Source organism: Psychrobacter sp. Rd 27.2 (assembly GCF_001921755.1).
Taxonomy (GTDB): Bacteria; Pseudomonadota; Gammaproteobacteria; order Pseudomonadales; family Moraxellaceae; genus Psychrobacter; species Psychrobacter celer.
Genome location: NZ_MRYB01000010.1, coordinates 1 through 115343, shown reverse-complemented (window position 1 = coordinate 115343; position 115343 = coordinate 1). Strand labels below are relative to the sequence as shown.

88 protein-coding genes and 1 pseudogene (1 of these 89 running past the window's edge) are annotated in these 115343 nt (G+C 47.9%); 48 read left to right on the top strand and 41 right to left on the bottom strand.

The window, feature by feature from the left end:
* Window positions 1-1226, bottom strand: partial view of a phosphoenolpyruvate synthase gene (gene ppsA / locus BTV99_RS09595; RefSeq protein ID WP_075102152.1) — the 5' portion only. Its footprint begins 1159 nt before the window's first position; only the first 1226 of its 2385 coding nucleotides appear in the window; it begins with the start codon at window positions 1224-1226; its stop codon lies beyond the left edge, outside the window.
* Window positions 1227-1851: 625 nt separating this feature from the next.
* Between ppsA and BTV99_RS09590 the strand changes: the two genes are divergently transcribed.
* The 3 genes from BTV99_RS09590 to sthA all read left to right on the top strand — a co-directional run bounded on the left by BTV99_RS09590 (window position 1852) and on the right by sthA (window position 4980).
* Window positions 1852-2748, top strand: coding sequence for a pyruvate, water dikinase regulatory protein (locus tag BTV99_RS09590; protein WP_075102151.1), 897 nt, complete (start codon window positions 1852-1854; stop codon window positions 2746-2748).
* Window positions 2749-2827: 79 nt separating this feature from the next.
* On the top strand, window positions 2828-3232 hold the full coding sequence (locus BTV99_RS09585; RefSeq protein ID WP_075102150.1) for a DUF4377 domain-containing protein: 405 nt from the start codon (window positions 2828-2830) through the stop codon (window positions 3230-3232).
* A gap of 98 nt (window positions 3233-3330) precedes the next feature.
* Window positions 3331-4980 (top strand): Si-specific NAD(P)(+) transhydrogenase, encoded by a 1650-nt coding sequence (sthA, locus tag BTV99_RS09580; protein WP_075102149.1) that lies wholly within the window; start codon window positions 3331-3333, stop codon window positions 4978-4980.
* 122 nt (window positions 4981-5102) lie between these two features.
* Here sthA and BTV99_RS09575 read toward each other — a convergent pair whose 3' ends face one another.
* The 5 genes from BTV99_RS09575 to BTV99_RS09555 form a co-directional block, all read right to left on the bottom strand.
* On the bottom strand, window positions 5103-6293 hold the full coding sequence (locus BTV99_RS09575; RefSeq protein WP_075102148.1) for an ABC transporter permease: 1191 nt from the start codon (window positions 6291-6293) through the stop codon (window positions 5103-5105).
* Window positions 6293-7669, bottom strand: coding sequence for an ABC transporter permease (locus tag BTV99_RS09570; RefSeq protein ID WP_075102147.1), 1377 nt, complete (start codon window positions 7667-7669; stop codon window positions 6293-6295). The genes BTV99_RS09575 and BTV99_RS09570 overlap by 1 nt, the downstream gene beginning before the upstream one ends.
* Before the next feature lie 3 nt (window positions 7670-7672).
* On the bottom strand, window positions 7673-8866 hold the full coding sequence (locus BTV99_RS09565; protein WP_075102146.1) for an HlyD family secretion protein: 1194 nt from the start codon (window positions 8864-8866) through the stop codon (window positions 7673-7675).
* A 45-nt stretch (window positions 8867-8911) separates the two neighbouring features.
* Window positions 8912-9778 carry a YihY/virulence factor BrkB family protein gene (locus BTV99_RS09560; RefSeq protein WP_075102145.1) on the bottom strand — a complete coding sequence of 289 codons (867 nt, stop codon included), beginning with the start codon at window positions 9776-9778 and terminating at the stop codon, window positions 8912-8914.
* Window positions 9779-9888: 110 nt separating this feature from the next.
* The gene (locus BTV99_RS09555) at window positions 9889-11526 is read right to left on the bottom strand and encodes a TolC family protein (protein WP_256713769.1); all 1638 of its coding nucleotides are present in this window, start codon (window positions 11524-11526) and stop codon (window positions 9889-9891) included.
* A 696-nt stretch (window positions 11527-12222) separates the two neighbouring features.
* On the opposite strand from BTV99_RS09555, the gene BTV99_RS09550 reads away from it, so the two are divergent.
* The 4 genes from BTV99_RS09550 (at window position 12223) to BTV99_RS09535 (ending at window position 16883) form a co-directional block, all read left to right on the top strand.
* Entirely contained in the window at window positions 12223-13881 is a 1659-nt protein-coding gene (locus tag BTV99_RS09550; protein WP_075102143.1) for an FGGY family carbohydrate kinase, read from the top strand.
* Window positions 13882-14142: 261 nt separating this feature from the next.
* Complete coding sequence (locus tag BTV99_RS09545) at window positions 14143-14655, top strand: hypothetical protein (RefSeq protein ID WP_075102142.1); 513 nt, start codon at window positions 14143-14145, stop codon at window positions 14653-14655.
* A gap of 282 nt (window positions 14656-14937) precedes the next feature.
* The gene (locus BTV99_RS09540) at window positions 14938-15957 is read left to right on the top strand and encodes an endonuclease/exonuclease/phosphatase family protein (RefSeq protein WP_075102141.1); all 1020 of its coding nucleotides are present in this window, start codon (window positions 14938-14940) and stop codon (window positions 15955-15957) included.
* A gap of 233 nt (window positions 15958-16190) precedes the next feature.
* Window positions 16191-16883, top strand: coding sequence for a TetR/AcrR family transcriptional regulator (locus BTV99_RS09535; protein WP_075102140.1), 693 nt, complete (start codon window positions 16191-16193; stop codon window positions 16881-16883).
* A 182-nt stretch (window positions 16884-17065) separates the two neighbouring features.
* On the opposite strand, the gene BTV99_RS09530 is transcribed toward BTV99_RS09535, so the two are convergent.
* The 7 genes from BTV99_RS09530 to BTV99_RS09505 form a co-directional block, all read right to left on the bottom strand.
* Window positions 17066-17836, bottom strand: coding sequence for a hypothetical protein (locus BTV99_RS09530; protein WP_075102139.1), 771 nt, complete (start codon window positions 17834-17836; stop codon window positions 17066-17068).
* Between the two features lie 171 nt (window positions 17837-18007).
* Window positions 18008-23332, bottom strand: a complete 5325-nt coding sequence (locus BTV99_RS09525; protein ID WP_075102138.1) for a DUF11 domain-containing protein — start codon at window positions 23330-23332, stop codon at window positions 18008-18010.
* Window positions 23333-23465: 133 nt separating this feature from the next.
* Complete coding sequence (locus BTV99_RS09520) at window positions 23466-25502, bottom strand: DUF11 domain-containing protein (protein WP_075102137.1); 2037 nt, start codon at window positions 25500-25502, stop codon at window positions 23466-23468.
* Between the two features lie 40 nt (window positions 25503-25542).
* The gene (locus tag BTV99_RS09515) at window positions 25543-26007 is read right to left on the bottom strand and encodes a hypothetical protein (protein ID WP_075102136.1); all 465 of its coding nucleotides are present in this window, start codon (window positions 26005-26007) and stop codon (window positions 25543-25545) included.
* A gap of 496 nt (window positions 26008-26503) precedes the next feature.
* Window positions 26504-26692, bottom strand: a complete 189-nt coding sequence (locus tag BTV99_RS09510) for a hypothetical protein (protein WP_075102135.1) — start codon at window positions 26690-26692, stop codon at window positions 26504-26506.
* A gap of 25 nt (window positions 26693-26717) precedes the next feature.
* Complete coding sequence (locus tag BTV99_RS13445; RefSeq protein WP_178377946.1) at window positions 26718-26864, bottom strand: hypothetical protein; 147 nt, start codon at window positions 26862-26864, stop codon at window positions 26718-26720.
* Between the two features lie 270 nt (window positions 26865-27134).
* Entirely contained in the window at window positions 27135-28643 is a 1509-nt protein-coding gene (locus BTV99_RS09505; protein WP_256713768.1) for a hypothetical protein, read from the bottom strand.
* 711 nt (window positions 28644-29354) lie between these two features.
* Between BTV99_RS09505 and aceE the strand changes: the two genes are divergently transcribed.
* Both aceE and BTV99_RS09495 read left to right on the top strand, forming a co-directional pair.
* On the top strand, window positions 29355-32168 hold the full coding sequence (gene aceE, locus BTV99_RS09500) for a pyruvate dehydrogenase (acetyl-transferring), homodimeric type (protein ID WP_075102133.1): 2814 nt from the start codon (window positions 29355-29357) through the stop codon (window positions 32166-32168).
* A 25-nt stretch (window positions 32169-32193) separates the two neighbouring features.
* Window positions 32194-33945 (top strand): 2-oxo acid dehydrogenase subunit E2, encoded by a 1752-nt coding sequence (locus BTV99_RS09495; RefSeq protein ID WP_075102132.1) that lies wholly within the window; start codon window positions 32194-32196, stop codon window positions 33943-33945.
* Between the two features lie 257 nt (window positions 33946-34202).
* Here the strand turns inward: BTV99_RS09495 and BTV99_RS09490 are convergent, their stop codons facing one another.
* Entirely contained in the window at window positions 34203-34832 is a 630-nt protein-coding gene (locus BTV99_RS09490; protein WP_075102131.1) for an OmpW family protein, read from the bottom strand.
* A gap of 655 nt (window positions 34833-35487) precedes the next feature.
* On the opposite strand from BTV99_RS09490, the gene BTV99_RS09485 reads away from it, so the two are divergent.
* Window positions 35488-36471, top strand: a complete 984-nt coding sequence (locus BTV99_RS09485; protein WP_075102130.1) for an ion transporter — start codon at window positions 35488-35490, stop codon at window positions 36469-36471.
* 169 nt (window positions 36472-36640) lie between these two features.
* On the opposite strand, the gene BTV99_RS09480 is transcribed toward BTV99_RS09485, so the two are convergent.
* The 3 genes from BTV99_RS09480 to BTV99_RS09470 all read right to left on the bottom strand — a co-directional run bounded on the left by BTV99_RS09480 (window position 36641) and on the right by BTV99_RS09470 (window position 41469).
* On the bottom strand, window positions 36641-37288 hold the full coding sequence (locus BTV99_RS09480; RefSeq protein ID WP_075102129.1) for a TerD family protein: 648 nt from the start codon (window positions 37286-37288) through the stop codon (window positions 36641-36643).
* Between the two features lie 89 nt (window positions 37289-37377).
* Window positions 37378-38493, bottom strand: coding sequence for a YafY family protein (locus BTV99_RS09475; protein ID WP_075102128.1), 1116 nt, complete (start codon window positions 38491-38493; stop codon window positions 37378-37380).
* A 210-nt stretch (window positions 38494-38703) separates the two neighbouring features.
* Window positions 38704-41469, bottom strand: a complete 2766-nt coding sequence (locus BTV99_RS09470) for an ATP-binding protein (protein ID WP_075102127.1) — start codon at window positions 41467-41469, stop codon at window positions 38704-38706.
* Between the two features lie 318 nt (window positions 41470-41787).
* Here BTV99_RS09470 and rsmG point away from each other — a divergent pair, with 318 nt between their 5' ends.
* The 10 genes from rsmG to BTV99_RS09420 all read left to right on the top strand — a co-directional run bounded on the left by rsmG (window position 41788) and on the right by BTV99_RS09420 (window position 51651).
* Window positions 41788-42504 carry a 16S rRNA (guanine(527)-N(7))-methyltransferase RsmG gene (gene rsmG / locus BTV99_RS09465; protein ID WP_075102126.1) on the top strand — a complete coding sequence of 239 codons (717 nt, stop codon included), beginning with the start codon at window positions 41788-41790 and terminating at the stop codon, window positions 42502-42504.
* A 163-nt stretch (window positions 42505-42667) separates the two neighbouring features.
* Window positions 42668-43447, top strand: coding sequence for a ParA family protein (locus BTV99_RS09460; RefSeq protein ID WP_075102125.1), 780 nt, complete (start codon window positions 42668-42670; stop codon window positions 43445-43447).
* Between the two features lie 117 nt (window positions 43448-43564).
* The gene (locus tag BTV99_RS09455) at window positions 43565-44698 is read left to right on the top strand and encodes a ParB/RepB/Spo0J family partition protein (RefSeq protein ID WP_075102124.1); all 1134 of its coding nucleotides are present in this window, start codon (window positions 43565-43567) and stop codon (window positions 44696-44698) included.
* A 51-nt stretch (window positions 44699-44749) separates the two neighbouring features.
* Window positions 44750-45481 (top strand): MotA/TolQ/ExbB proton channel family protein, encoded by a 732-nt coding sequence (locus BTV99_RS09450; RefSeq protein ID WP_256713767.1) that lies wholly within the window; start codon window positions 44750-44752, stop codon window positions 45479-45481.
* A 78-nt stretch (window positions 45482-45559) separates the two neighbouring features.
* On the top strand, window positions 45560-45991 hold the full coding sequence (locus BTV99_RS09445; protein WP_075102123.1) for a biopolymer transporter ExbD: 432 nt from the start codon (window positions 45560-45562) through the stop codon (window positions 45989-45991).
* A 104-nt stretch (window positions 45992-46095) separates the two neighbouring features.
* Window positions 46096-47883 carry a lipid A export permease/ATP-binding protein MsbA gene (gene msbA / locus BTV99_RS09440; protein ID WP_075102122.1) on the top strand — a complete coding sequence of 596 codons (1788 nt, stop codon included), beginning with the start codon at window positions 46096-46098 and terminating at the stop codon, window positions 47881-47883.
* 50 nt (window positions 47884-47933) lie between these two features.
* Window positions 47934-49100: a tetraacyldisaccharide 4'-kinase gene (gene lpxK, locus BTV99_RS09435; RefSeq protein ID WP_075102121.1), complete on the top strand. Its 1167-nt coding sequence runs from the start codon at window positions 47934-47936 to the stop codon at window positions 49098-49100.
* A gap of 101 nt (window positions 49101-49201) precedes the next feature.
* The gene (kdsB, locus tag BTV99_RS09430; protein ID WP_083608608.1) at window positions 49202-50053 is read left to right on the top strand and encodes a 3-deoxy-manno-octulosonate cytidylyltransferase; all 852 of its coding nucleotides are present in this window, start codon (window positions 49202-49204) and stop codon (window positions 50051-50053) included.
* Window positions 50054-50121: 68 nt separating this feature from the next.
* Window positions 50122-51240 (top strand): DNA polymerase III subunit delta', encoded by a 1119-nt coding sequence (locus tag BTV99_RS09425; protein ID WP_075102120.1) that lies wholly within the window; start codon window positions 50122-50124, stop codon window positions 51238-51240.
* 63 nt (window positions 51241-51303) lie between these two features.
* On the top strand, window positions 51304-51651 hold the full coding sequence (locus BTV99_RS09420; protein WP_075102119.1) for a PilZ domain-containing protein: 348 nt from the start codon (window positions 51304-51306) through the stop codon (window positions 51649-51651).
* Between the two features lie 122 nt (window positions 51652-51773).
* Here the strand turns inward: BTV99_RS09420 and ppk2 are convergent, their stop codons facing one another.
* Window positions 51774-52787 carry a polyphosphate kinase 2 gene (gene ppk2 / locus BTV99_RS09415; protein WP_241900678.1) on the bottom strand — a complete coding sequence of 338 codons (1014 nt, stop codon included), beginning with the start codon at window positions 52785-52787 and terminating at the stop codon, window positions 51774-51776.
* 236 nt (window positions 52788-53023) lie between these two features.
* Window positions 53024-54484 (bottom strand): acetyl-CoA C-acetyltransferase, encoded by a 1461-nt coding sequence (locus tag BTV99_RS09410; RefSeq protein WP_075102118.1) that lies wholly within the window; start codon window positions 54482-54484, stop codon window positions 53024-53026.
* 531 nt (window positions 54485-55015) lie between these two features.
* Between BTV99_RS09410 and BTV99_RS09405 the strand changes: the two genes are divergently transcribed.
* From BTV99_RS09405 to BTV99_RS09390, 4 genes are all read left to right on the top strand, one after another.
* Window positions 55016-56416: a 3-oxoacyl-ACP reductase gene (locus BTV99_RS09405; RefSeq protein WP_075102117.1), complete on the top strand. Its 1401-nt coding sequence runs from the start codon at window positions 55016-55018 to the stop codon at window positions 56414-56416.
* 246 nt (window positions 56417-56662) lie between these two features.
* Window positions 56663-57577, top strand: coding sequence for a MaoC/PaaZ C-terminal domain-containing protein (locus tag BTV99_RS09400; RefSeq protein WP_075102116.1), 915 nt, complete (start codon window positions 56663-56665; stop codon window positions 57575-57577).
* Between the two features lie 129 nt (window positions 57578-57706).
* A complete protein-coding gene (locus tag BTV99_RS09395) occupies window positions 57707-58285 on the top strand; it encodes a beta-lactamase hydrolase domain-containing protein (RefSeq protein WP_075102115.1) in 579 nt (192 codons plus the stop codon).
* An 83-nt stretch (window positions 58286-58368) separates the two neighbouring features.
* On the top strand, window positions 58369-59748 hold the full coding sequence (locus BTV99_RS09390; protein ID WP_083608607.1) for a serine hydrolase: 1380 nt from the start codon (window positions 58369-58371) through the stop codon (window positions 59746-59748).
* Window positions 59749-59792: 44 nt separating this feature from the next.
* Here the strand turns inward: BTV99_RS09390 and BTV99_RS09385 are convergent, their stop codons facing one another.
* The 3 genes from BTV99_RS09385 to BTV99_RS09370 all read right to left on the bottom strand — a co-directional run bounded on the left by BTV99_RS09385 (window position 59793) and on the right by BTV99_RS09370 (window position 64283).
* A complete protein-coding gene (locus tag BTV99_RS09385; RefSeq protein WP_075102113.1) occupies window positions 59793-61046 on the bottom strand; it encodes a sodium:proton antiporter in 1254 nt (417 codons plus the stop codon).
* A gap of 318 nt (window positions 61047-61364) precedes the next feature.
* Window positions 61365-63275, bottom strand: a complete 1911-nt coding sequence (gene ilvD / locus BTV99_RS09375) for a dihydroxy-acid dehydratase (RefSeq protein ID WP_075102111.1) — start codon at window positions 63273-63275, stop codon at window positions 61365-61367.
* Between the two features lie 258 nt (window positions 63276-63533).
* Complete coding sequence (locus tag BTV99_RS09370) at window positions 63534-64283, bottom strand: hypothetical protein (protein WP_075102110.1); 750 nt, start codon at window positions 64281-64283, stop codon at window positions 63534-63536.
* 223 nt (window positions 64284-64506) lie between these two features.
* Between BTV99_RS09370 and BTV99_RS09365 the strand changes: the two genes are divergently transcribed.
* The 4 genes from BTV99_RS09365 to BTV99_RS09350 all read left to right on the top strand — a co-directional run bounded on the left by BTV99_RS09365 (window position 64507) and on the right by BTV99_RS09350 (window position 69506).
* Window positions 64507-64944, top strand: a complete 438-nt coding sequence (locus BTV99_RS09365) for an HIT family protein (protein ID WP_075102109.1) — start codon at window positions 64507-64509, stop codon at window positions 64942-64944.
* A gap of 346 nt (window positions 64945-65290) precedes the next feature.
* Window positions 65291-67336 (top strand): BCCT family transporter, encoded by a 2046-nt coding sequence (locus BTV99_RS09360; RefSeq protein ID WP_075102108.1) that lies wholly within the window; start codon window positions 65291-65293, stop codon window positions 67334-67336.
* A 118-nt stretch (window positions 67337-67454) separates the two neighbouring features.
* Window positions 67455-68501, top strand: coding sequence for a tRNA dihydrouridine synthase DusB (dusB, locus tag BTV99_RS09355; RefSeq protein WP_075102159.1), 1047 nt, complete (start codon window positions 67455-67457; stop codon window positions 68499-68501).
* 117 nt (window positions 68502-68618) lie between these two features.
* The gene (locus tag BTV99_RS09350) at window positions 68619-69506 is read left to right on the top strand and encodes an SDR family NAD(P)-dependent oxidoreductase (protein WP_075102107.1); all 888 of its coding nucleotides are present in this window, start codon (window positions 68619-68621) and stop codon (window positions 69504-69506) included.
* Window positions 69507-69825: 319 nt separating this feature from the next.
* On the opposite strand, the gene BTV99_RS09345 is transcribed toward BTV99_RS09350, so the two are convergent.
* The 3 genes from BTV99_RS09345 to lipB form a co-directional block, all read right to left on the bottom strand.
* A complete protein-coding gene (locus BTV99_RS09345) occupies window positions 69826-70299 on the bottom strand; it encodes a hypothetical protein (RefSeq protein ID WP_075102106.1) in 474 nt (157 codons plus the stop codon).
* A gap of 177 nt (window positions 70300-70476) precedes the next feature.
* Entirely contained in the window at window positions 70477-71007 is a 531-nt protein-coding gene (locus BTV99_RS09340; RefSeq protein ID WP_075102105.1) for an inorganic diphosphatase, read from the bottom strand.
* 197 nt (window positions 71008-71204) lie between these two features.
* Complete coding sequence (gene lipB / locus BTV99_RS09335; protein ID WP_075102104.1) at window positions 71205-72053, bottom strand: lipoyl(octanoyl) transferase LipB; 849 nt, start codon at window positions 72051-72053, stop codon at window positions 71205-71207.
* A 629-nt stretch (window positions 72054-72682) separates the two neighbouring features.
* On the opposite strand from lipB, the gene BTV99_RS09330 reads away from it, so the two are divergent.
* The 5 genes from BTV99_RS09330 (at window position 72683) to pncB (ending at window position 80987) form a co-directional block, all read left to right on the top strand.
* Complete coding sequence (locus tag BTV99_RS09330; protein ID WP_075102103.1) at window positions 72683-74137, top strand: coniferyl aldehyde dehydrogenase; 1455 nt, start codon at window positions 72683-72685, stop codon at window positions 74135-74137.
* 337 nt (window positions 74138-74474) lie between these two features.
* A complete protein-coding gene (locus BTV99_RS09325) occupies window positions 74475-76418 on the top strand; it encodes a glycine betaine ABC transporter substrate-binding protein (RefSeq protein ID WP_075102102.1) in 1944 nt (647 codons plus the stop codon).
* A 65-nt stretch (window positions 76419-76483) separates the two neighbouring features.
* Entirely contained in the window at window positions 76484-77386 is a 903-nt protein-coding gene (locus tag BTV99_RS09320; RefSeq protein WP_075102101.1) for an ATP-binding cassette domain-containing protein, read from the top strand.
* A gap of 408 nt (window positions 77387-77794) precedes the next feature.
* Entirely contained in the window at window positions 77795-79468 is a 1674-nt protein-coding gene (msrAB, locus tag BTV99_RS09315) for a bifunctional peptide-methionine (S)-S-oxide reductase MsrA/peptide-methionine (R)-S-oxide reductase MsrB (RefSeq protein ID WP_372046631.1), read from the top strand.
* Between the two features lie 295 nt (window positions 79469-79763).
* The gene (gene pncB / locus BTV99_RS09310) at window positions 79764-80987 is read left to right on the top strand and encodes a nicotinate phosphoribosyltransferase (protein ID WP_075102100.1); all 1224 of its coding nucleotides are present in this window, start codon (window positions 79764-79766) and stop codon (window positions 80985-80987) included.
* Window positions 80988-80997: 10 nt separating this feature from the next.
* On the opposite strand, the gene xseB is transcribed toward pncB, so the two are convergent.
* The 3 genes from xseB to BTV99_RS09295 all read right to left on the bottom strand — a co-directional run bounded on the left by xseB (window position 80998) and on the right by BTV99_RS09295 (window position 83555).
* Window positions 80998-81255: an exodeoxyribonuclease VII small subunit gene (gene xseB / locus BTV99_RS09305; protein ID WP_075102099.1), complete on the bottom strand. Its 258-nt coding sequence runs from the start codon at window positions 81253-81255 to the stop codon at window positions 80998-81000.
* A gap of 60 nt (window positions 81256-81315) precedes the next feature.
* Complete coding sequence (gene xseA, locus BTV99_RS09300) at window positions 81316-82878, bottom strand: exodeoxyribonuclease VII large subunit (RefSeq protein ID WP_075102098.1); 1563 nt, start codon at window positions 82876-82878, stop codon at window positions 81316-81318.
* 308 nt (window positions 82879-83186) lie between these two features.
* Window positions 83187-83555: a hypothetical protein gene (locus BTV99_RS09295; RefSeq protein ID WP_075102097.1), complete on the bottom strand. Its 369-nt coding sequence runs from the start codon at window positions 83553-83555 to the stop codon at window positions 83187-83189.
* Between the two features lie 432 nt (window positions 83556-83987).
* Between BTV99_RS09295 and BTV99_RS09290 the strand changes: the two genes are divergently transcribed.
* From BTV99_RS09290 to purF, 11 genes are all read left to right on the top strand, one after another.
* Window positions 83988-84641 carry an alpha/beta hydrolase gene (locus BTV99_RS09290; RefSeq protein ID WP_075102096.1) on the top strand — a complete coding sequence of 218 codons (654 nt, stop codon included), beginning with the start codon at window positions 83988-83990 and terminating at the stop codon, window positions 84639-84641.
* Between the two features lie 135 nt (window positions 84642-84776).
* Window positions 84777-85877, top strand: a complete 1101-nt coding sequence (gene zapE / locus BTV99_RS09285; RefSeq protein ID WP_075102095.1) for a cell division protein ZapE — start codon at window positions 84777-84779, stop codon at window positions 85875-85877.
* Window positions 85878-86119: 242 nt separating this feature from the next.
* Entirely contained in the window at window positions 86120-86704 is a 585-nt protein-coding gene (locus tag BTV99_RS09280) for a nitroreductase family protein (protein WP_372046630.1), read from the top strand.
* Window positions 86705-86820: 116 nt separating this feature from the next.
* Window positions 86821-88113 carry an NAD(P)H-dependent glycerol-3-phosphate dehydrogenase gene (locus BTV99_RS09275; RefSeq protein ID WP_075102093.1) on the top strand — a complete coding sequence of 431 codons (1293 nt, stop codon included), beginning with the start codon at window positions 86821-86823 and terminating at the stop codon, window positions 88111-88113.
* A gap of 74 nt (window positions 88114-88187) precedes the next feature.
* Window positions 88188-88646, top strand: a complete 459-nt coding sequence (gene sixA / locus BTV99_RS09270) for a phosphohistidine phosphatase SixA (protein WP_075102092.1) — start codon at window positions 88188-88190, stop codon at window positions 88644-88646.
* A gap of 116 nt (window positions 88647-88762) precedes the next feature.
* Complete coding sequence (gene gspL / locus BTV99_RS09265) at window positions 88763-90007, top strand: type II secretion system protein GspL (protein WP_075102091.1); 1245 nt, start codon at window positions 88763-88765, stop codon at window positions 90005-90007.
* A 44-nt stretch (window positions 90008-90051) separates the two neighbouring features.
* Window positions 90052-90627, top strand: a complete 576-nt coding sequence (gene gspM / locus BTV99_RS09260; protein ID WP_075102090.1) for a type II secretion system protein GspM — start codon at window positions 90052-90054, stop codon at window positions 90625-90627.
* Between the two features lie 152 nt (window positions 90628-90779).
* On the top strand, window positions 90780-91232 hold the full coding sequence (locus BTV99_RS09255; protein ID WP_075102089.1) for a hypothetical protein: 453 nt from the start codon (window positions 90780-90782) through the stop codon (window positions 91230-91232).
* Between the two features lie 119 nt (window positions 91233-91351).
* Window positions 91352-92386 (top strand): quinone-dependent dihydroorotate dehydrogenase, encoded by a 1035-nt coding sequence (locus BTV99_RS09250; protein WP_075102088.1) that lies wholly within the window; start codon window positions 91352-91354, stop codon window positions 92384-92386.
* Between the two features lie 60 nt (window positions 92387-92446).
* Complete coding sequence (locus BTV99_RS09245; RefSeq protein ID WP_075102087.1) at window positions 92447-92944, top strand: CvpA family protein; 498 nt, start codon at window positions 92447-92449, stop codon at window positions 92942-92944.
* Window positions 92945-93219: 275 nt separating this feature from the next.
* The gene (gene purF, locus BTV99_RS09240; protein ID WP_075102086.1) at window positions 93220-94755 is read left to right on the top strand and encodes an amidophosphoribosyltransferase; all 1536 of its coding nucleotides are present in this window, start codon (window positions 93220-93222) and stop codon (window positions 94753-94755) included.
* 121 nt (window positions 94756-94876) lie between these two features.
* Here the strand turns inward: purF and BTV99_RS09235 are convergent, their stop codons facing one another.
* The 6 genes from BTV99_RS09235 to yajC all read right to left on the bottom strand — a co-directional run bounded on the left by BTV99_RS09235 (window position 94877) and on the right by yajC (window position 101593).
* Entirely contained in the window at window positions 94877-95236 is a 360-nt protein-coding gene (locus BTV99_RS09235; RefSeq protein WP_075102085.1) for an AzlD domain-containing protein, read from the bottom strand.
* Window positions 95226-95957: an AzlC family ABC transporter permease gene (locus BTV99_RS09230; RefSeq protein ID WP_075102084.1), complete on the bottom strand. Its 732-nt coding sequence runs from the start codon at window positions 95955-95957 to the stop codon at window positions 95226-95228. The genes BTV99_RS09235 and BTV99_RS09230 overlap by 11 nt, the downstream gene beginning before the upstream one ends.
* Before the next feature lie 94 nt (window positions 95958-96051).
* Window positions 96052-97464, bottom strand: coding sequence for an MATE family efflux transporter (locus BTV99_RS09225; RefSeq protein ID WP_075102083.1), 1413 nt, complete (start codon window positions 97462-97464; stop codon window positions 96052-96054).
* Between the two features lie 307 nt (window positions 97465-97771).
* Window positions 97772-98995 (bottom strand): protein translocase subunit SecF, encoded by a 1224-nt coding sequence (secF, locus tag BTV99_RS09220; protein WP_075102082.1) that lies wholly within the window; start codon window positions 98993-98995, stop codon window positions 97772-97774.
* A gap of 9 nt (window positions 98996-99004) precedes the next feature.
* The gene (gene secD, locus BTV99_RS09215) at window positions 99005-100882 is read right to left on the bottom strand and encodes a protein translocase subunit SecD (RefSeq protein WP_075102081.1); all 1878 of its coding nucleotides are present in this window, start codon (window positions 100880-100882) and stop codon (window positions 99005-99007) included.
* Window positions 100883-101263: 381 nt separating this feature from the next.
* The gene (gene yajC / locus BTV99_RS09210; protein ID WP_075102080.1) at window positions 101264-101593 is read right to left on the bottom strand and encodes a preprotein translocase subunit YajC; all 330 of its coding nucleotides are present in this window, start codon (window positions 101591-101593) and stop codon (window positions 101264-101266) included.
* A 523-nt stretch (window positions 101594-102116) separates the two neighbouring features.
* Here yajC and BTV99_RS09205 point away from each other — a divergent pair.
* The 3 genes from BTV99_RS09205 (at window position 102117) to BTV99_RS09195 (ending at window position 107557) form a co-directional block, all read left to right on the top strand.
* On the top strand, window positions 102117-103397 hold the full coding sequence (locus BTV99_RS09205; protein WP_256713771.1) for a CNNM domain-containing protein: 1281 nt from the start codon (window positions 102117-102119) through the stop codon (window positions 103395-103397).
* Window positions 103398-103795: 398 nt separating this feature from the next.
* Complete coding sequence (locus BTV99_RS09200) at window positions 103796-104290, top strand: hypothetical protein (RefSeq protein WP_075102079.1); 495 nt, start codon at window positions 103796-103798, stop codon at window positions 104288-104290.
* Window positions 104291-104563: 273 nt separating this feature from the next.
* Window positions 104564-107557, top strand: coding sequence for a LysM peptidoglycan-binding domain-containing protein (locus BTV99_RS09195; protein WP_075102078.1), 2994 nt, complete (start codon window positions 104564-104566; stop codon window positions 107555-107557).
* A gap of 76 nt (window positions 107558-107633) precedes the next feature.
* Here BTV99_RS09195 and BTV99_RS09190 read toward each other — a convergent pair whose 3' ends face one another.
* Together BTV99_RS09190 and BTV99_RS09185 are read right to left on the bottom strand one after the other, a co-directional pair.
* Window positions 107634-108842, bottom strand: coding sequence for a transglycosylase SLT domain-containing protein (locus tag BTV99_RS09190; protein ID WP_075102077.1), 1209 nt, complete (start codon window positions 108840-108842; stop codon window positions 107634-107636).
* A gap of 1011 nt (window positions 108843-109853) precedes the next feature.
* Window positions 109854-110672, bottom strand: coding sequence for a Nif3-like dinuclear metal center hexameric protein (locus BTV99_RS09185; RefSeq protein WP_075102076.1), 819 nt, complete (start codon window positions 110670-110672; stop codon window positions 109854-109856).
* Window positions 110673-111008: 336 nt separating this feature from the next.
* Between BTV99_RS09185 and BTV99_RS09180 the strand changes: the two genes are divergently transcribed.
* The gene (locus tag BTV99_RS09180) at window positions 111009-112313 is read left to right on the top strand and encodes a S1C family serine protease (protein ID WP_075102075.1); all 1305 of its coding nucleotides are present in this window, start codon (window positions 111009-111011) and stop codon (window positions 112311-112313) included.
* 88 nt (window positions 112314-112401) lie between these two features.
* On the opposite strand, the gene yfaE is transcribed toward BTV99_RS09180, so the two are convergent.
* The 5 genes and pseudogenes from yfaE to BTV99_RS09155 form a co-directional block, all read right to left on the bottom strand.
* Window positions 112402-112668 (bottom strand): class I ribonucleotide reductase maintenance protein YfaE, encoded by a 267-nt coding sequence (gene yfaE / locus BTV99_RS09175; protein WP_075102074.1) that lies wholly within the window; start codon window positions 112666-112668, stop codon window positions 112402-112404.
* 149 nt (window positions 112669-112817) lie between these two features.
* The gene (nrdB, locus tag BTV99_RS09170) at window positions 112818-113951 is read right to left on the bottom strand and encodes a class Ia ribonucleoside-diphosphate reductase subunit beta (protein ID WP_075102073.1); all 1134 of its coding nucleotides are present in this window, start codon (window positions 113949-113951) and stop codon (window positions 112818-112820) included.
* Between the two features lie 52 nt (window positions 113952-114003).
* Window positions 114004-114363 (bottom strand): hypothetical protein, encoded by a 360-nt coding sequence (locus tag BTV99_RS09165; RefSeq protein WP_075102156.1) that lies wholly within the window; start codon window positions 114361-114363, stop codon window positions 114004-114006.
* Window positions 114364-114444: 81 nt separating this feature from the next.
* Window positions 114445-114731 (bottom strand): annotated as a pseudogene (locus BTV99_RS09160) (type II toxin-antitoxin system RelE/ParE family toxin).
* Window positions 114721-114972, bottom strand: coding sequence for a type II toxin-antitoxin system Phd/YefM family antitoxin (locus BTV99_RS09155; protein ID WP_075102072.1), 252 nt, complete (start codon window positions 114970-114972; stop codon window positions 114721-114723). The pseudogene BTV99_RS09160 and the gene BTV99_RS09155 overlap by 11 nt, the downstream one beginning before the upstream one ends.
* Window positions 114973-115343: the final 371 nt, after the last annotated feature.

Here is a 115343-nt window from a genome sequence, read left to right as displayed (position 1 = left end):
GCGCGTTTCATGACCGGTTCCCAATCTGGATCCGTCATGTCTGATACCAATACGTCACCTTCTTCTACTTTGTCCATCTCGTTTAGGTTGGTGACGATGCGTACTTTGCCTGAGCCGATACGCTGACCGATTGAACGACCTTCGCACAATACTTTGGCATCAGTGGTATCGATGACATAACGCTCCATGACATTGCTGTCTTGGCGGCTTTTGACGGTCTCAGGGCGCGCCTGTACGATAAAGATTTCACCGCTGTCACCGTCTTTTGCCCACTCGATATCCATCGCTTGGCCATAATGCTGCTCGATGGTGACCGCTTGCTTGGCAAGTGAGGTTAGCTCTTCTGTGGTGAGTGAGAACTGCATGCGATCTTGTTTTTCAACATCAACGGTCTTCACTGATTTTGACGTGCTGCCTTCATCGCCATACACCATTTTCTTATGCTTGCTACCGAGGTTACGGCGAATAACTGCAGGCTTACCATTGGCAAGTAATTTTTTAGAGATGTAGAATTCGTCTGGGTTCACCGCGCCCTGTACGACCATTTCACCTAGGCCGTAGCTTGAGGTGATAAAGACCACTTGATCAAAGCCACTTTCGGTATCAAGGGTAAACATCACGCCCGCGGCACCCGTTTCTGAACGTACCATACGCTGTACAGCAGCAGACAATGCAACACCTTCGTGCTCAAAACCTTTGTGCACGCGATAAGAGATTGCACGGTCGTTATACAAAGAGGCAAATACTTCTTTAATAGCGATTAAGACGTTATCAATACCGCGAATGTTCAAGAAAGTCTCTTGTTGACCAGCAAATGACGCATCTGGCAAATCTTCGGCAGTCGCAGAAGAGCGTACCGCAACCGCGATGTCTTCGCCGCCGCTCATGGCTTCAAATGACTTGCGTACTTCTTGCTCAAGGTCGCTTGGCAGCGCTTGCTCAATGATCCAAGTACGGATTTTTTTACCAGTGGCAGCAAGTTTGTTGACATCGTTGACGTCTAAAGCTTTTAGCTCGTTGTTGATCTTATCGAGCAAGCCTGTTTCGGTCAAAAAACGATTGAACGCATTGGAAGTCGTCGCAAAACCGCCTGGAACACTAACGCCTAAATCAGATAGGTGGCTGATCATCTCGCCGAGTGAGGCGTTTTTGCCACCGACCATATCGATGTCGTCTTTTCCTAACTGATCTAGATTGATTACAAGTGCTGTAGATTGCGCTGCCATGATAACTCCAGAAAATAAGGTTATTTAGTAAAGATTATAACGGTGAATTATACCGCTATATTTGTAGAATTTCGAGGGGTTGACCTAAAAAACTTGTGAAAAAGATACAAATTGTCGGATTTGCTACATAATTTATGATGACGCTATAAAGGCAGCTCTTATAAAGGTCGATCTGTATCCAAAAAATCTAAGCAAACAATCCGTTTATTGATATCTTCAAATGCTCACCGTTTCGACTGATTTTACCAAAATCACCAGCAATGATAACCACTAAAACCATCGATGGATGTTTTATAAAGCCTGTCGCCTCAAAAACCACATAACATGGCTGGTTTTTGAGAGGTGTGGCGCGGCTATTTGATCGCCGTTGCAGCGCACAGCCTTTGTGCCGGCATGGATGTTGGTGATAAGTGTACGCCTGTAACATTGATTTCTATTAGACTTTTATTATGCGTATAATATACAGCAGAAAAACAGGGCGCTCAGCCGTGCACGGTATGTATAATAAAGACCCAGATGCTATATATCAGACAACATATCAGATAACGCCATATAATAGACAAAAACTAGATGAAGACTCCTATTGAGTTTTCAATCGATGAGTTTTCAACCGAGGTATCCACGCATGTACTCAAGCAATCCAGCTGAACAAGTCAAGCCTACCATTCAAAACCGCCACGCGCTAAACTTGGACAGCTCTCAGGCCATCAGAACCGCGTTTTTTATCTCAGATGGTACGGCGATTACGGCGGAGACGCTGGGACGCGCGATCTTAAGTCAGTTTGCCTCGGTTCCTTTTGAGACCAGAGTGTTGCCTTATGTCGATAGCCTAGAGCGTGCTGAGGATGCGGTTGAGCAAATCAATATGGCTTATCAGCGTGATGGTCTGCTGCCATTGGTGTTTGATACCATCGTGAGCCCCGAGATTCGCGAAACAATCAACTCAGCGCACAGCTGTAACTTGGATATGTATGAGGGGCTAATCGGCCGCGTCGCAGAAGAGACTGGGGTAGAGCCAGACGGTCATTCAGGCCACGCTCATGATGATGTCGACTCCGAGACGTATAAAGAGCGTATCGACGCGGTGCACTTTGCATTAGACAATGATGATGGGGCGCGCACCCGTCATTATAATGCTGCCGATATTATCCTGGTGGGGGTATCACGCTCGGGCAAAACACCGACGTCACTATATCTTGCGTTACAATTCGGTATTCGCGCCGCCAATTATCCATTGACCGAAGATGATCTGTATGACAATCAATTACCAAAAGCCCTGCGCGAACACAAAGACAAGCTGTTTGGTTTACTAATTGATACCGATCGCTTGGTCAAGATTCGCCAAGAGCGCCGCGCGGGCAGCCGTTATTCGAGCTATCAGCAGTGTCAGCAAGAGCAGCGCGCCATACAAGGTATTTATATCACTCATGGTATCCCAAGCCTCGATGTCTCTGAGATGTCGGTAGAAGAGATTGCCACGCGTATCTTGCAGATGACGGGGCTAAAACGCCGCATCGGTTAGAATGCTGAGCGCTCACATTTTATACCTCCAGATTTATCACACTATCTTTATCAAACGGTCATTTTATATAGAGAAGATTATGCGTTCACTTTATCAAGCCAAAAAAACGCCTTTATTATTGGCAAGCGTCATTAGCGCCGCGACGCTATTGAGTGCCTGCCAGACGTCGCCATTTGCTCGTGAGCCTGTGCCTGAGCCGCGTTATATTCCGAGTATTGTGCTCGGTGATGCTCAAACGCTCACCATTATGCCCAATCGTGTGGCCTGCGCCTCAGCGCTACCGATGCAATGCTTGCTGGCCAAATCTAGCAAAGATGGCAGTGTGTTTCAGATTCCTTATGACTGGATTAATGACTTTGCGCCAAGCCTTGGCACCGAATACGTCATCAGTGTACGGCCACAGATTGACGAGGGGCAACAACGTCTGACAGGTCATTGGACGTTGCAAAATATCCTATCTCAACGTATGGTAGGCACCCCTTAGAGCTATGATTAGAGCTATGATAATGAGAAGATCCATGACGCTGCTTCATGGGCGATACGATACATACATTAATATATAAAGAATATAAAGAGGACATAATGGGAAGTAAAAAACCAAGCGATGCGACCAACGATGTTGGTGAAGATACCCATACCGAAGTATCTAACAAACAAAGCGCGCCTATACCAAACCCTGAACACACCAAAGGTAAAGATAAAAAAGAGAAAATCGAGCAAACCCACGAGCAAGTCACCGAAGACATCATGCATCATCCTGACTTGGTCAATCCGCTCGATGATACTCGTATCGATATCCAAACTGGTTTTACCAAAGACTCGCGTCGTCTAAAGGGCGATAAGCATCAGTATGAGTATGATGTAGTAGTCTTAGGGGCGGGTCCTGCTGGTGAAGCGGCGGCCATGAAGCTGACCAAAGCGGGCAAAAAGGTGGCGGTGATTGATCCGCGTGAGCAGGTCGGTGGTAACTCAACGCACGTCGGCACCATACCGAGTAAAGCGCTGCGTCAATCGGTGTTTAACTTGATCAACTTTCGCCGTGATCCTATGTTTACCAAAGCGATGGAATACAAGCAAGTCCCGCTCAATGAAGTGCTGGCCAAAGCGCGTCAAGTGATTCGCCGGCAAGTTAATACCCACACGCGTTTTTATGAGCGCAACCGTATCGACGTGATTCATGGTTGGGCAAGCTTCGTCGATGCCCATACTCTGCGCGTCGAAACCGATGACAATATCTTTGAGACTGTAACTTTTAATAAAGCCATCATCACCGTTGGCAGCCGCCCTTATCGCCCAGATATTCTCGACTTTGACCATCCACGGGTGTTTGACTCTGACAAAATCTTGCAGATGGACTATGTTGTCAAAAAAATCATCATCTATGGCGCAGGGGTTATCGGCTGTGAGTATGCTTCTATCTTTACCGGCCTTGGCTACAAAGTTGACTTAATCAATAACCAAAACCAGCTACTGAGCTATTTAGATAGTGAAATTAGCGATGCGATTGCTCATGACTTTAGGCAGTTTGGCGTTCTGATCCGTAGTAATGAAGAGATTGACTATTTAGAAACGCATGACGATTATGTGGTCTTGCACCTAAAGAGTGGCAAACGCATCAAGTCGGACGCGATCTTGTGGTCCAACGGCCGCTCAGGCAACACAGAAGGCCTAAACCTAGAGGCCATCGGTCTTGAAGCCAATAGCCGAGGCCAGCTAAAAGTTGATGATACTTACTGTACCGAAATCGACAATATCTATGCAGCCGGCGATGTGATCGGCTGGCCGTCTCTGGCGTCGGCCGCTTATGACCAAGGGCGCTGTGCGGCGGCCTTTATGGTCGGTGACAGTGATGCAGAGCCTGTATCAAGTGTACCGACTGGTATCTATACCATTCCTGAAATCTCTTGTATCGGTAAGACAGAGCAAGAGCTGACGGACGAAAAAGTCCCTTATGAAGTAGGTCAAGCATTCTTTAAACATCTGGCGCGGGCACAGATCATCGGCGAGCGCTCTGGTGTATTAAAGATATTATTCCACCGTGACACGCTGGAGATTTTGGGTATTCATTGCTACGGCAATCACGCCTCAGAGATTATCCATATCGGTCAGGCGGTGATGAAGTGCAAGAGCAACAACACCCTTGAGTACTTTGTAAATACCACCTTCAACTATCCAACGATGGCTGAAGCGTATCGCGTGGCTGCATTAAATGGACTAAACCGCGTTTTTTAAAAATGACGCGCGACGTTCAGCCAAATAAAAAAGCGCCTGCTTATGATTAGCAGGCGCTTTTTTTATGGCATTTTTAGATGAGCTGTCTTTTAGACTAGAAAGCTTTTAAACGAGCCGAGCCGCTAAGAGACTTGCGTACGCTTTGGCGCATTGTACCAGCGAAGCCACATGAGTAGCGCAAAATACAGCGCCCATAAGGCCGCTAGCGCATAAAACCCAGTCGCGACCTGAGAGATACTCGCACCCATTTGGTTTAGCTGGACTGAGGTATTGATGGCGGGCGTGGTCGGAATAAACCAGCGCACTATTTGTAAGAAAGTAGGCAACTGGTCGGCAGGCCATGGGTAGCCGCTGACAAAAAACATCGGCAATGAGCTAAAAATCAAAATCTGCATGCTACGTTCACGCTGACGAAACCAAAGCCCAAGTAGGCAGCCAAGTGTCGCCACCGCCGGACAAAACAGTAAAAGAAATAGCAGGCTGCCGAGCATATTTTGCCCGCGTGGGTAGTGATGTAGCTCAAACGCCCAGCCATAATAAAAGCAGCCGATCAAAAAGCTCAGTCCACTAAGCGCTGTGATACGTCCAAGCCAGCCGTTGATGCTGGTCTGATGCCGCCGCTGCTCATACCAAGTACCAATGAGCATGGCAGTGGCCATAAGTAGTGTTTGCTGCAAGATGATAATAGAAACGGCGGGCACCACATAAGCGCCATAGCCTTCTGTCTGGTTGTATAGCGGGACAATTTGTAGCGGTACGGCCTGTGCGTTTTGGGCAGCTGTCGGGGCATAGGCACCTTGCGCGACACTCTTTTTAATTTTGACACCAGCGGAGACCGTACTAACCGCTTTTAAAAACCCCATCTGCACGTTTTTGTTGAGCAAAAAATAACCGCCATTACCAAGAACGCTGACACTAGCTGCTTTACCCGACAGCACGTTTTGCTCAAGCCCACTTGGGATCACCATATAGCCTGCAATTTCATCTGCCCAAATGGCTTCCTTAGCGCTTTGTTCGTCTAAAAACCGTCTGGTGTCGAGCTGCGGGCTGGCGCTGGCATAACGAACGATGGTGCTTGATAAATCGCTGTTGTCTTTATCAATGATGCCGACTGGCACATGATTGACGACCTCCGATGAGTATGGCCACGGATAAAAAAAGCCATAGATAATGGGGGCAATAATCAGCATCAATACAATGCCTTTGTCCGTAAAGACGTCTGTTAGGGTCTGAAAAAAGCTTGCAAAAAAGCCTTGCGCTGGCGGCTGCGGCTGGGTGCCTTTAGCGTTATGATCTGTTGATAATGGCGGCATTAGCGTGCTCCCCAGCGCTCAGGATGTGCCAGTGCGCGTTTGGTGAGTAGGGTAGTCAGCATCATAGCGACGACAGTGGCGATGGCAAGGCCATAGAGTATCGGCAGGGAAATGGCGACAGGCGCTTGCATCTGCATCTGCGCGATATGTAGCTTAAGATAATGGGTAAGTGGCAGAGCATCTGACCAATGTTTGGCACTGTCACTGATGGCAATATAAGGAAAGGTCACGCCAGCAAAGGCATACGAAGGCGCGGAGATAAAACCAGTGGCAGACAAACCCATACGTAATGAAAAAGAACCTAAAGTAAAAATAGCGCCCAGCCAAAACGATAGCATCATCAAAAGCAGCAGGCCAAGATAAGTGGCAAAAACAGCGCTGCTCGCTACGGACTCCTGCGGCGTGGCCAGCCACAGCGCCAAGATAGACCAGAGACCATAAGCCAGCATCGGCCAAAAGTACTTGCCCAACAACCCAAAAAGCAAAACACCCATGTGCACGCTCGGCAGCGTAGATACAGGTTTTTGATTGGTGTTGTCCTTAGCGGTACTATTTGGCAGCTTAGCTGCAGGTTGACTGAGCGCGGCTATCTTTTGCACAGTGTTATCAGCTACATTATTATTCACATTGGCACTAATATTGGCACTAACACTATCACTAATATTGTCATAATCCTGAGCAGAGGCGATAAAACCATACCAACGGCCAAGCTGCCTATCTCGTAGCTCACGGCCGATGGTCGTGGCACCGATGACCATGGCCAGTATGTGTAATAGCGCTGGTATCACGGTAGAGGCCAAAAACTGCTGATAGTCGGTGGCGGCATTAAACAGACTGATGCGTTGTATGCTGATTGGCGAATAGGCGATTGCCGCTTGTGATGGTGCCATGCCTTGTTTGATCAAACGCTGAATCTCAACACCTGCCGACAGAGTACCTGCGACCGCCTGCACACCAGTCTGAATAATACCTGAGTGTGTGCCATACTGGGCATTGACTTGTAAAATAAGCGGTGCGGATTTGCTCGATAAGATATTGCGCGAGAAGTCTTCAGGGATGATGACAACAGCGTAGATATCACGCTGCAAAATAGCCGCTTCTGCCTCTGCGGCTGAATAATACATCTGTCTAACGCTCAGCGTTGGGCTGGCATCAAGATAGCGCACGGCGGTATTGGCCACTGGGCCATTGTCTTGATCAATGACTCCAATAGGCAGGTTGGTAATCTGAGTCTGCGAAAATATCCACCAAATCAGCAAGACGGTGAGCAAGGGAATCCATACCACCATGGTCAAATCCCATGGGTTTTTGTGCAAAAACCGCCGCTCATAGGCAGCGCTACGTATAAAAGCCTCACTTAGCTGAGTTAGGCGCATGGCTTACTCTTGGCTCATGGTGGTTGGGTCGATAGGTACGATGACGCTCATGCCGGAGCGGATACGAGCATCGGGCACAGTCGGGCGAGCCTTGACCTCAAAGGTGCGCACATCAAAACCATCATCGTTATTGGTCGGTCGCCACGTGGCAAAGTCGGAGAGGGTCGAGGTGGCATAAACGGTAAATTGTTTTTTGTAGGGCTTGCCGGCAGAAGATAGCGCTGGGATGGTGCCTGTAAACACTTGACCGATGGCAAATTGATTGAGATGCGACTCGGTGACATTGAGCACCACCCACTGATCGTCGGTGTTGACCAGCGTCAAGATTGGCACCCCTTGACCGACGACTTCGCCTGCGCTTACGATGACATTATCAACGATACCAGCAATCGGACTTTTAAGATTGGCTTCCTCTTTTGCGACCAAGGCCTCGTCAAGCTGGGCATCAACCTGCGCCACTTGTGCGGTGGCCGCTGATTTATCCTCACTGCGCGCACCTTCTAGTGCCAAGTCATACTGTAGCCGCGCCGCTTCGGTCTGATCTTGGGTGGCCAGATACTGCGCATAAGCTTCGTCGCGTTTTTGCCGTGCCATCAACCCTTCTTTATAAAGGCGGTTGACACGCTGATAGGTGTTTTTTGCCAAATCAGAGGCGGCTTTGTTGGCCTGCCATGCCGCTTTTGCCTGCGCAATCTCTTGCGGGCGCGCGCCGTTTTCGGCTTTATCCAACTGGCTTTGAGCCATTTGCTTGCCTGCCCGTGCTTGAGCGATCTTGGCGTTGATCTCAGGCGAGTCCATTTCAATCAGCTGCTGGCCGGGTGTGACGTCATCACCTTCGGTAACTAAGATTTGAGCGATGCGCCCTGGCACCTTTGCGGCGATAGACGTTTGCTGCATTTGCATCTGTCCTTGTAGCGTCACAAGCGGCGGCTCACTTTGCGCGGTGCTTTTGTATAGGCCGTAGGCAATGACAGCAATGATGATGAGTGCCACGCCAGCCAATAGGGCTTTTTTTCGCATGGCTGCATTATCTGACTTTGGCGTACCGCGATAATAATCGGCCGCGGCTGGTGCTGGGCTGTCATCAGGCGTCTCTTTTACAGACTCCGTTGGCGTCTGTGCATCATGAGGCCGCGCTGATTCATCAGAATCAGGGAGTTTGCGTGAGTCGTCTGATTCGTTTGGAAATTCAGTCATGACGGTGAGAGTCCTAAAGCAACAAAGTTGAAAACAAAGAGGATATTAATACACACGAATCGCATAAGGCTTGGCGTTTTCGATCGTCTCAGCGTTAAAAATAGCACCAAAGGCGACGATAAACGCTGAATAATACAGCCATAGCATAATGACCACAGCAGCCGAAAGCACGCCAAACTCAGCGCTATAATTATTAAAGTTTTGTACATACAGCGAAAACAATATCGACAGCACAATCCAAAGGACGGTCGCTATCAGCGCACCTGGCACCAGTTTTTTTAGCGCGACCGCGTCCCGATTGGGCGCTAATCGGTATAAACCCAAAAAGCATAAAAATATAATGCCTGCCAGTATCGGCCATCTGCTCCAAAGCGCCACTGTCTTGGCGACTTGCGGGAAGGGCAGATAAGCGGCGGCGACAGGAATAATCGCGATAGAGGATATGGCTATAATCAAAACCACCACTGCCGCCAAGGTCAAACCAAGGGCGCGTATGGTGCCTTGAATAAAACCGCGCTCTTGGCTGATGTGAAAGGCCAGGTTGATAAGAATGATTAATGATTTAACCCCTTTGGAGCCTGCATATAAAGCAAGTAAGGCTGAGACAATCAGGCCAAAAGTGAGGGTGGAGGCGGTGTTAGAGACCAGATCGCTTAGGCGCGAATCTAAGACGTCATATACCGTATCAGGTATAAAGGGGCGTAGCAGTGATATCTGCTCTTGCATCTCGGCGGGCGAAAACGCCAAGCCGTATAGCAGCACAAATACAGCCATGACCGGAAAAATCGACAAAAAACCAAAATAACCGACGCTTGCGCAGTGTGCCCAAACGTTTGAGGTATTGGCAATACGCCACGTCTCTAGTAACGTCTGTCGCCAATTGCGGGTCGAGGTAGCAGTCAGATTCTTCATAAAACAATCATTCATACTAAAGGTTAAGGTTAGGTGTCTCTATCAGCCATGTTAAGTAAATGACGGTAGCTTACTTAAGTCGTTGTGATTTTTTATGGTTATTTGTTTTTTTATTGCTGAGTATATAAAGTCGGCAATAGAATGTCAGCGGCATTGAGGTAAGCATTGAATGCCAACGGTGTGCCGCAGCTTTGCATCAGGGCGGCCAGTGCTTGTACATAGTCATGTGCTGCTTGTGCCTGCTCGGTACGGGCTTTGAGCGCTTGCGTTTGTGCTTGTACCACCTCTATCGTGGTATTGACACCTTCTTGTAACCCCAAACGGCGCAAGCGCAGCACCTCTGCGGCCAGATCTACATTGCTCTGCAGGGCTTGATAGCGTGCTTGGGCATTATTGACATCATGCCAGTTTTTTTCGACCAGCAGGAGTAAGTTGTCACTGACTTCGATCTCAGACAAGTCGGCTTGACGAATCTGCGCGCTACTAGAGGCCAGTGATGCGGTTTTGTCGAGCCCGCCCCACAGCTTCCAGCTGGCAGAGATACCAGCGACCCAGCTTGGGTCTTTTTCAACTTGCCCGTAGCCATAAAGCATGACTGTCGGCTTGTAGCCTGTATCGGACAAGGCATGTAGCTGCTGCGCCTGCGCGCGCTTGGCCGCAACTTTTTGTAGCCCTGGGTGATTGTTGAGCGCCAAGTCCTGAAAGTAGCTGACATCAGGCAACGGGCGGCTGGAGACAAACAGTGGCGTAGTGGGCTTGATACGGTAGTCAGTGCGCAGCAGTCTTTGTAGTGCAATCATCGCAAGGCGAGCATCGTTGTTGGCTTTGACAGCTTCGCTTTTGGCATCTGCCAGCGCCGACTGTGCCTCTAGTCTATCGACATGAGAGATAAAGCCTTCTTCATACAAGCGCTCGGCCATATGGTCGGTCTGTTTTAACGTGTCATAAGCATCGTCTCGTAAATAGGCGGCAATGATGGCAAGCTGCGCTTTAAAATACCGCTCGATTAATGTGTTATATAGTGCGTTTTTATCTAGTATGCTGTCTGCGAGTGTCTCTTGGGTACGGGCGCGGGAGGCTCCCGTTAGAGCTGCGGTGCGTCCGGCGGTATAGATGGGCCACGCCACGCCTAGGCCAGCGCTGGTCGTCTCGCCTGATCGCTTAAAATCATAAGAGTCCGGCAGGCGTTCGCCAACGAGCTCACCGAAGTTTGGCAAATCTGGGACAGGCGGCGGGACAATGCCATCGACGCTGTTATTGATCTCATTGACAATACCGCTTCTGAGTGAAGACAAATCGATATCCTCATCGAGGTGGTAGGCACTGGCTGAAACGCGCGCAAACACCAGTGGGTTGTCTAAGGTTTTGAGCGCGTCGGTTTGGTATTCACTGGCGGCGATGGCTGCATCATTGGCCGCGATCTTGGGTGAGACTTGCAATAAGATGTCTTGTGCTTGCTCAAGGCTCAAAAAACTAGGCACATCCAGCGCATAGCTGTTGTCCACTGTCTTGTGCGTGATGGGGTCGATAAGCGTGCTTAAGGGCTTTGTCGTACGCTTATGGTCATGACTCATCGCACTGTGTGTGATGCGGATGTCGTCGGTTGCCTGAATATGCGCCGCGCTATCCTCTGCCTCAACGATTTGCGTGATGGTTTTTATCTCATTTTGAAAGCCGGCGTGGCTAGGCGCTGCCGTGGGGTCTACACGAGTGTCTGTGTTTGCATGGGTAACTATCGATGCACTCATTAGAGTCACCGTCGTCATAGCAATAGAGAGAGCCGATAAAGCAAATTTCATAAGTCACATAAGCCGTTAATGAGAGTGCAAGGTATGATTCAAGACCATCAGACCTGAATAAAAAAGTACACTGGTATACAGGTTGCTACGGGTATGACTGCGTATCGCAAGCTGGCAGCAGATAGCATTGTACATTTATTATAGACTATTCATCCAAAGCAAATAAGTGAGGATGTGCCCTATTATGAGCACACTGTAGAGCCTCAATCGTGACGGGTCAATGCTCAGTATTTTGACTTTTTCTATTGTGTATTAAATAGCGCTATGATAGACAATCAGCTACAGTAAATGAATAGACATCAAACCGCGCAAAAGATGGCTATACATATGGCAAGCAGTGCCGGCAAAATACCGCGCTATAATCGGTATCACAAGCCAAACATCAAAAATAGAAGACTTAGCGTTATATAGGACATATAGTCAGTTGAAAATGAAACGGTTATATAAACTTAAACGCACTACTGGTATAAATTTTACTTGCGTGCTGCATTCCCAAAGGCTGCGCAACCGACGTTTAAAAAGAGCATCCCAGTAGCGCTATGCTCTTTTTAGAGTACATCGACTATACTCAGAATAGGACAGACTCAGGACATATTGTAAACTGAGCTGACGATTATTTAGCATATCAGCAAAAAGGGACAGGTAATGGCAGGATATATATTGGCCTTGGACCAAGGCACGACATCGAGCCGAGCGATACTCTACGACGATCACGCCCGCCCCATTAAGATGGCGCAGCAACCGACGACCTTGCAGACACCTAAGGCAGGTTTTGTAGAGCAAGATGCCCAGCAAATTTGGCAGACGCAGATTAGCTGTGCGCACGATGTGATCAACCTCGCAGGCCTGCTGGCCACCGATGTCAGCAGCATTGCCATCACCAACCAGCGCGAATCTATTGTGATGTGGGACAAACAAACCGGCAAGCCATTAGCGCCAGCGATTATTTGGCAAGACAGGCGTACGGCCAGCTATTGCAAAACTCTGGCCGCTGAGCCTGCAAGTCGCGGCGAGTCTGACAGCGGTGTACAGGGCAAAAGCGCATTGAGCAAGATTGCAGGTAGCGACACGGGTCTCAATAGCGGCGCGCAGCATAGCATGGCAGAAGAGGTGCAGCGCCTGACTGGCCTGCGCCTCGATCCATATTTTAGCGCCAGCAAAATCGCTTGGCTGCTCGAAAACAACCCTAAGCTGAGCGTGCGCGCCAGTAGAGGTGAGATAGCGGTGGGCACCATCGATAGCTGGTTGATATACAAACTGACTGGTGGCGAGCATGTCATCGATGTGACCAATGCATCTCGGACGTTATTGTTTGATATTCATAAGCTGGCATGGTCAGAGGCGCTGTGTGCCCGTTTTTCGATACCCATGAGCATCCTACCCACCGTTTTGCCGTCTGACGGAGATTTTGGCAAGACTAAAAAAGGCCTATTTGCCAAGCAAATACCCATTCAGTCGGTATTGGGCGATCAGCAAGCGGCGCTCTTTGGCCAAGGCTGTCTGGACGCGGGTATGGCCAAAAACACCTACGGGACTGGGTGCTTTATGCTGATGAACATAGGCAAACAACCAAAAATCAGCGAACATAAACTGCTGACCACCATCGCGTGGCAGCGAAAAACCAGCCCAACGCGCCCAGATAACTTATCATTTGACCAAATCGTCCAGTCAGGTATGCGCCTATTACAGCCACCAAAAAAAGAAGTGACCTATGCCTTGGAAGGTAGTGTGTTTATGGCAGGCGCCATTATCCAGTGGCTACGAGATAATTTGGGTATGATTAAGACAAGTGGTGAAGTGGAGGATTTGGCACGGCAAGTAGACAGTAGTGAGGAGGTGGTACTATTGCCAGCCTTTACAGGACTTGGCGCGCCTTATTGGCGCTCTGATATCAGCGCTAGTATCACTGGGATGAGCCGCGGCACTACTAAGGCGCATATTGCTCGCGCAGCGCTAGAAGCGGTCGCTTATCAAACCTTTGACGTGCTGATTGCAATGCAAAAAGACAGCCCGCATCCGCTTACAGAGCTCAGGGTAGATGGCGGCGCGGCCAATAATGATTTGCTGATGCAGTTTCAGGCAGATCTACTGGATGTGCCGGTGCTACGTCCTAGGGACACAGAAATCACCGCAAAAGGTGCAGCAATGCTCGCGGGTCTAAAAACAGGGCTGTATGATGACACCACGATGCAAGCGTCTTGGCAAGTAGAGCGTATATTTGAGCCGAGCATGTCGGCAGATATGCGTGAGCAGCATCTGAGTAAATGGCAGCAAGCCATCAAACGATCCTTAATGACGCTATAAAACAACGCGATAAATAATGATATAGAAAATTAAGGAGACGATAAAATCAATAAAGGAGTATTACTGAAAACCTGAAACGGCCGTACACGACCGTGAGAAAGATACAGGCTGTAACGTAAGGCAATCTGAAGTGGGACAGAGTTTACATAACGCGTCTATCGAAGCTTATTCATAAATTCCTATACTTTAATGGTATTCGCAAGTCCGCAAGCTTAGCGGTCTGAATAGTTAAAATATAACAAATAATTTAAGGATAATATTATGAGTAACCATGACGGTATCGATCGCAGTGAAGTAAAACACATGTCAAAAGAGTCTAAAAAAGACTTAAACGCAGACATCATTACCGGTGAGCCAGGCTCCCATCCTGTTGGCACAGGTGTTGGCGGTGTTGGCGGTGCAGCAGCGGGCGCGGCTATTGGTACAATGGCAGGGCCGCTAGGGACACTAATTGGCGGCGCGATTGGTGCAGTCGTCGGTGGCGGCGCCGGTCATGCAGCCGCAGAAGCGATCGATCCGACACGTGAAGAAGCATACTGGCGCGCTGAGTATGCCAATGCAGACTACTATCGCGATGGCCTAGATTTTGATCGTGATTTGCACCCAGCATATGCAGTAGGCTACGCCAATCGTGCGCGCTATCCAGCCGATGCGCGTTTTGAAGACCACGAAGCTGATTTAGAGCGCTCATGGCATGAAGTAAAAGGCGAGTCTCGCCTAGAGTGGAATGATGCTCGCCGAGCCTCACGCGATGCATGGAACCGTGTTTCTTAACTGGCTTCTTTATAAGACACTAAAAGTTTTATAAAAACTCATCAGAAAATATAAATAAAAAAGCGTAACTGTCTAAAAACTAAGCAGTATTATAAGAACTTACTATGACGTTACAGCAGAGAGTTTAATTGTACATTAGTTTCTTTCAATCGCTTTTATTTATATTATTTATGTTATTTTGAGGCTTCCGAAGGCATCTTTGGAAGCTTTTTTTATGAAAAAAGTTTATTATGTATGGATTTTAATGAATATATCAGACATTATAAAAATAATAGGGAATATATGAATAATAAGGCTGATAATCATCAATTTTATATCGCGACTGCTAACTTATTGAACTTTGCAAATCCCAACCGCATTTATTATGACAATGCCCCTGCTTATAATGATACTGAATACAATCATAAGCTACGCGGTATCAGTGAGCTACTGGCGAAGGCTCATGCCGATATCATCGCTGTACAAGAAGTTTGGGATAGTGCCGCTTTAGTAGCGCTGGCGGCGTCTTTGGGTTTTGAAGCAAAGCACGTCATCGCACCGCTGGCAAGCAATGATGCGGCCAGCCCTCATACCCAAGGGCAGGGTGCCCAAAAGACACCAGCGGTAGGCATGATCAGCCGTTTTGAGTCGTTAGAGGTCAGTTTGTTAGAAGAGGTGGCACCGAAGGCGGTGCTTGATGTCCCTGATGTGGGTCTCTACCAGCGCTTTAATCGACCACCGCTGATGGTGCGAGTTGATGCTTATGGTCAGCCAATCACCATCGTCACCGCGCATCTAAAAAGCAAACGTGCTTTTTTCCTGCGTGATGAGGCCGGTAACTTGCTAGAAGATATGGATGACCCTAATATCAGGGTCCGTGCCAAGCTACGAAGTCTTTGTATGCGTGCGGCCGAAGCGGCTTCGATTCGTATGTCTATCATCGAGCGTTTGCAGAATACCCGTGAGCCGCTGATTTTGTTGGGTGACATGAATGATGTGACGAATAGCGTCACCACGCAGCTGATGACGGAGACGGGCGAGGTCAATTATGATAAAAGCATGCGCGATGTCGCACTATTTGATGCTGCCCGTATTCAAGCGCGTTATGGCTGGATGAAAGATGTGGCTTATACTCATATTTACCAAGGTATGCCAGAGGTCATCGATCAATTATTTGTGTCAGAAGAGTTCTTACCTGATAGCAAGTTTTCCCTCGGTCAGGTAGAGCGGGTGGACTATTTTAATGATCATTTAAAATGGGATTATGCAGATAGGGTCATCGATCATGGTATTATAAGAGCGAAAATCAAACTAAATAATTAGCAGTATCATACAGTTATATCGACATTGTTATGTTGTTGACTCATATATTATTTTTAACCCACTAAACTGCCTTGCTTGATAGTATACAAGCGTTTATGATGCCTCCTTATTGAAAGGGGTGGCGATGATAGTAATGACTTATTGTTAGTCAATCATCGTTGTTTTTTATTTAAGACCAAACTTTCAATAAAGACCGTATTTATAAAATAGGGCGTAACATTAAGAGACTTACAATGAGCGAAAATAAAGACGAAAAGATTGAAGACGTATTGGTAGATTCGGAGCTGGCAAAAAAGCTGGTGCCAAATAAGTTTAAGTTTACCAGTCAGCAGGGTCGTGCACGCCGTCAAAAGCTATTGGCTGGTGCCAAAAAGCTAAGCGAAACCCATGCTATTAACGATATTACCCTTGCAGCGGTGTGCGAAGAGGCAGGTATTCCGCGCGCATCTGCTTATCATTTCTTCCCTAATATCGAAGCGATATTTTTAGCGTTGCGTTTTTTGAATGCAATCGAGATATTAGAGATGGTAGAGACGGTCGATATCGGCAATTACGACAGATGGCAGGGGTATTTAACCGCGTTGATCGATAAGTGCGTGACAATCTTTCATAATGATGAAACCAAAGCCAAGCTGATCTATGACACCAATACGCCTGATTTTGAAGGAGACAGTTTCGGTGAAGATATCGATCATCAAATCATAGACTTGGTGTATAAGCGCTTATCAGAGCGTTATGAGATGCCGAACTTTGATGATATTCAAGACACGTTATTGATTGCTTATAGCATCGTCAATGCGATCTTTACTTTGTCTTATCGTCGTCATCAAAGCATCACCAGTGACTATATTCAAGAAGCAAATACGGCATTTATCGCTTATTTGCGCTGTTATTTGCCAGAAAAACTACCGCGTAAAAACCGTTAGTTGACAGTATGCTACTGGTCAAATAGCAACGAAAAAGCCGACATGCTCACTGCATAGTCGGCTTTTTTATGTCTGTACTTATGCTTGGTGCTTGGTGCTTGGTGCTTGGTGCTTGGTGCTTGGTGCTTGGTGCTTGGTGATTAGTGATTAGTGCTTGGTGATTAGTTAGCAGGGTAGGTGGCTTATATAGGAGAGAGCGCTTGCCCATGACATGTGTCTTCTCCTGAGTCAAGAGGGGCGTACGCCTCATAATAGCGAACGATACGCGCTTGCAGGGCAACATTGGTCTGTGAGTCGTGAGCATTGACGTAGGCTTGGCGTGCTTGCTCAAGCCAGCGATCGGCCATGCGAAAATGAATCCCTGACTCTCGCCTGCCGCGCGCGCATTGATTGGTGGCCGCCCAAATCAGAGCCACTTCACTAAACGCCATCTCACGCGGGGCAACAGCGATGCCGTCACTGTCTTTGAGGGCACTTATAGTTGCCCATAGGTCTGGCCGCATCAAGGCAGACATCGCAGGGATGTCTTGATACAGGCTGATATTTTTTTCTGTGCCATTCTTTAATGAGTGCAGTATGGACTCTGCCGCTTGGGCAGCGTCGGCACCAGCGGTAGAGCGACTATTGATACTGTCTTGATGAATGGCGTAATTTAGCCATGCTTGCGCTTTGTAGGCCCAGTAGCGCTGGTGTGCTGTCTTATCCGCTTGCTGATAGGGTTTTACCTGTGTGAGCATACAGCTCAATGCCTGCTGCTCGGTGCTTTGGTATTGATAAGAAGGGATATGATTTTCTAAATTGCTATGGCAGTAGTCATTACTTATCAGTGTATTCGCTTTGACACGGTCGCTTGCTGCCAATGCTGATGAAGCAGACGTGAGTAGCAATACTGTGGACAGTGCCGTATAAAAAGAGCGTTTATAGGTAGCTACTGTGCTGGTAGACTTCGACATATTACAACCCTTTTATTCAGGCAATCGGTTTTATTTTTAAGTGTTTGTCAATATCAGGACACGCCCTAATCACTATATCAAACGTTTATCAGTATATATGAGCCAACTGAAAAATATCAGTACAGTAATGAAAAAATTGCTGCAGCTCAGAGCGACGACAATTTTGTTAGATTATAGCGTCGCGTTGCTCGGCAAACGCTTATTTTTGCGTGGGTCTTCGCGTTTGAATAAATCCTCATCAAACTTAAAGCGTAATCTAAAGTAAGCGCCTTCTTGCGTACTGTCGTCATAAGCGATCTCTTCATCTTCAAAGCCCATAAAGTTGTAGCCAAGCGACAACCATAGGTTGGTCATCGGGCTGTAGCCAACTTCTGCCCCAAGCATATATGACATATCATCCGCTTGCTTGTTCCAGTAAGTACCGGCTTGTAGGCCTATATCCCAGCGCTCGCTGATGTCATATAAACCGCGTGTATAGACAGCATGCGCGGTATTTTCGCTGACGATATCATCAGCGTCATATTGGGTATATTTGCCCGCATAGCGACCAGAGAGGGTGAGCGCGCGCGTTGGATGGTAGTTGCCGCTCCACGACCATATCGTTGTATCTTTTTGATATTGGTCAGTGCCAGTAGCATTGTCGTCTAAGCGGTACTCAAGTTTTGCTAGCATGTCTAGCTGATTGCTATCATAGTCGCGATAGGCAGCGCCTAACTGAAAACGGTTGATGGTGCGATGGCCATCATCATAGTCGACCTGTGAGTAGATGTCCTTGGCAAGTAGGGTAATGTCATCAGTATAACGATAGGCGATGCCTGCACTTCCTAATAAGGTGTCGCTGGTCTCGCCCCAACGTTTCTCAAAGCGTCCTGAGGCTTTGTAGTTTTCTTTGGCTAAGTATTCGACGCCAATGCCCGCTGCGGTTGCTGTATTGGCTGTCTCGCCTTCTAGCGATTCGACGCGCTCAAACAACGTGCTTAGGGTCAGGCCTTCTTGCACGTACCATTTGTTTTTGAGACCGATAGCAGCTTCGGCTTCGCGCGCACTGATTGCATCACGCATGCGGTATTCGCTATAAACTTTGCCGTCTTTCATGTAGGTAGCATCAAAGCCCACGACCGTACGCTGGCGCTCGTCTGTATCATCAAGGCCATAGCTGCCAGATAAGCTATTGATTAGGTCGTGACGCGCATACAAGCGGCCGAGGTTACCCAGGGCTGTCTCACCGCCGATAGAGGTGGCGTTGCGCTCGCTATTGTCAATATCTTGCTCATATTCGGCAAATACCAAAGCGTTATTAAGTTTAGGCAGCCGCGCGGTAATACGCGCGCGGGCGATGGTGCCCTCAATATTTTCTGCTGCGTCATTTGCGTTATTAAGCGCTGACTGATTAATCAGGCTATCATTAAATATTGGATTATCATCTTTATCTACAATATCAGTGCCTATTACATCAGTTGTCGCTTGCGTATTGCGTGAGGCTGCCGTGGCATCTTGCTTATAGTAGCGCAGACCAACTTCACCCACGATGTTTTTGCTCAGGCGCTGCTCGACACTGGCCTGTACGCCTTCACGGCTGGCATCAGTGGCGTGGTCTTCTGTGCGTACACTTTCTAGTTTTAAGGCGGTACTTTTGTCATTCAAAGTATGAGTGACTTCTACGCCAGACTCGGTACGGCCAGCGGTTAGCGGCGATGCACCGGTGACAAACCCTATATCGGCATCATGATAATAGGCTTTGGCGCGGGTGTTTTTCTTATCATCATAATCAAGCTCCACTCTGAAAGCGTCGCCTTCGACGTCATTGCCAGTAAGCTCAGTACTGTTGATCTGATTGCTGGGGTCGTAATTGGGGTTTTCTGCTTTGTTTCTGGCATATTCAGCGACCAGTTTTAGCTTGTCGTTAAACTTAATAACGCTGTTAACACTGGCAAGCTCTTCTTTATTAAGTGGGTCATCACTATGGATATAGCTACCACCGATAGCGACTTTTTTAGTCAGTTGTTGCTTGGCGGCCACACCACCAACCCAGTATTTTTCGCCACCTTCATCGACCTCGACCGTCACCCGTAGGTAGATCGGGTTGCCATCGATATCGAGACTGGCAATTGGCGATTTTAGATATAAACTGCGGCTAATCGGGTCGATTTCATAATCGGCAAAGCGGGTCAGTGTTTTGCGGCTGATAATAAGCCCTGAGTTGTTGGCATCACGAGTGATGACTTCGACCGTCTCTGAGTTTTCAAGTACCGCATCAAAGTCTTCGCCAAGGGGATAAGGGCCTGAGATACCAAGACCACGAGTCTCATTGACGCGTTGTGAGGTGCTGGTTTCGGCAGCAAAGGCGGTAATACGGGTATTATCGTCCTCAAATTGCGCTTTTAGACCAGTCAAGGTGCGATTGTACTGACCAAGCTCAATCCCTTCATCGTTGTCGATTTGGGTTTTTAGATCACCGTACATCGCAAACGAGCGGCCTTTATCGACACGTACATAAAGCTTGCTGGTCGATTGGGCATCAAAGCCTTTGGCCGATGAGTCGCCATATACAGGATAATACTCGCCCGGCTCGATATCACGGAATAGGCGCTCGCCTTTTTTGTCACTATCATAGGCCAGTGTCAGCAGATAATCGCCGCGTACTTTGCCTTTTAGGAACATCGCTGCACGACCAGTGGCTGAATAATCAGCATTGCCTGATATTTCATGCAGCTCTTGCTCGAACGCGCCTTGTGCATCTGTGATATTGCTGCCATCAAAGTCTTTGAGTGAGATGGTGCCTTCTACGATACCAACAGCGATCAGCGGACGCAGCTTGGCAGTAAACTGTAACGGAACCACTTGCTTGCTACTACCCGTATCGATGACCAGCTCACCTTTGCCCGGCGCACTTGGCGCGATGACAGAAATGAGCAGCTCGCCACCATTGACGGTGACTTGGGTGCCAGCCTGGTCTTTATTGCTATCAGGCAAATTGATCCGACCGATACTGGTGTCGATGGTCATCGGGGTAGAGGCGACATAAGGGCGGCCATCACGGTCTTTTAGACTGATGACGATTTGATATTCGCTGACACCATCGGCTGGGACTAAGCTATCTTGGGTACGATAATCAATCGCCTGTAAGCTATCAGGAGTGAGCACCTCGATGCTCTGCTTAGAGATGATCTTACCGTTAATGTCTGTTGCGACACCGCGTAGAGTATTGCGCCCACGCTTTAGGTCGACGGCATAATAGTCAAAAGCGATGACTTTTTGTTTTTCTTGCTCAGCGGTTTTACCGATTTGTTGTTCGGATACGGGCTTGCCATTGGCATATAGGGTAAAGTTTGAGCCCAATGGCGCTTGTACTTGAACCAGTTGCTTATGTGAGGCCAGCTGCTGACCGCTGCTCAAGTTAATAAAAGCAACCTCATTGCTTGCCACTTCTTTTAGGGACTCTTCTAACAGTTCAGCTTTTGGCTGCTTGATGGTTTTAACAGCCATTTCTATACGCTCAGCATTAGGTGTAGTCATGTCATTGACGATAGTAGAGTCACATTTTATGCTCTGATCTAAGTCGTCATTAGACTTACAACCACTGGCATCAACATTATCAGTCACATCACGATCATAGTCAGGCTCTAAAGTCAGCTCGTTTTGTATCGCTTTTTCTAAAGCATCGTTTTTTGTACCTATACTCTTGCTACGCGCTACCAGCTCTGCGTTTAGACGATCTGTGCTATCGCCCATACCACCGACGATAGCGAAGTCAGCGCGATGCAGTTCTCCATATTTTAGGTCAACGAAACGGCTGCCAGCATCACCAGCATTGCGGTTACTTTGAATGACCAGCTCAGTCTCTCTAGGTATGGTTGTGCGGTCAACCTTTAGCACATGCGTCTTGGCACTCACGCCATAAAAGTTATATTTACCTTCAGGGTCAGTGACGATAAAGTTACCGTTTTCCATATAGATACGCACACCAGCGACACCCAGCTCACCATCTTCTTTTTGCTGAATACCATCGCGGTTGATGTCATGGTAAACCTGACCGATGATGATGCCGTCCGTATTCATGACCCCGCGGCTGACCTCAACTGGCCACTGTGCTTCTCTAGAGGTGATGGTCGTGCCGCCAGCTTTAGAGTCGCGACCCTGTGCAATAGCGCGGTTGATGCCGTCGCCGCCTAGTGCTGATGAGCCAATCAAGACACGATAGGTGATGTTTTTGGTTTCTCCAGCAGTCAGATCGCCTAAGGTTAGAACCTGATATTTACCATCTGCTTTAAATTCTGTCGTTTGCGCTTGTTGGATCTCAACGTTGCTGGTGCCTTTGTCGACACGTACGCTGCCTTTGACATAATCAAAGCCGCGCGGCAGTGCGTCTTTTAGCTGTACATCGTAAGCGGTTGCTTTACCATCGTTGGTCACGCTGATTATGTAATTGACGTAGTCACCAAACTCAGCAGCTTTGACATCGGCTTCTTTTTGTACCGTCAAGGTAGGAGCATCATCGATGATGGCAATGCGGCTGCTGATGTTTTCTGTCAAAAAGTTTAAGTCAGCAGTGAACGGCTGCTCGTTTAAGCCGACTGAAGGTGCGATACAAGCGTCTAAGCTGATGGCTAAGTCATCGCCCTGCAGTGTTTGGATGACTTGATCATTAATAGCATTGGCGTTGTTTTGCGTGGCGGCAGATAAGTGGTATTTACCTGTATTATCGCCTGTCTCTATGCCCTTTAGCGCATAGCTATCGCCAGTCTGAGGAGATTTTATTGTCACCCAGATTTGATCAGGTTTATCATACTGGGCATTACACTGAACGTAACCTGCTTCGGCGTAGACGCGTTTGCCCACTTGAGAGGTATCTTTATCACCAAGAAAATCAGCGTTGGTAAAGCGAATATTAGGCTCGACGATGACCAAGCTATCTGTGGCTGAGGCAATCACTGACTCATCGTTTGCCACGACGGCACCGAGCTTGATATCTGCGGTGTCACCATCTGCGGCATCGGCTGCAGCCAGCGCTTGGATGATGAGCTGAATACTCTCACCTTGTCCGACTTTTATCTGATTTGGATTGCGCAGCGCGGACTCATTATCATCAATACGGCCATTTTTATTCAGGTCTTGATAAACCTTAAAATTAGACAAGCTGCTTGGATAGTCGTAGCTTAAGGTGACGATCTCATCATAAGTACCATTATTGGATAATACATTGACCCACTCGATAGTGTCACCGCGCTCGATGGTCTGCATCGGCGGCTGAGTGAGGCTGATCGCATACTGAGGGAGGGTAAAAGTTTTGACTTTTACATTGTTAGAGGTGCCTGATTGAGGGCTGCCAGCGGCCACGACATAATTGACACTGGCGATATTGTCGATATCAATCACACCCTTGCCGTTTTCGGCATGAGCGATATTTGCTTGCATAAGTAGCATCGACGCTGCCAGCGTAGTCAACGCACCGGTCTGATAGCGTGGGTTACGAGACAAAAATACGGCTTGGCGCATAATTAGTAATCCTACTTATGTGAGAAAATATGATAAAACCGCTCCAAATGTTTAGGAGTAAGGGGCGCTTTCCTGACCGTGGGTGAAGAAAGCGCCTAAAATATCAATAATGTTTAAGATGGTGGATTAGGGTTTAGTTTGTGCCTGTCTGAGAAATCTTGGCAGAAAAATACACATTCCCCACTTCTTTTCCGACCAATTTACTAAACGTACCAGTTATCAAGCTGCCGTTGATGCTAGGCGTTGCCACTGGCGAGTTGGCAGAGGTATCAGAGGCAAAATCATTCTGATATGTAGTGCTTTTGAGCGTATCTGACAACACCACATTGTTAATCTGAGTGTTGGTAAAGGTGTTGATGGCTTCTAGTTTATAAAAAATACAAGCACCAGCAGTGGCGTTGATATCAGAGGTAACCCAGTTAGTAATCGCTGTTGGCGCTGTGCCACACGCTGCCACTGCTTGGAATTTATCCAAATCAATGCCTTGCATGGTAGTGGTTGAGGTGGTATTCACATTGGCAGGTGCTGGCGTGCCATTGATCACCGTTTGCGGTAGTACAGTGATCGTCATTTTTTCAGAGGTACCAATGTCAGTGACGTTTGGAGATTTTTTGCTACCTGAACCGTTGGTATTTACCACAACACCGATGACAACTGAACCTGCAGGAGTATTGCCTTTAGCAGATACTAGACCATTTGGTGCCGCTTGGTTTAGGTCGTACTGGTTGTTTGGGTTGGCAGTCAGTATCGTTTCACCATTGTCCAATTTGCCATTGTTGTTTGCGTCGACGAATACTTGGCCGATATTAATTTTTTGGTTGTCATCGGTTGGCAGTACAGTAAACAATACTTCACCTGGGTTGGCCGCTTCGGTCACATCACTACCTTTGTTGGTGATGGTGTAGTTGTACACATTGTTTTGACTTTGTAGCGCCACTTCTTTGTCGGCAGAGGCAGTAATTGTCAGCTCACGGTTTTGACTGGTCGGCGTTACCGCGGCATTGTCGTTATTGTCTTTGCCGTCACGATCTGCAGGTAGGTTTGAGTCTTCGTAGTTGTTTTCTGGCGTGCCGTTTAGTGTTTTGTCACCTGAGTTATCGATCAAGTCAAACGTACCATCGCCATCGACATCATCTTTGACAACCGCGTAGTTGACAAAATCACTGGTCACAGAAGCATTGGTGGATTTTTTTGCACGGAAGGTGACAGTGATGGTTTGGGTCTTAGCGATATCTACACCAGCAAAGGTGATTTTATCGTCGGTGACAGAGGGGGTGATATTGACGACAGTGCCATTACGCTTGATGGTAGGGGCAGTGTAATTGGCCTCGCCATTTTTGATAAGCATCAAGCCGTTTGGTAGCGCGTCTTCAATAGTGACGTCTGTGCCGTCAGCGTTACCTTCGTTGGTCACACTGATGGTGTAATCAACATAAGCATTGGCATTATTCAAGTCGATGTTACGAGTGCCCAAATTGGTCACTGCAGACTTGGTAATGGCATAAATAGGGGTCGTGGTGATAGCGTTATCAGTGTTGCTGGCGGTTGCAGTTTGTCCCTTACCATTTAGATAAGCACTGGTTGCCGATACGGTCAAAATACCGTTTTTACCAACGGTACGAGCAGCATCAGTGGTGGCAGCGATAGTAATCTTCGCAGACTCACCAGCACCTAGCGCGATATTGCCTCCATTGGCGACGGTCTCAACCCCACCAATATTGTTGTTATTGGCATCTACTTTTTGATAGGTAATGATGCTTTTGGCAATGGCATAGTCAAATTGATCGTTTGAAGCATTACCAATATTTACCTGATAGGTATCGGCGACGTTACCATCGTTTTTGAGCGTATGATTGAAGTTTACAGTCGCGCCGGCTTTTGGCGCAATGTTTTGATCTTTATTCAGGTCGTCATTAGGATCATTATCCACTGAAGTAGGAATTAAGCTAAAGGCCCCAGTTTCTGTGACGTTGACGGTGACTTCGTTCGATTCAGCAGTCTGCGTTGTATCGTTACCCACGACTTTATATGTCGCTGTTGCGATGTTTCTGACTTTAAATGCATTGTTTTGATCATAAGTGACATTGGCAGCATTGCTACTGATAGCTGTGCCCATCGCAGCGATGACACCAACGGTTAACACGGAATGTTTAAATAATTTCGCTCTCATACGGTAACTCTCCTAAGGGGTGTAAGGTGTCAACAAAACATCAGTCAACAATGGTATTCAGTGCCACGGAGGCAGATTTCTTTGCTGGCAATAATTTGATATTCCAACGAAGGCTACGGTATTCAGATAAAGGGATTTTGACCAGCTTGCCATCGACCTTACGCATGAGTGGCATATCTGCATAGTTTTTGCCATCAATACTGGCTTGCGCGCTAGTAGGAAACACCTCGCCAGTAAACGTCATGTTTGCTGGAATAGGTAAGGTCACGGCCAGATCGTTGATGTTTTGATTGATGGTGTTGGTGTAGGTTGCTTTGTATTGAACAATAGTGCCTGCAGGCGCTGTACTGACCGGTAAATAGCTGATTTTACCTTCTGCATTTTTGACTACTTTATTGGCAGTTAGCTCCATTTTTAGAGATTCGTTAGCGTGTGCCATGTTTAACAAGCCAGCGGATACGATGGTCGCCAATACAGTTGTGCGGATAGCGGTATAAAATGTCATATGATGTCCTTACGAATATCGTTGCTGTAGATTTAGTATTTGCTCGATGACAAACAGGTATTTAGAATGTGCAATATATATGCCATATGTCCTAAAAGCGCAAATAACATCGACAGCGCCGAGGTGTATTCCATACAGGCATTATTACAAGTGGATAACAATTAGTCACCAGAAACATGATAAGTGGTAGCTGAAGGGAGGTGGATGGTATAAATCCAAAAATAACCATATAGGAAGTTAATAAATATTTTTGATTTTTTTCTTATATATGCTTGATATTATTGATTTTTTATATGGTTTTAAGGCGTGTGATTTAAGAGAAAAGAGGGTTTTATCGATCTAATCGACAGGATATTGAGAAATAAAACGCCTCTATTATTCTTTAATAGAGGCGTCAGTTGCTGATACGATGCTGATAGGCATAGGTTACAAAAATATAACTAACGGTTGGTCCTTATCTTAACGGAAAACTTCATGGTTGCTGTCCCTTGGGGGACTAATTGAGCGTATAAGTGTCATTACGGTTACCGGTGTTGGTCAACGTATGCTGGAATACTGCAAAGCCATTGGGCGTGGCATCTAGGTTTTCATTGATCGTGTCATTTGGTGTGCCATCTTCATTGTTTGCCGTTAATGAAAAAGACAATTGCTCAGAGACCTTGACGACAACTTCGTTAGATCGCACTTCTGGCTGTTTGACACCAGAAATATCATAATTCGCTGTCGCTATGTTTTTTTATCAATACATCAGTCGTCGTGGTACCAGTAGAGGTATTGGCCATTGCACTGGCTGAGATACCTAATGCAGCGGTAACGCCAACCGTCATTAAGCCATATCTAAAGAGACTGGGTTTCATAAATAATTCCGAAACGAGAGTTAATGATTCAGGCAATCGTAATAAACGTCATATGGGTCGCGTCATAACAACAGCAAGCATAGATAACGGCGTTAAAAACAGGCGGTATAACGCACCCTATCGGCTTAACTGCATAGTTACAAAAAGACTATGGCATGTCATGGGAAAATTGATAAATGGCGGTTTGAAGTGGCTAAGTGGTTATCTCCTAAAAACGAATCATGAGAGATACAGTCAGTTCAAAATAAGATGGTCATAGATTTAAGCGCGCTACTGCGTCGTGCCATATCTGGTATTGAAATAAAAGTCACGTTTAGAGCGTGGCGGTAGTACAAAAGGCTTGGTCTTTACCGTACCGTTTTGGCCAACGGCGGGACTGCTGCTGTCGTAGTCTGCCGATGTGAGCGCGGGGTTTGCCAATGTCGATGTCACTGTGGCATTGGCCACCCCTTTTTTCTGAAGCTCATCTTGCATCACAAAATTGTCAATATTGACATTAGCGCGATTGGTGGCCGTGATTTTATAAGCGATACATCTACCCGGTGCGATGCCAGCTATCAAGTTTGTACTAAAACCGGTTTCTGGACTTGTGGAGTCGTTGATATTGGCATAGTTGAGTGTCGCTGGGCAGTTGTTTACATATTGGGACTTTCGCAAGACCAACGCGGCATTTTCGGCAATCACTCTACCAAAGTCATTATTTGGGTAGTGATAGGTATTGGCCGCTACATTAATCGTTTTTATGGATGAGGTCGTGCGAATAGGGTAGGAGGTGCCAGTTCTTTTTTCTAGCAAGCAAAGGTTGGGGTTGTTAGCCAAAGTCGTTTTAGGAATACTGATCTGATACTCTCCGAGAGGTGCATTATTTCTAATCACCGACTGAGTAGGGTAGATAGTGTCTGTATTAGAGCAATTGACCAACTGTACAGTACTACCTGCAATACCTGTTTCAGAAGCATTCGGGTCATATCGACCATTAAAATAGTTGGGTCTATTGGCATAAACACTGCTTGCAGAGGTTATGTCAGCATTGTCTTTGTCCGCTTTATTTTCAGGAATACCTCCGTTATCGTCGAAGACTGTACCAGAAAATATATATTGAGGAACATAACAGTAGTTATCTACTCGAAAGTCAATTTCTTGGTTAGTGGCTGTAGCCAAATATCCTGTATTCGAGTAACGGACATTTACAGATTTTACAGGTTCAGAAAACTGAACAGAGCCTTGGCATTGAGTACCTAGATTCTTAGCTGGACAGTTAGGATCATTGGTTGTTCTGGTTAATAAACCTTGCAAGTTTTGGCTGAAAATAATGTTGGAGTTAGTGATAGGTTGAAAGGTACCAGTAATGGTAGCACCCGCTTCATTTACTCCAGTAATTTGTATAAAGTCATCAAAGCTATTACCGCTACTATTTGCATAATCAATATCAAACGCACTTAACGCAACGTTGGTCAAGTAGATTGGTTGCATGGTAATGCTATTACGAAAATCTAGACGGATATCTGTAAAGGCCGTGGTGTTAGGGAACGTTCTTCTGACATTGATGGCTCTGACTCCTTGAGCCTCAATAACACCAAAGTTACCCAATATGGTGTTCGAGCTCGACTCTGTAGTATTCATCTTAATCTGTAAGGGAATACTGCCTGATGCGTTGCCTGCGATGTTGACATAATTATCAGTATTCACTGCTGAGACTAGGTTAGTGTAGTCTGCGTTTGTCAGGCTGCTTTGAGAAGCACCAGTCACACCTTGGCAGTTGGCTCCTGGGTTAGGCACAATCGCATAGGAGGAGTGATTGATAGAAAGTAAACCTATAGCTCCTACAAAAGCCAAGAATAATAGTTTGTATCTTTGGTATGAATCTACATGCTGAGATTCTGTATAGTGCTTAGCCATATACATAATAGTATCCCTATCTATTCATATCGACATCTAAACCATGGGCGAAATCCATACACTGCTGACTTAATAAGCACATGTATAGGTTATGTAATTTGATACCTTACTATAAAGTATGAAAGCTTGTTGTAAGGAGTCGATAAGCGGCATATTTATTATGATAGAACGTAGTCAAAGTAACGCTTTAGATGGTTTTTACATGAATAACAGCTTCTCGCCTCATGGATTGTGCCTTAGAGTTGTATGTATTTTTATTTCAGTGTTGTTATTGCCTGCCTAGCTTCAAATAATAAACAAACCATTCACCCAATCACTAATCATTATTTATTTAAAAAATACATCTCATATCGCCATTTTTTTATCGCTATAAACAACTTTCCCATAAGCGCCTATAATGGAGAGTTATTATCATTTGATGATCAAATATAGCAGTCGATACATCTCTTAAAGTACGCCAGAACCACTCCGATAAATTTAACAAGGAAGTCCTTGAGTAAACCATTTCCACACGCCAGTATGAAGTAATACTTTGATTTAATAATACCCTGCCACCGAGTAGGGGTGACCGATAGAAAAGGATTCATAACGATGAACTATTATAAGGATGCTGACAGCACCGAAACCCAAGAATGGCTTGAAGCCTTTGAGTCTGTGATCAAACATGCAGACAAAGATCGCGCGCAGTTTTTACTAAAAGCCTTATACAATATGGCGGTGCAAGAAGGTCTGCCATTCAACCGCCTTGATACTGCTTATATCAATACCATCGCAGTCGAGGATGAGCCGATGTATCCTGGCGACTTGACCATTGAGCGTAAGATTCGTGCGCTGATTCGCTACAACGCACTGGCGATGGTGATGCGTGCCAACAAAAACGATGATGATCTAGGTGGTCATTTGGCGACATTTGCCTCTAGTGCCACGCTGTATGAGACAGGCTTTAACCACTTTTTCCGAGCCGCAAGTGACCATTTCGGTGGTGACATGGTTTATTATCAGGGTCACTCCGCGCCAGGTATCTATGCCCGTTCTTATTTAGAAGGCCGCTTGAGTGAAGACCAGTTGGATAATTTTCGCCGTGAGGTCGGTGGTAAAGGCTTATCAAGTTATCCGCATCCCTATTTGATGCCGGACTATTGGCAGTTCCCAACGGTCTCTATGGGACTGGGCCCGATCATGTCGATTTATCATGCGCACGTCCATCGCTATATGGAAAACCGTGGCTTGCTCGAAAAAGAAGGCCGTAAAATCTGGACTTTCTTAGGTGATGGCGAGACAGACGAGCCGGAGAGCTTGGGTGCCATCTCGCTTGCTGGCCGCGAAAAACTAGACAACCTAATTTGGGTCATTAACTGTAACTTGCAGCGCCTCGATGGCCCTGTGCGTGGTAATGGCAAGATTATTCAAGAGCTAGAGTCGGTATTTCGCGGTGCAGGCTGGCGCGTGATTAAAGTCATCTGGGGTGGTAATTGGGATACACTGCTTGATAAAGACGTGACAGGTGTGCTCAAGCACCGTATGGAAGAAGTGGTCGATGGTGAGTACCAGCTATATGAGGCACGTACTCCTGAGTTTACTCGTAAAGAGTTTTTTGGTAAATACCCAGAGCTTGAAGAGATGGCCAATGAGCTGTCTGACCATGACATCTCGCGTCTAAACCGTGGTGGTCATGACCCAATGAAGGTCTATGCTGCCTTTAGTGAAGCCATGAAGACCAAAGGTCAACCAACAGTTGTCTTGGTCAAAACAGTCAAAGGTTATGGACTCTCGACGCAAGCGCAAGCGGTGAATAAATCGCACCAAATCAAAAAGCTAGATCATGAGTCATTGAAGTATTTCCGCGATCGTTTTGATTTGCCATTCAATGATGAAGAGCTTGAGACGCTGCCGTTTTATCGTCCAAAAGAAGACTCGCTTGAGATGAAGTACCTAAAAGGTCGCCGTGAAGCGTTGGGCGGTCATTTGCCAAACCGTCGTAGTGGTCATATTCCTCTAAATATTCCTGATTTATCGATTTTTGATCGTATCTTAAAAGGCAGTAATGGCAAAGAGCAGTCGACGACCATGGTGTTTGTCCGTCTGTTATCAGCAATGCTAAAAAACAAAGACATTCAAGATCGCGTCGTGCCGATCGTTCCTGATGAGGCGCGTACCTTTGGCCTAGAGGGCATGTTCCGTCAGTTAGGTATTTACTCGGCGTCAGGACAAAAATACACGCCTGAAGATAGTGAAGCGCTGATGGGCTATAAAGAAGCCATCGATGGTCACATGTTAGAAGAAGGCATCAACGAAGCAGGGGCGATGAGTACTTGGATTGCGCTGGCGACCAGTTATTCGGTCAACGCTTTGCCAATGATACCGCTGTATATTTACTATTCTATGTTTGGCTTTCAGCGTGTGGGCGACTTGGCATGGGCGGCAGGCGACTGTCAGGCACAAGGTTTCTTACTTGGTGCGACAGCAGGCCGGACGACACTCAATGGCGAGGGCTTGCAGCATCAAGATGGCCATTCGCAGATTTTGTTTAACACTGTACCGAACTGCGTGAGCTATGATCCATGCTATGGTTATGAGCTGGCGGTCATCATGCATGACGGCCTACGCCGGATGTATGGTGAGGGTGAGCGCGTGTATTATTACTTGACTCTCATGAACGAAAACTACGAGCAGCCAGCCATGCCAGAGGGTGCGGAAGAAGGCATCAAGCGCGGGATGTATTTGCTAGAAGACAATGGCTCAAGCCAAGTACAGCTGCTTGGTTCTGGAGTTATCCTACGCGAAGTACAAAAAGCGGCGAAGATTTTAAAAGAAGAGTTTAATATCACTGCCAACGTTTGGAGCGTCACCAGCTTTAATGAGCTCACGCGTGACGGTATGGCATGTGATGACTACAATCGCTTGCACCCCATGGATGAAGAAAAAGTGCCATGGGTCACAGAGCAATTGGCACCGCATAAAGGGGTGGTGGTCGCGGCAACAGACTATATGCGTAACTACTCAGAGCAGATACGTGGCTGGTTACCTGATAGCCGTCCTTATACCACATTGGGTACTGATGGTTATGGTCGCTCAGATACCCGCGAAAAACTACGCAGCTTCTTCCATGTAGATGCCGCTCATATCGTGGTGGCGACGCTCAAGCGCTTGGCAGATGAAGGTGAAGTAGAAATGCGCTTGGTCAAAGATGCCATCTCAAGCTTTGAGATTGAGGCCGATCAGCCGCCAGCATGGCAGCAGCAGCCTTATTACGATCATTTCCCAGATGCACCAGCTCCTGACAACATCAACCCAAGCCCTGTGCCTGAGTTTGTCAGTGAAGAGGATGATGAAATCAGTAATGAAGGCCGCGCCGAAGATCAAGCTGACGCGACGCTGCTCAATGACGATGATGTCAAAGAATAATAACGATAAGACGAGGAGATAAACCATGGACATTAAAGCCCCCGATTTGGGTGTCGATAGTGCCGAAGTCAGCGAAATTATGGTCGAAGTTGGCGATGTCATCGAAAAAGACGACAATATCATTTTATTAGAGTCTGACAAGGCATCAGTGGAAGTACCAAGCTCTGCTGCTGGTAAAGTCACCAAAATCAGCGTTGCTGTTGGTGATCAAGTCAGTGAAGGCATGGTGCTCATTGAGCTTGAAAGCGCTGCGGCCGATACACAAGCAGAAGCACCAGCCAGCGAAAAAAGTGCTGATGACGCCCGCAATCAAGCGGATGAAAAAGATGCTGGCGCACAGTCTGAGGCCACAACTGAGTCTCAAGCTGCTGATGCTAGCTCGTCAGAGTCCAAACAGCCTGCGCCGAGCGCGGGTACAGCCAGTACACATGCATTGCCAGATTTAGGTGTTGAAGAAGCGCAAGTGGCCGAGATTATGGTCAGTGTCGGTGATACCGTCAGTGCCGAGCAATCGATTTTGTTGATTGAGTCGGACAAAGCCTCGGTGGAAGTGCCAGCCCCTATCGCTGGCAAGGTCGAAAAAATACTGGTCGAAGCAGGCGATATGGTCGCCAACGGTCAAGATTTTATTGTCATTATTGGTGAGGATGAGACCAATAGCACGTCTGAAACACAGGAGTCTGGAACAGAAGCTGTGTCAGCCAAAGCAGATGGCGAGGCTGGCAGCAGTGAGCAGCAATCCAGTGCTAAACAACAGCCGACAGCTGCGCAAAAACAAAGCACTCAAGCGACAGGCGCTAGTGCTGCCAGCAAAAGCGGTGGCAAGCTGACAGAAAGTCAAGTGAATGAAAAGCTTGTCGATGTGTATGCAGGTCCTGCCGTACGTAAGCTGGCACGCCAAATGGGTGTGGATATTACTCAAGTGAGTGGCTCAGCGCTCAATGATCGTATCTTAAAAGAAGATGTGTTTGCTCATGTCAAAGAAAGCTTAAGCAAACAAAAAGCGGCACCGACAAACAGCGCTGGCGCTCAGGCGAGCCTGCCAAACTTACCCGATATGAGTAATACCGAGATCTGGGGAGAGACTGAGACTCAGGACTTAAGCCGCTTACAAAAGGTCTCTATACCGCAGCTTAACTACAATACCTTGCTGCCACAAGTCACACAGTTTGATTTGTCCGATATCACCGAGACTGAAAAACTGCGTGGTGAGCTCAAAGGCGGTATGAAAGCTGAAGGTATTGGCTTTACTATCCTAGCCTTTGTGGTAAAAGCGACGGCTCATGCCTTAACGCAGCATCCACGCTTTAACAGTCATTTGAGCGATGACAATACTCAGATTATCGTACGCAAAAGCGTCAACATGGGTATCGCTGTGGCGACGGATGATGGGCTTATCGTACCCGTTATCAAAAACGTTCAAGACAAAGGTCTTAAGCAGATCGCCATCGAGATAGGTGAGCTGGCAGCAAAAGCTCGTGATAAAAAGCTTGGCACTAAAGACTTACAAGGTGCAAGCTTTACCATATCGAGCCAAGGCAACCTAGGGGGTACCGCCTTTACGCCGTTGGTCAATTGGCCACAAGTGGGTATCTTAGGGGTCTCTGAGGCCAGTATGCAGCCGCGCTGGAACGAAACCAAGCAGACGTTTGAGCCGCGTTTGATGCTGCCGCTGTCGTTGTCTTATGATCACCGAGTGATTAATGGTGCTGATGCAGCAGTATTTACCCGTTATATCGCTACCTTGTTAGCAGATCCGCGCCGTATCTTGCTGTAGCTCTGACCGGCAGCGCTTTTGAGTGCTGTTTGGCTAATAGCGACTGATAGATTGCATCAATGATTATGTATTACAAAGAGACTGTCCAAGTGGATGGTCTTTTTTTATGGGCTTATGACATAAAGTGCGCCAACGTGATGTTAGGTTGATTATAAAAAAATAACAATAAACAGATTGCAGCAAATCATACAAACAAAAAAAGCCAGCACATCGGCTGGCTTCTTATCTGGCATACTTTACTTGCTATGATAGATTTATTAGAACTGTTTTACAAACGCAACGCCATATACCCATGGGCTGATATCGACTTCACCTAAGTCATTACCGTTTAGGCTAGCGTCAGTTTTGATGTCCATGTAGCGCGCATCGATACGGAAAGACTCAGTAGGCGCATATGGGATGTCAAGACCGATATGGCCAGCAACACCAACGCTATCGTCTAGCTCTAAATCATTACCGTTACCTAGGTAGACTCTTTCTTTAAAGAAAGTTGTATAGTTCACACCAACACCAACGAAAGGCTTCACATTCATAGGCAAGTTATAGCCGTCGAAGTGATACTGTACAGATAGAGTAGGTGGTAGATGCTGAGTTTTGGCATCAACTTCGTTACCATTTGCATCAGTTAGCGTGATGTCATGATGGAATGGGATGGCTGCTAGTAACTCAACACCAACGTTATCAGCGATGAAATATTCGCCACTGATGGTTGGGCGCACATCGCCATCAACATCTACTGATAAGCCATTGTTTAAAGTACCGTTGTCGCTTTTAGGGTCAACATAGTGTGCACCAGCAGCCACTGTCCACGTACCAGCAGGAACGGCAAAAGCAGAAGTCATAGTAAGTGCAGTAGCAGCGGCTAAAACTAGGGATTGTAGTTTCATCGTTTGATTCCTTAACGTAATAGAGGATTATCAGTCAGCTAATGAGGGATGACAGTAGTGACCAATACATAATATTATGATTATTGATTAATCTGTAACATTATAACGCCATTATAATACAAAACCACTATTTCTGTAAGGTAATAAATGGTTATTCTCAGTATTAAACCAAGACTTTTGCGTAAAGTTATCGATATCGAGGTATTGTGAACTTTTAGAAGTGGATGATAGGTAAAGGATAAAGGTTTTATTTTATAAACGGAGGCGCGCCACACTATGCTTGGTTATTGTAGTAACTCTCCTCTGCGTTGTACTAACGCACGGACGATGCAGCTATTAAATGAAGTAGATGGTTGTTGTCCTGAGTGCCATCTGTTTTTGTTGCCTGCCCAAAATGTCAGTCAGCAGTTAAAGATCGATGAACGGTTTTTACGATTGGCCGTTTTGGCAATTGCCTTTACGCTGCTGATAACTGTCTATATTTACTATAAAAATTTTGTATAATCTGAGGGTACACGCTAGCTGTAGATAACACGCAGCAGCCGATCGACGCCTTTTAGGTCAGCTTTGGCATTATGGTGGTCACGGTGGTTTTTTGCGGCAATGGCGATTTATTTTATTTATCCACGCGCGGGTTTTACCGCATAAGGTCAGCATGCTATTCCAATCTATACGGCGCTTGCGTCTTTTTGTTTATGATATTTTGCAAAATGATGAGCATGACACTCGGTTTAGCCGTTATGTGGATTACTTCCTGATTTTTTTGATCATGACCAATGTCGCCGCTGTGATTGCCGAGTCTGTAGACAACTGGTATTACCCTTATCAAGACTATTTTATTTGGTTTGAAAATTTCTCTATCGTTATTTTTTCTATTGAGTATTTACTGCGTTTGTGGAGTGTGGCCGAAGCCAAACCAGATAATACTACTTGGCGTCAGCGCTGGGAGTGGCTCAAAAGCCCGTCGGCGATGATCGACTTGATTGCAATTGCCCCTGCCTTTTTAAACTTCTTTGTCTCTATTGACTTGCGTTTCTTGCGTATTTTGCGTCTGTTTCGGATTCTGAAACTCACCCGCTACTTTGCCTCTATGCGTATCTTGCTGGTGGTCATTAGTAAAGAAAAAGGCTCGTTTCAAGCGGTTATCTTTATCTTGATTATCATGATTGTCACCGCCTCTAGCGGGATTTATTTGGTCGAAAATCACGCGCAGCCAGATGAGTTTGAGTCGATACCGAAGGCGATGTGGTGGGCGGTGGTGACGCTGACGACCGTCGGCTATGGTGATGTCACGCCGATCACCAATGCAGGCAAGATATTGGGTGCCATCATTACCATATTGGGTGTGGGTCTGGCGGCATTGCCAGCTGGTATCTTGGCGACTGGTTTGGCCAATGAGCTGGCTCAGCGCCGCGAGGAGTTAGAGCAGCATTTTCGTGAGCAGCTGATCGACAGTGATTTTGATTTGGTGCAAAACCAGATGATGATTGACAAGATTCGCCGTGAGCTGGGGCTAGACAAGGAGCAGGCGCAAAATATCGTTTTGCAAGTACTGCGTGAGCAAGAGCTTGAGCGCCGCGAAAGAGAGGTAGAAAGGCGGCAAAAAAATTACTGCCCGCACTGCGGCGAGCCGTTATAACACAGTGCACTACTCAACACGCGCTAGTCTTTTTTATCCCTTTTGTGGTTGAGTAGTTTTACGGCGTTATTTCGACAGCTTCATTCCTGCGATTTCATTTTTATGGTCTCATTTTCTGGTTTTAAGGGCTGCAGTCAAACGCTGTGGCTGATTTCTCTTTATAGGCTTTTTATAGGCCTTGGGGAATAGGAAGGGCGCGCGCCAGTTCATAGGCGACTTGCTGCGCGGCTGTGGCCAAATCCTCTGCTGCCAGTGGTAAGTTTTGCAAAGTTAGATGCCAGTCATCTACTTCTCGGCGCAAATGAGCGACCCAAAGTGTTTGGCAGTCGCGTGGCAGCTGTTTGAGATTGACTTCAAAACAGCGATTGCCTTCATCATCACTCAGGTGTATCTCGCCTTTTTTGACTCGAGAAAAAGGATGACCGTGATAAGAATTGGCCATCATGGCGATATGGGTGATATGCGCAGGAATTTTGTCTAAATACAGTCTGATCTGCTCTTGATCAAGCGGTGCCAAATACATGGCCTGCTCACCGCGATCTTTGCCATTTAAGCTATCGCCTTGATGGCGTACCGACTCCGCTTTGTCTCGCAGCTGCTTAAACCAGACGATATCGCTGATGGTGCAATTGTCATCGTATAACGCGCACGCGATGTCGATATCTATCGCGCCTTGGTTTTTTTTAAAACGTTTTAGCAGTCCCTTTGGCTCAATTCTGGTAAATTCGTAGTTTAGCGCAAAAAACAAAGTCCCCGCATCTAAGCCTAGTCCTCTTAAGCTGTCGGAAAGTAGTGGCGATGGGGTCGTGGTCGACATAGTATTCCTTTTACAATGGTTCGATTTGCAATGGTTCGAGGATGTTATCGTGGTTTGAGTCTGTAACGCTTAAGACAAAATAACACCAGTTAATCAGGTTTATTATCAGTGGCGTTATTGGTACTGTTATCCAAGACGGCTCGATATAGTAGCTCGGGCTGGGCATTGAGCAGGCCACTACCAAAGCCGCGCAACCACCAAACCAGCTGTGAGGTTAGGTTGACCGTGGCTTTGATGGTTAGGGTGTCGTCATCATTGACGGTGACGGTTTGATCGTCGCTAAGCTTGCTTTCTGTCAGACTTTTGCCAGCTTGTTTGGTGAATTGTAGCTCAATGGCCGTGTTTTTGCCACGCTCAGGCAGCTCGCCAAACAACGGATGACTAAAGCCCATACTGCCAGCCTCCAAATAGGTATCAAGCTGAAAATCCTCTGGCGTTTGCGCCGGACTCTCTAAAATCTCGACGCTATCAAACCGATGCAGAGCAAAGGTGCGAATGATGGCTTCTGGGTCATCGGTACGGGTCGCTAGTAAATAGATAATCACGCCGCGCTGAATGATGGCAATGGGGTTTAGCGTATATTCGCTGGCCTCATTTTTGTTGCTACGGGTGTAGCAGGCTTTGACCTGCAATTGATAAAAGAGCGCGTGATACAGATTGTCTTTGCTCTCGAGGTCAATATGCGGGGCGATTAAGGGCTGGGTGGCAGGCTCAATGCGTACTCGGTCGATCCAAGAGTGCGTGACTTTACTGTTTTTTAGCTGTCGTCTTGCTAAATCAAACCAAGGAAACAGCTCGTCTAAAATCACGGGCGGTAATAGCTGGGTGAGGTTGGCCTCTACCATATTAAAAGCCACCGCTTGTGATAGATTCATATGCGGTAGGCTGTGTAGCGGGGCATCGTCACGCCAGCGCCAGCCTTGCGGGTTGGCGTTGTTTTTTTCGATGGGAAAGCGTTTGGACAAGGCATTTAGGTCGCGCTGTACGGTGCGCAGACTGATGTCAAACCCTGCAAGTTTGAGCTGCTCGTAAATGTGCGTCGTTCCCACCCAGCGATTGCGCTGTAACTGTGAGAGTACTTGCCACTGCCGCGCTGTGGTCGCCGCGCCATGACGATTATTATGATGAGTCTCTGCAGCAGGGGCACTGGTGCTCGTGCGCTGCTCGTCTATTCGCTCATCTGTGTGGGTATGATGTACAGTCATTCAGAGATAACCTTTATGAAGTCGTAAATCAATGTCGCAATCGATATGGATATTTTAATGCTGGTATTTTAACGAGTTCGTCGCGGGTTATCATGGCAGAAAAGCAGCTTGACGTCTATCCTGACGTCTATGTTGTGTCTATCACTGATGAGCAGCGTATGATAAATGACGGTAGCAGGTCGTCAGCCCATGCTCTGATGCCTGTCACCATCAGGGCTGGGCGATATCAGGCGACTCATCAGCTGTCGTGATATCCGCGCTTGAGTGGTCGTCATTGCCTTTATCCTCTTGACGTTGACGCCTTTTTTTCTTGTCTTTTTTCTTTTTTGCCTTGCGCTTTTTTTGGCTGGTTTGCTTGGCGTCTTTGTCCTCAATATCGTCATCGCCGTTTTGGTTTTCGTCCCACAGCAGTAAGCGATTTAATACTTTGCCAAACAACGTGTCTTTACGATAGCGGCCTTTTTTATTCATGGTGTCGACAGGCAGTCCTGTCATCAGTGTCAACGCTTCACTCAGGCTCTGCACCCCATAGATATGAAACTTACCAGCTTTGACCGCAGCGATGATGTCGTCGCGCAGCATCAGCTGCTGGACGTTGGCAATAGGGATGACCACGCCTTGCTGACCTGTCAGTTCTTGCTCGCGGCAAGCATCAAAAAATCCAGCGATTTTAGCGTTGATGCCACCGACAGCTTGTACCTCACCTAATTGATTCATGGAGCCAGTAATGGCTAAGGACTGATCGATTGGCACATCCGCTAAGGCTGAGAGTAGCGCGCAGCCTTCGCTGACTGTGGCGCTGTCGCCATCGATCTGCGCGTAGCTTTGCTCAAAAGCAAGTGAGGCACTAAAGTTAAGGGCATGGTGTTGACTAAACAGCGCCCGCAAATAGCTGGTCATAATTAGCATGCCCTTAGCATGTAGACTACCGCCCAAATCCACATCGCGTTCGATATCGAGAATCTCACCTGCGCCGATGTTGGGTTGAATGACGGCGGTGAGGCGTGCTGGCATGCCAAACTCGCTATCGGCATAGCTGACCACAGTCAGAGCGTTGACTTGCCCGACCGCATGACCTTGGGTTTGAATGAGCTGCTGGCCGTTTTTTAGCTCATCCCAGTATAAGTCGCGCAGATACCCTGAGCGCTCGTCCATATCGTCAATGGCTTGCATGACGTGATGGGCATCAACGATATGCTTGCCATCTAGGCGCGCATGGCGATCAGACTCGTGCAGCAGTTTGATCAACAAGTCGCTGTGTAAGCTTAAGCGGTCTTGGTCTTCGGCTTGTAAGCTCAAATGCTCAAGCAGCGCCGCCTGTGCATTGCGATCGAATGGATAGAGGCTAGCATGATCGATGATATCAGCCATTTTTGCCACCAATGCCAACTCGTGCTCAGGGCTGCGCGTCACATCATCGTGGAAGTCGGCGCGCACCTTAAAGACGGCATCAAACTCAGGCTCAAGCTCCAAAAGCTCGTAATATAGGTCAGCTTCGCCCAGCAAAATCACCTTGACCTCAAGGTCAATGGGTGACGGCGCAAGCGATAGGCTACCTGTCAAAGTCAGCATTTGCTCAAGGCTAGAGAGTTTGATTTTGCGTGATTGCAGAGCGCGTTTGAGACCTTGCCAAGCATAAGGATGCTCAAGTAAATGACTGGCCTCCAACAACAGATAACCGCCATTGGCACGGTGTAGAGCGCCCGCTCGAATCATACTGACGTCAGTGGTGACTGTGCCCAACTGGGTGATTTGCTCGACATGTCCCAATAGGTTTAGATGCGTCGGCAAATCCTCAAAGACCACAGGTGCACCACTGTCTGGCGCGTGACTGACGATGACATTGACCGCATAACGACTGGGAGTGGTGGCCAGCGCTGCTGTGACAAACTCTTCATCATCGCCATTGACGATGCGCTCAGCATGCGTGACCATATCTGCAGATACGGCTTTTAGGTAATCGACGACTTGTGGCTGAGCTGCAAACTGCTGATAAACTGGGGCAAATAACGGCTGTAGGGCACGGCGTGCAATGTCACGATGCAGCGCTTCGATGGCGTCATTGGCTTCGTCTTCTAATTGCTCTAGTGCGATAGTGAGCTGACTTAGGCGCTTTTGCATGTGGTTTTTTTGTACGAAGTTGTCGAGCTCGGCTTCGTACTCGTCATCGCCAGAGGGCACTTTGTCTTGCTTGCCACGACGATGCGCCGTCTCATTGGGCTTGGCCGCGGATTGCGGATTATCTGATCTAGGGCTGGCGGGAGGAGTGTGCTCAGCGGCGGTATCGGCGGCGCTGCTACTCTCCGTTGGCAGCTGACTTGAATGGACAAACACCGCTTTGTTATCAAACGAGCGAAACGTCAAAGCCAAGTCGTATTGCTTGCCTTCGGCATTGAGCACATCATAAGCCTGACTTTCTTTTTGATGGGTGGCGTTTTTGATGGCTTCTATTTTGCTTTGGTATTGATCACTGCGAAAACGCTGACTGAGGCGTTTTTTGGCTTGCTGCCACAATTGACTCACCTGCTGCTGCAATATCTCTGCTTGTCCAGCAGGTAGGGATAATGCTTGCGGCGTACGAGGATCAGCGAAATTATGCACATAGACCCAGTCATCAGGCGTTGGCGCATCGGCAGCGATGCGAGTCAATAAACGGCTGATGACCGTACGTTTGCCCAAACCGTTTTCGCCTGCGGCAAACACATGATAGCCACTGGCTTTGATGTCTAGGGCGGTTTGCAATGCTTTTAGCGCTCGCTGCTGGCCAAAGCCCACATCTAAATCAGGGGCAGCTCGAGTGTCGCTTGGCAGTGCCGCAGGATCGCTATAGCGCTTCAATTGCGCAGCGCTTAGGTGGCAGTGCTGCTTCACTTCTAAAAAACGTGGATGCAGCTGCGTTACCTTTTTTGCGTGTTTTGTCTGTTCTTTGGTGGTGTCTATTGCTGGGTCGGTCAGCTGAGTCGAGGGTGTTACCATATCATTAGTGTCTTGTTTGGTCGCGTTTTTGATGATTGGGAAGTGTTGCTATGAGGCGGTTTGATTGTCGGTGTTTGGGATGCGGCCTTTAAAAATGAGCGATTGGTTTTTTAGTATATTTCATCATAAAGCTGCGGTCTTTGCTGCATATGATAGCAGTAAATACTCAGCGGTTTGCTATGATTAAAGAACAATAACGCCTCAAAGACTGCGCAGATAGTATAAGATGTCTCACATTGGGGCAATCTGCAACTATTCAATACGCGGAGTGCGTGATAAAATAGACGGTTCACATGTCAAAACTGGATAATGCGCCTTATGTCAGCTTCTGCCAAAAAAACCTCATCATCTACCAGCGTGAATCATGCCGCTATCGATCCGGCCGGCTTTGTTAAACTTGGCATACAGCTGCCAGCACTGGCCGATACGTTGGCGCAAGCGATCAATGAGCTGGGTTTGTCTTTGAGTGAGACGCAGCAGCGCACGCTATTATTGTACTTAGATCAGCTTTTATTGTGGAATAAGGCGTATAATCTCACCGCCATCATTGATCCCAAAGAAGCGCTGATCAAGCATGTGATTGATTGTTTGGCTATTATACCGCATTTGCCGTCAGGATCACTGTTAGATATCGGTACAGGGGCAGGGCTGCCAGCCGTTATTATCGCGATTTGCCAGCCTGAGCGCGCTTGCACAGCCTTAGACAGCAATCAGAAAAAAATTCGCTTTATCAAACAAATCAGTAGTGAGCTTGGCCTACATAATATGCAGCCTATTGCCTCTCGTATCGAGGCGCATGAGGCCAGCTATGAGGTGGTGACCTCGCGAGCCTTTGCCAGCCTGATTGATTTTGTCCACGTGGCACAGCCAAGACTGGCCGCAGAGGGACGATTGTGCGCGATGAAGGGCAAAGCGCCAAGCGATGAAGAGCTGCAAGCGCTCGAGCACGACTGGCGTATCGACACCATAAAGTTAACAGTGCCGCGTTTACATGATAGTCGCCATTTGATTGAATTGTCTGCTAAAAATGTCTAAGCTATGAGCCCGTGCGGTCGTGAAACATCGTTTACCTTGATATCCAAATAGCATATATTGATGAGTCTCAAGGTTGCAGGGTGTTGTGATTGCAAGCGATGTCTGCAAGCATCAGTAAAACATAGAATAATAGTAATAGATCCTAATAAAATTGAGTGAGTGTATGGAAATCATAGCAATTGCCAATCAAAAAGGCGGCGTGGGTAAAACCACGACGGCGGTAAATTTGACCGCCAGCTTGGCTGCTAAACGCAAGCGTGTCCTGCTGATTGACCTAGACCCACAAGGCAATGCGACCAGTGGTACAGGTGTCGATAAAAACGAGCTGTCCTTGACCATCGCTGATGTGCTGCTCGATGGCGTCTCGCTGGCTGATGTGATTGTCCCAAGTCCTGCTGGGTTTGACGTGATTGGTGCCAACCGAGATTTGGCGGGTATGGACATCACTTTGATGAACAAAACAGACAGTCATGAGCTATTTAAAAATGCCATGGCGGCGCTGGTAGAGCAGCAAGCCGCTACCAACACACCGGCTTATGATTATGTGATTATCGATTGCGCGCCGAGTTTGAATTTATTGACAATCAATGCTTTGGTGGCAACTGACGGCGTGATTATTCCGATGCAATGCGAATACTATGCGCTAGAAGGGCTGGCCGACTTGTCGCAGACTATTGAGCGTTTAACGGAGCTCAATCCAAATCTCTATATACGCGGCGTCGTAAGAACCCTATATGATGCACGTAACACACTCGCACGCGATGTCTCAGCCGAGCTTGAGGCGCATTTTGGCGATATCATGTACAAAACCCACATTCCCAGAAACATTCGTCTGGCAGAGGCACCTGCTCATGGTCTGCCGGTGATTGCGTATGAGAGGTGGTCAAAAGGGTCGCGCGCTTACCAAAAACTGGCCGCTGAAGTGATTAAGCAAAGTGCCTAAAAACGCGGCGTGGGCAGCGTTAGAGTAGATAAGCGGTAACTATCATATTTATAAGTAATGAGTAAGCCGCATTTGTAAAAAATGGGCTTTTATTTTAGTGTTAGAGGATAGGTAATCATGGCGAAAAAGAGAGGGTTGGCGGCCAATCGAGGCTTAGACGCCTTATTAGGGTCAATCAAAAAAGAAAAGCAAATTACCGCCTCTGCCTTGCAAGACGATATGGCTGCGCGTGGCAATGCTGCGCCCGTCGACACGTCAGATACCTCGCCATCAAACACGAACGCAAAAGCGCCTAGTGTCGCGACTCGCTCTGAGCGTACCAATGCTGCTAAAACCCAAACGCGCGCTGCTGATAGCAGTGGCCGAAAATCACGGGCTACAAACAAGGCAGCGGCCAAACCGCGTGCCACAGGTACAGACAACAGTGCGCTTGAAGATCAAATCAGCTTGGTGCAGATCGATGTCAAACGCCTGCAAGCGGGTAAATACCAGCCTCGCCGCGATATGAGTGAAACGGCGCTGGCAGAGTTGGCATCGTCTATCGAGCAGCATGGCGTCATGCAGCCTATTGTGATTCGTCCACTACTGGCCAGTGAGGATAAGAGTGAGGATTTTGTCACGCACGAAATCATCGCAGGTGAGCGGCGCTGGCGTGCGGCCAAGATGGCAGGTAAGCCAGTCATTCCAGCGATTGAACGCGCTTTGTCTGATGAGCTGGCGATTGCGCTAGCATTGATTGAAAACATCCAGCGTGAAGACTTATCCGTGATTGAACAAGCCGCTGCACTGCAGCGCTTTCATACCGAGTTTGGTATGAGCCATGCGATGATCGCTGAGGTGGTCGGTAAGGCGCGTACCACTGTGTCAAACTTGCTGCGTCTCAACCAGCTGCATGACACGGTCAAAGATCATTTGGCCAACAATGCGCTTGATATGGGGCATGCGCGTACCCTGTTGGCGCTCTCTTCTGAGCAGCAGCCGATCATCGCCCAAAAGATCATCGATGGCGGCATGACGGTACGCGAAGCTGAGAAGCTGGTAAAATCCATCCTCCAGCCTGCGCCAAAAGTCAGCCGCGCTGAGCAAGTGCAATCACGTGACGTCGAGCGTTTGACCCAGCGCCTGACAGATATGCTCGGCGCTGAAGTAAAGCTTAAGCACAAAAAAGACGGGCAGGGCAGTGTCGAGATATTTTTTCATAGTCAAGACCAGCTGGCCGCTTTGATCAAACAGATAGAAGCGCAGGCTTAACAAGCGCCATCTTTATAACAACTATTTAAAAAAACATAAAAGAGAAGCAATATGTGGGAGTTGGTAAAGGCAGGTGGTTGGTTGATGACGCCGATTGTGTTGTGCTCAATTTTGGCATTGGTCATCATTATCGAGCGTAGTCATACCTTACAGTTTAACAAAATCGTTCCAAGCAGACTGCGTGAACAGCTAATCACACGCTTGCGTGAAAACGGTGATATCGGCCGCACTCAGCTGATGAACGTTAAAGAAAAAACCCCATTAGGCGATATCCTAGCGACAGGGCTGCTCTATCGCCAGTATGGGCTAGACTCGATGACCATGCACATGCAAAACCGTGCCAGTGTGCAAATCCATCAGTTAGAAAAAAACATCAATATGCTCGGCACCATCGGCGCGATTGCCCCACTGCTCGGGCTATTGGGTACTGTACTGGGTATTATTTCATCGTTTTTGGCAATTACTGATGGCGCGATGCAGGACCCGACGATGCTAGCTGCTGGGGTATCACAAGCGCTGATAACCACAGCTGCAGGGATGATTGTGGCCATCCCTGCACTGGTGGCCTATCGCTATTTTCAGCGCCGTATCATTGATATCAATGCACAGTTTGAGACCCAAGCGGGCTTGATGATTCAAGAGCTATACGACTATCACCTGCTAGCAGATAGTAATCTGGCGGATATGCGTCAGTTTCCTTCTACTGCAGTAGAGGGTGCGGCAGACTCAGCGCCTGCTATGCATGGGTTAGAGGTCAATGCTGAAGCAGCCATGACCTCATAACCTGCGTCAGTGGTTATCGATATTCTACGTTATCAGTATTCTACCAAGTGTGGTATTGAGTCAATTAAAGAGAATGGTATGCGCTTTAGAAAACCGACGGTCGAGCCCCTTGAAATCAATCTGACACCGATGATTGATTGTTTATTATTCTTAATCGTGTTTTTGTTGCTGGCCACCTCGTTCAATCATTTTAGCCGTTTAAATATCATTCTCCCTGAGGCAGAAGGGGTGGCGCTGACAGAGCAGAACAATACCATCGAAGTGGCAGTGCAAGAAGATGGCAATTATCTTGTCAATGGCATCACACTTGCGAGCAGTAATGAAGCGGAGCTGACCAGTATGCTTCAGCAAGAAGCCGGCAGCAATCGTGAGATGCTCTTTGTCATCGCGGCAGATGCCAATGCCACGCACCAATCAGTCGTGCGCGTGATGGATGTCGCTGGCAAAATGGGGTTTTTGAACCTGAATATCAGTACGGTTGTGCCGCTTGGCCAGTCGTTACCGCAATAATATATGGCGTGCTCGATGCCGCACTTATCTGTAAAGCTGTAGTTCAGTGAAGGTGCAGCATAGATACAGTCCATTCATGTTATGACACCCAAATTGAGGCTTTTATGAGCCAAGCTTATTCATCTGACGCTAAAAAACCGTCTGCAAAAAAACAGTCGGCTGCGCCCTCAGGTACGCCAAAATACCAGACATTGCTGCGGCTGCTACGCTATCTTAAGCCGTACTGGTGGGCATTACTGCTGACGGTTGTGGGGTTTGCGATCAATGCGGCAACCGAGATTTGGATTGCCAAACTGCTGCAATACATCACTGATGCCATCAATCAAAATGACCAGAGTAAGCAAGATTTGTTTCCACTGCTTATTATTGGTCTGTTCTTTGTTCGCGGTGTGGGTAGCTTTTTGGGTAACTATTACTCCGCATTGGTGTCACGCAACTTGGTGTATGAGCTGCGTGTGGAGGTGTTTAATAAGCTGCTGCGTTTGCCAAGTGCGTTTTATTTGGCCAATCCGGCAGGCACTATCTCCTCAAAGCTGATATTTGACGTCGAGCAAGTCACCGCTGCCAGTACCGACTCGATGAAAACGGTGTTGCGAGATGGTTTGACTGTGATTGGTCTGATTGGCTTTTTGCTTTATAGTAATTGGCGTTTGACCTTGATTTTGTTTGTGGTGTTGCCGCCCATATTATGGCTGATTCGCATCGCATCCAAGCGTTATCTCAAGTTGTCAAAAGGTATCCAAGAAACCATGGGGGATGTCAGCCATATCACCAATGAAGTCATCGGTGGCTATCAGGTGGTCAAAAACTACGGCGGTCAAGCTTACGAAGCCGAGCGTTTTGATAAAACCTCCAAAAAGAACCTGCGCCAAGGTATGAAGGTCGTCGTGACCAACAGTATCAACACCCCAGCGGTACAGCTGCTGATGGCCATGGCGATGTCGGTGGTGGTTTGGCTGGCCCTTAGACCATCGGTAATCGACAATATCTCTGCCGGTGAGTTTATCTCGTATATCGCCGCGGCAGGACTGCTCAGTAAGCCGGTTCGATCCCTGACCGATGTCAATCAAAAACTGCAAAAAGGCATTGCCGCGGGTGAGTCCATCTTTGCGCTACTTGATGAGCCAGAAGAAAAAGACACCGGCACGGTCAGCCCAGCGTTGTCTGGGGAGATATCTCTGGACAATATCAGTTTGGTGTATCCCGATTCGACAGTAGCGCTGCGCGACTTTACGCTGGATGTGCGAGCAGGGGAGACGGTAGCCTTGGTAGGGCGCAGCGGCGCTGGTAAGTCTTCATTGGTCAGTTTGTTGACACGTACCTTGTCGACCTCCTCAGGGCAGATTACCTTGGATGGACGGCCGATTGAGGATATCAAACTTGAGAGTCTGCGCGCGCAGATTGCGATGGTCAATCAGCAGGTAGTGCTATTTAATACCACTGTTTTTAATAACATCGCTTATGGCAGTTTGGCCAATAAGAGCCAAGCAGAGGTAGAAAAAGCAGCCAAAGATGCGTTTGCTCATGATTTTATTATGAAGCTGCCAAATGGCTATCAAAGCGAAATCGGCGCTGAAGGTCTGCAGCTGTCAGGTGGTCAGCGTCAGCGTTTGTCTATCGCTCGGGCCCTGCTAAAAGATGCACCGATTCTTATACTAGATGAGGCGACCAGCGCGCTGGACAATGAGTCAGAGTACTATATCCAGCAAGCACTTGATAATGTTATGAAAGACCGGACGACATTGGTCATTGCTCATCGATTGACGACCATTGAGTCCGCCGATCGTATCGCAGTCTTGGATGGTGGTCAGCTTGTAGAGCTGGGCACCCATGATGAGCTGATGCAAAAGCAAGGTCATTATGCCCAGATGTATGCCCGCGATTTTGAGTAGCCGTCAGTGCGTGTAAAGCTTCAAATCAACGAATAAGTGAGCAACCAGCCTTGAATATTGAGACGACAGTGACGCGTGCATGGCAACGCAAAGCCGCTTGGCTATGGCTGCTGTTGCCTATTAGTTGGCTATATGGTCTCATCATCACGCTGCGTCGTCAGGCTTATCGATGGGGGGTGTTTGCCAGCTATCGGGCGCCCATACCTGTCATGGTCATCGGTAATATCAGTGTGGGCGGTAGCGGCAAGACGCCGCTGATTATTGAGTTGGTGAGCCATCTACAAGCGGTACATCGTATCAAGGTGGGGGTGATTAGTCGCGGCTATGGCGGTGATAATAGCCAGATGCCAGCGCTGGTCGATGCCAGCAGCACCCCTAGCGTGGTCGGCGATGAGCCGTGTTTGATCGTCAATATGACAGGCGTACCGATGGCAGTCAGTCCCAATCGGCAGCAAGCGATCACAACGTTATTGGCCGCTCACCCAGACTTGCAACTGATTATTGCCGATGATGGTTTGCAGCATTATGCACTGCAGCGTGATATAGAGTGGATCGTCGTGGACACCGCTCGCGGTTTTGGTAATAAGCAGCTACTACCGACAGGGTTTTTACGTGAGCCATTGTCTCGGCTTAAGGGTGCCACTGTTGTGTATCATAGCAAGCAACAGACAAGTCCAGCCGCCGAGCACGCAAGCAAGCAAAAGCAGCCGAATCAGCGCCTGCTTATGTGTATGCAAGCGGACAGCATGCAGCCTTTATGGGCACCTTCATTGGCGAATACCCAAAAACCAAACGCTGCGAAGGCCGATATACAGACGAGTGAGCAGCAAGATCATCCGGCAGCGCCAAAGACAGGCAGTCAAGTACATGCAGTCAGCGGCATCGGCTATCCGCAGCGTTTTTTTGAGACGCTCACAGATTTAGGCTTTGAGGTCATCGCTCATCCTTATCCAGATCATTATGATTTTACTTTGGCGGAGCTGCTACAGTATCGTCAGCATCCTATTGTCGTTACCACAAAAGACGCTGTAAAAATCAAAGCATTACTCTCAAAGGCCATGGCTAATAATGCGCTAGATGATGATTACCAAGCACTGGTGAGTAGGCTCTGGGTATTACCAGTCACCGCAGTGCTCTCTGATGATTGCTACCGCTTATTGACAGAGCAATTACAGAGACTGGATATCGATATCAAGCCTCATCAGGCGCTAAAATAAACAAAAAAATAAAACAGCTTTAAAACAGTCATTATCAAAGATAGTCATTATCAAAAACATATAAGACGGTACGTCACATCAAACCTGCTAAGGAAGTAACCATGTCTAACATTGAGTCTGTCATTGACCCTGCTACTGCGTCTATGGCTGCTGCCAAAACTCACATTGTGATTCCTGCCCGTTTTAAGAGTACTCGATTACCTGGCAAGCCGTTGTTAGCTATTCATGGCAAGCCGATGATTTTGTGGGTCGCTGAAAAGGCGCAAGCGGCGCATTTTGCTGATGACATGTGTATCGCAACTGATGATGAGCGCATTGCTCAGGTTTGTGTGGACGCAGGGTTTGAGGTGGTGATGACCAGCCGCGAGCATGCTTCGGGTACAGATCGTTTAGCGGAAGTTGCAGCCATCAAAGGCTGGGCCGATCAGGATATCGTCATCAACATGCAAGGCGATGAGCCGCTGGTGCCGCCTTTATTATTAGAGCAAGTAAAGGATCTACTGGTCGCGGATAAAGCCAGCGTCATGGCCACCTTGTGTGAGCCGATCGATGATTATGAGACTTTTTTGCGTCCCTCAGTGGTCAAGGTCGTCAGTCAATATACTAATGCACTGCAGCGCGCGCTATATTTTAGCCGCGCGCCCATTCCTTGTGACCGTGATGTGGTATTGGCAGACGAGCCAAACAAACGACCACCCAAAAACGCTTATCGGCATTTGGGGCTTTATGCGTACCGCGTGAGCTTACTACAGCAGTTTGTACATTGGCCACAGACCCCGCTTGAGACCTTAGAGAGTTTGGAGCAATTACGCGTACTAGAAAACGGTGGTCATATTGCCATCGCGACTGCAGCGTGTCATCTGCCGGCTGGGGTCGATACCCAAGAGGACTTGGATCGCCTCAATGCGATGGCGTTCACCGACTTTCAGAGCCCGAGCAGCATGACTAACTAAAATAGCCTAAGCAAAACTACCATTAAGCTTTCAAGTCATTTTATAAAGCTGGAGCGATAGGTCATACAATGGAAAATATAGGTGCATCAAAGACTGCAGATGATATTTACTTTGCGCCATTATTGCCATGGCAGCAAGCACTATGGTCGCAGCTCACTGACCGCGTCACTCGGCAGCAGACTTTGCCGCATGCTCTACTGGCCGCAGGCATGCAAGGCATGGGCAAACGTGCTTTTGTTTGGCGTCTGGTGGCGTGGCTGTTATGCCGCGAGCGTGCAACCCATCCGCAAGGAGCGTGCGCCACGTGTGAAAGCTGTCAGTGGCTCAGATCTGGTACACATCCAAGCTTGCAGACATTGCCGCTCATCAGTATGCCAGTCAGTATCGACAATACAGAAGCTACAGAAAAAGCCGGTAAAAAAAACACCAAAACCACAAGCAATAGCGCCTTAAAAATAAAAGTAGATGACATCCGCGCGCTACAGCCCTTTATTTATCAAGGCGGCCAAGGCCTGCGCATCTGTGTGTTAGACCATGCAGAGCAAATGACGGTCGCTGCCGCCAACGCGCTGCTCAAGACCTTGGAGGAGCCGCAAGCGCAGGTACATTTGTTTTTGATTAGCGACAGTCCAGCCCAGCTGTTACCCACGATCAAAAGCCGCGTCCAGCAATTGGCGTTACAGACGATTGAGCCTGCAGTCGCCATGGATTATGTAACGCAAGCACTTGGGGCGACGGTCAACCGTGAAGCCGTGAGCCCAGCCGCGCTTCACCAGCTTATACAACTGGCTAACGGCGCGCCGCTCGCTGCGATCGCCTTGGCCAATGCCCCATGGTATAGCAAGCGTGCCTTATGGCTGACGACTTGGCTGGCGCTGCGAGGCGGCAAACGTAGTAGCGTGGCGGCTAGTGACTATTGGCAATCACAGCTTAGTATTATAGAATTTATTCAGCTCTCTGAGCTGATGCTGCTCGACATACGCCGCGTCTGTTTAGGTCTAGCAGTGCTACAGCAAGACATCAATTGGACAGCGCTTACGAGCGATCAGGCTGATGGCAGTACCCCTGACGACAGTGCTATAGAGGCATTTTTTTATCGCTTGCAGCAAAGCAAAGTTGCGCTACAACAAAATGTGCAAGAAAAATTTGCCTATGATAAGCTGATGCAAGAATTGGCGCGTTTATAAACCAACATTTAAAACGAGCGCTCACTCATAAACATTTAACCCAATGACTAAAGGAAGCTGACTATGGCCATGCCAGAACGCGGCGGGGTCTTAACCTGCCATATTGAAGACATCGAAACGCTATATGCCAGCTACTTATCTTTTGTGACCAATGGAGCGTTATTTGTACCGTCTGATCGTCCACAGCAGTTGGGCGATGAAGTGTTTATTGCCATCACGTTGCCAAACTCCAGCGAGCGTTTACCGATGAATGGTAAGGTGGTATGGATCAACTCTAAAACCCAAAGTGGCCGGCCAGCCGGTTTTGCGGTACAAATCGGCACCGATATCGCAGGGCAAAGAATCAAAAACGAAGTAGAACGTTTATTGGCTGGCAAAATCGACAGCTTGCAATCTACTTATACCATGTAGCTGACGCATTATGGTGATGACTGGCACGCTATGCTAGGCGTATAAAAAAGGCCGCGGTATCTCATTTAAGATACCGCGGCCTTTTTGTTTGAGACTGAGTAGGGTAAAATAGCCGTAAGCTGTTAATAACGCGGTGGCACGTACATATCATCTGGGATAGGCTCGCGGTAGTATTCATCATCGCGTTTGCGCTCTGGTAGCTCGACTTCATCACGCGGTACTTCTTTATAAGGGATTTGCTCGAGCAAATGGGCGATACAATTGAGGCGCGCGCGTTTTTTGTTATTGCCTTCTACCACCCACCACGGCGCTTCAGGAATATGAGTGCGCTCAAACATGGTCTCTTTGGCTTTGGTGTAGTCCTCCCAGCGTCGCCGCGACTCCAAATCCATTGGGGAGAGCTTCCACTGCTTGAGTGGGTCATGAATACGGCTCATAAAGCGTGAATGCTGCTCGTCATCGGTGATCGAAAACCAGTATTTGACCAAGCGAATACCCGAGCGCACGAGCATGCGTTCAAACTCAGGCACCGACTGAAAAAACTCCTCATACTGAGCATCGGTACAAAACCCCATGACGCGCTCAACCCCGACGCGGTTGTACCAGCTGCGATCAAACAAGACAATCTCGCCGGCCGCTGGCAAATGAGCGACATAACGCTGAAAGTACCACTGCGACTGCTCACGCTCTGTCGGTGCGGGCAGAGCAGCGACGCGGCATACCCGTGGGTTTAGGCGCTGGGTGATGCGCTTGATCGCGCCGCCTTTGCCCGCCGAGTCGCGTCCTTCAAATATCACGACGATACGCTCGCCGCGATCGACCACCCAGTCTTGTAGCTTGATAAGCTCGCGCTGCAGGCGCACCAGCTCCTGAAAGTACAGTCGCCGATCCAGCCTTTCTTGCTCGCTCATCTCCCGCCCATCAAAACGAAAATCACGCACATAATCATCTATTTCGTTTTCTAGCTCTTCATCATAGGTGTCGATAAGGTCTTCGTGCATTTTACGACGTAGCTCATCATCAAACACTTCCTTGTCCATCCGACTGATAAAGCTGTTTTGCTCGGGTGGGCTAAGCTTTTGACGCTCTTGTGTGGTTAAGAGTCTTGGGTCAATCGCCGAAGGAATTTTACTCATAAAAAGCTCCTGCCAAATATTATTATGATTTTGTTTGTTGTGGTCTTTACTTTAGCACATCTGGCAGGGGGACTAGGCGGTAGGTGCGTTTGATTATTGTGTGAAGTGGCCTTTGATAAGACAACGGTCATCGGTTTTATTGGCTGTTATGCACGAAAAAGCACCCATTAATCGCGTGATTAACGGGTGCTTTAGACAACCGAAGCTATCTGTCTGTTAAACAGACAATGGCGGTATTATTTTTCTAGGATACACGTGACACCTTGGCCACCTGCTGCACAGATAGAGATCAGAGCGCGGCCTGAGCCTTTTTGATCCAGTAGCTTAGCTGCAGTGGCTAGGATACGGCCACCTGTCGCTGCAAATGGATGGCCTGCTGCCAATGATGAGCCATTGACGTTTAGCTTGCTGCGATCGATGGAGCCAAGTGGTGCATCAAGACCCAGACGTTCTTGACAGAATGTCTCATCTTCCCATGCTGCAAGCGTTGAGAGTACTTGTGACGCAAACGCTTCGTGGATTTCATAAAAGTCGAAGTCTTGCAGCGTTAGGCCAGCACGCTCAAGCATACGCGGTACCGCATAGGCAGGTGCCATTAGCAAGCCTTCAGTAGTACCTGACTTGCCGATGAAATCAACAGCCGCTGTTTCTTGGTGCGCGATGTACGCCAATGGCTTGAGGCCGTGTTCTTTTGCCCACTCATCCGTACCGAGTAGGACGCAAGAGGCACCATCAGTGAGTGGGGTAGAGTTGGCCGCTGTCATGGTTGGGTTGGCGTTCTTTTTACCAAATACTGGCTTTAGCTTGCCCAACTTTTCGAGCGTGGTGTCTGGGCGCAAGTTGTTGTCACGAGTCAAGCCTTTATATGGCGTGATAAGGTCGTCAAAGAAGCCTTCGTCATAAGCACGTGCTAGGTTTTTGTGGCTGTTAAACGCCAGCTCGTCTTGGGCTTCGCGGCTGATATTCCACTCAAGCGTGGTGATGGCTTGGTGCTCACCCATTGATAGGCCGGTACGCGGCTCACCGTTTTGTGGGGTATCGATCAAATCTTTAGGGTTTAGCCCCATTAGCGCTTTTAGGCGCTGCTTGTTGTCTTTTGCCGCACCGAGTTTGATAAGGACTTTGCGCAGACCATCACCGATAGCGATAGGCGCATCAGAGGTGGTATCGACACCGCCTGTGATGGCTGAGTCAATCAAACCAAGGGCGATTTTGTTGGCAGAGGCAAAGGTCGCTTGTAAGCCAGTACCACAGGCTTGTGAGATATCGTATGTTGGCGTATGAGGGTTTAGAGCTGTATTTAGCGTCGCCTCGCGCGTTAAGTTGATGTCGCGGCTCAGCTTCATGACCGCACCAGAGACGACTTCTCCGATGATTTCGTCTTGTAGGTTATAACGCTCGACCAAACCATCTAATGCAGCGGTTAGCATGTCCGTATTGCTGACGTCAGCATAAGTGCCGTTTGAGCGGGCAAAGGGGATACGGTTGCCGCCCAAGATTGCGACGCGGTTTAGATTTGAGGCTGGTTTGGCCTTTTTTGATTGGGTAGCAGCTGCTGTTTTGCCGACGGCTGCGCCCTCAGTGGTTTTTTTGCTATCAGCGCCTTTGGTTGTAGTGTCTTTTTTGCTGCTATCGGTAGATTTTACGACAGTGCTTTCAACGACTGGACTATCAGGGTGATTGTTTTTATTACTCATAATATTATCCTTAAAGAGTATGGGTACAAAAGAAAAAGGGTGGCTGCTGGCCATTATTTATTACTTACTATGGTCATCTATGATAAGACGTTTTTACCAGCATAATGTATGTCTTTGGCAAACGATGTGACGCTTATTTGTCGCCGCTTGGTCAGGATTTTTAGAAGCAAAAGAGCGGCTTGAAAACCCAGACTATTTTTGTAAACTCAGGCGTCTCGATTATTATCATTGCATAATAATGCATTTGATAATATATTGTTATCGATAATTGCATTTGCCATAACTTATGGGTCTGATTTTAACACAGTATCAGGCACGGTGACGCGAAAAAAAGTTGCCATCTTGTATACTGGCTTGTTTACAGATTGTTGTAGACTTTGTCAGTTTTTGGACTTGTTTATAGCGGAAGTGTATAGTTAAGCCAGATTTTAATGCATTTACTAAATATCAATAATGATGCGTCCGGTGAGTCTATATAATAGGCGCATTGCATTTTTAATTATTTTAACCATTTATTATAGGGATTATATTATGTCAGACCGTTATGGTGATTTTGTTCAGTCGTCTATTGGCAAAAAAGTGGCCAAAAATTTGGGTCTACCACTGCCAGTGACGTTAGATCGTTTTGAGAGCGGTGAGCCTTTGGTACGTGGCAGTGTGTTGGTTGGTCGCGCTGATGGCGACGACAAAAGCGTAAGCGCTGCAGTGGCCCGCATCTTATCAGAGGTCCATGCAGATGTGTACGTCAATAGTAGCGACGATATCAAAGATGCGCTGGCTGATGCTGGTGTAGACGCAAAAGCCAATACTGGCGGCGATGATAAGTTTAAAGTATTGCTATTTGATGCCAGTAATATCAGTAATGCCGATCAGCTAAAAGCAGTATATGCGTTTTTTCATACAGTGGCGCGCCGTGTCGAAAAATCAGGCCGTGTCATCATCATTGGCCGTACGCCAGAAAACCTCACAGACATCGAAGCTGCCTTGGCGCAGCGTGCGCTTGAGGGTTTTGTGAAGTCTGTTGGTAAAGAGTTTAAGCGCGGTATCACCGCCCAGTTGGTCTACGTCGAAGAAGGTGCTGAGCAAAATCTTGATTCAACGCTGCGTTTCTTTACCTCAGCGCGCTCAGCGTATGTATCAGGACAAGTGGTACGTGTCAGTAAAGGTGACACAGTAGATGTCGACTGGACACAGCCTTTAGGTGGCAAAACCATGCTGGTGACAGGTGCCAGCCGCGGTATCGGTGAGGCAATCGCGCGCGTATTGGCTCGCGAAGGCGCTCACGTTATCTGCTTAGATGTACCTCAGCAGCAGGCAGATCTACAAAAAGTCGCAAGCGAAATCAGCGGCTCTGTGCTGACAGTCGATATCACCAGCGAGGATGCAGGCAAGCAAATCGCAGAGGCGGCACAAAAGCGCGGTGGGCTTGATTCAATCATTCATAATGCTGGAGTCACGCGCGATAAGACGTTGGCAAAAATGGATGAAAAAAAGTGGGATATGGTCATCGATATCAACCTAGCTAGCATCGCACGCCTCAATCGCTATCTATTAGAAAATGATGTATTAAAAGACAACGCACGTATCGTATGTGTGTCATCTATCTCAGGCATCGCAGGCAACATGGGACAAACCAACTATGCCACTTCTAAAGCGGGCGTCATCGGACTGGTCAATGCCACCGCCAAACAGTTAGAAGACAATGCCAAGGGTATGACCATCAACGCTGTGGCACCAGGCTTTATCGAGACGCAAATGACAGAGGCCATCCCTTTTGCTATTCGTGAAGCAGGTCGCCGCATGAACTCCATGAGCCAAGGCGGTCTGCCAGTAGACGTGGCCGAGACCATCGCTTGGTTTGCCTCTCCTGCATCGGGTGGCCTAAATGGCAACATCGTTCGCGTTTGTGGTCAAAGCTTACTGGGTGCTTAATACAAGCAATTGTCCGTGCATAGCTAAACTGTGGCAAAAGTAAGTAAGGTAAGTATCGCTAAAGAATAAAGCGGTGCTCACATCATAATGTGAGGTTTTTTCTTGATTGCCTAACATATGCTTACGAAAAAATTGCTGATAAATTGTAATAAAGCTGCCCAAGGGTGGCTTTTTTATGATAAAAACGTAGAATTCATGATAACAATGCCCCAAAAGGTTTGCTCCAGCCCCACTTAGGATTTATTTATGTCAGACAAACACTATGATGCGTTGCCAAAAGCGCATACAACTTATGCCAATATCGTCAAAAGCCTATTGCCTATCGGCAACAGTGGCAAAGTCAGTAAAGATCAGTTACCACAAGCGACTTACTACGTCGATGACCTCCATATTGATCAAGAGAATTTAGACGATTATCGTAAGATTTGTGGTTTTGCAGATAATGGCAAAGTGCCTATTACTTATTTTTCTGTGTTATCGCAGACGCTGCAGATGAATATGATGGTCAAAGAGCCGTTTCCCTTTGCGATGCTCGGTCTCGTACACGTAGACAACAGTGTGACGCAGTATCGTCCTATCGGCGAGCGTGAAACAGTGGCGATGTCTGTGACTTTTGATAATCTGCGCGACCATGCCCAAGGTCAACAGTTTGATTTTGTCACGACAGTCAAATCAAAAGACGAGGTGGTGTGGGAGGGGACATCAACCTACCTATCACGTGGCAAAAAACCCAGCAGCAGTAAAGACAAAAAAAGCAAACCGCGTCCGGTTACCGTAAAACCGACCGTCGATGACAATGGGACTCACAGTGTTTTTGAAGTACCAGAAGATATTGGCCGTCGTTATGCGTTTGTCTCAGGGGATTTTAACCTCATTCACTTGCATCCACTATCGGCACGGGCCTTTGGTTTTCCAAAAGCGATTGCTCATGGTATGTGGTCGAAAGCCAAATGTCTCGCGCTGATGGATGAGTTGCCTGATGCCTGTACTGTCAATGTGTCTTTTAAGCTCCCTATCTTTTTGCCTGCTGAAGTAGAGCTGATAGCCGAGCCGGTATCACAGCTACAAAACACGGATGATAGTTGTGAGTTTGGTCTATTTAGCGCCAAAAATGACAAGCCTCATCTAGCGGGTTTGGTAACACTCAAGACCGCTAAGTAAATACAGCTGGGGCTCTCGCGTAACTGCTATCGAAAGTTATGGCGAACGGATCAAACGCGTTTAAGGATTAAAGCGCGTTTGTCTTTATATATATCCTACGTAGACAGACTAACGAATCTTTTTATTATTATGACCTCACATACTACAGTAACAACCCCAAGTTCAGACCAACTCAATGATGTCGCGGCGCCTAATACCGCTGCTGCCAATGACGCTGCGGCAGGCGATAGCGCCACAGCTGATGCGGACAGTGTGGACAATGGCATCGAGCTTTCGACCATCTTTGAGCCTTATTTTCGTCCTGATGCCAATACCATCGTATGCGGCGCTCTGGATGAACAAAAAGTTGAGGCATTGGCAAAGGCTGGCGTCGAGCTGGTCATCAACTTGCAGCCTGATGACGAGCTGAGCTTCGATGAAGCTGCCGCCGTCAAGCGCGCAGGCATGTATTATGAGCAGCTGCCTATCAGCGGCGCTGCTGATTTAAAGCAGCTAAAAGTATTGGCCTTTGATAATATCCTGCGCCAGTATCACGGCAAAAAGGTAGCCCTACACTGTGGCTCTGGTAATAGAGTGGGCGCGGTGACGGCACTGCGCGCCGGCTGGCTACGCGGCCGCAAAATGGATACAGCCATGGCACGGGGACGTAGTCACGGTCTGAGAAAGCTAGAAGATGAGGTGTATAATCGTTTGTTGGTCCCGCGCTAATAAGATATACCCTAAAGTAATCGGCTAATAGAACAAAAGGCGACCAGACGGTGGCCTTTTTATGATAATAGAGTAAGGCTGCCATGACTGAGACAATGAACAAAACCAACGAACGCGATGACGCTCGAATAAATACTACCCTGCAGCAGCGTCTACAGCAATTGCTGACAAAATTGCAGCTTGATGATGCGCCAGCTGGCGGGGCGCTAGTAGTCTATCAGGCGGGCGAGTGTATCGCTCGTGCTAGTGTGGGCTTGGCGCGTCCAGAGATGGTATGGCAACCGCAAACCCTAGCGATTAACTTTTCGACGGGCAAAGGGGTGCTCGCGGCTCTGGTTCATGTATTGGTCTCCAAACAGCTACTCGCTTATGACGTCCCCATTGCCCAGTATTGGCCGGCATTTGCGGCTAATGGCAAAGCGCATGTTACGCTGCGGCAAGTGATGTCGCACCAAGCTGATCTCTTTGCAATTACCAGTATTGAGGCAGATAGCGAGGCGGTACTAGACTGGTCGTATATGCGCAAAAAAGTTGCCGACATGACCATGACTCAACCTGACCAAGCCGACGCTTACGACTCTGCTTATAGTGCGCTGATCTACGGCTGGGTGCTGGGCGGCTTGGTAGAAATCGTCACCAAGATGCCGCTTGCGCAAGCGCTAAGCCATTATTTGACAACGCCATTAGGGATTGCCGATAGCTGCTATTTTGGGGTGCCAGATGATAAAGTCGACCTTGTCGCCACGCTGGCCAAAGACTTTGATACAGACGAGAAGGCAACCCCTAAGCTGCGGCAAAAACGACAAAAACCCACATTAAAACCAGACTCGGCAAATACCTTATTTGTCTATAATCATCTACCAAGTGCGGCGTGTTGGCAGCAGCAAGCCTTGCAGATGCAGCGCTCTGTAGCTGCTTCTGGGACGGATAAAGGAGATCACCGCCAGCCGGCGTTAACCACTGCAGGTATCAGTCGTCTGTATTTTGATACCAGCCATCTCAATCTAAAAAACTACAAATCAGCGCTTATCCCAGCCGGCAAGCAGCCTATTGATTACTATCAACGACAAACGCTACAAGCCGTTATCCCTGCTGCTAACGGGGTTGCATCGGCTGAGGCGCTGGCAACGATATATGCCATGCTTGCCAATGGCGGGGTATGGCAAGGTCAGACGCTAATCGATCGCGCTACTTTTGAGCAGTTATCCACGCCCCAAGTCACAGGGTTAGATGCAGTCATGCCAGCACCCATGTATTGGCGCTTGGGCTATCATCGTCTGTTTAGTGTCTGTGCTGATACTGCGGCGGGTTTTGGTCATATGGGCTACAACGGCTCAGTGGCGTGGTGTGATCCATCACGGCAATTGTCGTTTGCTTTTATTCATAACTTCGATACTACGATGCTCAATGACGTTCGTCAGTTTGCTTTGACCGAAGCAGTACTCGCGTTTATAGCGCCTTAGTAGCACGTAGCTAGTGTATAAGTTGCTAACATGTTCGATAATGCTTATGTCGAAGGCGGCTTACTGGGTGTTATTTTGAGCAGCTTTGGCGCACTCAAACCATGTATAAAGATAGATATCAAAATTACGATAGAGCAGACCACCCATAACTTGAGCGCATCATCATCTGCAAAGTAGCCGTGATTGAGCGCATAGGATAAGTAATACAAGGTGCCGATACCGCGTATACCCAAGGCTGAGATTGCGTATTTTTCGGTATGAGGTAAGCCTAGCCCCGATAAAGCGATAAACCCGCCGATAGGACGTATCAGAAGTAAAAACACAAAGCTGACGATGTAGACTCGCCATGTCAGCTCGATGCCTGACTGTAAGCCTTGACCGAGCAGCATCCCAAACACCACCAGTACCAGCGACATGAGTAAGCCTTCTGACTGCTCAGCGAAATCATGGAGTTTTTGATGGTAGGTATGCTGGTGCTCTGAGCGGCGAAAGGCAAAGGCTGCGACAAACACAGCGATAAAGCCATAGCTCTCTACATACTCGGCCAGTCCATAAGCGACCAGCGTCAGAGCGATCACCACATAACCTTGCGAGATGGGCGTTTCTTGACTGTATTTAGAAAACACAAGCTTGGCCATGGCTTTGCCAACGACGATACCCACCACCAATCCTGCGCCTATCTTCCACAAAACATCATGGGTAAACCATGACCATAGCATCTCGCCATCGAAACGCTGACCTGCGCTCAACGCTTCTGCCACCTTGATGGCCAAATAAACAAATGGAAACGCCAATCCGTCATTTAATCCTGCTTCTGAGGTTAAAGTAAAGCGCGGCGTGTCCTCACCACCAGTGTTTGGCGGGCCGACCTGAATACTAGACGCCAAGACAGGATCGGTCGGTGCCAGCACCGCACCCAACAAAATCGCCGCACCCATACTCAAACCAAAAGCATAGTAGCCCAACGCTGCCATGGAAAAAATACCAATCGGCATGGTGATGAGCAGCAGCCTGATCGTCGGTCGCCACAGCCGCCAAGATAGCTCGGTATCAATCTTGATACCCGCGCCAACCAGTGATACCAAGACCACGATTTCTGTGAGTTTTTCGATGATAAGGCCATTGTCAATCGGATCCAAAAACGATAACGTCGTCCACCAATAACCCATGAGTAACCCAAAGCTTACCTGCAGCATCGGCAATGAGATCGGGGTGCGTTTAAACACGATAGGAAACAGCGCCCCAAACAAAAAGGCGATACCGCAGACCAATAAGAAGACGTTATAGTTTTCAATCATAAAGGGGTGCACGCGACTATGTTATAAAAATATATTATAAAAATTCTTATCGACAACTATTTAAAGATATTTAATGTATGACGGCCTAGTCGATAACCAGCTCACCTCAGTTATCTGTCACCTAAGTTATCTGACCGGTAGTTTGTCCGAAGTCGTCAGCGCCGCTGCTCTGAGTCAGTCTTATCATGACGCCAAAAATATATTATTACCGCAAAAAATCGTTATCAAAACGCGTGCTGCGTTGTTTTTTGGTGAAAAAAAGCCTGCACGATGCAGGCTTTTCTCAACAGCTTGAGGTTTTAGAGAGTAGGGATGTCGTTAGCGCTCAACTTGACTCACGTCGCGTATCGCCCCTGTATCTGCACTGGTGGTCATGGCAGCATAAGCGCGTAAGGCTGGTGTCACATAACGCTCACGGCTGACAGGCTTCCACGCATCACGGCCACGTGCTTCCATTTCTTCGCGGCGCGCCGCCAGCTCGGCATCACTGACTTGCATGTTGATGGTGCGATTTGGGATATCGATATGAATGGTGTCGCCCTCCATAACCAAACCAATCGCGCCGCCTTCCGCCGCTTCTGGGCTGGCGTGACCAATAGAGAGGCCAGAGGTACCACCAGAGAAGCGGCCGTCAGTCAGCAGCGCACACTCTTTGCCCAAGCCTTTAGACTTAAGATACGTAGTAGGGTATAGCATCTCTTGCATACCAGGGCCACCTTTTGGTCCTTCATAGCGAATGATGACCACATCACCTGCGACGATCTCATCTGCCAATACGGCGGCGACGGCCGCGTCTTGCGACTCAAAAATACGCGCGCGACCTGTAAACGTCAAAATACTTTCATCAACGCCTGCGGTTTTGACCACACAGCCACGCTCAGCGATATTGCCATAAAGCACGGCAAGGCCGCCATCTGTTGAGTAGGCGTGCTTGACACTACGGATACAGCCTGACTCGCGATTGACATCGAGGTTTGGCCACTCTTTCGCCTGCGAAAACGCTTGAGTGGTACGTACACCGCCCGGTGCTGCAACATATAGCGCCCGTGCTTCGGTGTTGTCAGGATTCATAATGTCCCATTTGTCGATGGCTTCTTTCATCGTGGCACTATGGATGGTCGGTATGTCGGTGGTCAATAGGCCTGCTCGATCAAGCTCGGCGAGTAGTGCCATCACGCCGCCTGCACGGTGGACATCTTCCATATGGTACTTTTGTGAGGCAGGCGCGACTTTAGATAGGCAAGGCACACCGCGGCTTAGGCGATCGATGTCCGCCATTTTAAAATCCACTTCTGCTTCGTTGGCGGCCGCTAGTAAATGCAAGATGGTGTTGGTCGAGCCGCCCATGGCGATATCGAGGCTCATGGCGTTTTCAAACGCAGCTTTGGTGGCGATAGAGCGCGGCAAGACAGACTCATCGTCTTGCTCATAGCGGCGTTTGGCCAATGAGACAATCGTGCGGCCCGCTTCTAAAAACAACTCGCGGCGCAGCGCATGGGTTGCAAGCAGTGAGCCATTGCCGGGCAATGATAGCCCCAGTGCTTCGGTCAAGCAGTTCATGGAGTTGGCAGTAAACATACCAGAGCACGAGCCGCAAGTTGGGCAGGCAGAGCTTTCGATAGCCAAAACGTCTTCGTCACTGATGGTGTCATCAGCGGCATCCATCATGGCATCGACCAAGTCGAGCTTGCGAATGGCGTTGCCTTTATTATCAGTGGTATGAACATCGCTGCCGCCATCATTGTTATGGCTATGAGCCACAGTACTGGCTATGACTTTACCAGCCTCCATAGGCCCACCAGAGACGAACACCACAGGAATATTAAGACGCATCGCGGCCATCAACATACCTGGGGTGATTTTGTCACAGTTAGAGATACATACCAAGGCATCGGCGCAGTGGGCGTTGACCATGTACTCCACTGAGTCGGCGATCAGATCGCGGCTGGGTAATGAGTACAGCATGCCGCTATGGCCCATGGCGATACCATCGTCGACTGCAATGGTATTAAACTCCTTTGCCACACCTCCTGCTTTTTCGATCTCACGTACGACCATCTGACCCAAGTCCTTTAGGTGTACGTGACCGGGTACAAACTGAGTAAATGAGTTGGCAATGGCAATGATTGGCTTGCCAAAGTCGCCATCAGTCATGCCAGTTGCACGCCACAGTGCGCGAGCACCTGCCATGTTGCGACCACCGGTAGAGGTTTTTGAGCGATAATCCATGTGATTTTCCTTACAAATAGGCGAGGTTTATAAAAAAGTGCAGCCTCAGCTGTGATGATAGTGTGCTTTTTATACTAAATAACGACCAATGAATAATACTAGGTCATGACCATACCATTAGATATGAGTGATAAAAATATGCCATGATCATGTGGTATTCATCGTATCGATAAAATCTTATTCTAATAGCAATGTGCCGTCCTGCAAGCGCATCAACGATAAACCACAAGAAACCATAAGGCGGCCCAACACGACAATTTATGCTAGGCGCTCTAAGATGGCTTTGTCAAACCAAGGCAGATCGGTTTTATCCGCTTCTAGTCGGGCGATAACCTCTAGAGCGTGAGGCGCTGGCAACAGCTGATACTCAGCGCTGGCGGCGATGGGTAATATCCGCTCGTTTGTCGCGGTTTGTGAGTCAGTATCCTCTAAAACAGAGACAAGCGTTTGTTTGTCGTTTTTGTAGAGTACATCGACGCGGCCAAAAAACTGCCAGTCTTTTAAGGCGGTGCTCAGCGCATCCACCGCTTCTTTGGTATAGATCTGCTCGGTGTCTTTGCCCGTATTGGTCCAGTGCAGACGCACAGCTAACTGCAGCGCCTCGCTAAACACCACCAGTGAACCGATGACCTTAATGTGCCAAGGACTGCTGATGAGCGCGGCCTCAATCCCAATGAGCTGCGCGGCTTCACTGGCACTCATCGGCCTATTAAACTGAGCCAGTAGGGCAGGTGTGAGCGGGTTGGCTTGCTTGATGGCATCGTCTAAGCTGTCGTAATGATATAAAAAAGGCAGCGGCAACGCCTGCGTCACTGTTTTTTTGCTGACTTTGCAGTTGTGTATTTGCCAATGAATGCTGCTATCGGTCAGCGCCTCGGCCAGAATCACGCTATTAGGCGGCAGGCTTTGCGCTGGGTGCTCAGTACGCGTTTCTGCAGCAGAGCTGGCGGCTAAATGGTCGTTTAGGTTGTCGTTTGATAAAGGCGTCGGCAAGGTAGGCGAATCCATAAATATAGCATCATTAAAGTAGAGGGTTAATATAACATTTAAAGCCTATGAGTCGCCAATAAATTGCTGAGCGAGTCGGCGCATATTGGTATGGGCGTTTTGATTGACAAGTCAGCAATTGGCTTGTACTCAGGCGCTGTTTCGTCCACTATATAATACTTGTTGTGAGCAAGGCTTCCGAGTCATTCACTCACCACACTGGCCAATGAATAAAGGAATAACAATGAATCAAAACAATCACGTTCAGTATGACGACAATAACATCTTTGCAAAAATGCTAAAGGGTGAGATTCCGTATCACAAGGTTTTTGAAGACGATAAAACCCTTGCCTTTATGGATATCATGCCACAAGCAAAAGGCCACGTACTGGTCATCCCCAAACAAAAAGCAATCGACTTGGCTGATCTGGAGCCAGAATATGCGGCAGCGGTACTGATGACTGCCAAAAAAGTCATGCAAGCGCAGCGCCAAGTGTTCGAGCGCGAAGGCATCATCCAAATGCAGCTAAATGGTTCGCAAGCTGGGCAGACAGTGTTTCATTATCATGTCCATCTGATTCCATCGAGTATTCATGAGCTAGGCCGTCATGCCGTCACCCAAGCGGATCAAGGCGAGCTGGCAGATCTGGCGCAACAGCTTGCCGCAGTTATTGCAGGATAATATTGCCGTTGTAGACAAACAAATATATCTTATACATTAAAGGCGGCTAACAAGCTGCCTTTTTTGTTGCTTGGTAATAGTCATGTAACAATCGTTAAAGTAGTGTTACAAGGACAGAGATTGTCTGGGGTTTTTTAAGAGAGTGTGATAAATATCATAATGGCTGACTGTTGGTTAAGCAGTTTTGTCTTTAGAACCCATTCATCAAACCAGTGCCCATAAGCAGACAATGTCAGAAGTAAGAAGTCAAAAATGCAGTATCAAGTATTTATCAGACATTTTATGCAAAAAATATTTTAATAAGCACGGTTGATCGGTTTTGTCACTTTTTGAGGATATCACTTCTATGAGTAAATTACCTCGCTCCACTATTTTGTTGCCAGTTTTCGTCCCAGCGGCGGCTATCATGCTGCTATTGGTGATTGGTACTGCTATCAATCCAGAGGCGGCTGGCGAGCTGTTTAGTACCGTGCTGGCGTTTACCACCGAGACGTTCGGCTGGTTTTATATGCTGGCAGTTGCCATATTTTTGATGTTTGTCATTGTGTTGGCGTTTTCGTCTTATGGCAGTATCAAATTAGGCCCTGACCATGCAGAAGCTGAATATCAGTTTCTTGAATGGTTTGCTATGCTGTTTTCGGCAGGTTACGGCATTGCCTTGCTCTTTTATGGTGTCGCCGAGCCAGTCTTACATTTTGCCAGCCCACCACTCTCAGAGCCACAGACGATTGAGGCGGCCAAAGAGGCGATGCAGATTGCCTATTTTCATTGGGGGTTTCATATTTGGGCGATATACGGCGTCGTGGGGCTGTCATTGGCGTATTTTTCCTTTCGGCACGGCTTACCGCTGTCGGTGCGCTCAACCCTCTATCCCTTAATTGGTGACAAAATCCATGGGCCTATCGGACATACGGTGGATGTGTTTGCGATTTTGGGTACCATGTTTGGTATCGCTACCAGTTTGGGTCTGTCTGTGGCTCAGATTAATGCAGGCTTGAATTACTTATTGCCCGATATGATTCCAGTGAGCACCACCGTACAAGTCATCATCATTGCGCTGGTGACCACCGCAGCACTGGTGTCTGTGCTGGCTGGGATGGATAAGGGCGTCAAACGCCTGTCTATCTTAAACATGGTGCTGGCCACGGCTTTGATGATCTTTGTGTTTGTGGTCGGGCCGTCGATATTTATCCTAAATGCCTTTATGGAAAATACAGGCAGTTATTTGGGCAATATCGTTGAGCGCACCTTTAGCCTACAAGCTTATCAGTCGAGCGATTGGATCGGTAGCTGGACGCTATTTATCTTTGCATGGACGATCGCGTGGGCGCCTTTTGTCGGACTATTTATCGCCAAAATCAGTCGCGGCCGTACCATTCGTGAGTTCGTACTGGGCGTGATGCTTGTGCCAACGCTGTTTACCTTCTTTTGGTTTTCGGTATTTGGGGATACCGCGCTGCATATGATCATGGTCGATGGTTATGAGGCGCTGATCGGTGAGGTACAAAACAACCAAGCCATTGCCTTATTTAAGCTGCTAGAAAACTTACCCTTTACTCAAATTGTCTCGTCATTAACCGTCCTACTGATTATTACTTTTTTTGTGACGTCATCAGACTCAGGGTCATTGGTCATCGACTCGCTCGCCGCTGGTGGTCGTAGTGATACGCCGTGGTGGCAGCGCTCATTTTGGGTAGTTACAGAAGGCGCTGTAGCAGCGGTGCTGCTGATCGCAGGTGGCCTAAGCGCCCTGCAGACAGCGGCTATCGTCAGTGCCTTGCCTTTTGCAGTGATTATCTTAATCTCGACGTTTGGTATGTGGCGTGCGCTACGTATCGAGGGGCATCGTAATCAAAGTCTGGCCACTGACAACCATTTACCGCCGCATCTGCTCAAATTAGACGCATGGCGTGATCGTATTGATTATATTACCAATCAGCCAACGCGCGAAAAGGTGCTCGGCTATATCAAGGGCACGGTGATGTCATCGATGCAGGAGGTTGCAGAAAAATTTGCCGAGACAGGCTGGTTGCCTGAGGTCAACTATGATGAGGTAAACAATCGAGCGGTATTAGAGCTAAGACGCGGTGATAATGTCGAGTTTTGGTACGAGGTGCGCTTATCAGAGCATGAAGTTCCTGACTATTATACTGAAGATATGGCGGGTAATCTGCCCCAAGAGCACCATCACCGTGCCGAGGTTTATTTGCGCCGCGGTGGCCAAACCTATGACTTGTATGGTTATCAGCCAGAGTCGGTGATCAACGATATCATCGATCAGTTTGAAAAATATCTGCATTTCGTCAATGTTTCGCCCGATATTTTGCCTTGGCGTATGCAGGAGCATGACGATGATATTACCCTAGAGCAGGGCAGTGTGTTTGATAAGTAAGCGAGCGCATTGCCTATTTGGAAGTCATAGCGGCAAAGGATTGACGTGAATGGCTTGCAATATACGTACGAACCCTTAGAATAACGGCTTGTTTTCTATGCAAATCAAGCCGTTTTTTATGTCTATAAATACTTCTGCTAATCCTGTGATGGCTGATTCTTCAGCACCAGTTGCCGCTCAGCATCCCTTATTACAGCCGCTTGATATCGGTGGTCTGAGTATCGAAAACCGTCTGATGGTCGCGCCCATGGCCGGCGTGACGGACAACCCTTTTCGTAGACTGTGCAAATCTTTTGGCGCAGGGCATGCAGTCAGTGAAATGATCATCGCTGATACCGCGCTTTATGCTAGCAAAAAGTCTTTGTACCGTGCCAATTTTGATAATGAAATTGCGCCCATCTCGGCACAAATAGCAGGGGCTGAGCCTGATAAATTGGCTGAAGCGGCACGTTATCAGATTGACAATGGCGCGCAGATTATTGATATCAATATGGGCTGTCCTGCCAAAAAAGTTTGCCGTAAGCTAGCAGGCTCAGCCTTGCTGCAAGACGAAGATTTGGTGGCACGTCTGCTCGATGCGGCAGTAGGTGCAGTCGATGCTCCCGTCACCCTAAAGACGCGACTGGGTTATGAAAATGGCCGCGAAAATATCTTGCGAGTGGCACGCCGTGCTGAGCAAGCTGGTATCGCAGCGATTGCGATTCATGGGCGGACGCGTGAGGATATGTATACAGGTACGGCGCGTTATGAGCTGATACGCGAAGTCAAAGACAGTATCGGTATCCCTGTCATTGCCAATGGCGATATCGATAGCCCTGAAAAAGCCCAATATGTCTACGAGATGACAGGCTGCGATGCGGTGATGATAGGGCGCGCCGCTCAAGGTCAGCCGTGGCTGTTTCGTGATATCGGTCATTTTTTGCGAACAGGTGAGCGGCTATCAGCACCAAGTGTTCGCGAGATTAAAGAGATTGTGCTCGCGCATCTACAAGAGCTGTATGATTTTTATGGTGAATACTCAGGCTGCCGTATTGCGCGTAAGCATATTGCGTGGTATACCACGGGCATTCCAAATTCTAATGCCTTTCGCCAAGCGATGTATGGCGAAGAGAGTACCGCAGGACAGTTTCGTGTGGTCGAGGATTTTTTGTGTACGCATCAGTAGTCACTAGGGCGGGTAAATAATCATCAATCGCGATGTTTGTACTGACGATTCATTCACCTCAGGCCATATTTTTTGCTATCCTACAAAAGAACATAAAACAAACAAAAAGGACTTTTTATGGCCAACCCTTCAAAAAAAGCAATCGCCAAAGCGGTTAAAGATAAGCATATCGTAATCACGGGTGCCTCAAGTGGTATCGGCGAGCGTACCGCTTTTTTGCTCAGTGAGTGCGGCGCCCATGTGATTTTGTTGGCACGTACCAAAGACAAGCTAAAAATTGTCGCGGACAATATCGAAACGCTCGGTGGCAGGGCCAGTTATTATCCATGTGATTTGACCGATATGGATGATATCGAAGACGTCAGTAAACGGATTCTTGCTGATTTTGGTCATGTCGATGTGTTGGTCAATAATGCGGGGCGCTCGATTCGCCGTTCAGTGCATGAATCTGTCAACCGTTTTCATGACTTTGAGCGCACGATGGATGTCAATTACTTTGGTGCGGTAAAGATTATTTTGGGACTACTTCCGACGATGATTGGCAGAAAGAAGGGTCAAATTGTTAATATCTCCTCCATTGGCGTACTGGCAAACAGTCCGCGTTTTGCCGCTTATGTCGCCTCAAAATCAGCACTTGATGCGTTTAGTCGCTGTCTGGCAGCAGAGGTCAAAGGCGATAATATCAAAGTCACCAACATTTTTATGCCACTGGTGCGCACGCCGATGATTGCACCGACCAAGCTGTACCGTTATATGCCAGCATTGATGCCTGATGAAGCGGCGATGATGATCGCCAAAGCGATCGTCCATAAACCAAACAGTATCGCCAGCAACATGGGTAAGTTTGCGTCTGCAAGCTACTCGTTGGTACCTGCATTTAACGTGGGGGTACAGTCTATTGGTTATCGTATATTCCCAAGCTCGACGGCTGCCCAGACCACCGATAGTAAGCCGAATTTAGCGCAGCGTATTTTTGCAAAAATACTGCCTGGTGAGCATCACTAGTATAAGCGCTCAGTAGGGAGTGCAGAAAGGCTCCCTACTGAGGCTTGATCCTTTGAGCATGAGCTATTGATATGGCTTAATATGTCAACGTGGAACTGGTATAAATTTTTCTGGTGTGCGCTGCTCGATGCTGTGTAAAATTCATCCGAGTCCTGCGGTATCGTTGTTATACTGAACTCACTATAACAAGCAAAAACAACAGACAGTTTTTTTGTTTCAACGGGGCTGAAGGTAAGAGTTTGTTAGCGTTTATACCACCACGTATTTTGTTAAGCGCAGCTGGTAAAGGGCATGCCCTAATAAAACCCGCCATGTCGCCCTAACCAAACACCCGCCATAATATCCAAAACAATCCCGCCATAATCACCACAATCAGCAATAAACGTTTTGTCCAATATGGCATTAACGGTTTTTTGTACCCCAAGTTATTTAGCTGGCTATCAACCCCTCGTTGTAAGTCTTTAAAATCTTGAGTCTGCTTGGTGGTTTTGACGCGTGTCTTGATCAGTTTGCCAGATTCTAGCTCTTCTTTTGTTTCTTGCTCTCGATCAAAGCTAATGGCGTGATTAGAGATGCCTTGTTTGTTTGCGATGGTATTGAGTTTTTGTTGCTGCTTTACTTTTAACGCGGTTTCATAAGCGTCTATTCGTACCTTGGCTTCATCCATACTGATATTTTTATCTTGCGCCAATGTTTTGATGGCCATGACGAGGTTGTTTTTTTCAACCATCATGATCACATCTTTTGGCAGTTTTGGATTGACTGGCTTTGAGCTTGGGTCGGGGTTAAACATGGTGTTCCTTATTGTCGATGAGCATGTAGCTTGTAAGCATGAGTTATTATAACCATTTTAACCAAGCACCATTCAAGCGGTGAGCGGTATTTGAGCAGCAGATAAACAAAAAAATACCGCCATCATTGTTATGACAGCGGTATATTGCAGTGAGATTATCTGAGTCTCAGTGGTGGTTTATAGGTCTTTCCAGCGCTGGATAGACTCTTTGATAACTTCTTTGGCTTCAGCCACGTCGCCCCATGATTCAACCACAGTGGTGCCCGCTTTTTTCAGGTCTTTATAATGGCTGAAGTGGAACTGTAGCTGGTTGATCAGCTGTTTAGGTAGGTCTTCTAAGCTGTTGTACGCATTGCCGGTATCACGATCGTCCGCTGGTACGACGACGATTTTGTCATCGACTTCGCCATCATCTACAAACTTCATCACGCCGATGACTTTGGCTTTTAAGAAAATACCAGTCGGCAGTGGCTGCTCTGTGATGATCAGCGCATCCAACTCGTCGCCATCTTCGTCTAGCGTTTGCGGGATAAAGCCGTAGTTACAAGGTTTGGCAAAGATTTGTGGGTCAATACGATCCAGCTCAAACACAGCCAATTCGCGGTTCCATTCGATTTTATGGCTGCTACCGGTAGGGATTTCTACTACCACGTTGATGATGCCGCCGTCTACGTCGCCTGCGTCCAAAATTTTGTTAAAATCTGCCATAAAATACTCCGATTTGCTTTTGTTTTAAATGTCTAAATACAATAAGAAAAGCTCAAAGGTTGAGCTGAGCTGTCATATAGGTATGACAGCTGTCTGTACCGCCAGCGATTATAGCAAGTTTGCGACAATTTTTCTCAAAATGCTTAAGTCTAAGCGTGCAAGATATTATGCAAAAAAAGACTCAAAGGCCACAAGCTTTAGCGACTTGGTTTGGGAGCCAACGCGCGCAGTGCTATCTGTCCTGCATGGCGCTGAGCGATATTGTCGATGAGTTTTTGTGTGACGCTCTCATAGCTCAAGGGTTCGCGGGCTTGCCCTGCGCTTTGTGTCTTTGGGGAGGATGCCATGTTGATAAAATCAGCCAGCCTAAGCATCTGCATGCCAGCATAGCCACATGGGTTAATGGCATTAAACGCGGATAAATCACAAGTTAAATTAATAGCGATACCGTGATAACTAAAACCATGTTTAATCTTAAAGCCTAATGACGCCATTTTACCTAACATGATGGATGATGGGTGGATGTCAGTCGATACAATGCCTTTATCGGCAGGGCTGTCGTCATACTCTGCGCTGGTATCGGCGTATAGATAGACACCTGGCGCATCACGGCGCGCTTGGGCACGAATGCGCGTATCACCAGCTGTGTGGTTTTGTAAGCAGTCATTGATCACATCTTCGATGGCTTGCTCAGCGTGTGAAACTAAGTTGCGCACACTCCAGCCCAAGCTCTCTAAATCAAATAACCAATACAGCACCAATTGCCCATGACCATGCCAAGTCACTTGACCACCGCGATCGGTTTTGATAATTGGGGTGTCTGTACGCTGCAAAATGTGCTCTTCTTTACCCGCTTGTCCTAAGGTATAGACATCATTGTGATCGACGATCCATAGCTCATCGGGCGTGCGCTGCTGTTTGGTTTTTTTTAACTCAATACGTGTCAGCGTGCGCGCGAGCATCGCATCCAAGGTAGGGACATAATCGGCCGCGGACAAAGACTTACTGATCAGCGTGTCACTCAGGGGTTGTATGGCGTTTTGCATGGCAGTCACAACGTATGGTAGATATATAGAATTGGCAAAAGGTATGAAGGCAAGGGCGTGTCCTCTTCAATAGATAGCCATCTAAATGAGTTAAAAATGGCTAAATCTGACCAAACAGTATCAAATAGCTAATGAATATCTCGATATTATCTGCGCTATTTTCGTTGTTTGATTAGGGCGTGTTGAATATTCAACACGCCCTACAGTGTTTGGCGGCAATTTATCTCATTTTTATTGCTATTTTTAAAATGAGGACACGGCCAAGTAGGTCAGTTGCCTAAAGTGTAGCAGTTTTTGGCAGTGTCGCCCAAACTTATCTGCTTATTAGATACCGCCCAAATAAAAATTTGGAAATTAAAAAGTTTGGCCGCGGCGTAAGCGATGACTTTTGCTCTATTAAAAAACGCACTAGTCAGTTTAAAATGCTATTCATTGCTCAGTCGATGCGCTACATTAAGTGCCCGTCGGAGCGTCTACAAAGCGTAAGGGATACAATTTTATGACTGTTTTTTATGACGGATTTTGGTTGGGTCTGCTAAAAACGAAGACAGGCAGGATGTGTGCTAAAAATACAGCGCCGCTCGCCCAAAAAAGTATATCAGTCCCAACGCATATAACAAGGAAGAGACATGACAGACAATACCCAAAATATCAATGAGCATATGCCGCATCAAGCCTCTAGTATCGCGCACACTGCCGAAGAGATGCGAGCGCAATTCGAGCATCTACAAGCGCTGAGCCGTACACAGCCGATAAACGACTGGGCCACACGTGAGACGCAGCTGGATAACCTTGAGATGATGCTCAGCGACAACCAAGCCAGCTTTGCCAGTGCCATCAGCGCTGACTTTGGCCATCGTAGTGAGTCTGAGACGCAGTTTGCTGAGTTGTTCCCGAGTTTTACAGGGATTAGTCATGCCAAAAAACACGGCAAAAAATGGATGAAGCCCCAGCGTGCGCCGATCTCGGCACTGTATATGCCAGCCCACAACGAAATCCAGCCGCAGCCGTTAGGTGTGGTCGGCATCATGGTGCCTTGGAACTATCCGCTGTTTTTGGCCGTAGGTCCGATGATAGATGCGCTCGCCGCGGGCAATAGAATCATGATCAAAATGAGTGAGGCGGCGCCAAAGTTCGCGCAGACGTTCGCCGATGCTGTGGCTCGTTATTTTTCTTCCGACATGATATGTGTGGTGCTGGGCGAGGTCGATATCGCGGTGGCTTTTAGTGAGCTGCCGTTTGATCATCTGCTGTATACTGGCTCGACGGCGGTCGGCAAAAAAGTCATGGCCGCTGCCGCCCCCAATCTGACGCCAGTAACATTAGAGCTGGGTGGTAAGTCGCCGGTGATCGTCTTAGATGATGCCAATCTAGAGTCAGTGGTCAATCGCGTGATGATGGGCAAGACACTAAATGCCGGCCAAACCTGTATCGCCCCTGATTATGTGCTGATTCCGCGTCGCTATCATGAGTCATTTATCCAAGCGGCAAAAGACTGGATGGATAAGCATTATCCTGATATTGAGCATAATCCTGACTACTCGCGCATCATCAATGGCGCTCAGTTTAAGCGCGTAAAAGGCTATTTGGACGCGCTACCGAGCGAGCAGGTGCATGCGCTGACCTCGATTGAGGCCAACAGCGAAACACGCCTGATGCCGCCTGTCATCGTTCGGGAGCCTGCGTTAGACAGTGAGATCATGGACAATGAGATTTTTGCGCCGATTTTGCCTTTGATACACTACGAAACGCTAGATGATGCCATTCACTTTATCAATTCGCGCCCGCGTCCGCTGGCTTTGTATGTTTTTGGCGAACATCAAGGCGATATAGAGCAAGTGCGTAATCGCACGGTTTCAGGTGGTCTGTGTGTCAACGAGATCATCATGCACGTGGCGCAGCATGATTTACCCTTTGGCGGCGTTGGTGATTCGGGCACCGGTGCTTATCATGGTAAGGCAGGATTTGAGCGTCTTAGTCACATGAAGCCTGTGTTTGTACAGGCCAAGCTCAACGGCATGAATTTACTACTACCGCCTTATGGTGGACTGTTTAAAAAAGCCATGGCTCTATTTTTAAAGTAGCACTCAAACACAGTCGCCTTGTAAGTCACTGTATCCGATATAGTCATGCTCAGTGTAGCCATGCCTGATACAGCCTTGTGGCGACACGTTTTAAGCATACTTATGCATCTACCTAGGTAGGTGCTTTTTTTCGGTCAAATAGCGGTAGGCAACACGTGGGTAGTGAGCAATAAGCATTTGTCATCTGTGTGAGAAGTCGCTACACTTTGTAGTACCTCTAAACAACGGCAACCTATCATATAAGCCAATCGCTCATTCGTGCTACTGACGCAAGAGATGTGTTCATACTAAGGCGTAGGGCATAAGCGAGCGGCACCCATCATAAATAGGACTGAGCATGCGCCAATGGATTGCGTTAAGTTTACTCTGTATGAGTACATTACTCCTGCCCGTGGCAGCATCGGCAGCCTGCCAATCACCTGTCAAATTTGGCGCGCTGACATGGGAGAGTGGTCAGTTTATCTCTGGGGTACTCAAATATATCATCGAAGATGGCTATGAGTGTGCGGTCGAGGAGGTGCCAGGTGCTGGCCCTGCGCTTGAAACCGCGCTGTCGCAAGACGATATTCAAGTCATCGGTGAGCAGTGGGTTGGGCGCTCATCGATCATGGAGCAGGCCATTGCGCAAGATAAAGTTGCCGTCATCGGCGATACGCTAAAAGGCGGCGCAACCCAAGGCTGGTATGTGCCCAAATACGTGCTAGAAGAAAATCCGGGACTGCGCAGCTACCAAGACTTGCCCAAGTATGCCCATTTGTTTGAAGACCCAGAAGACCCAGGCAGTGCTCGTTTTATGAATTGCCCTTCTGGCTGGACTTGTGAGGTGTTTAATACGCGGCTACTGAAAAATACAGGATTGGATGGTGTGTTTAACAACGCGCACCCCGGTACGGGTGCGGCACTCGATGCCGAGATATCGTCTGCATTTGAGCAGCACAAACCCTTATTGTTTTATTACTGGCAGCCGACAGGGCTGATGGCGAAATACGACTTTGCCGCGCTTGAGTTTCCCGCGCACGATGATACTTGCTGGCAGGATTTGCTGCGTGCAGATGGCAGCGCTGACTGCGTCTCAGGCTTCCCCGTTTCTCCTTTAGGGATTGCTGTCTCCACCCCGTTTATAGCGTCCCACCCAGCGCTGGTTGATGTTTTTAATAACGTACAGTTTAGTGCCGATGCGCTCAATGGCGCTATCTTAGAGATGAGTGAAAACAAACGTAGCGGCGAAGAGCAAGCGTTGGTGTTTTTGCGCGAGCATCCAGACGTTTGGCGCACGTGGGTGACTGACGAAGCGGCCACCAATCTAGCAGCGCAGTTAGGCATTAGCCTCACAGGTGCGGCAGCCAACGATAGCGCTATCGCTCATGATGATGGCACCAATAATCACGCATTTGGCCTTGCATTGAGTTTTCCATCATGGTCGCTTGAGACCCCGCTCAATAATACCTTGGCAAATATTGTAAAAAACTACGGTGAGGTGTTTCGTACCATCAGTACTTTGGCGCTGACTTATTTATTATTACCGATTGAGCGGCTATTGACCGCGATGCCACCATGGCTGCTTATCTTACTCGTCACGGTGTTGGGATGGTTTGCGGTTCGTAAGGTGTGGTTTGCCTTGGCATGCGGCGCAGGGCTGTTTTTGATCGGTGCTTTTGGACTGTGGGGCGCGCTGATTGATACTTTTGCCCTACTAATCGTTTCGGTGCTGGTGACCGTGGTGATCGGCATTCCGATCGGGATTGCGATGTCCGGTAGCAAGATACTGCGTAAGATAGTCACGCCCATTTTAGATGTGATGCAGACCATGCCAAGCTTTGTATATTTGATTCCGGTGCTGATGCTATTTGGAATTGGTAAGGTGCCAGCGCTGTTTGCTACCGTCATTTATGCCTTGCCGCCGCTGATTCGCCTGACGACGCTGGGTATTACCCAAGTCGATCATGAGATGATCGAGGCAGGGCGCTCGTTTGGCAGTACGCATCGTCAGCTGCTGATTTGGATTAAGCTACCACAAGCATTGCCAAGTATCATGGCGGGGATCAATCAAGCGGTGATGATGTCACTGTCCATGGTGGTGCTGGCTTCTATGATTGGGGCGCCAGGTCTTGGCGAGGATGTGCTGCAATCTATTCAAACGCTAAATATCGGTCAAGGGCTACAAGCAGGTACCGCGATCGTCATCGTCGCCATTATCATTGATCGTATCACTCAGGCATTTGGTCAAGGCAAGCGCGCCCGCCAACAAACCATCGATGCTGGCAAGCGTCCGATAGGGTGATAAGTAGCGGCTACATCGAGCTAAGCTGTGCTAAACCGCATAAAAACCCCATAGCGAGAACCATGATGAACCATATTCAGCTTGAAAATATCAGTAAGATTTATAATGCCAGCACGGCGCAGGCGCAGGTAGCTTTATCGCTATTGGCGCAAGGGATGGACAGTACCGAGGTCAAAGAGCAGACAGGGTATTCGGTCGGGCTTTATGGCATCAACCTCGCCATCAAAGCAGGGGAGCTGCACTGTATCATGGGGCTCTCAGGCTCAGGCAAGTCGACTTTGATACGGCATATCAATCGTCTAATAGACCCAAGCTGTGGCAAAATATGGGTCGATACCAGCCTGCATACAACAAACCCTAGTCGCGCGCCTGCTACCGCAGTAGCAGAGGAGACGCAGACTACAGCGCAAGCAGGATCGTCTGCTATCGATATATTGACGCTCAATGATAAAGCGCTGCAGCAGTATCGTCAGCATACCGTCAGTATGGTGTTTCAGCACTTCGGCCTAGTACCGCACATGACCGTCATACAAAACGTCGCCTATGGCCTACGGGTACGAAAGATGAGTACCAAAGCGCGCCATGAGATTGCACGGCATTGGCTCAATGAAGTCGGACTGCCCAATCTAGAGCACAGCTACCCTGACGAGCTATCAGGCGGTATGCAGCAGCGGGTTGGGCTGGCACGGGCACTGGCGACAGACAACCCAATCTTGCTGATGGATGAGGCGTTTTCTGCCCTTGATCCGCTGATTCGTGCTCAGCTACAAGACCAGCTGCTGGAGCTGCAAGATCGGCTGAACAAAACCATCGTTTTTATTACCCATGATATCGATGAGGCCATCAAGGTCGGCCAACGCATCAGCATCTTAAACGGTGGTCGTTTGGTACAGACGGGCACCCCGCAGCAGCTACGTCACGACCCTGCTGATGATTATGTGGCGCAGTTTATGCACACTAAGTCGTGATGCTGATTTTGGCGTTTTTTTATCGACAGCAAAGGCCTTTTGCACGATAGAGTATAGGGTGTGATTGGTGATACAACGGTTAACAAAAACTCAATATGAAACCGCTATTTTTAATATTGTCTGAATTGTATTTAGCCAGAGATGGTCGTACTATAAAAACATCTGCCATTCATAGCAGTGTTAGTTAAAGGACCTATTATGTCAGACCAGCCTACCGATAAAAACGATCAACCGCGCCGCTTAAATTGGTACAAAGACCAGTCAAGTGCCAGCCATCCTATAAGTAACGTTACCGCCAAACCCTCATCACAGCATTTAGTAAAACAGCCCCCTCACTCAAAACCATCACGCTACCTAAAAACTGCCAGCCGCTATGGTGTGATGACGGTGCTCAGCGCTGGGCTGCTGATGGCTTGCGGCCAAATGAGCAATGCTGATAATAGTGCCAGTAGTAGTGCTGGCAGTAGTGCCAGTCAGCAAAACAGCGGCGTGACCAGCTCACGAGATATGCTGCCATCTGACATGCTTGGGCAGATGCAAGCATTGCCGCAATTGACCACAGGTCTGGGCGAGACAGGCGCGGCAGTGATCGACTCTGATAAGCCGACCTTGGTTAAGTTTTGGGCGAGCTGGTGCCCGCTGTGTTTGGGCACGCTGGCCGAAACCGAAGCGTGGCGCCTCGATTCTAAGTTCTCTGGTTTAAACGTAGTCACTATGGTAAGTCCTGGTCATCTCAATGAGAAAGCTGAGGGTGAGTTTGCCTCATGGTATGCAGGCGTGCAGTCAGAGTATCCCAAACTACCGGTATTGACTGACCCTTCTGGCGCTATCATCAAGCAGCTGGGCGTGCAGGTCTATCCAAGCTGGGCGATACTGGATAAAAACGGCAACTTGGTACACTTAGTCAAAGGCAATATATCGCCCGAGCAAGCGTATGCGCTGGCGGACAATGCCGAAAACGACTTTGCCGAGCTAAAGGCTGGCAGTAGCAAGCCTGCAACCGCCCAAGCGGCAGCCAGCAATAGCAAGATTGAAACCATCAAGCAAAAAGATGGGGTGTATTATAATGACAAAGGCAACGCCATCAATACCCGCTCTATCTATCTGGCAGGTGGCTGCTTTTGGGGTGTTGAGGCCTATATGGAGCGTGTCGATGGCGTGGTCGATGCGCTATCAGGCTATGCCAATGGGGATACTGCCAATCCCAGTTATGAGCATGTCATTCGCGGCTCAGGGCATGCTGAAGCAGTAAAAGTCACTTATGATGCTGATAAGATAGATCTTGATACGGTTTTGCAGTATTATTTTCGCGTCATTGACCCGACCAGCCTAAACAAACAAGGCAATGATCGCGGTGTGCAGTATCGTACTGGGGTGTATTATACCGATCAAGACGATAAAGCGGTCATCGACGCGGCGCTAAAGCGAGTACAGAGCCAATATAAGCAAAAAGTTGTGGTCGAAAATGAACCATTAGACAACTTTTATGTGGCGGAGATGTATCATCAAGACTATCTGGCAAAAAACCCCAATGGCTACTGTCATGTCGATCTCAGCCTCGCTGATGATAAGCTTGAGAGTACGGCACCACCCAAGCTTGCGCCTGTCAGCACCGTCGCAGAAGCGCTAGAGCCCAAGCGTTATGCTGGGTTTGATAAAGGTGCGCTAAAGCAGACGCTCACCAAGGCTCAGTACAATATCACTCAACAGGCAGGGACAGAGCGGGCGTTTAGTCATGAGTATGATGATTTGTTTGCCCCTGGGATTTATGTCGATGTGGTCTCGGGCGAGCCTTTGTTTTTATCCACGGATAAGTACCAGTCAGGCTGCGGTTGGCCAAGCTTTACCAAGCCCATTGATATGCAGGTGATTACCCAGCACGAAGACCGAGCGTTTAATATGGTGCGTACCGAGGTGCGCTCGCGGGTCGCGGACTCACACTTGGGTCATGTGTTCCCCGATGGGCCAAAGGATCGTGGCGGCCTACGTTATTGTATCAATGGTGGCGCGCTGCAGTTTATCCCCGTCGATGTGATGCCGCAGTCAGGCTATGCGCCTTTGGTCAAACTGATTACATCGTAGTAATGCTATCTATCGACAGCGTTGTACAATGTTATACACTGTTTTGCCTTTTTTGATCCATTTAGCTGACTCTTAGCTGACTATCAATTAAATTGAGGACACGCCTTAATAAAAGCACCAAGAAAGCATGAACTCTGAAAAAAGCAGCAAATTTCGTTATACTTGACGACTGATGAATGCGCGCTGCAAACGTGCTGTTTGTGCGCCATATCTGGTTGTTTATCATATTATATACTGTGTCGCTTTGAGTATTAGGTGACGTTATTTTTTATTTTTGTGTTTCTAAGGCCATAGTATGACCGTTACCTATGCACCTATTATTACCTCGTTACTTGATAACGATTTGTACAAATTCACCATGCTCCAAGCCATGCTGCATCAGTTTCCACAGACGCATGGGGTTTATCGCTTTCGTTGCCGCAATAATAAGGATACTGTCTATCCCTTAGCCGATATCAAAGACGCTCTAGAGCAGCAACTAGATAGTCTGTGCGAGTTACGGTTTTTGGAAGATGAATTAGAATATCTGCGCGGTTTGCGCTTTATTCGTTCAGACTTCGTTGATTATCTCGAGCTGTTTAAGCTCAAGCGCCGTTTTATCACTGTCAGCACCGATGAAAAAGACAGACTGTGCATCGATATCGAAGGACCGATGATACAGGCGATGTTTTTTGAAGTGTTTGTTTTGGCCATTGTCAATGAGTTGTATTTTAGTGCCTTATCAGACGCTCAAGTTTTGGCAGAAGGCCAGCACCGGCTAGACGCCAAAGTTGAGCTATTGCATTATTATGCAGCCGAGCAAAGCAGCTATAACCCCGATACACCGCCTTTTATCGTGGCTGATTTTGGTACACGTCGCCGCTTTAGCAAATCTTGGCAAGCGCATGTGGTGGAGACCTTACATAAGGCTGCTCCAAAGATAGTTGGCGGCACCTCAAACGTTTATCTAGCAAAAAAACTGGGAATGACGCCGATCGGTACGATGGCGCACGAGTTTATGCAGGCATTTCAGGCATTGGATGTGCGTTTGCGCGATTCACAAAAAGCGGCGCTGGAAGCGTGGGTCCATGAGTATCGCGGCGACTTAGGAATCGCGCTGACAGATGTCGTCGGTATGGATGCGTTTTTGCGTGATTTTGACTTGTATTTTGCCAAGCTGTTTGATGGCTTGCGTCACGACAGTGGCGACCCCTATGTGTGGGGTGACAAGGCCATCGCGCATTATAAAAAGCTCAAGATAAACCCCAAAACTAAGATTTTGACTTTTAGTGATGGTTTGGATTTGGACAAAGCGTGGGAGCTGCATCAGTATTTTAAAGACCGTATCAAAACCAGCTTTGGCATCGGCACCAACTTGACCAATGACATGGGCATCACCCCAATCAATATCGTGCTAAAGCTGGTCGAGTGTAACGGTCAGCCTGTGGCAAAATTGTCTGACAGCCCAGGCAAGACCATGATTAATAATGACACGTATCTTGCCTATCTTCGCCAAGTGTTTGAGGTGGATACGCCATAATAAAGCGCCATTAGCGGTTGCTATTTTGATCACTACTCTCTGTGCGATCTTCTTCAGCAAACGCCGCATCTAGCGCTTGCTGTACGGCATTGATGCGGGTTTCGCAGACGCGATACGCGGCGATTGACTCTTCGACCGTGGTCATAAGGTTGTCGATGTCTGGTTCATCTTGCTGCTGTAGCTGCTCGGCATTGGTTTTTAAAATATCGTAAGCCGCCTTAAAGGTTTTCGGGGCGGCTTTTTTGCGTCGGCGAGTCGGGGTAGTCATAAGGTTTTCCTAAGCTCTGGTAATGGTTTTGGTAGATAATAGGGTTTAAGTAATTAGTTCTTAAACGTTGTTGTCTGATTCGGTTAGCGTATTAGCAGATTCTGTCCTCTTGTGATTGTCTTTAACCTCAACAATCTGTGCCTGTGCTTTGCCATCTTTTAAGACGATATGAATGGTTTGCTCAGGATAAAGCTGCGTGCTGCTGGTCAGAATTTGTTTGTCTTTGGCATCAGTGAGCATGGTATAGCCTTGCTTGAGCACACGAGAAGGACGGTGCAAAAGGACAATGTCGCGCAGATGCTCGCTGTTACGCTGCGCTTGTATGACGCGCAGCTGGGCGGTTTGTATCACTGTTTTTTGGTAGTTTTGACTATAAGTAGAAGCGGCTGCTAATTGCTGATAAGCCAAGGATTGAGTCTGCGCGCGCAGATTGCTGGTGAGTCTGGCGGCTTGCTTAACTTGGCGCTGGGCGCTTTGCTGAATGCTACGCCACGCATAATCACTGTCTTTTCGCAGTGCGGTCAGCTGACCGATGGTTTGCGATTGGATATGGCTCAATTGTCGTGACGTTTTTTGCTCAGCCATCGTGAGCTGCTGTGTGGCGGCTTGTTTGATGTGTGCTTGGTATTGCAGCGTTTGGGTAATGAGCTGAGCCAGATGGCTGATAATCGCTGCGATGACTTTTGATGGCGTATCAAAGCTGGTATGCGCCACCTCATCTAGAATGACTTTATCCCGCTCATGACCGATGCCGACCCACACATGAACAGGCTGCTCAGCCACCAATGCTGCCAGCTCATAGTCATTTAAGTAAGCCAAATCGCCCACCGCACCGCCGCCACGGATAATTACTAATAAATCTGGCAAACGCTGATAGGTATCTTGGAATTGCTGCTGCGCACTGACGATGGCTTGGCGAATCTCGCTTGGCGCATGATTGCCCTGAAAGGTGGCATGATGGTAATGAAACTGACAAGCACCGGTACTGGCTAAGCGGTCTGCATCGGCTTGAAAGTCGCCCAATCCTGCGGCTTTTTCGGGAGCGATGACCAGCACATGCTCGATATCGAAGGGTGTCGGTAGCTGCTGATTGAGATGTAGGAGTCCTTCGCCCGTTAAGCGGTCGACCATCTCAGCATACTGCCGCGCCAAATCGCCTAACGTGTAGCTTGGATCGATATCCTCGATCGTGAGCGAAAAGCCATACTGCGCATGAAAACCTGCCGATACTTTGAGCAATACGGTCAGATCGCGCTCAAGCGGCATGCCCGTTGCGCGCTCAAACTTCGCCAAAACGCGGGCGGCCTTAAAGCGCCAGAGGTTGCCGCGGCAGCTGGCCACGACCTTACCATCGTCATCTTTTTCGGCCAACTCAAAATAATAATGTCCGCCTTTGCTCGATAAGTTGCGAATCTCAGCCTTCACCCACACGCGATGGTTAAAGGTTTCTTTTACCACCATCTCTACCGCCGACAAGTAGTCACTTAAGCGCAGCACCGTGTCTTCTAAACTGACTTCTAGGCTGTTTTCTTGCTCAGCAAGCTCAGCTTCTAACGTCGCCAAGTCTTTGGCAGGGGTTAGGACTTTGGCTTGTTTGATATTTGAGAGATTGGGTTTGCGCATAATAGGAGACCAAAGCCGACTAAGACATAAAAGTATAAAGTGGGACAAAAAGGTATGAAATGGTTGCTATCAAAACCAAAGAGACCATGTTGTAAAAAGCAATGCGGCAAAAAACGCGGCAAAAAAACAACCAACCCTAATAGCGCCGCGTGTATCGCTTAAGGTTTTGAGCTGATGATAGTTTACCTCAAAAGCGCGGTCACAAAAAGAGAAGCCAACCGATCTGCTGCATAAATGCTGTGACAAACAGAAGGGCTGGCGAGTGGCTAGCGGCGGTGTTTGCGCATCATCACGTTATTGGCAGCGAATTATTGGCAGCGAAAGCTGATGGTGTATTCATAGTCGTCATCACGCGATAAATCTGGTGAACCGGTACCAAAGATACTACCGAGCACCGCGCCAGCTTGTCCAACCATGCGGCCTGTGCGCTCATCCAAGATACCATTGTAGTTGACTGTGTCCTCAATGATAATTACTTGCTTGCTGCGGCACGTTTTTTGAGCGCTATCGATGGCATTTTGTTGTGCTTTAACTTTTGTATCGGCGATACCGGTGGTTTCGTAGGTAGCGTTGGCGCGTTGAATGACCGGTGATGACGGGGTGCTTTGGCAAGCGCTCAAAGCAAGTGCGGCGGCCAATGTGGCACCAAAAGCGGCGGTTTTATTCATAGTAATCATAATGTATTCCTCAATTTAGACGTTGAGTATTTTAATGATGATAAATGGCACTGACGCTTTGCCAGTCACCACTACACAATCAGTATGAATCTAACCCATTCGGCGCTTTGGTGTCTAGGTAGTTATTGTGTGCGCTCTTACCGTTGTCTTACTTATAGGCATTTAGGCGGTTACTAGGGTGTTTCCTCATTTTAAAAATGGCGATAAAAATGAGATAAATCGCCGTCAAACAAGGAAAATAGCGCAGATAATATTGAGATATTAGTCAGCTATTTGACACCGTTTGGCCAGATTTAGCCATTTTTAGCCCATTTAGATGGCTATTGATTGAATTGAGGACACGCCCTAAGGCGTCTGTACAGCAAATCACTTGAAATATAAACCATATCTAGGATAATTGAGACATTCATTCTTAATTAAGTAAGTAATAATATGCACCTGATTCCTGCTCCTGCTGGCGTGCTCGAGGTCGATGCGCTCTGGCAACAAGACAACCCTAACGATCCCAATACCGATACGGTGGCGCTGCTTTGTCACCCCAACCCTTTGTTTGATGGGACGATGAATAACAAAGTGGTCACGACCATGTACCGCTTTGCTCGCGATAGTGGCATGCATGTGGTGCGGTTTAATTTTCGCGGTGTCGGTCAGTCCACAGGCGAGCATGACTATGCCGATGGCGAAGTCGTCGATGCGATGACCGTGCTACAATGGATCGCTGAGCAAACCGGCGCGCGAAAGCTGTGGTTAGGCGGTTTTTCCTTTGGCGGGTATGTCACCGCGCGCGTCGCCGAACAAGTGCTTGAGGCCTCACATATCTGGGACGTGAGCGATTTTGAGCTTATAAATATCGCGCTTATCGCGCCATCGGTAGAAAAAAACGACAGTAGTGATATCGACTTACCTGCTGATAAGACCTTTGAGATTTATGGTAATGCTGATGAGGTGATTGACCCTGCTAAGATGCAAGCATTTGCGGATCGTCTGGGTATCGCCGTCAGTGTGGTCGATGGGGCGGGGCACTTTTTTCATGGGCGTTTGTCTGAATTAAAAAAACTGCTTGAGCACCACAGTATTTCTGGATGATAGTTTTTCTAATGATAGCTTTTCTGGACGATAGCTAGGACCGATTGCTATGAGCGCCGCGTCAGCTATATACAATGGTAAAAATACAACCATTTGATTTTATTAAATAAATTTTATTAAACAATGAGTCGCATTATGAGTTTATCCCCGTTGCAACGCTACGAGCAAGCCATCAGCACAGGTGAGTTTACGCGAGATGAACAGCAATATCAGGCCATGAGCTATCTCGATGAGTTGTATCATCAGCTCAGTGACAGCGTGCCACAAAAAAAGCGCTTTTTTAGCTTTTTGAAATCCAAGCCTGCTGCCCCAAAGGGTCTGTATATGTGGGGCGGGGTAGGCCGCGGTAAGACGTGGATGATGGACATGTTTTATGACTCGTTGACCATCGAGCGTAAGATGCGGCAGCACTTTCATCATTTCATGCAGCGCGTGCACCAAGAGCTTAACGCGCTCCAAGGTCAAAGTGATCCACTCGAAAAAGTCGCTGATATTATTTACAAAGAAGCGGTGGTGATTTGTTTTGATGAGTTTTTTGTCTCCAACGTCTCTGATGCCATGATCTTAGGCGATTTGTTTACCATGCTGTTTAATCGCGGCGTGACGTTGGTCGCCACCTCCAATATCGAGCCAGCAGGACTGTATAAAGACGGCCTGCACCGTGACCGCTTTTTGCCTGCGATTGCTGAGGTCGAGCACCATACTACGGTGATGAATATCGACTCAGGCATTGACTATCGTTTGCGGGTACTGCAGCAAGCTGAGCTGTATGAGTCACCATTGACCAAGGCCAATCATCATTGGCTGGCCAACCGTTTTGCCAGCCTCTCTAACAACCAAAAAATCAGCAAAGAGCCCATCGTCATCAATGGCCGCTCGATTAAGGTCAACGCCCGCACCGAAGATATCTTGTTTTGTGACTTTAGACACTTGTGTATGGAGCCGCGCTCTGCTGCAGATTTTATCGAAATCGCCAAACAGTTTAGTACGGTGCTGGTCGATGTGGTGCCAGCCTTAGACGATGATTTACGTGATCCAACGCGGCGCTTTATTTATCTGGTCGACGAGTTTTATGATCGCCGTGTCAAGCTACTGGTGCGTGCCGAGCAGTCTATTCTTGAGCTCTATCAAGGAGAAAAACTGGCTTTTGAGATTGAACGTACACGTTCGCGTTTGCTTGAGATGCAATCAGAAGACTACCTGCGTACGGAGCATCGCACCGAAGAGGCTGCGTAGCGGCAATGGCTGTTGAGTACAGTAATAGCTGTTGAATGCAAGGGTGTGTTAAAGGTATAACAAAGGCGTGATATTGTGTGCGCATGCAATGGTTTTTAGTCGTTTTGAGTAAAAAATAGCTTTAAGGATTATCAAAGCTTGATGCAACCCGTCTGTGACCACAAAGTAAATAAGGAGCGGTAATGACTACCTCTGATAAAAATAATAAAAAGCAGTCTATACAAAGTATCGACACGGATGATATGCCAGTCAATAGCGACGCGATGATCGGCTGGATTGGCTCGAGGCGCAGCATGGGCAATCTAGACACGCCTGCACCTACCCGTGCTCAGATAGAAGCAGCAATCGCCTGTGCGGCCACAGCGCCTGACCACAAAAAGCTGCAACCGTGGCGGTTTATCGTGACCGAAGGTGAGGCGCGTCGTCAGTTGGGCGCGGCATTGGTGAGCGCCGCAAAGGCACAGGCTGCACAACAAGGTGAAGTGCTGACCGAAAAAACCATCGAAAAAACTCATACCATGCCGCTACGTGCACCTGTTATCATAACGGTCGTGACCAACATGCAAGCACACAAAAAAGTGCCGCCTTTTGAGCAGCTGCTCAGCGCAGGCGCCGCTGTCCAAAATATGCTACTGGCTCTAAAGGCACAAGGCTTTAGTACGGTATGGCGGACAGGCTTGCTTTGTAATGAGCCTGCGGTCAAGGCATACTTTGGCGTGGGGCCAGATGATTATATTACGGCTTTTGTTTATACTGGCACCAGTCCTAAGGATGAGCCTACACGCAAGCCCATTGACATTGAACCGCTCATACGTTTTGAGTCATAAGGCGTACAGGCGCTTTGGTTTAGATGCCCACGATATATAATAAACACAGCCGGCATCTTGGTTTTCAATCACGATAATGCTACTTATAATCAGTCAGTCAACACGGATACCAGAACATGACTAGCCCTAACGACAGTAATAAAGACACCAATAACGAGCATAATGACACGGATAAGCAAAGCTCTGACAAACAAAACAGTCTGCTGGCAGGCATCATCGAGCGCGCCACCAAATCAGGTCTGGGCCGTAAAAAGCTCAATCCCAGTGCAGTAGAGTCTGCCGTTGCAAAAAACATGGCCAAAATCCATAGCAATCCGACCAAGCTGCGTTTGGCGTTTTTGGGCGGCGGCAGTTTTGGTACCGCCATGGCAAACCTCGCGGCGCGGAATGGCTGTGATACCACGCTTTGGGTGCGCAATAAGCGCACTGTGAAGGCGATGGCAAAAACCCAAACCAACAAAAAATATCTGCCAGGACATAAGCTTGATGATCGCTTAAAATACAGTCATGACTTGGCCGCCGCAGTCAAAGACAAAGACATTATTTTTATTGCGGTGCCTGGTTTGGCCTTTCGTGAGACACTAAAAAACATCGCGCCTTTTATCAGTGGGCAATCCATTGTTTCTTTGACCAAAGGTATGGAAAAAGACACGTTTGCCTTGATGAGTGACATCATCAAAGAAGAGTTGCCAGAGGTGAATTTTGGCGTGATGTCAGGGCCCAACCTGGCCATAGAAATCATGAAAAACATGCCCTCTGCTACGGTGATTGCGAGTGAGTCTGAACCGCTGCGTCACGCAGTGCAAGCAGCGCTGCATAGTGCGTTTTTTCGGGTATTTGCCAGTGATGATGTAAAAGGCGTAGAGCTGGGCGGCGCGCTCAAAAACATTTATGCGATTGCTATGGGTATGGCAGCGGCCTATGAAGTCGGCGAAAACACGAAGGCCATGATATTGACCCGCGCTTTGGCTGAGATGAGCCGTTTCGGGGTCGAGGCGGGGGCCAATCCATTGACATTCTTAGGCCTATCAGGCGTTGGTGATTTATACGCAACCTGTAACTCAGAGCTCAGTCGCAACTTTCGTATCGGTAATATGCTTGGCCGTGGTATGAATATCGATGCGGCAGTCAAAAAGCTGGGTCAGACCGCGGAAGGGGTTAATACCATCCAGCAAGTGCACGAAAAAGCCACCCGCGAGGGCATCTATATGCCCATCACTCATGCCCTCTACGCTGTCATTTATGAAGACAAGGCCGCCTTGGGTGTGGCTTTGCATCTGATGGAAGCTGGGTTTCGTAGCGATGTCGAGTTTGTGATGGCGCATGATCATAGTAATGCAGCGCTGACGGCACATATGAAAAGCTCAGCCAGCAAAACCGCTGACAAGGACAGTGATAAAGACAAATAATACGCCAAATAAAAAGCCGACTTGCTAAAAACTCGCAATAGGTATGCAGCGCTTAGGCGGCATTAAGGAAGCTTATGAAAATTATATTGGTACGTCATGGTCAAGCAGAGAACGACACGCGGCCAGACAGCGCGCGTCAACTGACAGATCTGGGTAGAGAGCAGGCGGCGCAAACGGCAGAGTTCGTGATGACGCGCTATCAGCCAGATCAGTTTGTCGTGAGTCCTTATGATAGAGCGCAGCAAACCTTGGCCGCGCTTCAAGCCTGTGCGCCAACAGTGCCCTTTGTCATACTAGATAACATTACGCCAGCAGATGATGCGCATCAAGCCTTGATCGACCTTGGTCATATTGAAGCCGAGTGCTTGGTTGTGGTGTGTCATATGTCAATCGTCGCTCACATCGCAGGACTGCTGATAGGGGAGTATCCTGAGTCGTTTGCCTTGGCAGAAGCACGAGTGTTTGAGATGGACTTTGTGATGGCTGGCATGGCGCGGGAAACGGATCGCTTTGTACCAAAGCAACCTTATTAGCTTGTTTGATGTGATGCGTGTTTTGCCCGTGACTATGATCGTCACCCAGTAGCGGTTGTCTACACAATAACGCCACCTACCTTTGATAAATGCTTTAATGATTAAGGACACGCTTAGTGATACATGTTTGGTTACGGGCGCAGCATAGCCCACTGGCTGTCTGGCATGAAGACCTCCAACACTGGCAAAGCGTTGAGGGGTGGCAGCAGCTACAAGAGAGGTATGGTAATTATAAAGCCAATGGAAAAAATGCGGTCTGCCTGTACTTTCCATCCAGTCATGTATTGCAGGTAGATACTGAGCTAAATACTGCCCAGCTCAAGCAGCTGGGCAATAGTGGCAAGCAGTATTTGTTTGAAGAGATGTCCTTGACTCCTGTGGAGCAGTTGGCCGTTCGCCAGATCAGTCACGCTGAGCGTCATCAATTGTATGCCTTGGCGCAGAGCGATATCGACTCATGGCAACAAAGCGCGCAGTTGGCTGGCATGAGCCTTATCGCACTATTGCCTGATTTTTTGTTATTGCCTGCGCCAACGGAGCAGGCCGGTCAGCAAATCACGCTTTATCAAGACGAGCAAACCACTTTGCTGCGCCAGTCTGCATGGCAGGGCATGGCGGTCAGTTATTTACCGCTGATTTTTGAGCGTTTTCCGCACTTAAGCGAGGTGAGCCTTTTGCCGCCTATCACCGCTATAGAACAGCCAGACGAGCTGGACGCTCGGTCTGATTGGTTTGCCTGCACCGCTGCGCTTATCGCTGATCATCAGCTGCTGCTGACGCCGCTATCTGACTCCCCAGTACCACTTGAAAGCCCTGAGCGCCATGCGCTAAATTTCTTTGTAAAATCCGCAGATTCTCAGTTATCGCCGTATTTGCGGGTGGCGATGATGGTGGCGTTGGCAGCGCTAGTGCTACAAATAGCAACCGATGGCGTGCAGTGGTATCAGTACCATCAGGCAGCCACGGCGACCAAAGCTGAGATTGCAAATCAGTATAACTCTTGGTTTGCCAACGAGCCACTGAGCAGTCGCAACAAGCTACAAATACAGCTGCAATCAAAACTGCGCCATGACAGTCAAGCACAAGCGTCTCATATGGCGACACTGGCACGGATATCGCCATTGATCAAACAGTCTTCATTGCATGCACAAGCTTTGGTGATGCAGCCCTCTGCGCTGAGTTTTACCTTGATTGCTTCTGATCGTGGTAGTCTTGACCAGTTTACCAGCACCTTGGTCGCCCAAGGCATCGATGCAAAGCTGGCTCAGGTCAATAGCACTGAGCAAGGGCAGTTCAGTGGTCAGATCACAGTAGCGGTCGCAGAGAGTGCGGACTTGCAAGCGGCCACGGCGACCTCATAGTCTAAGTCTTTCTTACTTATCGCAAAATCAGCAAAAGGTAGAAAATGAAACGTTTACAGCGCCGTGCCAAGAGCCGCAACAGCATTGCTGAGCCGAGTAAGCTGATAAAGGACAATGCTTTATTGGAGCGCTTTAGTCATTACCGAAACACCTTATCGTCGCGCTGGCATGCCTTGCCATCACGCGATCAGCTAGCGCTAACGGTACTGTCTGTGTTTTTATTGGTGTTTGTGGGCGGTTATGGTGGCTATAGTATGCATCAAGCAGCAACAGACAGTAAAAACGCCTATCAAGCGCAAGTGGCTGACTATTTTTGGCTGCGTGCTCAGGCAGGCAATATCGACAGTCAGGCGCTCACTGCATCTGCTGCTCCAGACGGCGCAGCGGCCATGCCGCCTGCCAGCCGCGTCAGTACGCTACTTAGTCACTCAGGCATTGCCAACGCGCAAGTCGTCGCGGCGGGCGATGCGGTACAGCTCAGCTTTAATCATGCTAGTCAAGCGGTGGTCAGTGGCGCACTTGCCAAGCTGCAGCAGCAAGGTTGGCAGTTTACTCAGCTATCGATGCAACAGGATTTAACCAGTCAGCTGATACAAGTACAAGCGACCATCGCTCAGTGAGTCATCTATGAGCGTCAATCACGGCGCTCACGCTACAGAGTTATTAGCTACAGAGTCATCTACAGCAGGCTATTGATAGATGCACCATTGAAACCCCCTTTGTTTGACACAATGAACTAAGTATCAGTCACTGTCAGATATGGATGCGTACAATGGCCAATTATCCTATGAATAACAATAACAATCAGGCGAAGGATACTATGAATAGCGACAAACGCCGCTCCTTAATCACCTACAATCACATCACTTATCTGCTCTATGTGGTCAGTTATTTTACCGCAGGTCTGCTGTGGATTATGCCGATCGTGATGAACTATGCCAAGCGTCATGATGCCGATGGCTCATGGCTTGCTACTCATTTTGATTGGCAAATCAAGACTTTTTGGTACAGTATTGTTTGGTTTGTCTTGGGCATTGTTATTATTGCCTTTGCGCTCGGTGGATTTGGGGTGAGTATGTTGGCCGATAGTAGCAACAACATGGCCATCGGTTCGGTACTACTGGCAGGGGTGGGATTGCTAATAATGCTGTTTACTTTTATTTGGCATCTCTACCGAATCATCAGAGGCTGGATTGCACTCACAGACAACCGCCCTGTGCCTTAATATAAAAATTTAGCCCATGAAACTTTGCTCTTATTTCTGTTAAGCTGATATAATCGCAGCGCTTGATCTTATCCGCACTTTTCATTCACCATAACTTTCGAGCAGGGTCTGCCACCATTATGTCTTATGCCTTACTTCGCCCTTTTTTGTTTAATATGGATCCTGAGCACGCCCATGAGATGACACTGTCTTTATTGGACAAAGCGCACAGAGCGCGTGTATTGGGGTTGGCCTATGGTCAGTTGATGCAGCCTACTGACTGTATGGGATTGCAGTTTTCCAACCCTGTAGGGTTGGCCGCTGGACTGGACAAAAACGGCGATTATATCGATGCGCTGGCGGAGCTGGGTTTTGGCTTTATTGAGGTCGGGACCGTCACGCCTCGAGCGCAGGCGGGCAATGAGAAGCCCAGACTCTTTAGAATCAAACAAGCCGATGCGATTATCAATCGTATGGGGTTTAATAATCAGGGCGTTGATTATCTGATAGAAAACGTTAAGCGGTGTAAATACAAAGGCAATATCGGAATTAATATCGGTAAAAACGCCGACACCCCTGTAGAACAGGCGGCCGATGACTATGTATACTGTCTTGAGCGTGTCTATCCGCATGCCTCTTATATTACGGTCAATATCTCCTCGCCCAACACCAAAAACTTACGCGATTTGCAAAGTGGTGAAGCACTGACGCAGCTGCTGCATACGATCAAAAACCGCCACAGTCAGCTGGCTAGCGAATATGGCTTTTATGTGCCATTGGTGCTAAAGGTCGCTCCAGATTTAGAGCCGTTACAAGTTGACTATATATCGCAGCAATTAATAGACTTTGAGATTGACGGTCTAATCGCAACCAATACCACGCTGAGCCGAGTCGGGGTGGAGGATCTGCGAGATGGCGACCAAGCAGGCGGGCTATCAGGTCGTCCTGTGAGCCATACCAGTACCCAGATATTGCAGCAGTTCTCAGATCAGCTAGAAGGCAAAGTGGCACTGATTGGGGTTGGCGGTATCGACAGCGGTGCCAAAGCGGTCAAAAAAATCGAAGCAGGAGCCGATATGATACAGCTATATACTGGGCTTATCTATCGTGGGCCGGGTCTGGTACAGTCTTGTATTCAGGCGATCGGCGGCTATTATGACGCCATGGAAAGCTAAAGCATGTCATCAGCGGCACTCTCTCACCATACAGATGATACAACCAATGAGGCATAGGACATGAGTGGTTTGGATATCGTGATTGCTATCGTCGTCTTGGTTGGACTTTGGCGCGGCTTTCAGGTGGGGCTGATTAAGACGGCAGTAGGTTTGCTGGGCTGGTTTGTCGCCCTGATCACCGCCACTCGGTTGGCAGGTTCGATTGCTCCGCAGCTGGTGGGTGTGGTACAAAACCCTGTTTTGCAGATAGCCATGGCGTTTTTATTGGTGGTGATTGTTATTTTGGCCATTATGCACTTGGTTGCTTTTGTATTCTCCGGTGTTCTTCAGACGCTGCGTTTGGGTGTGTTGGATAAAATGGCAGGCGGCGTACTTGGCGCGGCAAAAAACGTACTGATGGTCTTGGTGGTGCTGAGTGTCAGCGCGCCTCTGCTGGTACAAATGCCGCAGTGGCAAACGTCCGTCCTCGCGCCAGAGCTATTGCCTTATGCACCGATGGGTAAAGCCTTGGTGTCAGATGTACTGGGCATGGCGTGGGATCAGGTCAATCAGTCTTAAGCGTTCGATATCATCGGCCAATTTTGGTTAGACCAAATTTTATGACATTATCTTCGTATTCTTCCTTGATAAAAAATGATTTGATAGCAATTACAGCTCATAAACGGGCAATCGACATTCTAGAGTCGATAGCGGGCGTTTTTGACAAATAACACATCAGTGTAGTAAGAGATATCATCAGGTAGATGGCAAGGCGATGCTGGCTGTTAAACAGGCCGCTCTAAAGTCTCGTCGTCATTGTAGTACTAATGTATGGGTCAAAATAGGATAAAACTATGTGTGGAGTCGTTGGGGTTGCAGCTCATGAGCCAGTCAATCAGATTCTTTATGATGGCTTGACGATGCTACAGCATCGCGGGCAAGATGCAGCAGGTATTGTGACGTTGCAAGATGGACGACTCTATCTGCGTAAAGAAAACGGCATGGTCCGTGATGTGTTTATGAACCGTCATATGATCAAGCTGGTCGGCAAATTTGGTATCGGCCACGTACGCTATCCAACAGCGGGCACCTCTAGCAGCGCAGAAGCTCAGCCATTTTATGTCAACTCGCCTTATGGCATCACCTTGGCACACAATGGTAATTTAACCAATGCTGAGAGTTTGGCAAAAGAGCTGTACATCGAAGATCGTCGCCATCTAAATACCGACTCTGACTCTGAGGTCCTGCTCAACGTACTAGCGCATGAGATGCAAAACTTGGGCAAAACCAACCCAAGCGCTGACGATATTTTTGAAGCGGTAAAAGCGGTATATAGCCGCTGCGAAGGCGCTTATGGCGTGGTCGCTTTGATCACAGGTCACGGCTTATTGGCGTTTCGTGATCCAAACGGTATTCGTCCGCTGATTTTTGGTAAGCGCATGGCACCCAACGGTGGCACCGAATACATGGTGGCATCTGAGTCTGTGGCATTGACAGGGTCAGGCTTTAGCATTATTCGTGATGTCAAACCAGGCGAAGCAATTTTTATCGATTTGGATCACAAGCTGCATACCCATCAATGTGTTGAGCAAAAAGAATACACACCTTGTATCTTTGAGTATGTTTACTTTGCCCGTCCAGACTCTATTATGGACAACATCTCGGTTTACAAATCACGCTTGCGCATGGGCGAAAAACTGGCAGACAAAATCCTTGCAGAGTGGGGCGACGATCACGATATCGACGTGGTGATTCCTATTCCAGACACCTCGCGCACCTCTGCGATGGAGCTGGCGCTAAAGATGAACGTCAAGTACCGTGAAGGGTTTATGAAAAACCGCTATATCGGGCGTACTTTTATCATGCCAGGTCAGCAGCAGCGCAAAAAATCTGTCCGTCAAAAGCTCAGTGCAGTACCGCTCGAGTTTAAGGGTAAAAATGTACTGTTGGTAGATGACTCTATCGTCCGTGGTACGACTTGTCACGAGATCATCCAGATGGCGCGTGATGCTGGTGCCAACAAGGTGTTTTTTGCCAGTGCCGCGCCGCCAGTCAAGTATCCAAACGTGTATGGTATCGATATGCCGGTGCGTAGCGAGCTGATCGCCTCTGGTCATACGGTAGAGGAAGTACGAGATATCATCGGTGCTGATCGTTTGATTTTCCAAGATTTAGAGGATTTGATTGACGCGGTCAAGGACACCAAGTACAGCAAAGTAGAAGGGTTTGATTGTGCCGTGTTTAATGGCTGCTACATCACAGGTCAAATCAACGAAGCCTATCTTGACCATCTACAAGAGCAGCGCAGCGACACTGCCAAAACAGGTAAAAAAGGCGTGCAAATCGTCGCCGATACGCCAGTCGATATGATGGGCGTCGAAGAGCTATAATATCAATGTCTCACTGAGCAGCCGCTCATAGTATCTAATAAAAAGGCTGGACTCTCATCAGAGTTCAGCCTTTTTCATCACAAGATAAAGATAAAGATAAAGCGGTGCTACTATAAAACTGTTAGCCCAAAAACTGAGTAAACAGCCATAGCAGCCCGTTAATGGTAGCGATACCAACGACCATACTGACCAATAACTGACGGCTGATATGATAAACCAGTAGCACCAACAGTAGCGCGCCAATCTGTGCCATCAGCAAATGTAGCTCTGCGCTATGCATACCGGTGGTCACTGATAAGTTTTGATAAGAAAGGCTGGTGAGGATAAGCAGCACCATCACTGATAAGGGCAGGCTTTCGTTTAAACGGTGTAGCCACGGCGTGTCCAGCAGCTTTTTTGGTATCAAAGCGGGGAGTGCACGCGTGACAAAGGTCACTGCAGCCATCGCAAAGGTGGCTAAAATCAGATAACTACTGCTCATGAGCGTCTCCTTTTATACCGCGCTGTACCCAAAAACCACGTGCCAAAATCATCAACATACAAATAAAAATGGCCATCAATAATAACCAGTTACTGGTAAATAGTGAGGCAATCAGTAGCGCAACAATGGCAATGCCAATAGGAAAATAGCGTTTGATGCTCTGAAACTGCTCATAGGCCAATATCGCAAACAGACAGACCAGCGCAAAATCTAAATGCGGCACCATATCACTAAGGGTGCTGCCGATCATCACGCCGATCGCGCCCGCCAACACCCACCAGCTTTGGTTAAACAGGCTAATGGGTAAAATGAGCGACCGCCTTGACTCCTGAGGTAGGCTGGTCATCACCGAAAATGTCTCGTCGGTCAAGGCAAACAAACAGTAGGTTTTGGCGATTTTATTTTGCGGAAGAGAGTGGAGCAATGGCATTCCATAAAACACATGACGCAGGTTAATTGCGGCAATATTGGTTGCCATATTGCCAATCGGTAGGCCGGCACTTAGCATGGGCAAGCAGGCGTACTGAGCGGCGCCTGCATAGAGTACGACACTGAGCATAATGGTCGCCCATATAGGGACGCCCGCCACCTGCGCGAGCACACCAAAGGCTATCCCCGCTGGCAGATAACCCATTGCCACAGGCAAACTTTTTTTAAATCCCTCGGCCCAGTCGTAGTGGGTCCTATGCTGCTGATGTAATGGTTTTGATTGAGTAGTCACGTGACATCCTAATTTTCTTACTGACTTTTTTTATTAACTTGCTATAACGTTTTTATATTGAACTGACGATATCAACATCGGAGCAAATACCGCCTTACGCGTCTATTTGGAGCTTTTCATAATCGCCTGTCTGATGAGCCCGATATAAAAAACCTATTAAAATGATAAGTCTGAGTAGCAATAGGCTCCAGACACTGAGCCAAATACCAGTCATATCCCACTGCTGATAGAGTAGCCAGCTCAGCGGAAAAAATACAGCTGCTAATATAAGCGCGGCATTCCGAATCACCTTACCAGCAGTTAGACCAAAAAATATGCCATCCAGCCAATACGCGCCCACACCGACTAAGGGTAAGAGCACCGCATACCAGTGATATTGGTCAGCTAAGCGAAATACAGCCTCGATATTGGTCATAAATGGCAGGTAGATAGGCATGGCCAGCCACCAAACCGCGCTTAATAAGATAGCCAGTGTGTAGCTGACGACCCCAGTGCGCTTGATAACGACGCGAAAGCTTGCCCAGTCGCGTCGCCCAGCTGCCTGTCCGCTCAGCGTCTCAGCTGATACAGCGACGCCATCTAAGGCAAAGGCTGATATGCTCAATACTTGTAATAATATGGCATTGGCAGCCAATATAACATCGCCACTTTGAGCAGATAGACGGGTAATCCAAGCAAAGCTTAACGTGAGAATCAGCGTACGTATAAAGATGTCTTTATTCAGCGAAAATAGCCTAAGCATTTTATCTTTAGTAAAGTGCTGGCGATCAGCACAAAACAAGGTCCGCCAAGATATCTTTAGGTGCCGGCAGCTCAGCCATAAAGCCAATAATACACCTGACCAAAACGCAATGGTGGTGCCCAGTGCCACCCCGACCAGCTCCATCTGTAACCCAAAGACAAAAAACAGCGTTAGGACAATATTGAGCACGGCGATAAAGCCCTGCTGATACAGCATATAACGGGTTTTGCCTTGCCCTGCAAACCAGCCAATAAAAGCAAAGTTCATCAGCTCGGCGATGACACCCCAAAAACGCACATCCAAATACGTCTTGGCCGCGCGGCCACTTTCAGGATTGGCCGATAGTGCCTGTAGACCAAAATCTATCAGCCAAGGTTTTGCCAGCAGCAATACCAAGCCGATGGCCGTGGCTAATAATAAAGCACGCTGTAAGATGGACAATAAAGGAGTGATAGGATGATAATCAAGTGTGTTTTCATCTTTGCTTGCTATGTCCAGTTGCCCCAGAGCTTGCGCGGATAGCCCAGACGATGCATATTGTAAAAAGTTAAAACTAACCAGGAGTAAAGACAGCAATTGTATCGCAAGCCCCATACCTGCAAGCTTAGCAGTATCATTCATATTGCCGACGATGGCCGTATCGATCACGCTTTGTAGCGGCATGGCCAGATTTGCCAGCAAAACTGGCAGCGCAATTGCGATGATGCGCGCGTAGCGGGTATCAATCGGTGGTAAGGCGTTAGCAGAGGAGGCGGTAACTGACATTTTTGACCCGTTTTATGCCCTTTGTTCAAGACAGTGCGCTGTCGTAGGCGATGCTAAATAAAATCGACATACAATATGATAATACGTGATAGACATACGTCTTTTTGCTGGCTGAGGCTGTCTTATATTGACCTGATTGTGGTCAGTAGTCCGTAAACGCAGCAAAAAGACAAAAGCACCTAGACTCACAGCTGGTGAGTCAGGTGCTTCTTTTTACACGCTATTATTGTATTAAAGATACAAATTTTGTGTTTATGTTGTCAGTTGGCCATGAGATAAGAGAATGCCATCATGGCCAAATACGGCTTTATTCGTACATTTTTGGATCGTTAAACGTCACGATTTCTTCTTCAAACTCAGGCTTTACTTTTACAATAAAGTCGTCACGTGACAGTCCCATACGTAGTGGGATTGAGCTTGCGATGTAAGTCGATGAATACGTACCAGCCAGTAGACCAATAAATAGCGCTACTGAGAACCAGTATAGTCCATCACCGCCTAAGAACATCATGGCCAATACCACAAGTAACACGGTTGAGATGGTCATAATCGTACGGCGCAACGTCTCTGTCAAAGACAGGTCAATCGTCTGTCGCGGTGAGATCCCACGGACGCGGCGGAAGTTTTCGCGAATGCGGTCATAGACGACAATAGTATCGTTCAATGAGTAACCGATCAAGGCCAAAATAGCAGCCAACACCGTCAAATCAAATGGAAAGCCGAATAGGGCAAAGACACCAATAGTAACGATGGCGTCATGAAACAGCGAAAGCACCGCTCCCAATGATAGCTTAAATTGGAAACGTAGGGCCACATAACCGAGCATACAAACCAGCGCCAGTGCCAACGCCATGACGGAGTTTAAATACACTTCGTTGCCCACTTGGCTACCGATGATATTGACGTTGCTGATATCAGCAGCATTATCGGGCAGTGCCAATGCTTGGGTCAAGCTGGCATTTAGTCCATCGACATTATCAGACTGCGGCGGTAGGCGTACCAGTAGCTCTTCTCGAGTACCCAAATACTGTACCACAGCATCATCAAAGCCACCATCGGCTAAAGCCTGTACGACCTCTACTTGCTCGACAGGTTGCTCATAGCGTACGTCTGCTGAGACGCCTCCGGTAAAGTCAAGGCCTAGGTTTAGGCCATTGACCGCAATTGCAATGATACTACCAATGACCATCAAGAGCGATAAAAGCGCCATTGGCTTTTCTATCTTCATAAATGGAATGATGCGCTGATCGCCTATCGCTTTGATACCGCCTTCTGCTTGCGCTGCTGCATAGTCCTCTGCATCACCTATATCCAGATTTGGATCGATGGCTTGGGTGCTGAGCGTTTGCGCGGCGTTATCACCGCTATTGCCGCGGCGTGCTTTTTTTGATTTGGCTTGGTTGTTGCTGCCTTTGCCATCACGGCGTGGTTTTTTGCGGCGGCGTGTGCTGCTAGCGTCTGTGTTTGAGCCGCCTGGACCATTTCGATCTGGATTGTTTTGTTCTAAAGGGTTGTTCTTATCGATCGCCATAGTGTTCTCCTAACCGATGCTCAAACGTTTGATAGATTTACGCTTACCATAAGCAATTTGTACCAACGCACGTGTCACCAAGATGGCGGTAAATAGTGAGCTGACAATACCGATAGCTAACGTAATCGCAAAGCCTTTGATCGGGCCTGTACCGATGGCAAACAAGATAAACGCCACCAACAACGTGGTGAGGTTGGCATCAAAAATACTACTAAAGGCGCGATCAAATCCTGCCACGATAGCGGATTTTGGCCGTACGCCGTTGGCTAGCTCTTCGCGTATGCGCTCAAAAATCAGGACGTTGGCATCGACCGCCATACCGATGGTCAAAACGATACCTGCAATGCCTGGTAGGGTAAGTGATGAACCTAAAATCGACATAATAGCGATGATAATAATGACGTTTACCGCTAGGGCCACGTTGGCGATGACACCAAAGAGGCGATAAAAAACAATCATAAAGGCAAAGACCAACAAATAACCGACCTGCGTCGAAAATAAGCCTTTTTCAATGTTTTCTTGCCCGAGTGATGGGCCAATGGTGCGCTCTTCGACGAAGTACATCGGAGCCGCTAAAGCACCTGAGCGTAATAACAGCGCCAGCTCAGCTGCTTCAGCACTACTATCTAGCCCCGTGATGCGGAAAGATGAGCCAAGTACCGCTTGAATATTGGCGCGGTTGATGACCTTTGTCTCAGCGTAAGGCGTGCGTACTTCGACGGTCTCGCCAGTCTCTGGGTCTTCTTCATAGGTGATTCTTTGTTTGTTTTCGATAAACAAAACCGCCATCTGTTTGCCAACAGCAGTACGGGTGGCATTTTGCATTAGCTTACCGCCAGCACTGTCTAGCGTGATGCTCACTTCAGGCGAGCCGTTTTCGTCGACGCCTGTCTGTGCATTGGTGACTTTATCACCTGTGACGATGGCTTGACGATCTAGCAGTACTGGAGGGCCATCGAGCGTCTCAAAGGGAAAAGCCTCAGTGCCTGCTGGTGGAATGCCACCTGTGTAGGTATCAGCGTCTTCAGCGACCATGCGGAACTCAAGGTTTGCCGTACGTCCAAGGACACGTTTGGCCTCGGCTGTGTCCTGTACGCCAGGTAGCTCGACCACGATACGGCTAGCGCCTTGTGACTGTACGAGAGCTTCAGTCACGCCCAGCTCTGCAATACGATTACGTAGGGTCGTGAGGTTTTGATTGACCGCGTAGCTGTTGATCTCATCGAGGGTGGCGTCATTGTATGCCAAGATTAGCGCTGGGCCTTGCTCATCAATCGAAGACTGCAAACTAAAGGTATTGCCCATTGAGCCTTGTAGGATGTTTTGAGCACGGTTACGCGCGTCCGTATCGGCAAAATGCAGTACGACACTTTGGTTTTCAGTTTTGATGCCCTTGACCGCCACTCGTTCAGCACGTAGCTCACGGCGCATATCACGGCTCGCACTACTTAAGCGCTGCTCGAGAGCCTTATCCATATCGACTTCGAGGACAAAGCGCACACCGCCGCGCAAATCTAGACCAAGTTTCATCGGTTTTGCGCCGATGCTACGTAGCCACTCTGGCGTGGTCTGTGCTAAGTTGAGCGCCACAACATAGTCCTCGCCCAGATTTTGGCGCAGTACTTCTTGCGCCTTGAGCTGATCGACAGGGTTTTTTAGGCGTACCAGCGCACTGTTGCCCTCAAACGTACCATCATGACTGTCCAGACCTGCCTCAGTAAGGAGGCTTTGTGACTCAGTCAAAATACCTTCAGACAGCTGAGTACCTGCGGCGGCACTGGTAATTTGTACGGCAGGTTCGTCAGGATAGAGGTTGGGCGCAGCATACAGACCGGCAATGATAAGCACGACGGCGATGAGTAAGTATTTCCAAGCGGGATATTGCATAATCACTTCTTTAGGTTGATAAACGACTGGCGACGTAGGCCACAAGTTAGCAGATGGGAAGTTAGCGATAGCAATGGCCGAGTGCCGTATTTGGCAGTCGTTGTCATGTACCATTGCGATCATCCGCGATGATAATAAAGCATAAAACAATAAAGCAAATAATACAGATGACGCTTTGCGCCGTCATCTAAAATATCTGTTATCGATACATTGTCGATAACATAAAGCTGACAACTTATCGCCGTCTTTGGCATTATAAAATGCAAGGTTTTGCTACTTTATAGCGAAAAATGACCGTAGACAAGGTACGGTCATTTTTTAGGCACGTACGTATTTATCAGTACGACGAGCGCACGATCATAAATACAGCACGGCTGATAATTATACGCTCTCGATAGTGCCAGCAGGCAAGACTGAGATGACAGAAGCGCGCTGTATCTTCACATCTGTGTTGTTGTTCAAACTGACGACAGCATAGTCGCCCTCGATGTCTTTGATACGGCCCATCAGACCACCGGCAAAGATAATCTCATTGCCGACACTCAGCGCATTGACCATAGCACGATGCTCTTTGGTACGCTTAGACTGCGGGCGAATGACCAAAAAATAAAAAATCGCAAAAAAAGCGACAGGCAATAAGATCTGGCCAAATATTGACGCAGCGCCTGCAGTTTCTGGAGCCGCATGGGCGGCTTGGATAAATAGCAACATAATTTACTCTCAGTAAGTCATAGACAATAATAAAATTAGACGCATAGTAACAAAAAATCCCAGACTTGGTAACTGTTAATCATAAGCTGGGTGTGTTTTCTCTGGTATATCGGGCGATTGGCTGCATCAAATGCTAGCCAAAAACCCATATGACGAAACGTAAAATCTCGCGTATAAACGGCGTACCTAAAAAATCGCACTTAAAAAGCGCGGCTTATTGTGAAATATTATCATCAATGCTACTATCAAATGGCAATAATTGCCGCCACACAATACCTAGAGGGTAGGGCTGGTAAGCTGTCCTTATAAAATGTCACGCACAGCAGCCAGATGTTGGTTGTTGACTGACTGGGCTATTAACTGCTTATAAGACAAGCTGTCAGGCAAGGTGGTGGCCATCGATGAGTGCCTGTTTATCGAGTGTTAACCAGCTTTTATGCGGTAGATGCTTGGCGGCGCGTACTCATGATATTATCTTTTTTCTTCTTTTCTGTTTAGGTTACCTAACTTGTCCACCTCTTTTATGTTTGTACCTCGTTTAAATCGTCCGCGGGCTTGTCGTCAAGATGAGTCAGCAGAACCTCCCCCAAAGATGTGTCGTCCTGCTCGTTTTGGTCGGCCGTTACTCGCGGTGCTGCCGTTGCCTGCCGTCTTGCTACTACCGCAGCTGGCTTGGGCGGCTGATGCGGCGGCTGCCCCAACAGCGCTGAGTGTGATGCTGCTGATATTTTTTGTCGTACTGGCCATCGGCGTGTCTTTTGCATGTTCGTTAGCCGAGTCTGTTTTGCTGAGTATGACGCCGTCGTTTATCGCGGACGTACAAGAAAGCAACCCCAAAAAAGCGGAAATGCTTAAAAGCCTAAAAGTTGACAATATCGATCAGTCGTTGGCCGCTATTTTGACATTAAACACAGTGGCACACACGCTTGGCTCTATCGGCGCTGGTGCCCAAGCGACTATCGTCTTTGGTAGTGCTTGGTTTGGACTGTTTTCGGCAATTATGACGCTGGCGATTTTATTTTTGTCTGAAATCATTCCCAAGACTTTGGGCACGCTGTACTGGCGTCAGCTTAGCGGTCTGGTGGCTTATTTTGTCCGCGGTATTATCTTACTGCTGTATCCACTGATTTGGATATCAGAGCGCCTCACCAAGCTACTAGTGCGCGGTAAAGAGCCGCAAACCTTTAGCCGCCGTGAGTTTGCTGCTTTGGCCAGTATCGGTGAGGAGTCAGGTCAGATAGACCCGCTAGAGTCGCGCATTATCCGTAACTTGCTGGCCTTTGGCGCTATCAAGGTTGAGGACATCATGACGCCGCGCTCAGTGATGCTCGCTTTTGAAGAAAATAAAACCGTGGCTGAGCTGCTGGTGGATCGCCCTAAGCTGACGTTTTCGCGTTTGCCAATTTATGATGGTGATTTGGACAATATTACCGGTTTTGTGCTAAAAACAGATATGCTGCTGGCCAAAGTCAACCACGCCATGCACAAACCGTTGACCCAGTTTAAACGAGAGATCACCTTTGTATTCTCAAAAATGAAGCTGTTTGACTTGCTAGAGCTAATGCTAAAAAACCGTGTCCACATTGCCATTACTGTGGGTGAGTATGGTGAGGTCAAAGGCTTAGTGACGTTGGAAGATGTGTTTGAAACCTTGCTCGGGCTGGAGATTGTCGATGAGATAGACCGTGTTGAGGACATGCAGGCGCTGGCACGGCAAATGATGGACAGACGCGTAGAGCGCCTCGGTATGAAGCTCAGCGATGATGAACAGCCTGAAGACAATGGCTCAGAAGCCAAGTCGTAGCGCTAAGCGTAACTGTTCACGATGCCACCTCGCTGCTTTGAGTGTCTGTTGCTATCAAGTCTTATTGCAATAATCAGTAAGGCTTGATATGACTGTATGCTTCGTGATGGCAGCGTCAGAGATATTCGCAATAATTACACAGGGTGTCACATGGCTGTGAGAATTGAATGATAGTCTCACACTATGATACGAGTCTGCCGTGTTTGGATTAAAAAAATTACCAAAATGGTTCGTAAAGTCAATATTAAGGCGTCAATACCTATACTTAGTATAGGTGGCCTATTTAGTCAAACGATAAATGCGCTTGTGGTCTCTATATCAATACATAGATAAATATAAAATGTATGATAAATAGAAAATGTATGACCATAACGCCGATAATATCGCTAAGGATTATCATGAAACGAGTATGGGGAAACGGGCTTTTGGCTCTGATGATAAAAAGTGCCAGTGTGGCCGCTGTCGTTGCTGCTGCAAGCACCATCACGATCAATGCGCAGGCGGCGACCATGACAGAAGCATTGGTAAAAAACTACGCCGCTGCCATGAAAGCATCAGCGAACAGCCAAAACATCAACCAAGTTGCACGTTTGGTCTCTGATGATGCGCTGATTTCTTTATCTAGAAAAGGAAAATCAACCAGTCTGGACAAAGAAGCTTATCTAAAACTGCTGCAAAACAGCTGGAACGACACCTCCAATTATCGCTATGACATCTCTGTCGATAACATCGTCATCACAGGTGGACAGGCCAAAGCCAATGTGACCACCAATGAAAGCTGGGTAAAAGATGGTCAGCAGGTCTCGTTTGTCACCACCTCGCGGGTGACCTTGACGCTCTCGACGGGCAATGCTGTCTTATTGCGTGCGGTCTCACAAGTGACTATTAACTAAGAGTATTTCATTAATAGTATCTGATTACGAGTAGCTAATTAAGACCATCAATCATTAAGATGGTGAATAAATACAGCTCATCCATGATATATAACCATTCCTTATAAGGTTTTGTTTATATATCTATGCTTATATTCATAAAAGTCACAAAAAAGAGCGGCCGTAATTTTTGCTTAAGGTCTTTACATCAGACTGGTCTTTGCTTTACATTGCAGACTATACTATCAAGCAACTTATCTCATTACTTCTTGTCGTTAGGAAACCTCCAATATCATGTCTACTGTGCTCTCAAACTCTCGCTCATTTATTGCGTTACCATTGACGCTTGCGGTATCGACGTTACTCATCAGTGCTTGTAGCAATACCTCGCCGGTAAAAAACAAAGGCGCGACCAACACCTCGGCGACGGTTGCCAAGCGTGCTGGTAAGCAAGCAGCAAAATCTGCCACCACGGATTACTCTACCGCTTATCTTGATGCTGAAAGCTTAGATGAGTTAGCGGATTTGTTAGAAGCGACAGACATGACCATGGTAGAAGGCAACAAACTTGCCATTCAGCAATACGGTGATTTGTGGAATCGTTTGCGTGCCGGCTACCGTATGAACGGCGGACAGCCAATTTATAACCAGCGTATCGAAGCACAAAAAAGCTGGTTTACCAGTCGACAAGAGTATCTAAACCGTTTGACTGCGCGTGCCAGTCGTTATATTTATCACACAGTGCGAGAAGCAGAGCGCCGTAATATCCCAACCGAGCTGGCGCTATTGCCTGTGATCGAAAGCTCTTATGACCCAAGTGGGACTAGTAGTGCCGCAGCGGCAGGCTTATGGCAGTTTATCCCTAGTACGGGCCGTATTTATGGGTTAAATCAAAGCAGCACTTATGATGGTCGCCGTGACGTCATCGAGTCGACGCGCGCCGCCTATGACTTTTTGACAGCATTGCACAACCAGTTTGGTAGTTGGGAGCTGGCGTTAGCCGCTTATAATGCAGGGCCCGGTCGTGTGCAAAAAGCCATCGATGCTAATGCGGCTCGTGGTCTGCCCACGGATTACTGGTCACTTAGACTGCCTACCGAAACCATGAACTACGTGCCACGCTTTTTGGCAGTGGCCGAAATCGTTGCCAAGCCTGAGCAGTACGGTGTCTATCTACCAGCTATCGCCAACCGTCAGCATTTTCGCAGTGTGCCCGTCAATTATGGTGTCAGTTTATCGGAAGTATCACAAATCACAGGCGTCAGTTATGATGAGCTCGAAAGACTCAATACCGCGCTCACCTCAGGGCGTGTTGATGCCTCAGGCCCGCAGCGGGTGATTATCCCTAATGATGTGAGCCTCAACCTAGACGCCAAGCTCAGCTCGCTACGTGGTAATGGCATGGGTAATGTGTTGACTGCCAGTAATAACAGCACCACCACTAGCAGCTCAAGCTCACCAAGCTATAACAGTAAACCTTATACCAGCTCTGCTTTGCCATCTACTGGCAGCGCATTGGCAGACTATGCCGCTAGCGCCAGTGTGCCGCAGCAGACGACGAGCTATATCTCGCCCACAACGACACAGACGAGCAGCTCGGTCTATAGCAACAACGCCGCCGTACATACTGAGCCGCCGTTGACCACCGCCGAGACCAATAAAATCAATGCTGAGCTAAAAAGCAGCAACAGCCTACCGACCACGTCTGCAAAAATCACTCAAAACAATACCATCGTTCAAGAGCCGCCTTTGAGCAAAGAAGAACGTGATTTTATTGCCAAGCAGATACGCAGCAGCACGCCTGAGACCAATGTCATCAACGCCGATGGCAACATCAACTTGTCAGCGGTGCAGACGCAACAGTCTATCTTGGAGGCGACAGGCGATGAAAAAAAACTGAGCTTTGCAAAAACGCCAGTCAGCAAGCCAAAGCCACAAGGCACACGTAGCACCTATACGGTAAAACGTGGTGATACGCTGTCCAATATTGCCAGTCGAGCTGGCGTGAGCTGGCGCGATATCGCCGAATGGAACCAAATAGATGCCAGCGCCAAGCTGCTGTCTGGCAGCACCTTGTATCTATACAATGCCAAGCCCATCAAGCCTCTGAGCAGTGCGAGCAGCACAGCGGCCAACCAGCCAGAAAGCTATATAGTACAAGGGGGCGATACGCTGATTGGGACGGCCAACCGCTTTGGTCTATCGGTCACGCAGCTGGCCAGTTATAACAACCTAAGTAGTCGCGCGGATTTACTCAGAGGTCAAAAACTGTGGCTGGTACCTGGCAAAGTCACTGCACCTGCAACGACACCTGCCGCGCCATCATCCAAACCCAGTAAATCTGCCACGGCGACCCAGAGCTACCGAGTAAAAGCAGGGGATGGCTTGATCGCTTTGGCACGTCAGTTCAATGTGCCAACCGCTACTTTGGCCAGTCTCAACGGCCTTAACAGCACAGACTCTCTATATGTCGGGCAAACCCTAAAAGTACCTGCCAACGCAGACATAGACGCGGCCTCTCGTACTAGCAGCAGTAGAGCGCAGAGTAGTGCAAGCTCAGTGGCAACCACCAGTTATAAGGTAAAATCAGGTGAGACTTTAATTGGTATTGCCAACAGTATCGGCGTCAGTCCAGCAGAGCTGGCAGCGGTAAACAGTAACTTTGATGCCAAAGCTCGCCTGCAACGTGGTCAAACGATTAAAGTGCCTGCGTCCAAAGATATCGTCGATCGTCAGCTAAATGATAAAGCGGTCAGTTATAAGGTCAAATCCGGTGATACCCTAACGGGCGTGGCAAGACGTTATAATATCGGTCTGAGTGACTTGGCTGCCGCCAATAATCTCAAGACCAACTCAAACTTGATACTAGGCCGTACCATTACGATTCCCGCTAGTGGTAGCCCAGTGGTCTCTCGTGCCAGCAGCCAAAGCAGCAATGCGACGAGCAATACCACAACCAATACAGTCAGCAGTGGCAAAAAGCTGGGCAATACCGAAAGCTACAAGGTAAAGTCAGGCGATGGCTTGATTGCGCTTGCAAGAGAGTTTGGTGTGTCGGTAGAAGATCTGGCGGCGACCAATGATTTGGCAACCAATGCCCAGCTGCAACGCGGACAGACGCTAAAAGTACCAAAAGCAACCGTCAGCTATACCGTAGGCTCAGGAGATAGTCTCATTGGTTTGGCGCGCAAATACGGAGTGTCGACCCAAGAGCTGGCAGATATGAATAATATTGCGGCCGATACCATGCTACAGCGTGGTCAGCGTCTGATGGTGCCCAATCGTTAATAGCGTATATAGTCATCACATAAAAAAGCGGCTCTTATCATAAGAGCCGCTTTTTTGTGTGATGAGTGTCATGTCATTAGACAGTTTGTGTTTTAATGGTTTCAAGATAGCTTCTGATATTGCTGACATAGTGCATCGCTTGACCATAGCGGCTGTTAGAAGCTCTGTGTTCTGCAAGATAGGCATAGACGTTGGCCCAGCTCTTATCATCAATGCCTTGCGCGCGCAGTTTACGCTGGATGCTTTTGACCGCATTTGGACCCATATTGTATCCTGCTAGTGCAAACCAAATTCGATCAGACTTTGGCACATCAGCAAACTCATCTTTCATCTGTTCTAAATAACGCGCGCCGCCGCCGATGCTTTGATACGGGTCTACACGGTCTGATACGCCCATCGCTTTGGCAGTATTGTTGGTGAGCATCATCAGGCCGCGTACGCCGGTGGGCGAGACCGCATTGGCATCCAGATGTGACTCTTGATAGCCCATCGCAACCAGCAGCTCCCAATCATGATTGTAGTTACGTGCTTGCTCCTCAAAAGACGACTGATAATCAGGCAGCCTCTCTGTCAGTGTTTTTTTAAAATGATCTTGACTATAAGCGTCTTTTAGTAGGTTTTGATTATAAAATGCGGCCAGCTTTTGGGTGTTTTTTAGCTTAATACTATCGCACAAAAAATAACTGGCTTTTTGTGACAACGGATCATCAGGGGCATTAAACGACCAGCTGACCTTTGGATGTAGGCCGTTTTGGGTCAAACTGGCATCATAGCCACAGCTGACATTGATAGAGGACAAATTTAACTGGCTTTTTAGTTGAGTACTGGCGGTAGTCAATGCCATGTCCGCCTCACCAGATTTTAAGGCATGTAAGGCTGCTTCTTCGCTGGCGTAGGCTTTTAGGTCGATATCGACACCGAGCTCGTCAGCATAAGTACGTACCAAGTCAAACCCAAAACCATGCTGAAACCCATCGGTCGCAAAATACGTGCTATCTCCTGGAACGGCAGCGACGGTCAAGGTGTTGTCTAGCATGACATGGTCATAGGCCGGTACGCTTGCCTGCATCGTCGTTAGGCTCTCAGCAGGTAGCGAGAGCAGGGCGATACTAGACACTTGCGCCAGTTTTTTGGTCTTGGCAAACCGATTTGAAGTAGTAGGGGTAACGGATGAAACGATGTTACTTTTGGTGTTTGGTAGGCGCTTAGATGGACGCAGTAGATAAGAAATACGGCGTTTGGCCCCTTGCGCTGATACTTTCACACGATAAGTAATACGCTGCATGGATGTCTCCTGATTTTAGCCATCCTACTTACCGTAAATGCTCACTTGTGTATGCCAATAGCACATATACCGAGGTTGCATTTCAACTGAGGGACACGGTTAAATAACTGTCGTGTGCGCTCAGTTTGTTTATTAAAAAGTCGTGCCGCGTGTGAGTTTTCTATAAACACGTGCAGCGCTGTCACAGTCAAGTATCTATTGTCAAAAAAAGCTTATCAAAAAAGCCATGCCTGCAAAAAACAGACGCAAAAACCCCAGAAGGCAATAAATCAGATGATTCCTTCATCGACAATAGATAAGACTGAACGTAACGACTCCCTAACAAACACAGGTAAGGTCATGATTAAATTATTGAAGCAAGCACGTAGATACCTATATCAAAGCAGCGCTAAACCATGCGTCTCAATGACAAGGTCAATGCTCTACGCTAATATCAGCAGCGGCTTACTCTTTATATCGTTTAGGGTAGAGTAAACCGCCGATCATATTTGCTGTTCAGCGATATAGGGTTATTCGTTTTTATCCAGTCATAACACCGACTGACAAAAAACATCAAACCACCATCGCAACACTAAGATAGTAATACGCCGCTAAAGCCGCGCGCCTTCTCTCTATAGAAGAGAATAAGCCGTGCGTAAATCTCGCAAAACTTAAGCCATAGATAAATAGTAACGCTAAATGGCTGTCTATTATCTATTTGTTATCTATCTTGGTGCCATAACCGGAAGCTGTAATAATGGGAAGTTTCATGACAAAACGTTCTTTGTTACAGGTAGTAATATGCGGTTACTGGTTTTATTATTCAAGTAGAGTTAAGAAATTAGCGATAAAACTTAACAATTTGCTTATAAACGGTCAAATTCGGCTGTATTATGAAATAGAAAGCCAAAAAACGACTAAGTTTTATCGTTAGATAACCATCAAATAACCATCAGTGACTTATCGAGCTCTCAATATCGTAAACCAAGAGTATTGGTGTTAAGCTTTACTTATGCTGGGTTGATGCGGAGTCTAAGCGGGGTTATCGATATCGATAAAGCGTACAGATAGACCAAATTGTTGAGCGATGATGTCTCCGAGGGCTTGAATCCCTGCGCGCTCTGTCGCGTGATGGCCACATGCAAAATAATCAATCCCAAGCTCACGGGCGCTATGGGTCGTGCGCTCTGATATCTCGCCTGAGATATAAGCATCACAGCCCATGGCTGCGGCTTGCTCGATCATATCTTGCGCGCCGCCAGTACAGATGCCGATACGTTTTAACAGTTTTGGGGCTGCTGTATCTGCCAAATACTGATAATGACCTGAGATATGTAGCGGTATGCGTCCTAGAGCTTGCGTGATGGTCTGAGTTAGGCTTTCGGCGCTTTGCGGCGGGCACGTGGCGATATTGCCGACGGGATGCGACTCATGAGGGTATAGCGCCTCTGTGATGGTCAGCCCTAACATCTCGGCGAGCTTGGCATTATTACCGATTTTTGGATGAGCATCGAGCGGCAAGTGATAGCCAATCAGCGAGATCCCGTGTTGCATCAATTTACGAATACGCTGGCCTTTCATGCCAGTGATGGTCATCGGTTCGCCTTTCCAAAAATATCCATGATGGACCATAATCGCATCGGCATCCTCGGCGATGGCAGCGTCGATGAGTGCCTCGCAAGCCGTCACCCCAGTCACGATGCGTCTGATAGGCCGGCCGCCATCGACTTGTAGGCCATTTGGCGCATAGTCTTTAAATGCGCTGGCAGACAGATAATCATCACAAAACTCAGTCAGCGTTTGGGCAGTAATCGTCATATCGGCAGAGTGCGGGGTATCGTGCGCGGTCATGGTGGTTCCTTGTCGTTATTTGCGTTATTTGATTGGCCAGTGAGGCAAATAATCTGCATTTTAGCATGACAGCGCCAAAGAGTAGACAAGGCCAATAACTGAAATGGTACACGATGCGTTACTATTCGGTAGAATAGGCAGTTATAATTTGCCTATAGTGGGTCAGCTTTAGAACTGACGATACCCAAGACCACTTGAGCGATAGCGTTTTGCTGCTGATGTTTGCTATGCTATTGCTCACAGTAGGCCAGTAGTAACTGGCCTGCGATTTGTCCCTGTCTTATTTATCATTGTTTTTTTATTGTTTGTGTGCATCAAAATTATAGAGGTTTTTATATGTCGCCATCCCCGAACACCAATAACAAGGCGTCTGTGTTAAAGTGGCTTCCTTGGATCTTATTGCTGCTAGTATTGGCAGCGTTTATCTGGTTGTTCATGAGTATGAAAACGACGTCAGAGGCGACGTGGGAGCCACCGAGGACGCCACCTGCTGAGCAGCAAGCATCGGCTCCTGTCGCTGATACGCCTGCACCGATCTCCTCTTATCATAATGCCGTTGCCCGCGCGTCACAGTCGGTCGTCAATATCTATACCACGCAGACCATGGCCGAGCATCCATACATGAATGACCCTGTCTTGCGCCGTTTTTTTGAGTTTCATGGTGGACCATCGCAGGATCAAGGCTCTACCAATTTAGGCTCTGGGGTAATTGTCTCAGAAGACGGCTATATCGTGACCAACGCCCATGTTATCGAAAAAGCCGATGAAATCACCGTCGCGTTTAATGACGGACGTAAGAGCCGCGCCAAGATCATCGGCACCGATCCTGATAGTGACTTGGCGGTGATCAAAGTCGATATGACCGGACTGACGCCGCTTGGTTTCCGCGAGGATCCTATCCGCGTCGGCGATTTGGCCTTGGCCATTGGCAACCCGTTCGGTGTCGGCCAAACGGTGACGCAAGGGATCATCTCCGCCACTGGGCGTACTGGTCTTGGGGTCAATAAGTTTGAAGACTTTATTCAGACTGATGCGGCGATCAACCCGGGTAACTCAGGCGGCGCGCTCGTCGATGCGCATGGCGAGCTGGTCGGTATCAATACCGTGATATTCTCCCGCTCTGGCGGCTCGATGGGCATCGGCTTTGCTATTCCGACCGCACTTGTCGAGCAGGTGATGAATGCCTTAATCAAAGATGGCAAGGTCAGTCGTGGCTGGCTGGGTATCGAGATTCAGTCACAGCTTCGTGATCCTACGCAGCTTGAGACCTCGACCGGTGTAGAAGTATTAAACGTCATCGACCAAGGCCCTGCGGCCAAAAGTGGCTTACAAGTGGGCGATATTATCTTGACCATCGACGGGGTCGAGATGACCGATGCCAATACCTTGATTCAGTATGTGGCCCGTAAGCCGCCCAATACTGAGCTCAATGCCCAGATACTACGCCAAGGCAAAAACGCGCAGGTAAAAATCGTGTTAGAGGAGCGTCCGGTACAAGAGCCAACCCCGCGTCCCGTCATCATTCATGACGAAACGCTCGGCCGTACCGGTCAGCCACACTTACCAGATGAAGAGGTACCGATGATGTCAGAGGCAGAGCGTGATCGTATGCGTGAGGAGCTACTCAAGCTGTTTGAATAGGGTATAGAGGTCGGTAACTGTCTAAAAAAGCGCGCTACCTCAAAAGGTAGCGCGCTTTTTTTGGCTGCTGGTTTGAAGGTGAGCCGTTTTATTTAATCACGGGCTCATGATTGATATGAATGACCCCTTGCACACGGCAGCAGCAAGGTAGGATCTCATCTTCATCTATCATCGCCAGCGGCTCAAATGGATAGTCGACGCTGTGTGAGCTTGAGATACGCTTGACGCGGCAGCTACCGCAGTAGCCCTCACGGCACTGATAGCTGATATCGTGCCCGGTGCGTAGCAGGCCATCGAGTAGGCTTTCATCATCATGCAGATAAAACCGTTTTTTACTGGTCATTACCCAAGTCATTATAAGTCCTATTCACTGGTGAGCGTGCACCAGTCTCTTTAAGTATCTTTTTAGCGTTACCTTATTTGTATAGGGTGCACGAGGCGCCCATCTGCGTTTAATAAACATCACTGATATAGTCGTCTTATAGAAAGCGACAAAACCAGCAGCTATAGCTCAAAGTCATCAAAGTCGCTGTCTGATAGATCAGAGTCGATCTGACCGACCAAGTATGAGCTAATCTCCGTCTCTTGCGGTGCCACTTGTACGTTGTCAGACGACAGCCATGTATTAATCCATGGGATAGGGTTGGATTTTGAATCTGGGAATGCCGCTGGCAAGCCGACCGCTTCCATGCGTAGGTTGGTAATGTATTCGATATACTGACAAAGAATGTCTTTATTCAGACCGATCATCGAGCCATCTTTAAACAGATAACCTGCCCATTGTTTTTCTTGCTCGGCAGCCTTATGGAAAATCTCGATACTTTCCTCATAACAGGCTTCAGCAATCTCAACCATCTCAGGGTCGTCACGGCCATTACGCATCAGATTGATCATGTGCTGAGTACCCGTCAAATGCAGCGCCTCATCACGCGCGATCAGTTTGATGATTTTGGCGTTGCCTTCCATCAATTTGCGCTCAGCAAAGGCAAACGAGCAGGCAAATGACACATAAAAACGAATGGCTTCTAGGACGTTGACCGCCATGATGCACAGATACATCTGTTTTTTGAGTGATTTTAGATCGACGGTGATCTGTTCGCCATTGATATTGTGCGTACCGGCACCGTATAGGCTATACAGCTGCGAGCTGCGGTACAAGTCGTCATAATACTGCGCAATATCAGAGGCGCGCTGCAAGATATGCTCGTTTTGCATGATGTCGTCAAAGATAACGCCAGGGTCATTGACGATGTTGCGGATGATATGGGTATAGCTGCGCGAGTGAATGGTCTCGGAGAACGACCACGTCTCTATCCAAGTCTCCAGCTCAGGGATAGACACCAGCGGGAGTAGCACCACGTTTGGACTGCGGCCTTGGATAGAGTCGAGTAGAGTCTGATACTTGAGGTTGCTCAAAAATATATGCTGCTCGTGCGAGGAGAGGTTGCTAAAGTCGATACGGTCGCGTGACACATCGACTTCCTCTGGACGCCAAAAAAACGACAGCTGTTTTTCGATCAATTGCTCAAAGATTGGGTGCTTTTGCTGGTCATAACGCGCCACGTTGACTGGCTGACCAAAAAACATCGGCTCTGTTAGCGCATTGTTTGGCGTTTGAGAAAAAATCGAGTACGTCATTGTTCTACCTTTATCAGTAATACGGTTGTTGGTTTATACGGAGTTGATTGTTTTATAAGTTTTCTAGCGATATTTGTTCTGGGGTTTGTCCGTCATTCATATAGGCTTTGAATATCTCGCTTAGCTCTGCATCGTCTAGGGCGTCTAGCTCGTCGATTGCGCTTTTGCGTCGGGTACTTATGCCGTCGTCATCGGTGCTTTTTGGCGGTTTTTGCTCAGCCTTTTTATTGGCTCTTTTGGCAGGTTTTTTGGGCGTTTTGGTCTCGATTGTGCCGGCGTGCTCGCTTAGCTGCTGTCGTACCTCGGCGATGTCGACTTCTATTTGTACGATATGCGAGCTACCATCGTTTAGGTCAGAAAACACGTTTGGGATAAAAAGCCCACCGTCTTTGATGATTGCGGTATATTGCACGTCTATGACCTCCGTCATTTTTATTCTTTATGTGTTGCGATTATAGCGGTAAAGTTAAAGGGTTTTTTTATTATACTTAAGCTATGGCTGGCGTACTGCAAGGCTTTCATATACCTTATTGTTTTCTCTTTTGCCGACAGCTAGCACATAAACCACCACAACGTCATCTTTGACGCTATAGACCAAACGATAGCCTACAGTACGCAATTTGATTTTATAGGTATCTGGATGCCCTGAGAGTTTTGACGCAGGCACACGCGGATTTGATAATCGCTGCTGCAGCTTTTTTTAAACTGCTGCTGAATACTGGGCGTTAGCTTTTTCCACTCTTTTAATGCTAAAGGATGAAACTCAAGACTATAAGTCATCGAGCGTAACCTGTATTGGTGTCTGCCCGTCATTCATGCGAGCATTAGCAGTTTGGCTAAGTGCCATATCGTCCATTGCTTCCATCATACGCTCGTACATGTCTGTGGAAACTAAATAAGCCACGGGTTTGTTGTGGTTTAAAATAGCAATCGACTCACCATCTGATTGCTTGATCAAAGCAGAAGGATTGCTTTTTAGCTCTGAAATACTCGCTGTTTGTGTCGCAAATATAGGTTGCATGATTCATTCTCCGCTAATATTAGGCTCTAAATATAGGACTAATTTTAGCACGAAAATTAGGTCTTAATTGTTAATCTATTTACGCGTAATTTGTAGGATGTGCCTCGCGCACTGTTAAATACAATTTCTATGCTATCGGTGCGCTGGGCGCACCCTACAATTCAATTTTATTAACGCTCTGTAAGTTGGTGTCGAAGGATGAGGTCCAACAAATTATTTAATTAAAGCGTTGGGTGTCGCAAGCTCCACCCAACCTACGCGCTGCCCATATTTTTTACAATAAATAATTTTTGTCTAGGGCGTGTCCCTAATTCAGTTTGCAATGAATCATAGTACAAGCTAGATACAGCATAGACTTATAATTACGAGCC

Bases quoted from the DNA above. Each gene is read 5' to 3' on its own strand.
- BTV99_RS09590 (WP_075102151.1), top strand. From the start codon at position 1,852: ATGTACTCAAGCAATCCAGCTGAACAAGTCAAGCCTACCATTCAAAAC.
- BTV99_RS09585 (WP_075102150.1), top strand. From the start codon at position 2,828: ATGCGTTCACTTTATCAAGCCAAAAAAACGCCTTTATTATTGGCAAGC.
- sthA (WP_075102149.1), top strand. From the start codon at position 3,331: ATGGGAAGTAAAAAACCAAGCGATGCGACCAACGATGTTGGTGAAGAT.
- BTV99_RS09575 (WP_075102148.1), bottom strand. From the start codon at position 6,293: ATGCCGCCATTATCAACAGATCATAACGCTAAAGGCACCCAGCCGCAG.
- BTV99_RS09570 (WP_075102147.1), bottom strand. From the start codon at position 7,669: ATGCGCCTAACTCAGCTAAGTGAGGCTTTTATACGTAGCGCTGCCTAT.
- BTV99_RS09565 (WP_075102146.1), bottom strand. From the start codon at position 8,866: ATGACTGAATTTCCAAACGAATCAGACGACTCACGCAAACTCCCTGAT.
- BTV99_RS09560 (WP_075102145.1), bottom strand. From the start codon at position 9,778: ATGAAGAATCTGACTGCTACCTCGACCCGCAATTGGCGACAGACGTTA.
- BTV99_RS09555 (WP_256713769.1), bottom strand. From the start codon at position 11,526: ATGAGTGCATCGATAGTTACCCATGCAAACACAGACACTCGTGTAGAC.
- BTV99_RS09550 (WP_075102143.1), top strand. From the start codon at position 12,223: ATGGCAGGATATATATTGGCCTTGGACCAAGGCACGACATCGAGCCGA.
- BTV99_RS09545 (WP_075102142.1), top strand. From the start codon at position 14,143: ATGAGTAACCATGACGGTATCGATCGCAGTGAAGTAAAACACATGTCA.
- BTV99_RS09540 (WP_075102141.1), top strand. From the start codon at position 14,938: ATGAATAATAAGGCTGATAATCATCAATTTTATATCGCGACTGCTAAC.
- BTV99_RS09535 (WP_075102140.1), top strand. From the start codon at position 16,191: ATGAGCGAAAATAAAGACGAAAAGATTGAAGACGTATTGGTAGATTCG.
- BTV99_RS09530 (WP_075102139.1), bottom strand. From the start codon at position 17,836: ATGTCGAAGTCTACCAGCACAGTAGCTACCTATAAACGCTCTTTTTAT.
- BTV99_RS09525 (WP_075102138.1), bottom strand. From the start codon at position 23,332: ATGCGCCAAGCCGTATTTTTGTCTCGTAACCCACGCTATCAGACCGGT.
- BTV99_RS09520 (WP_075102137.1), bottom strand. From the start codon at position 25,502: ATGAGAGCGAAATTATTTAAACATTCCGTGTTAACCGTTGGTGTCATC.
- BTV99_RS09515 (WP_075102136.1), bottom strand. From the start codon at position 26,007: ATGACATTTTATACCGCTATCCGCACAACTGTATTGGCGACCATCGTA.
- BTV99_RS13445 (WP_178377946.1), bottom strand. From the start codon at position 26,864: ATGAAACCCAGTCTCTTTAGATATGGCTTAATGACGGTTGGCGTTACC.
- aceE (WP_075102133.1), top strand. From the start codon at position 29,355: ATGAACTATTATAAGGATGCTGACAGCACCGAAACCCAAGAATGGCTT.
- BTV99_RS09495 (WP_075102132.1), top strand. From the start codon at position 32,194: ATGGACATTAAAGCCCCCGATTTGGGTGTCGATAGTGCCGAAGTCAGC.
- BTV99_RS09490 (WP_075102131.1), bottom strand. From the start codon at position 34,832: ATGAAACTACAATCCCTAGTTTTAGCCGCTGCTACTGCACTTACTATG.
- BTV99_RS09485 (WP_075102130.1), top strand. From the start codon at position 35,488: ATGCTATTCCAATCTATACGGCGCTTGCGTCTTTTTGTTTATGATATT.
- BTV99_RS09480 (WP_075102129.1), bottom strand. From the start codon at position 37,288: ATGTCGACCACGACCCCATCGCCACTACTTTCCGACAGCTTAAGAGGA.
- BTV99_RS09475 (WP_075102128.1), bottom strand. From the start codon at position 38,493: ATGACTGTACATCATACCCACACAGATGAGCGAATAGACGAGCAGCGC.
- BTV99_RS09470 (WP_075102127.1), bottom strand. From the start codon at position 41,469: ATGGTAACACCCTCGACTCAGCTGACCGACCCAGCAATAGACACCACC.
- rsmG (WP_075102126.1), top strand. From the start codon at position 41,788: ATGTCAGCTTCTGCCAAAAAAACCTCATCATCTACCAGCGTGAATCAT.
- BTV99_RS09460 (WP_075102125.1), top strand. From the start codon at position 42,668: ATGGAAATCATAGCAATTGCCAATCAAAAAGGCGGCGTGGGTAAAACC.
- BTV99_RS09455 (WP_075102124.1), top strand. From the start codon at position 43,565: ATGGCGAAAAAGAGAGGGTTGGCGGCCAATCGAGGCTTAGACGCCTTA.
- BTV99_RS09450 (WP_256713767.1), top strand. From the start codon at position 44,750: ATGTGGGAGTTGGTAAAGGCAGGTGGTTGGTTGATGACGCCGATTGTG.
- BTV99_RS09445 (WP_075102123.1), top strand. From the start codon at position 45,560: ATGCGCTTTAGAAAACCGACGGTCGAGCCCCTTGAAATCAATCTGACA.
- msbA (WP_075102122.1), top strand. From the start codon at position 46,096: ATGAGCCAAGCTTATTCATCTGACGCTAAAAAACCGTCTGCAAAAAAA.
- kdsB (WP_083608608.1), top strand. From the start codon at position 49,202: ATGTCTAACATTGAGTCTGTCATTGACCCTGCTACTGCGTCTATGGCT.
- BTV99_RS09425 (WP_075102120.1), top strand. From the start codon at position 50,122: ATGGAAAATATAGGTGCATCAAAGACTGCAGATGATATTTACTTTGCG.
- BTV99_RS09420 (WP_075102119.1), top strand. From the start codon at position 51,304: ATGGCCATGCCAGAACGCGGCGGGGTCTTAACCTGCCATATTGAAGAC.
- ppk2 (WP_241900678.1), bottom strand. From the start codon at position 52,787: ATGAGTAAAATTCCTTCGGCGATTGACCCAAGACTCTTAACCACACAA.
- BTV99_RS09410 (WP_075102118.1), bottom strand. From the start codon at position 54,484: ATGAGTAATAAAAACAATCACCCTGATAGTCCAGTCGTTGAAAGCACT.
- BTV99_RS09405 (WP_075102117.1), top strand. From the start codon at position 55,016: ATGTCAGACCGTTATGGTGATTTTGTTCAGTCGTCTATTGGCAAAAAA.
- BTV99_RS09400 (WP_075102116.1), top strand. From the start codon at position 56,663: ATGTCAGACAAACACTATGATGCGTTGCCAAAAGCGCATACAACTTAT.
- BTV99_RS09395 (WP_075102115.1), top strand. From the start codon at position 57,707: ATGACCTCACATACTACAGTAACAACCCCAAGTTCAGACCAACTCAAT.
- BTV99_RS09390 (WP_083608607.1), top strand. From the start codon at position 58,369: ATGACTGAGACAATGAACAAAACCAACGAACGCGATGACGCTCGAATA.
- BTV99_RS09385 (WP_075102113.1), bottom strand. From the start codon at position 61,046: ATGATTGAAAACTATAACGTCTTCTTATTGGTCTGCGGTATCGCCTTT.
- ilvD (WP_075102111.1), bottom strand. From the start codon at position 63,275: ATGGATTATCGCTCAAAAACCTCTACCGGTGGTCGCAACATGGCAGGT.
- BTV99_RS09370 (WP_075102110.1), bottom strand. From the start codon at position 64,283: ATGGATTCGCCTACCTTGCCGACGCCTTTATCAAACGACAACCTAAAC.
- BTV99_RS09365 (WP_075102109.1), top strand. From the start codon at position 64,507: ATGAATCAAAACAATCACGTTCAGTATGACGACAATAACATCTTTGCA.
- BTV99_RS09360 (WP_075102108.1), top strand. From the start codon at position 65,291: ATGAGTAAATTACCTCGCTCCACTATTTTGTTGCCAGTTTTCGTCCCA.
- dusB (WP_075102159.1), top strand. From the start codon at position 67,455: ATGTCTATAAATACTTCTGCTAATCCTGTGATGGCTGATTCTTCAGCA.
- BTV99_RS09350 (WP_075102107.1), top strand. From the start codon at position 68,619: ATGGCCAACCCTTCAAAAAAAGCAATCGCCAAAGCGGTTAAAGATAAG.
- BTV99_RS09345 (WP_075102106.1), bottom strand. From the start codon at position 70,299: ATGTTTAACCCCGACCCAAGCTCAAAGCCAGTCAATCCAAAACTGCCA.
- BTV99_RS09340 (WP_075102105.1), bottom strand. From the start codon at position 71,007: ATGGCAGATTTTAACAAAATTTTGGACGCAGGCGACGTAGACGGCGGC.
- lipB (WP_075102104.1), bottom strand. From the start codon at position 72,053: ATGCAAAACGCCATACAACCCCTGAGTGACACGCTGATCAGTAAGTCT.
- BTV99_RS09330 (WP_075102103.1), top strand. From the start codon at position 72,683: ATGACAGACAATACCCAAAATATCAATGAGCATATGCCGCATCAAGCC.
- BTV99_RS09325 (WP_075102102.1), top strand. From the start codon at position 74,475: ATGCGCCAATGGATTGCGTTAAGTTTACTCTGTATGAGTACATTACTC.
- BTV99_RS09320 (WP_075102101.1), top strand. From the start codon at position 76,484: ATGAACCATATTCAGCTTGAAAATATCAGTAAGATTTATAATGCCAGC.
- msrAB (WP_372046631.1), top strand. From the start codon at position 77,795: ATGGCTTGCGGCCAAATGAGCAATGCTGATAATAGTGCCAGTAGTAGT.
- pncB (WP_075102100.1), top strand. From the start codon at position 79,764: ATGACCGTTACCTATGCACCTATTATTACCTCGTTACTTGATAACGAT.
- xseB (WP_075102099.1), bottom strand. From the start codon at position 81,255: ATGACTACCCCGACTCGCCGACGCAAAAAAGCCGCCCCGAAAACCTTT.
- xseA (WP_075102098.1), bottom strand. From the start codon at position 82,878: ATGCGCAAACCCAATCTCTCAAATATCAAACAAGCCAAAGTCCTAACC.
- BTV99_RS09295 (WP_075102097.1), bottom strand. From the start codon at position 83,555: ATGATTACTATGAATAAAACCGCCGCTTTTGGTGCCACATTGGCCGCC.
- BTV99_RS09290 (WP_075102096.1), top strand. From the start codon at position 83,988: ATGCACCTGATTCCTGCTCCTGCTGGCGTGCTCGAGGTCGATGCGCTC.
- zapE (WP_075102095.1), top strand. From the start codon at position 84,777: ATGAGTTTATCCCCGTTGCAACGCTACGAGCAAGCCATCAGCACAGGT.
- BTV99_RS09280 (WP_372046630.1), top strand. From the start codon at position 86,120: ATGCCAGTCAATAGCGACGCGATGATCGGCTGGATTGGCTCGAGGCGC.
- BTV99_RS09275 (WP_075102093.1), top strand. From the start codon at position 86,821: ATGACTAGCCCTAACGACAGTAATAAAGACACCAATAACGAGCATAAT.
- sixA (WP_075102092.1), top strand. From the start codon at position 88,188: ATGAAAATTATATTGGTACGTCATGGTCAAGCAGAGAACGACACGCGG.
- gspM (WP_075102090.1), top strand. From the start codon at position 90,052: ATGAAACGTTTACAGCGCCGTGCCAAGAGCCGCAACAGCATTGCTGAG.
- BTV99_RS09255 (WP_075102089.1), top strand. From the start codon at position 90,780: ATGGCCAATTATCCTATGAATAACAATAACAATCAGGCGAAGGATACT.
- BTV99_RS09250 (WP_075102088.1), top strand. From the start codon at position 91,352: ATGTCTTATGCCTTACTTCGCCCTTTTTTGTTTAATATGGATCCTGAG.
- BTV99_RS09245 (WP_075102087.1), top strand. From the start codon at position 92,447: ATGAGTGGTTTGGATATCGTGATTGCTATCGTCGTCTTGGTTGGACTT.
- purF (WP_075102086.1), top strand. From the start codon at position 93,220: ATGTGTGGAGTCGTTGGGGTTGCAGCTCATGAGCCAGTCAATCAGATT.
- BTV99_RS09235 (WP_075102085.1), bottom strand. From the start codon at position 95,236: ATGAGCAGTAGTTATCTGATTTTAGCCACCTTTGCGATGGCTGCAGTG.
- BTV99_RS09225 (WP_075102083.1), bottom strand. From the start codon at position 97,464: ATGTCAGTTACCGCCTCCTCTGCTAACGCCTTACCACCGATTGATACC.
- secF (WP_075102082.1), bottom strand. From the start codon at position 98,995: ATGGCGATCGATAAGAACAACCCTTTAGAACAAAACAATCCAGATCGA.
- secD (WP_075102081.1), bottom strand. From the start codon at position 100,882: ATGCAATATCCCGCTTGGAAATACTTACTCATCGCCGTCGTGCTTATC.
- yajC (WP_075102080.1), bottom strand. From the start codon at position 101,593: ATGTTGCTATTTATCCAAGCCGCCCATGCGGCTCCAGAAACTGCAGGC.
- BTV99_RS09205 (WP_256713771.1), top strand. From the start codon at position 102,117: ATGTTTGTACCTCGTTTAAATCGTCCGCGGGCTTGTCGTCAAGATGAG.
- BTV99_RS09200 (WP_075102079.1), top strand. From the start codon at position 103,796: ATGAAACGAGTATGGGGAAACGGGCTTTTGGCTCTGATGATAAAAAGT.
- BTV99_RS09195 (WP_075102078.1), top strand. From the start codon at position 104,564: ATGTCTACTGTGCTCTCAAACTCTCGCTCATTTATTGCGTTACCATTG.
- BTV99_RS09190 (WP_075102077.1), bottom strand. From the start codon at position 108,842: ATGCAGCGTATTACTTATCGTGTGAAAGTATCAGCGCAAGGGGCCAAA.
- BTV99_RS09185 (WP_075102076.1), bottom strand. From the start codon at position 110,672: ATGACCGCGCACGATACCCCGCACTCTGCCGATATGACGATTACTGCC.
- BTV99_RS09180 (WP_075102075.1), top strand. From the start codon at position 111,009: ATGTCGCCATCCCCGAACACCAATAACAAGGCGTCTGTGTTAAAGTGG.
- yfaE (WP_075102074.1), bottom strand. From the start codon at position 112,668: ATGACTTGGGTAATGACCAGTAAAAAACGGTTTTATCTGCATGATGAT.
- nrdB (WP_075102073.1), bottom strand. From the start codon at position 113,951: ATGACGTACTCGATTTTTTCTCAAACGCCAAACAATGCGCTAACAGAG.
- BTV99_RS09155 (WP_075102072.1), bottom strand. From the start codon at position 114,972: ATGCAACCTATATTTGCGACACAAACAGCGAGTATTTCAGAGCTAAAA.